At 55.0% G+C, this 109,807-nt stretch carries 90 protein-coding genes and 4 tRNA genes; 45 read left to right on the top strand and 49 right to left on the bottom strand.

The genetic code is table 11. The features are described 5' to 3' along the window. Window positions 1-270 precede the first annotated feature (270 nt). Window positions 271-1,083 (top strand): hypothetical protein, encoded by an 813-nt coding sequence (locus BHW66_RS01200; protein ID WP_215490143.1) that lies wholly within the window; start codon window positions 271-273, stop codon window positions 1,081-1,083. Between the two features lie 266 nt (window positions 1,084-1,349). Here BHW66_RS01200 and BHW66_RS01205 read toward each other — a convergent pair whose 3' ends face one another. Together BHW66_RS01205 and BHW66_RS01210 are read right to left on the bottom strand one after the other, a co-directional pair. Then, complete coding sequence (locus BHW66_RS01205; protein ID WP_215711853.1) at window positions 1,350-2,522, bottom strand: PDZ domain-containing protein; 1,173 nt, start codon at window positions 2,520-2,522, stop codon at window positions 1,350-1,352. After that, on the bottom strand, window positions 2,519-3,439 hold the full coding sequence (locus BHW66_RS01210; protein WP_286688823.1) for a trypsin-like peptidase domain-containing protein: 921 nt from the start codon (window positions 3,437-3,439) through the stop codon (window positions 2,519-2,521). Before BHW66_RS01210 ends, BHW66_RS01205 begins: the two co-directional genes overlap by 4 nt. A gap of 313 nt (window positions 3,440-3,752) precedes the next feature. Here BHW66_RS01210 and BHW66_RS01215 point away from each other — a divergent pair, with 313 nt between their 5' ends. Continuing rightward, window positions 3,753-6,344 (top strand): transglycosylase domain-containing protein, encoded by a 2,592-nt coding sequence (locus BHW66_RS01215; RefSeq protein ID WP_286688824.1) that lies wholly within the window; start codon window positions 3,753-3,755, stop codon window positions 6,342-6,344. 17 nt (window positions 6,345-6,361) lie between these two features. Next, a complete protein-coding gene (locus tag BHW66_RS01220) occupies window positions 6,362-7,615 on the top strand; it encodes a DNA recombination protein RmuC (protein WP_051729170.1) in 1,254 nt (417 codons plus the stop codon). Between the two features lie 157 nt (window positions 7,616-7,772). Here BHW66_RS01220 and BHW66_RS01225 read toward each other — a convergent pair whose 3' ends face one another. The 4 genes from BHW66_RS01225 to BHW66_RS01240 all read right to left on the bottom strand — a co-directional run bounded on the left by BHW66_RS01225 (window position 7,773) and on the right by BHW66_RS01240 (window position 11,829). Further along, window positions 7,773-8,474, bottom strand: a complete 702-nt coding sequence (locus BHW66_RS01225; RefSeq protein ID WP_012419238.1) for an HAD family hydrolase — start codon at window positions 8,472-8,474, stop codon at window positions 7,773-7,775. Window positions 8,475-8,478: 4 nt separating this feature from the next. Beyond that, window positions 8,479-9,258, bottom strand: coding sequence for an acyl-ACP--UDP-N-acetylglucosamine O-acyltransferase (lpxA, locus tag BHW66_RS01230; protein WP_012419239.1), 780 nt, complete (start codon window positions 9,256-9,258; stop codon window positions 8,479-8,481). A 66-nt stretch (window positions 9,259-9,324) separates the two neighbouring features. Continuing rightward, on the bottom strand, window positions 9,325-10,191 hold the full coding sequence (locus BHW66_RS01235; RefSeq protein WP_123043929.1) for an RDD family protein: 867 nt from the start codon (window positions 10,189-10,191) through the stop codon (window positions 9,325-9,327). Window positions 10,192-10,203: 12 nt separating this feature from the next. Continuing rightward, window positions 10,204-11,829, bottom strand: a complete 1,626-nt coding sequence (locus BHW66_RS01240; protein WP_286688825.1) for an FtsX-like permease family protein — start codon at window positions 11,827-11,829, stop codon at window positions 10,204-10,206. Window positions 11,830-12,167: 338 nt separating this feature from the next. On the opposite strand from BHW66_RS01240, the gene BHW66_RS01245 reads away from it, so the two are divergent. From BHW66_RS01245 to BHW66_RS01280, 8 genes are all read left to right on the top strand, one after another. Then, entirely contained in the window at window positions 12,168-17,930 is a 5,763-nt protein-coding gene (locus BHW66_RS01245; RefSeq protein ID WP_128220151.1) for an RHS repeat-associated core domain-containing protein, read from the top strand. 522 nt (window positions 17,931-18,452) lie between these two features. Next, window positions 18,453-19,229, top strand: coding sequence for an RHS repeat-associated core domain-containing protein (locus tag BHW66_RS01250; protein WP_102734796.1), 777 nt, complete (start codon window positions 18,453-18,455; stop codon window positions 19,227-19,229). A gap of 37 nt (window positions 19,230-19,266) precedes the next feature. Continuing rightward, the gene (locus BHW66_RS01255) at window positions 19,267-19,608 is read left to right on the top strand and encodes a hypothetical protein (protein WP_046434858.1); all 342 of its coding nucleotides are present in this window, start codon (window positions 19,267-19,269) and stop codon (window positions 19,606-19,608) included. 2 nt (window positions 19,609-19,610) lie between these two features. Next, complete coding sequence (locus BHW66_RS01260; protein WP_257997107.1) at window positions 19,611-20,045, top strand: RHS repeat-associated core domain-containing protein; 435 nt, start codon at window positions 19,611-19,613, stop codon at window positions 20,043-20,045. 725 nt (window positions 20,046-20,770) lie between these two features. Then, entirely contained in the window at window positions 20,771-21,601 is an 831-nt protein-coding gene (locus tag BHW66_RS01265; protein ID WP_286688826.1) for an RHS repeat-associated core domain-containing protein, read from the top strand. Window positions 21,602-22,011: 410 nt separating this feature from the next. Next, window positions 22,012-22,458, top strand: a complete 447-nt coding sequence (locus tag BHW66_RS01270) for a hypothetical protein (RefSeq protein ID WP_128153707.1) — start codon at window positions 22,012-22,014, stop codon at window positions 22,456-22,458. 214 nt (window positions 22,459-22,672) lie between these two features. Beyond that, window positions 22,673-23,104, top strand: a complete 432-nt coding sequence (locus tag BHW66_RS01275) for a hypothetical protein (protein WP_102738230.1) — start codon at window positions 22,673-22,675, stop codon at window positions 23,102-23,104. A 211-nt stretch (window positions 23,105-23,315) separates the two neighbouring features. After that, window positions 23,316-23,804 carry a hypothetical protein gene (locus tag BHW66_RS01280; protein WP_046434851.1) on the top strand — a complete coding sequence of 163 codons (489 nt, stop codon included), beginning with the start codon at window positions 23,316-23,318 and terminating at the stop codon, window positions 23,802-23,804. A gap of 151 nt (window positions 23,805-23,955) precedes the next feature. Here BHW66_RS01280 and bla read toward each other — a convergent pair whose 3' ends face one another. Further along, window positions 23,956-24,879, bottom strand: a complete 924-nt coding sequence (gene bla / locus BHW66_RS01285; protein WP_286688827.1) for a class A beta-lactamase — start codon at window positions 24,877-24,879, stop codon at window positions 23,956-23,958. 128 nt (window positions 24,880-25,007) lie between these two features. Between bla and BHW66_RS01290 the strand changes: the two genes are divergently transcribed. The 12 genes from BHW66_RS01290 to BHW66_RS01345 all read left to right on the top strand — a co-directional run bounded on the left by BHW66_RS01290 (window position 25,008) and on the right by BHW66_RS01345 (window position 40,459). Continuing rightward, complete coding sequence (locus BHW66_RS01290) at window positions 25,008-25,511, top strand: DUF456 domain-containing protein (protein ID WP_046434849.1); 504 nt, start codon at window positions 25,008-25,010, stop codon at window positions 25,509-25,511. Between the two features lie 168 nt (window positions 25,512-25,679). Next, on the top strand, window positions 25,680-26,000 hold the full coding sequence (locus BHW66_RS01295; protein ID WP_046434848.1) for a DUF3784 domain-containing protein: 321 nt from the start codon (window positions 25,680-25,682) through the stop codon (window positions 25,998-26,000). Between the two features lie 55 nt (window positions 26,001-26,055). Then, window positions 26,056-28,422 (top strand): glycoside hydrolase N-terminal domain-containing protein, encoded by a 2,367-nt coding sequence (locus tag BHW66_RS01300; RefSeq protein ID WP_215833595.1) that lies wholly within the window; start codon window positions 26,056-26,058, stop codon window positions 28,420-28,422. Window positions 28,423-28,473: 51 nt separating this feature from the next. Continuing rightward, window positions 28,474-29,529: a M28 family peptidase gene (locus tag BHW66_RS01305; protein WP_180975880.1), complete on the top strand. Its 1,056-nt coding sequence runs from the start codon at window positions 28,474-28,476 to the stop codon at window positions 29,527-29,529. After that, window positions 29,526-30,566 carry an alpha/beta hydrolase gene (locus tag BHW66_RS01310; protein WP_102758955.1) on the top strand — a complete coding sequence of 347 codons (1,041 nt, stop codon included), beginning with the start codon at window positions 29,526-29,528 and terminating at the stop codon, window positions 30,564-30,566. Before BHW66_RS01305 ends, BHW66_RS01310 begins: the two co-directional genes overlap by 4 nt. Before the next feature lie 71 nt (window positions 30,567-30,637). Then, on the top strand, window positions 30,638-33,367 hold the full coding sequence (ileS, locus tag BHW66_RS01315; protein WP_046434839.1) for an isoleucine--tRNA ligase: 2,730 nt from the start codon (window positions 30,638-30,640) through the stop codon (window positions 33,365-33,367). A 30-nt stretch (window positions 33,368-33,397) separates the two neighbouring features. Continuing rightward, window positions 33,398-34,171 (top strand): signal peptidase II, encoded by a 774-nt coding sequence (locus BHW66_RS01320; protein WP_215833596.1) that lies wholly within the window; start codon window positions 33,398-33,400, stop codon window positions 34,169-34,171. A 7-nt stretch (window positions 34,172-34,178) separates the two neighbouring features. Continuing rightward, window positions 34,179-34,841 carry a DUF1573 domain-containing protein gene (locus BHW66_RS01325; protein WP_065529543.1) on the top strand — a complete coding sequence of 221 codons (663 nt, stop codon included), beginning with the start codon at window positions 34,179-34,181 and terminating at the stop codon, window positions 34,839-34,841. A 17-nt stretch (window positions 34,842-34,858) separates the two neighbouring features. Continuing rightward, window positions 34,859-35,341, top strand: coding sequence for a rhodanese-like domain-containing protein (locus BHW66_RS01330; protein WP_046434838.1), 483 nt, complete (start codon window positions 34,859-34,861; stop codon window positions 35,339-35,341). Window positions 35,342-35,343: 2 nt separating this feature from the next. Then, window positions 35,344-36,570 (top strand): cysteine desulfurase, encoded by a 1,227-nt coding sequence (locus BHW66_RS01335; RefSeq protein ID WP_065529544.1) that lies wholly within the window; start codon window positions 35,344-35,346, stop codon window positions 36,568-36,570. Window positions 36,571-36,607: 37 nt separating this feature from the next. Continuing rightward, window positions 36,608-38,341 (top strand): hypothetical protein, encoded by a 1,734-nt coding sequence (locus BHW66_RS01340; RefSeq protein ID WP_102759794.1) that lies wholly within the window; start codon window positions 36,608-36,610, stop codon window positions 38,339-38,341. A 474-nt stretch (window positions 38,342-38,815) separates the two neighbouring features. Then, window positions 38,816-40,459 (top strand): discoidin domain-containing protein, encoded by a 1,644-nt coding sequence (locus tag BHW66_RS01345; protein WP_046434833.1) that lies wholly within the window; start codon window positions 38,816-38,818, stop codon window positions 40,457-40,459. 423 nt (window positions 40,460-40,882) lie between these two features. Here the strand turns inward: BHW66_RS01345 and rplS are convergent, their stop codons facing one another. After that, window positions 40,883-41,230, bottom strand: coding sequence for a 50S ribosomal protein L19 (gene rplS / locus BHW66_RS01350; RefSeq protein WP_012419257.1), 348 nt, complete (start codon window positions 41,228-41,230; stop codon window positions 40,883-40,885). 109 nt (window positions 41,231-41,339) lie between these two features. Then, window positions 41,340-42,878, bottom strand: coding sequence for a TIGR03790 family protein (locus tag BHW66_RS01355; RefSeq protein ID WP_046434831.1), 1,539 nt, complete (start codon window positions 42,876-42,878; stop codon window positions 41,340-41,342). A 165-nt stretch (window positions 42,879-43,043) separates the two neighbouring features. Between BHW66_RS01355 and mce the strand changes: the two genes are divergently transcribed. From mce to BHW66_RS01395, 8 genes are all read left to right on the top strand, one after another. After that, entirely contained in the window at window positions 43,044-43,466 is a 423-nt protein-coding gene (gene mce / locus BHW66_RS01360) for a methylmalonyl-CoA epimerase (protein WP_022197871.1), read from the top strand. Window positions 43,467-43,497: 31 nt separating this feature from the next. Next, window positions 43,498-45,063: an acyl-CoA carboxylase subunit beta gene (locus tag BHW66_RS01365; RefSeq protein ID WP_022197872.1), complete on the top strand. Its 1,566-nt coding sequence runs from the start codon at window positions 43,498-43,500 to the stop codon at window positions 45,061-45,063. 21 nt (window positions 45,064-45,084) lie between these two features. Further along, window positions 45,085-45,531 (top strand): OadG family transporter subunit, encoded by a 447-nt coding sequence (locus BHW66_RS01370; RefSeq protein ID WP_022197873.1) that lies wholly within the window; start codon window positions 45,085-45,087, stop codon window positions 45,529-45,531. A gap of 73 nt (window positions 45,532-45,604) precedes the next feature. Continuing rightward, window positions 45,605-46,012, top strand: a complete 408-nt coding sequence (locus BHW66_RS01375; RefSeq protein WP_046434828.1) for an acetyl-CoA carboxylase biotin carboxyl carrier protein subunit — start codon at window positions 45,605-45,607, stop codon at window positions 46,010-46,012. A 153-nt stretch (window positions 46,013-46,165) separates the two neighbouring features. Continuing rightward, window positions 46,166-47,755 carry a sodium ion-translocating decarboxylase subunit beta gene (locus tag BHW66_RS01380; RefSeq protein WP_094140835.1) on the top strand — a complete coding sequence of 530 codons (1,590 nt, stop codon included), beginning with the start codon at window positions 46,166-46,168 and terminating at the stop codon, window positions 47,753-47,755. Window positions 47,756-47,792: 37 nt separating this feature from the next. Next, window positions 47,793-48,572 carry a biotin--[acetyl-CoA-carboxylase] ligase gene (locus BHW66_RS01385; RefSeq protein WP_022197381.1) on the top strand — a complete coding sequence of 260 codons (780 nt, stop codon included), beginning with the start codon at window positions 47,793-47,795 and terminating at the stop codon, window positions 48,570-48,572. A 61-nt stretch (window positions 48,573-48,633) separates the two neighbouring features. Continuing rightward, entirely contained in the window at window positions 48,634-50,130 is a 1,497-nt protein-coding gene (locus tag BHW66_RS01390) for an acetyl-CoA hydrolase/transferase family protein (protein ID WP_046434827.1), read from the top strand. Between the two features lie 118 nt (window positions 50,131-50,248). Continuing rightward, on the top strand, window positions 50,249-50,950 hold the full coding sequence (locus tag BHW66_RS01395; protein ID WP_143246753.1) for a hypothetical protein: 702 nt from the start codon (window positions 50,249-50,251) through the stop codon (window positions 50,948-50,950). A gap of 238 nt (window positions 50,951-51,188) precedes the next feature. Here BHW66_RS01395 and rfbA read toward each other — a convergent pair whose 3' ends face one another. The 3 genes from rfbA to BHW66_RS01410 form a co-directional block, all read right to left on the bottom strand. Beyond that, window positions 51,189-52,052 (bottom strand): glucose-1-phosphate thymidylyltransferase RfbA, encoded by an 864-nt coding sequence (rfbA, locus tag BHW66_RS01400; RefSeq protein WP_046434821.1) that lies wholly within the window; start codon window positions 52,050-52,052, stop codon window positions 51,189-51,191. Between the two features lie 9 nt (window positions 52,053-52,061). Continuing rightward, window positions 52,062-53,114, bottom strand: coding sequence for a dTDP-glucose 4,6-dehydratase (gene rfbB / locus BHW66_RS01405; protein ID WP_046434819.1), 1,053 nt, complete (start codon window positions 53,112-53,114; stop codon window positions 52,062-52,064). 131 nt (window positions 53,115-53,245) lie between these two features. Further along, a complete protein-coding gene (locus BHW66_RS01410; RefSeq protein WP_046434818.1) occupies window positions 53,246-54,208 on the bottom strand; it encodes a 6-phosphofructokinase in 963 nt (320 codons plus the stop codon). A gap of 110 nt (window positions 54,209-54,318) precedes the next feature. Between BHW66_RS01410 and BHW66_RS01415 the strand changes: the two genes are divergently transcribed. Further along, complete coding sequence (locus BHW66_RS01415; protein ID WP_046434816.1) at window positions 54,319-55,050, top strand: uracil-DNA glycosylase family protein; 732 nt, start codon at window positions 54,319-54,321, stop codon at window positions 55,048-55,050. 364 nt (window positions 55,051-55,414) lie between these two features. Next, window positions 55,415-56,881, top strand: coding sequence for an Asp-tRNA(Asn)/Glu-tRNA(Gln) amidotransferase subunit GatB (gene gatB, locus BHW66_RS01420; protein WP_046434814.1), 1,467 nt, complete (start codon window positions 55,415-55,417; stop codon window positions 56,879-56,881). 54 nt (window positions 56,882-56,935) lie between these two features. Here the strand turns inward: gatB and BHW66_RS01425 are convergent, their stop codons facing one another. Further along, window positions 56,936-58,666, bottom strand: a complete 1,731-nt coding sequence (locus BHW66_RS01425; RefSeq protein WP_254888286.1) for a thiamine pyrophosphate-binding protein — start codon at window positions 58,664-58,666, stop codon at window positions 56,936-56,938. A gap of 162 nt (window positions 58,667-58,828) precedes the next feature. Continuing rightward, window positions 58,829-59,731, bottom strand: a complete 903-nt coding sequence (locus BHW66_RS01430; protein ID WP_215833597.1) for a PEP-CTERM sorting domain-containing protein — start codon at window positions 59,729-59,731, stop codon at window positions 58,829-58,831. 301 nt (window positions 59,732-60,032) lie between these two features. Here BHW66_RS01430 and BHW66_RS01435 point away from each other — a divergent pair, with 301 nt between their 5' ends. Continuing rightward, the gene (locus BHW66_RS01435) at window positions 60,033-62,570 is read left to right on the top strand and encodes a hypothetical protein (protein WP_102735389.1); all 2,538 of its coding nucleotides are present in this window, start codon (window positions 60,033-60,035) and stop codon (window positions 62,568-62,570) included. 110 nt (window positions 62,571-62,680) lie between these two features. On the opposite strand, the gene BHW66_RS01440 is transcribed toward BHW66_RS01435, so the two are convergent. Further along, the gene (locus tag BHW66_RS01440) at window positions 62,681-63,334 is read right to left on the bottom strand and encodes a hypothetical protein (protein ID WP_046434810.1); all 654 of its coding nucleotides are present in this window, start codon (window positions 63,332-63,334) and stop codon (window positions 62,681-62,683) included. A 166-nt stretch (window positions 63,335-63,500) separates the two neighbouring features. Here BHW66_RS01440 and BHW66_RS01445 point away from each other — a divergent pair, with 166 nt between their 5' ends. The 3 genes from BHW66_RS01445 to BHW66_RS01455 are packed head-to-tail and all read left to right on the top strand — an operon-like array spanning window position 63,501 to window position 70,699. After that, window positions 63,501-66,257: a calcium-translocating P-type ATPase, PMCA-type gene (locus BHW66_RS01445; protein WP_046434808.1), complete on the top strand. Its 2,757-nt coding sequence runs from the start codon at window positions 63,501-63,503 to the stop codon at window positions 66,255-66,257. A 29-nt stretch (window positions 66,258-66,286) separates the two neighbouring features. Beyond that, window positions 66,287-67,516, top strand: coding sequence for an efflux RND transporter periplasmic adaptor subunit (locus BHW66_RS01450; RefSeq protein WP_022197368.1), 1,230 nt, complete (start codon window positions 66,287-66,289; stop codon window positions 67,514-67,516). 12 nt (window positions 67,517-67,528) lie between these two features. Then, on the top strand, window positions 67,529-70,699 hold the full coding sequence (locus BHW66_RS01455) for an efflux RND transporter permease subunit (protein ID WP_046434806.1): 3,171 nt from the start codon (window positions 67,529-67,531) through the stop codon (window positions 70,697-70,699). Window positions 70,700-70,745: 46 nt separating this feature from the next. Here the strand turns inward: BHW66_RS01455 and BHW66_RS01460 are convergent, their stop codons facing one another. The 3 genes from BHW66_RS01460 to thiD form a co-directional block, all read right to left on the bottom strand. Further along, window positions 70,746-72,128, bottom strand: a complete 1,383-nt coding sequence (locus tag BHW66_RS01460) for a DASS family sodium-coupled anion symporter (RefSeq protein ID WP_046434804.1) — start codon at window positions 72,126-72,128, stop codon at window positions 70,746-70,748. Between the two features lie 285 nt (window positions 72,129-72,413). Next, window positions 72,414-72,686: a hypothetical protein gene (locus BHW66_RS01465; protein WP_012419280.1), complete on the bottom strand. Its 273-nt coding sequence runs from the start codon at window positions 72,684-72,686 to the stop codon at window positions 72,414-72,416. A gap of 185 nt (window positions 72,687-72,871) precedes the next feature. After that, window positions 72,872-73,660 (bottom strand): bifunctional hydroxymethylpyrimidine kinase/phosphomethylpyrimidine kinase, encoded by a 789-nt coding sequence (gene thiD / locus BHW66_RS01470; RefSeq protein ID WP_046434800.1) that lies wholly within the window; start codon window positions 73,658-73,660, stop codon window positions 72,872-72,874. A gap of 112 nt (window positions 73,661-73,772) precedes the next feature. Here thiD and BHW66_RS01475 point away from each other — a divergent pair, with 112 nt between their 5' ends. Further along, window positions 73,773-74,240, top strand: a complete 468-nt coding sequence (locus tag BHW66_RS01475; protein ID WP_146018619.1) for a hypothetical protein — start codon at window positions 73,773-73,775, stop codon at window positions 74,238-74,240. Here the strand turns inward: BHW66_RS01475 and BHW66_RS01480 are convergent. Continuing rightward, complete coding sequence (locus BHW66_RS01480) at window positions 74,237-75,268, bottom strand: tetratricopeptide repeat protein (protein ID WP_164917361.1); 1,032 nt, start codon at window positions 75,266-75,268, stop codon at window positions 74,237-74,239. The genes BHW66_RS01475 and BHW66_RS01480 overlap by 4 nt on opposite strands. A gap of 160 nt (window positions 75,269-75,428) precedes the next feature. On the opposite strand from BHW66_RS01480, the gene BHW66_RS01485 reads away from it, so the two are divergent. Beyond that, a complete protein-coding gene (locus BHW66_RS01485) occupies window positions 75,429-76,166 on the top strand; it encodes a hypothetical protein (protein WP_102738214.1) in 738 nt (245 codons plus the stop codon). Window positions 76,167-76,181: 15 nt separating this feature from the next. Here BHW66_RS01485 and BHW66_RS01490 read toward each other — a convergent pair whose 3' ends face one another. The 6 genes from BHW66_RS01490 to BHW66_RS01515 all read right to left on the bottom strand — a co-directional run bounded on the left by BHW66_RS01490 (window position 76,182) and on the right by BHW66_RS01515 (window position 80,620). Then, complete coding sequence (locus tag BHW66_RS01490) at window positions 76,182-77,414, bottom strand: hypothetical protein (RefSeq protein ID WP_146023987.1); 1,233 nt, start codon at window positions 77,412-77,414, stop codon at window positions 76,182-76,184. Window positions 77,415-77,497: 83 nt separating this feature from the next. After that, window positions 77,498-77,761, bottom strand: coding sequence for a hypothetical protein (locus tag BHW66_RS01495; RefSeq protein ID WP_042447518.1), 264 nt, complete (start codon window positions 77,759-77,761; stop codon window positions 77,498-77,500). Window positions 77,762-77,765: 4 nt separating this feature from the next. Beyond that, window positions 77,766-79,724: a TaqI-like C-terminal specificity domain-containing protein gene (locus tag BHW66_RS01500; protein ID WP_286688828.1), complete on the bottom strand. Its 1,959-nt coding sequence runs from the start codon at window positions 79,722-79,724 to the stop codon at window positions 77,766-77,768. Between the two features lie 589 nt (window positions 79,725-80,313). Further along, window positions 80,314-80,389 (bottom strand) — tRNA-Lys (locus BHW66_RS01505). 36 nt (window positions 80,390-80,425) lie between these two features. Beyond that, a tRNA-Lys gene (locus BHW66_RS01510) sits at window positions 80,426-80,501 on the bottom strand. A 44-nt stretch (window positions 80,502-80,545) separates the two neighbouring features. After that, window positions 80,546-80,620: transfer RNA gene (locus BHW66_RS01515), tRNA-Thr, on the bottom strand. A gap of 194 nt (window positions 80,621-80,814) precedes the next feature. Here BHW66_RS01515 and BHW66_RS01520 point away from each other — a divergent pair. After that, the gene (locus tag BHW66_RS01520; protein ID WP_046434787.1) at window positions 80,815-81,312 is read left to right on the top strand and encodes a hypothetical protein; all 498 of its coding nucleotides are present in this window, start codon (window positions 80,815-80,817) and stop codon (window positions 81,310-81,312) included. 178 nt (window positions 81,313-81,490) lie between these two features. Here BHW66_RS01520 and BHW66_RS01525 read toward each other — a convergent pair whose 3' ends face one another. Both BHW66_RS01525 and BHW66_RS01530 read right to left on the bottom strand, forming a co-directional pair. Then, entirely contained in the window at window positions 81,491-82,276 is a 786-nt protein-coding gene (locus tag BHW66_RS01525) for an SDR family oxidoreductase (RefSeq protein WP_046434785.1), read from the bottom strand. A gap of 58 nt (window positions 82,277-82,334) precedes the next feature. Continuing rightward, complete coding sequence (locus BHW66_RS01530) at window positions 82,335-83,591, bottom strand: hypothetical protein (protein WP_046434783.1); 1,257 nt, start codon at window positions 83,589-83,591, stop codon at window positions 82,335-82,337. 176 nt (window positions 83,592-83,767) lie between these two features. Here BHW66_RS01530 and def point away from each other — a divergent pair, with 176 nt between their 5' ends. Next, on the top strand, window positions 83,768-84,448 hold the full coding sequence (gene def / locus BHW66_RS01535) for a peptide deformylase (RefSeq protein ID WP_237970524.1): 681 nt from the start codon (window positions 83,768-83,770) through the stop codon (window positions 84,446-84,448). A gap of 112 nt (window positions 84,449-84,560) precedes the next feature. Here the strand turns inward: def and tdh are convergent, their stop codons facing one another. Beyond that, window positions 84,561-85,598, bottom strand: coding sequence for an L-threonine 3-dehydrogenase (gene tdh, locus BHW66_RS01540; protein ID WP_012419291.1), 1,038 nt, complete (start codon window positions 85,596-85,598; stop codon window positions 84,561-84,563). A gap of 260 nt (window positions 85,599-85,858) precedes the next feature. Here tdh and glgP point away from each other — a divergent pair, with 260 nt between their 5' ends. Next, entirely contained in the window at window positions 85,859-87,523 is a 1,665-nt protein-coding gene (gene glgP, locus BHW66_RS01545) for an alpha-glucan family phosphorylase (RefSeq protein ID WP_012419293.1), read from the top strand. A gap of 101 nt (window positions 87,524-87,624) precedes the next feature. On the opposite strand, the gene BHW66_RS01550 is transcribed toward glgP, so the two are convergent. The 11 genes from BHW66_RS01550 to BHW66_RS01600 all read right to left on the bottom strand — a co-directional run bounded on the left by BHW66_RS01550 (window position 87,625) and on the right by BHW66_RS01600 (window position 98,952). Next, window positions 87,625-88,395, bottom strand: a complete 771-nt coding sequence (locus tag BHW66_RS01550; RefSeq protein ID WP_102733023.1) for an ion transporter — start codon at window positions 88,393-88,395, stop codon at window positions 87,625-87,627. Between the two features lie 8 nt (window positions 88,396-88,403). Then, complete coding sequence (locus BHW66_RS01555; protein WP_012419295.1) at window positions 88,404-88,763, bottom strand: arsenate reductase family protein; 360 nt, start codon at window positions 88,761-88,763, stop codon at window positions 88,404-88,406. Window positions 88,764-88,930: 167 nt separating this feature from the next. Then, complete coding sequence (locus BHW66_RS01560) at window positions 88,931-90,337, bottom strand: MBL fold metallo-hydrolase (protein WP_046434779.1); 1,407 nt, start codon at window positions 90,335-90,337, stop codon at window positions 88,931-88,933. 504 nt (window positions 90,338-90,841) lie between these two features. Then, window positions 90,842-91,141: a twin-arginine translocase TatA/TatE family subunit gene (locus BHW66_RS01565; protein ID WP_046434776.1), complete on the bottom strand. Its 300-nt coding sequence runs from the start codon at window positions 91,139-91,141 to the stop codon at window positions 90,842-90,844. A gap of 57 nt (window positions 91,142-91,198) precedes the next feature. Continuing rightward, on the bottom strand, window positions 91,199-92,626 hold the full coding sequence (locus BHW66_RS01570; RefSeq protein ID WP_046434774.1) for a tetratricopeptide repeat protein: 1,428 nt from the start codon (window positions 92,624-92,626) through the stop codon (window positions 91,199-91,201). 18 nt (window positions 92,627-92,644) lie between these two features. Beyond that, a complete protein-coding gene (locus tag BHW66_RS01575; RefSeq protein ID WP_102742010.1) occupies window positions 92,645-94,048 on the bottom strand; it encodes a pseudouridine synthase in 1,404 nt (467 codons plus the stop codon). A gap of 203 nt (window positions 94,049-94,251) precedes the next feature. After that, on the bottom strand, window positions 94,252-94,407 hold the full coding sequence (locus BHW66_RS01580; RefSeq protein ID WP_012419301.1) for a small basic protein: 156 nt from the start codon (window positions 94,405-94,407) through the stop codon (window positions 94,252-94,254). Between the two features lie 121 nt (window positions 94,408-94,528). Further along, window positions 94,529-95,248: a tRNA (guanosine(37)-N1)-methyltransferase TrmD gene (trmD, locus tag BHW66_RS01585; protein WP_022197844.1), complete on the bottom strand. Its 720-nt coding sequence runs from the start codon at window positions 95,246-95,248 to the stop codon at window positions 94,529-94,531. Window positions 95,249-95,260: 12 nt separating this feature from the next. Beyond that, window positions 95,261-96,364, bottom strand: a complete 1,104-nt coding sequence (gene prfB, locus BHW66_RS01590; RefSeq protein ID WP_096888470.1) for a peptide chain release factor 2 — start codon at window positions 96,362-96,364, stop codon at window positions 95,261-95,263. 361 nt (window positions 96,365-96,725) lie between these two features. After that, on the bottom strand, window positions 96,726-97,127 hold the full coding sequence (locus BHW66_RS01595) for a metal-dependent transcriptional regulator (protein WP_012419304.1): 402 nt from the start codon (window positions 97,125-97,127) through the stop codon (window positions 96,726-96,728). A 136-nt stretch (window positions 97,128-97,263) separates the two neighbouring features. Next, a complete protein-coding gene (locus tag BHW66_RS01600) occupies window positions 97,264-98,952 on the bottom strand; it encodes a 30S ribosomal protein S1 (RefSeq protein WP_012419305.1) in 1,689 nt (562 codons plus the stop codon). Between the two features lie 304 nt (window positions 98,953-99,256). Between BHW66_RS01600 and BHW66_RS01605 the strand changes: the two genes are divergently transcribed. Next, the gene (locus BHW66_RS01605; protein WP_022197848.1) at window positions 99,257-99,838 is read left to right on the top strand and encodes a SagB/ThcOx family dehydrogenase; all 582 of its coding nucleotides are present in this window, start codon (window positions 99,257-99,259) and stop codon (window positions 99,836-99,838) included. Between the two features lie 77 nt (window positions 99,839-99,915). Here the strand turns inward: BHW66_RS01605 and BHW66_RS01610 are convergent, their stop codons facing one another. After that, the gene (locus BHW66_RS01610; RefSeq protein ID WP_022197849.1) at window positions 99,916-100,392 is read right to left on the bottom strand and encodes a GNAT family N-acetyltransferase; all 477 of its coding nucleotides are present in this window, start codon (window positions 100,390-100,392) and stop codon (window positions 99,916-99,918) included. Between the two features lie 95 nt (window positions 100,393-100,487). Here BHW66_RS01610 and BHW66_RS01615 point away from each other — a divergent pair. Continuing rightward, window positions 100,488-100,564: transfer RNA gene (locus tag BHW66_RS01615), tRNA-Pro, on the top strand. Window positions 100,565-100,958: 394 nt separating this feature from the next. Here BHW66_RS01615 and BHW66_RS01620 read toward each other — a convergent pair. Together BHW66_RS01620 and BHW66_RS01625 are read right to left on the bottom strand one after the other, a co-directional pair. Further along, the gene (locus BHW66_RS01620; RefSeq protein WP_046434668.1) at window positions 100,959-101,537 is read right to left on the bottom strand and encodes a hypothetical protein; all 579 of its coding nucleotides are present in this window, start codon (window positions 101,535-101,537) and stop codon (window positions 100,959-100,961) included. A gap of 99 nt (window positions 101,538-101,636) precedes the next feature. After that, the gene (locus BHW66_RS01625) at window positions 101,637-102,506 is read right to left on the bottom strand and encodes a PA14 domain-containing protein (RefSeq protein WP_237970605.1); all 870 of its coding nucleotides are present in this window, start codon (window positions 102,504-102,506) and stop codon (window positions 101,637-101,639) included. Window positions 102,507-103,003: 497 nt separating this feature from the next. Here BHW66_RS01625 and BHW66_RS01630 point away from each other — a divergent pair, with 497 nt between their 5' ends. Then, the gene (locus BHW66_RS01630; protein WP_180975884.1) at window positions 103,004-103,849 is read left to right on the top strand and encodes a GYF domain-containing protein; all 846 of its coding nucleotides are present in this window, start codon (window positions 103,004-103,006) and stop codon (window positions 103,847-103,849) included. 15 nt (window positions 103,850-103,864) lie between these two features. Here the strand turns inward: BHW66_RS01630 and BHW66_RS01635 are convergent, their stop codons facing one another. The 7 genes from BHW66_RS01635 to BHW66_RS01665 form a co-directional block, all read right to left on the bottom strand. Next, entirely contained in the window at window positions 103,865-104,734 is an 870-nt protein-coding gene (locus tag BHW66_RS01635; protein WP_102758966.1) for a M23 family metallopeptidase, read from the bottom strand. A 47-nt stretch (window positions 104,735-104,781) separates the two neighbouring features. Continuing rightward, the gene (locus BHW66_RS01640) at window positions 104,782-105,663 is read right to left on the bottom strand and encodes a TIM barrel protein (RefSeq protein ID WP_161994164.1); all 882 of its coding nucleotides are present in this window, start codon (window positions 105,661-105,663) and stop codon (window positions 104,782-104,784) included. A 67-nt stretch (window positions 105,664-105,730) separates the two neighbouring features. Then, the gene (gene panB / locus BHW66_RS01645; protein WP_046434660.1) at window positions 105,731-106,519 is read right to left on the bottom strand and encodes a 3-methyl-2-oxobutanoate hydroxymethyltransferase; all 789 of its coding nucleotides are present in this window, start codon (window positions 106,517-106,519) and stop codon (window positions 105,731-105,733) included. A 21-nt stretch (window positions 106,520-106,540) separates the two neighbouring features. After that, entirely contained in the window at window positions 106,541-107,050 is a 510-nt protein-coding gene (folK, locus tag BHW66_RS01650) for a 2-amino-4-hydroxy-6-hydroxymethyldihydropteridine diphosphokinase (protein WP_046434658.1), read from the bottom strand. A gap of 57 nt (window positions 107,051-107,107) precedes the next feature. Next, window positions 107,108-107,848, bottom strand: coding sequence for a 4-hydroxy-tetrahydrodipicolinate reductase (gene dapB, locus BHW66_RS01655; RefSeq protein ID WP_046434656.1), 741 nt, complete (start codon window positions 107,846-107,848; stop codon window positions 107,108-107,110). A 12-nt stretch (window positions 107,849-107,860) separates the two neighbouring features. Continuing rightward, the gene (gene dapA / locus BHW66_RS01660; protein ID WP_046434654.1) at window positions 107,861-108,742 is read right to left on the bottom strand and encodes a 4-hydroxy-tetrahydrodipicolinate synthase; all 882 of its coding nucleotides are present in this window, start codon (window positions 108,740-108,742) and stop codon (window positions 107,861-107,863) included. 73 nt (window positions 108,743-108,815) lie between these two features. Next, window positions 108,816-109,523, bottom strand: a complete 708-nt coding sequence (locus tag BHW66_RS01665; protein WP_046434652.1) for a hypothetical protein — start codon at window positions 109,521-109,523, stop codon at window positions 108,816-108,818. Window positions 109,524-109,807: the final 284 nt, after the last annotated feature.

The raw sequence follows: 109,807 nt of genomic DNA on the forward strand, positions 1-109,807 counted from the left end.
CTTTTGCGTCCGGTAGAAGGAGTTCCGGCGCACCCGTTGGACAGGGAGCGCCCTCCCTCAGGGATTTTTATCCCTTAATCCCCTATTTTTCGCTTGCACATTTATTCCCATTCATGTACTTCACAAGGGATAAAAGCCCGTCAGGGGCCTGCCATCGCGCTCCGCTGCGCGGACCGATGCCCATGCCCTTCCGCATTTCCTCTATGCGGTTATCCGCCAAAGGGTTATGCAACGTATCAAAACTTTTTCATTCCCCAGAACCCAGAATATATGCGTATTTTACCCATCCTGGCCTTTACCTGCCTTTTCGGAAGCATTTCCTTCGCCCAAGGACAAAGCCGCACCCCCTCCAGGCCGGAACCGGCCCAACCGGCAGCAAATGCTCCGGCGGCCGATACTGTGGACAAGTCCCTGCCGCCAGCCGCCGTCAACGGCATCCGGTTCGTTCTGAAGGAGCCCATGTCTCTTCCTTCTCCCATTTACATGCCTATTGATTCCAAAAGGCTGGAAAAAGTGGAAATCCGCGCCGCCCTTCCGGGACGCCGCAGCGTTTACCCCAGGAGCAAGATCATTACCCTGTTCGGGGGCCTGGACCAGAAAGGCATGCCGACCAATAAACTCGTCAGCAAGCCCCTGCCGCCCGATCTTGGCTCCAAAACCCTGGCTCTGGTCGGCAAAAACAGCAAAGGGGAATTGACGCTGGATTTTATTAATGAGTCGGAACTGCCGCTGAACTGCGTTTACATCCAGAACCTGACCGGACGCACGTTCACTTTGGAACTTCCCAAACCTCCCTCGGGAGAAAAGAGCGCTATCGAACTGCCCAGCAAATCCACTTACATTTTCGGCAAGAACTCTACAGACAGCAACATTTCCCGCACCACCCCCGCCAATTTGACGTACATGACCCGTTTAAAGAACGGCAAAGTCGTCAAGGTGAAGGACAGAGGCATGATGCTGACGACCTACCCGGGACGAAAAGTGGTCATGATTATTTCCCCGGATTCCACCGGCCGCACCGTCGTTTTGACGGAACTGATGATTTTCAAGGAAAGGCCGTGGGCGGCTTCCTCTGACAAGTAAATTTTCTTCCGATATCCGGGAAGCCGGAAGTTGCTCTGGAGTATATCCGGATGATTCAGAAAAACGGGCATTGCTGCCCGTTTTTTTATTTTTCTTCTCCTGACGCCATGGATTGAGGGAATAAACCACTCCGGACATTTTTCCGGCACGGGAACAATGTCCGCCCTGTTTCCCGCGGCTCCAATGCGGCAGGCTGAGAAAGAGGTCTCGAAGCCATGCGGTTTGCCGAAAAAGTTCACCTGCCGCCTTCCGGCATCCGGGCAGGCTTAATAAACTTTGGGCACCAGGCCCTGACGGCTCATCTTATCCTCCACCTTTCGCCGGTTTTCCTCCAGACGCCGGGCGTCATAGGAATCATCCACAGGCTGGGCCTCCGGAATGTTTTCCCCGCGTCCCGCCCGGTATTGCTGCACCTGCGGGAGCACTCCTTCCACCAGTTCCCTGCATATCCAGGAAGGCAGGATATAGGTCTCCGTGCGTCCGGCCCGGCTCAGAGCCAGCCCAACAAATTTTCCGTTGACGTCAATGACCGGGCATCCGGCCCGTTCCGGGAACAAGGTCATGTCCGACTGGATAACCAAAGGGAATTCATCCCTTTTCAAGCTCATCCGGTTGCCCATGGAGTTCATCATGTCGAGACGCTTTTGCGGGAATTTCATCACCCTGGGCCTGGGCCCCGTGAGGAGTTTTCCTTCTATCACCTGGTTCCGCCGCCTTACTTCCACGGGAACCGTCTCACCGGGACGCACCCCGACCATGGCGGCACGGATGGAGTACATTCCATCCACCGGCTTTCCATTCAGCTTCATCAGCACATCGCCGGCCGTCAATCCGCTGCGGTGCGCGCCGCTTCCGGCTTCCACGCCGCCTATCATAACCCCCTCCCCGTCCCAGCGGGGATCGGAAACAATGCCGAGATAAGGCTGGTCATCCGCCCGCAGGCTGCGCTGAGCCACGGAAACGACTCCGAAGTCGCTCACATGCCCCGTGGGCGATACGGCTGCAATCACGTCCCCTTCCTTCGCCTGCACATAGGAATCCAGGTCAATGGGGGGAGCGGGAAGCCCCGGCACATCCATCATCAGCAGATCATGCTCCGGAAGGGCAAAGAGCACCTTGGCGTCATAAACCCGCCCGGAAGAATCCACCAGCATGACCGGACGCCGTTCCTTCTGGAGATCACTCAGCTTGGTAAGGACCTTTCCCTTCCCCACAACCGTTCCCAAAGCCACCTGGGTATTGCCGGCAACCAGCGCCACCACGGACTGCCCCACCGGAACAGCCACTTTGTCCCATTCCCGGAAAATCTCCTTGGCCTGGCTGTCCAGCACGCTTTTGTCCTCCGGCGCAATCATCTGGTCCGGAGGCAGGGGAGAAGCTATTTCCTGGGCACACGCGGAAGCCGCCGCGAATGCCGCCCATAAATATTTCATCATCATCCTTGAGTTTGTTCCTGGTATTTCAGGCCGGACATCAGGTCGCCGCGCCTGCCGAATGTAAGATCCGCCTTGTAAGCCGTACCTTTCCTCACCACCACCAAGGGAACGGTTTCCCCCGGACGGTGCCTGCCCAGTTCACGGAGCATATCCCGCACGGAACGCAGGCTCCGGCTGTCCATGTGGGTAATGACGTCCCCCGGCTGGATGCCGGCGGTATCCGCCGGAGAATTCACCACAACGTCTTCCACCACCACGCCGTCCACGCCCAGCACATCCATCATGGCAAACCCGAGCACAGGAGATTCGGGGTCCGCCATGGGATGAAGGCCCAGCTGGCCCCAATGCCTGCCGGAGAGCAGTTTGTCCCAGTCTCTCCTGAAAACGGAAACAGGGACATGGTTGTTGATTTTCAACATAGGGCCAATGGAGGAATGGATGCCAACCAACTTGCCGGACAGGTCAAAGAGGGGACCGCCGGAATCTCCGCCAATCAGCGTGCATTCCGAAATAAGGAAGCGCTGCTTTCCGTCCGTGCACAATCTTCCCATGCGGATGGGCGCGCGGCGTTCCGGGTCAAATCCCTTGGAATGGCCCAGAGCCACCACAAAATCCCCCACATGAAGACCGTCGGATTCCCCCAGTTCCACATGGGGATAGTTTCCTCCGTCCATGATTTGCACCATGGCGGCATCCCGCGTGAAGTTGGCTCCCAGCACCCGGCCCTTGACTACGCGCCCGTCGGCAAAGACCACACGCATGATTTCATCGCCGCCCACGACGTGGGCCGCAGTCAAAATCAGGCCCTGCGGAGAGACAATGACGCCGCTGCCCGTCTCTCCCCCGTCGGAAACCAGAGCCACTGTAGCAGCCGTAACGCTGGAGGCCACTTTATGCACATGTTTCTGCAAATCCGCCATGGAAGAAACATTCCCCGCAAGACCCGCCCCTCCCAACAACAGGGACACAAGCCCCCCAACGACCAAGTAGCGAAAACTCGTCATTCTCAATAATGATATCATGAAATTACCGATAATCGAATGATAGGACATACCCTACTGTATAAACGTTCAAAACGGCAGAATTTTGTCTATGGATTGCGACATGACGCCTCATCTTTTGCTTAGACCATTCCGGTTATTTATGATAAAGTCCATCCCACGGATGGGGTTAAACGACAAATCAAGGAAACGACATGACGCCTCCTGGAGGGAACGCATCCAAGATAGAGAAATGTCTTCCCATTCCCGGACGGAACGCAAAAAAAGGCCCGTTCCCCGTCCATCCTACCCCGAGCTGCCGCAGGAAGATCCTGAGCCGGCCGTCATTCCCGGTCCTACCCGCAGAACGGGGAATTCCCGCAACGGTCCTTCCCGGTATGACACGCCGCCCCAGCGACGAGCCTCCCGCCCGTCTCCGAAGGGAGATTTTGAAGACAGTCCGGAAAGAGAAAAAGAAAGCCGTCCCGCGCGCGCAGGAACCATGCGCAAGCCGCGTTTCACGCTTTTCGGAGCCCTGCTGTTCGTCCTGCTGATGCCGTTCCGCTTCATCGGCTCCCTGACGCGGAATATCCGCTGGTTCATCTGCTGGCCCCTGCGCATCCTTCTGGGATGCTGCTTCGTCGGCATCGTGATCGGATCCATCCTGGTGTTCCTTTACGGCGCCATTTCCAACCGCTATGACATTTCCGAGGTAAAGAGCAACATTCCGGAACGCACGGTGATTCTGGACCGTAAAAACCGCACCATCGGCACCCTGCACGGGGAAAACCGCAAGCGGGTATCCCTTCAGGAAGTTCCTCCCATTTTTATTGATGCCCTGCTCCTGCGCGAAGACAACCGCTTTTACGACCATGGCGGCGTGGACTGGATAGGCGTGGGCCGCGCCTTTGCGCAGGTGCTCAAGCACAAGAGAGCTACGCAGGGGGCTTCCACCCTGACGATGCAGCTCGCTAAAATTACGTACAACCACCGGGAGCGCAACCTGCATTCCAAACTGACGGAAGTGGCTCTGGCGAAACGCATTGAAGCCACTTACACGAAGGATGAAATTCTGGAGACTTACATCAACCGTATTTTCTGGGGGCACACCTTCCTGGGAATAGCGGCGGCGGCGCGGGGATATTACGACAAGGAACCCCGGGATTTATCCCTGGCGGAATGCGCCACCCTGGCCGGCATTATTTACGGCCCAAATGACTTTTCCCCCATCAAACACCCGGAAGAAGCCAAAAAAGTGCGCGATATCGTCCTTGGCCTGCTGAAAAACGAAGGCAAGATTACGGAAGTGCAGTATCAGGCGGCCCTGGCGGAGCCTATCGCCACCCGGACGCCCCAGTCCCGGTCTGAGGAAAATTACGCCATGGGTCTCGTGCGCCGGGAGCTGGACGCCATTCTGGAGGAAGAAGACATCCGCCTGGGAGGGCTGGTGGTGCATACCACATTGGACCTTGATCTGCAGAACGCCACGCTGGACGCCATCAACAAGCACATGGACGCGCTGGAAGCCCGCAAGGATTTCAAGAAGCACCTGGCCTCCCTGCAGGCCAGGCGGGAAAAGAGGGGCATCCTGAAAAACAAGCTGACCACCAAGGCGGAATATGAGGCATCCCTGGCCGCCTGGAAGGCGCTCCCTGCGGAACAGAAGGAAAAGACGCAGCCGCCGATGCCCAATTACATCCAATCCGCCGCCGTAGTCATGGACAATGCCACGGGGGCTCTTCTGGCCGTCGTCGGCGGCCGGGACGCGGAAGAATCCAAGCTGAACCGCGCCATTCAGTCCAGGCGGCAGACCGGCTCCCTGTTCAAACCTTTCATTTACGCCACGTTTTTCCAGCAGGGCAATTCTGCGGATACCCGCATTTCGGATGACAGGATTGCGTACGGGGAAATACGCGGAGCCGCCAACTGGTCCCCCCGCAATTCGGACGGAACGTACCGGGGCATGAAGCCGGCCTCCTTCGGTCTCATCCTTTCCCGCAACACCATGTCCGTGCGCATCGGCAACCGCGCCGGCTTGTCCAATGTCATTCAATCCGCACAACTGGCGGGCTTCCACGGAAATATTTCCCGCACCCCGGCCCTTTATCTGGGCACGTGGGAAGCGTCCCCTCTGGACATTGCCAGCGCCTACAGCGTTTTTGCCAACGGGGGCGTACGCCCCACACCGTACATCATTGACCATATTACGGATTCCCAGGGCCAGCCGCGCTTCGCCATCACCAAGAGCAAGCGCACCGTCTATTCCCAGCGGGCGGCGAACATTACCTCTTCCATCCTCCAGCAGGTCTGCAAGCCCGGAGGCACGGCAGGCAAAATTACCACGCTGGGCTTTAAATCCCCCTGCGGCGGCAAAACCGGAACCACGAATAATTATACGAACGCATGGTTCGCCGGATATACGTCCAACCTCACCTGCAGTGTCTGGGTGGGGTTTGATTCCTCCACCAAAATTCTGGAAAAAGGCTACGGAGGCACCCTGGCCCTGCCCGTCTGGGTGGACATTATGCTTGCCGCCCAGAAGGAAGGCTATCCCGCCAACGCCATCCGTACGCGTCCCGGTTCGGAAGGGCAGGCCGTACTCGTCTGCCGGGAATCCAATCAACTGGCCCATTCCGGCTGCCAGTACGCCAAGACTGCGTATTTTGAAACCTCCGCAGGCTACCAGGCCCCCGCCAACATGTGTGAACGGCACATTCCCATGGCGGAACCGGATTCGGAAGAGAGCATTCCCTATGCGGAACCGCTGGACGGCAGCGACGATAACATCCCCCTGGCCGAACCCGTGGAAGAAACGGACGGCATTCCCTACGCCACCCCCATCTGATTGCTTATTTTTTCCTTATGATTTCCCCATTTTTTCCCTGGTTCCTGGCCTTTTTGCTGCTGATAGCCTGCGTGGCGCTGCTGGTTCTGCTGCTGCGGTACCGGGACCGCTCCGTCCGCCTCGAAGCGGAATCCCGCTCCTGGCAGGAACGGGCGGAGGACAGAACCCAGATGCTCCGCCGGGCGGAAGAGGTGCTGAAAGATTCCTTCGCCGGCATCAGCGCGGAAGTTCTCCGGAACTCGGAGAAACAGTTTCTGAACCTGGCGGAAACGCGGCTGCAAAGCCAGCGCCAGCAGGCCAACCATGACCTGGATTCCCGCAAACAGGCCATCGAGTCCATGCTGAAGCCGGTGAGCGAATCCCTGAAACTGGTCCAGTCCCGGCTGGGAGAGATGGAAAAGGAACGCGTGGGCGCCTATACGGACCTGAAAACGCAAATCCGCTATATACTTTCCGGCAATGAAGCCCTGAAAAATGAAACCGCCAGGCTTTCCCAGGCTCTGCACCACAACAGCGTTCGCGGCCAATGGGGAGAGCTCCAACTGCGCCGCGTGGTGGAACTGGCGGGAATGGTGGAGTACTGCGATTTCACGACTCAGGAAACCCGTTCCAGGGAGGAGGAACGGGTGCGGCCGGACATGGTTATTCACCTTCCTGGAGGCCGTTCCATCATCATTGACGCGAAAGCGCCCATGGCATCCTACCTGAATGCCGGGCAGACGGAGAATCCGGAAGAGCGCAGCCAGTGGATGGCCCGCCATGCCGCGGACGTCAAGAGGCATTTGCAGCAATTAAGCGCCAAGAATTATTTTGCCCAGTTTTCCCCATGCCCCGAATTCGTCATTATGTTCCTGCCCGGGGAATCCTTTTTCCAGGCGGCTCTGGAAGCAGACCCCTCCCTGATTGAATTCGGCGCGGAGAATAAAGTCATTCTTTCCACCCCATCCACCCTGATTGCCCTGCTGAAAGCCGTCGCTTACGGATGGAAGCAGGAGCAGCTGGCGGATAATGCCAAGAAAATTTCGGAAGCGGGAGCGGACCTGTACAATACCTGCTCTATCCTTTCCGGTCATTTTTCCTCTCTGGGCAAGAGCCTGAACCAGGCGGTAGCCCAGTACAACAAAACCGTTTCCTCTTTTGAACACCGGTTCATCCCCCGGGCCCAGAAGTTGAAAAATCTGGGCGTCACCTCCACGAAGGAACTTCCCCGCTCCCTGGAAGACATTACCGAACAGGCCAAATCTGCGGATGTTCCGGATACTACGTCCTGAAAGAGCGGCAACAATACGTCTTTTTCCCTTCCTGCCCATTTCCGAGCCGGGAAAATACAGCTCTAAGGCATCCCCCGCAAACGCTTTCCTGCGCTTGAAAGCATCTTGGAGATGTAGAGGAATTCAGCCTCCGGCGGCCCTGCACTTCCCGGAATTTTCAACAATTCCTATGCGCGGCAACGGGAAACGGCAGGCTGCTTTCATCATGCAGCCGGGCAGATAATTCCCCCGCGGCGGCGCACACCGGCACCCGGAAGGCATCCAGAGCGGAACGGGAACTGTAGCCCCACCCCACCAGAATAAGCCGTGTTCCGGCGTTCACGGCCGTGTTGCCGTCATGGGCGGAGTCCCCCACCATGCACACCTGCGCCGGCTCCCTGCCCCAGGAACGGACGATGGACAGCAGGGAGTCAGGTTCCGGCTTGCGCGGAAAGCGTTCGGAAAAACCCATCACCTCCCGGAAGGGAATTTCAGGCAGGATATGGCGCACCAGCGGCACCGTAACCGCATGGGGCTTGTTGGATAAAACGCCCAGAGGATGGCCTTCTCCGGCCAGGGACAACAGCATTTCCCGGATGCCGGGGTACGGAACCGTGCCCTCCTGCCAGGTGTGCGGGTATTCGCGCATGAATCCCCGGTGCACCGCTTCAAAAGCTTCCTCCGGCACGTTTCCGTTGAAATAGCCTTTCAGGGAAGCCAGGCAAAGCTCCCGGGCCCCCTTGCCCACCATTTCCCGGATGGCGTCCACGGAATGCTCCGGATACCCCAGCGCTTTCAAGGCCAGGTTCAGGCCGCGGGCGATACCGGGAATGGAGTCCACCAGCGTCCCGTCCAGGTCAAAAACAAAACCCGTTTTCATGGATTCAATGGCAGAACCCCCGTTCGGAAGTTTCCACGAATTGGATGATTCTCCTCAGGCAGGCATTTTCCGCATACCCCGAATGCCGCAGTTCCTCCAGAGCTTCATGAACGGTCAGCTTTTTATTGACGAAAAGCTTTTTATAGCACATGCGCACGGCTTTCAGGTCTTCTTCGGAAAAGCCGCGCCTCTGCATGCCGATGGAGTTAACGGAACGCGTTACGGCCGGGTGGCCCTCCACGATCGTGTACGGCAGGACATCCTGGCTCACGCGGGCCATTGCTCCCACCATGGCATGTTCCCCGATGCTCACAAACTGGTGTACGGCGCAACATCCCGCCAGGATGGCGTAATCCCCCACCGTAACATGGCCGGCGGCGGTAGCGAACCCGGAGAAAATCACATGATTGCCGATCTGGCAATCGTGCCCGGCATGGCAGGAAACCAGGAAAAGGTTGTTATTCCCTATCCGCGTCGCGCCGCCAATGTCCGTAGCCCGGTTGATGGTGGCGTTTTCACGGAAGACGTTGTTATCCCCCACTTCCAGATAAGTCGGCTCTCCCTTGTATTTCAAATCCTGGCTTTTCAGGCCGATGACGGAAAACGGGAAAAATTCGTTGCCGCTGCCGAAGGAAGAAGGACCGTCTATAACCACATGGCTGTGCAGCACGCAGCCGGGTCCCAGTTTGACATGTTCCCCGACAACGCAAAAGGGACCGATTTTAACATCATCCGCGATCTCTGCAGCAGGATGCACTACTGCCGTTGGGTGTATTTCTGGCATGGCTGAAACAAGTATGAAACAAATTCAGGTGATTAAAAGCCTAAACCCCGCAGGGCCGTCTTTTTATCACATTTGGCCGGAAGCGGCCGCATAAGCCTCCATCTCAGGCAGCCAGGGAATCAGCAGAACGTAGATGAGTTGAAGGCACAGAATAACCAGCGCCAACGTCATCACCACTTTACGGAGCGTGAGGGAGCCGTTCAGCACATCCGTAGTCCCCAGCTTCCTGTCCCAGGGAGTAAAACCGAAACGGCGCACCCACCACCAGGAAAAAAACAGGGCCAGCAGCATCAGGGAAGGAGCAAAACACCCCAGACCAAGCACCATGACGAACAGGGAGCGCCGGAATGCCATGGGGAAAGAAAGGCGTCTTCCCCGGTAGTCCCTGACGGAAACGCCCAGCATGGCTTTTCCCGGGGTTGTGCCCAATGTTCCAAGAAATGCAGTTTCAACGAGAACCATCGGGAGGCAGAGGTAAAGCAGAGCTTCATAGGAACCAGGAAGGAAACCGGGATTGAAAGCCAGGCCGGAAACTCTGAGCACGGACAAATACAGCGTCATGTGCATCATGATATCCGCCATTCTGCCGAGAAAACGGACGTACGCATACGGAACCACCAGCGGCGCTCCCTCCTCCGAGGCCGTCCCCCCTTCTTCCTGCGGGCAATCCGCATCCGCGGCAAGCGCCGGAGCCTGCTCTTCCCCTGCGTTTTCCAGTCCCTCTTCCTCCCGGTTCCGCCGTTCTCCTTCTCCCCTGCTGACGGCGCCTGCCCCCTTCAATGCCGGAAGGTCACGGATACATACCCATTCCGGGCACCCGGCATGCCACGCCCGGGCGTTTTCCGGAATGAGGCCCGCCTCCAGCATGGAAATGACCTCCACTTCCGGCAGAGGCCCCTTCTGTTCATGACCCTGAATCCAGTAAATATCCATAGGAGATTCCTGTTACATACTGCGCAGGGAGCGGGCCGGATCCTGGCGCGCCGTGATCAGGGCAGGAATGATGGATGCCACCACAACCATGACAAAAGCTTTCACCGCCTGCCATGCCAGCTCCGCCCAGTCAATCACCACCGGGATATTCGCCGTGCCGTGGAAGGCCACGGGGAACGGGTCAAAGCCTATTCCCGCAAGAAAACCCTGAATCTGCATGCGGTATTCCAGCACCAGCAGCCCCAGCCCTACCCCCAGGAGGGCTCCCACAAAACCGATGATGACGCCCTGCCACAGGAAGACGCGCACCACCTGGAACGGAGTGGCTCCCAACGCCTTCATCACGGCGATTTCCTTTTTCCTCTGGATGGAAACGGTAAACATCACCGCCATGATGCAAAAAGCGGAAATCAGGGAGATGAAGGACAGGACAAAGCTCATCATCATGCGCTCCTTCTGCATCAGTTCAAACCACGCGTTAAAACGGTCATGCCAGGTTTCCAGCGTCCATGCGGAAGAAGGCTTCTCCTTTTCCAGCGCCTGCATCACGGGAGCCAGCATTGTTTCCACATGGTAAGGGTCTTCCACGCGCAGGGCCACGGCCTGCACCACGTCATCCTCATAACCCAGCAATTCCTGGCCGATGACCAGCGGAATGAAAAGATCCGGGCTGGGCGTATGCTGGGAGGCCCGGTAAATTCCGATCACCTCCAGGTCTTTCGGCATCACCAGCTCCTTGATTTTCCGGAAGCATTCCATATCCGCCTCATTTCTTGCCCCGGCCTTGAAACCGCTCAAAACGGTTTCCCATTCCTTCCGCGTTCCTTGCGGAAAGGCCACCCTGCCGTTGTCCGCAATTTCCCCGTCGTTCAGCACGGCAAGCAGATCCATCAGGCTGGAACGTTCCGCATCCCTGCGTGGGACGGACAACAGCCCGTTAAGCAGAGAAAAGGCCCTGTCCACGGAGGCTCTGTCGGCCGTTTCACGCTCTCCCTCCGTCTTCAGGGATTTACCCCACTCCTTCAAATCCTTGAGTTCCCGCGCGTTTTTCTCCGCCAGCATCGGCAGCTCCGTCTGCTGGTAGGCGTGGGAAATTTCCTGGAAATTGCGGGTCGTGTAAACCCGAACAACATCTCCCACCTTCAATCCCATGTTCTCCGCCACGATGGAGGAAACCACAGCCTTTTCCCCCATGTCCAGTTCCGCATCGCCGGCGACCACCAAACGCTTCAAATCCTCCAACTGGGCGGCGTTTTCCGTATCAATGGCCCGGAAAAAGCAGGGCCTCTGCCGCCCCTGCACATCCGCCAGCGCATAGTCTTCTATCAGGGCGTAGGCGGACTGGACGCCGGGAACGTGCCTGAGTTTCTCCCCCAAATCCAGCCAGTCCGGAATCACTTCCCTAACGCCGAAGTCGTTCCGGTAACATACCTGGACGTGCGGGGAGTGCGCAAACAGATTCCCCTGAATTTCCTTCTGGAGTCCTCCCATGACGGACAACACGACGATGAGCACCATTACCCCCAGAGAAACGCCCAGCAGGCAAATCAGGGTAATAATGGAAAAGAAAGTCCGCAACGGGTTCAAATACCGCAGCGCCAGGCTCAGGCTGATGTACCGGCTCAATAGGTTCTTCATGAATAACGCGGCACACCTTGCCTGATTGCGCTCCCCTTTCCAAGCCTAAAACATGTTCCGGAAAACGGGCGGCCTTTCTTCTGCCGCGCAATCAGGCAGAAAAGGGACATCCCATCTTTTCCTGCGTTGGGAACTTTCCTGTGCCCCGCGCCCGGAAAACATCCTGCGCCAGAATATATTTTCTGCATGCAAAAGGATGGAAAAAAACAGGAGAAAATCATCATATCTTGTTGACTTCTATTTTTATAGGTGTATCCATAGGTTTAATTGCTAAATGGCGCACCTTATCACAAAATTATTGTTGATAAACAGAAATTATTTAAAGATAGCCAATTAGAATGAAATCTAACTTTTCCATCTGCAACAGCGTCCGGGGCAATCATCATCTTGGTTTTACCGTTACGCCGGTTTTACAGAAGAGGGAGGGCGAATCGTCCGTCTCCTTTTCCTATAATCATGCAGCTCCGTCCTATCCCGGAGACGTGATGCCGGAAACCTCCAAACAAATTCAAGTAGGGGAAGGCGGAGGGGATACCCGTCTGTACGTACTGACGGCCACCGGCACGGTGGATGACCAGGCCACGATTTCAGTAGCGGGGCAAAGCTATACGTCACCCTCAGGCGCCGGAGTAAGAATTAACGGCAGCTTCTCCGACCTCAAGGCCGGATTTTATACAGTATCCGTCTCCCACATCAACATTGACTATCCTCCCAGGGGGAATGTATCCTTCCTCAATTGCACCGTAGGCCCGGCCAGCGCCATCTCCATCACGCCTGATGAGAACGACCCGCCGCAGGAATGCGATTGTGATTGCCCGCCGTGCTCCTGCAATTCGGACGGTGAAACTACTCCCGGAGGCGTCCCCTCCAGCAGCAGCGCCCCAGTCAGCGGCCGCTCCTCCCTGCGCCACTTCTTTTCCAATCTGACCACAACCTCCGGAGGAAGCGGGGTGATGCGGCAATCCTCCGTTAATGGCATGGCCTGGTCAGCGCAGTTCGGCGCGTTCCGCGGCATATCCCACATGCCGGCGGGACGTCTGGAAATTTCAGCCCACCGCTCTTTCTCCCCGGATTTATTCTCCCCGGCAGGTTTGGCCCTGCGGCATCCGCTAGCCACCTTCCTCGCGCTGCCGGAAGGGGGCATGGCGCCCAACACGCTGGTTGCTTTGCTGGATGGGGCCAGTTACACCAACTACATGCTTGACGGCACGGGAAGCGCGTTTTTCCCGGTAGGCGCATCGGGCATCACAACGACCATCCTAGCCCCCGTCCCGGCCATGAGCAGGGAAGCGGAGGCATGCAACCTTGAGCAGGCCGCCTTCATCCGCGCTTCTTATGCGGGAGGAGGCTCCGTCTTTTACTCTCTTTCCACAGGGCAATGCGAAGGCTATATCTCCGCGGGCGGGTATTTGATGACCGCATCGGAAGCCGAAAATTACCTAGCGATTGTTCGTGGCGAACACGGCGTTATCCGTCAAATATGGAACACCTGGGATGGGCTGGCGGATGTGCTCCCCCTGGAAGGAGGAGGGTATGCCATCAGCATTTATCCGCCCGCGCAGGTCATGGAACCGGAGGAAGAAGGAGCCCTATTCACCGTTGAAGGGACTCCGGCGAAAATCTTCACCGTGACGGGAGACGAAGCTTTGCAAACCCTCGTCATCTCTGAACGCGACAACACGTTGCCGGCCACTGTACCCGACTTCGTGACCAAATGGACATGGTCGCAAGAAGCCTGGAGCATGGCGGAAGGAACAGGAGAAGATGCCGTTGAAACGCGGAGGGAACGCCTTCAACCGGAGGAAGATTCGCAGGAAAACCGCTACCGCGTCCTCACCCGTCTGATGAAAAACAATGTGGTGGCCTCCTGCACGCTTGAGGAATATGAAACGACCATCACCGGAGAACACCTGCTGAGCCGCACGGAAGGGTACGGAGCCGAAGGGGCGTTGACTACTGTTTACTCCTATGATGACTCCGGCCGGCTTATCTCCTCTGCTTCTCCCAACGCGGGGGAACACAAAACCGTCTACGACGCCGCAGGACGCCCGGTGCTGGAAAACAGCCCATGGGGAGCCAACGGATTGCGGACAGTAAGCACAAAGTACCGTGACAGCGCCGCAGGCTACACCAGTGAACCGGCTGAAATAAAAATCCAGCTCTCTACCGTTTCCGCAGTCAACACATTAAGCCTTGAGGTATATACCTATACGGAAGAAAACCATGTCAAACGCGTGGAAAAGCGTGAAACGGCGGCAGGCTCTTCCGTCACGCAGCTCAGCGTTACGGAAACCTGGCTGGCCGGCGCGCCGAATGCCTTCGCGGCGGGACGCCTCAAGATGGAACAGGCCGTCAACGGCGTACAGACTCATTATACCTACGCCCCAACCACAGATCATGGGGCCCTCTACAGCGTCACGGCGGAAACGCGCATCAACGGAGAACCCGTTCCCGGCCAGTCAACCCGCCGCGTCAGCTACATCACCGCTGAAGGAAACACCGCAAGGGAAGAAAACCTCGTCCTGCTCCCCACGGGCGAGTGGAGGCAAACCGGCGGCGCTTCCTACTCTTACGACCTTCTCAACCGCCGTGTGGAAACGGTGCGCGACAATGGCCGCACTTCTTCCCGCGCCCTGACCTGCACAGGAGAACCCCTTTGGGAAGTTGACGAAGACGGCGTACGCACGGATTACGCTTATAACACTGCCCGGCAGCTCATTGAAACCACGCGCAGCGAAATAAACGACGGGACTGACGTCGTCACTCCGGAAACGATCACGGCGTATGAACGCGATGCGGCAGGGCAGATAATAAGCGCGACGACCCACATCGGGCCGATGCGGACAACCGAGGAAACTGCCTATGACCTGCTGGGTCGCGTGACCCGCAAAACCGATGTGCTGGGCCGCGTCACAACAACCAGTTACAGCGAAGACGGACTGACGGCTACGACAACCACGCCATCAGGGGCGACGCTCGTCAATACATACAACACAGACGGGAGCATCGCGCATGAATCCGGCACAGGGCAAAGGGAGCTCTACCACATTTATGATTTTATCAGAGGCCTGCGCCACACCACCCGGCTGGCGGATAACACAACCATCCTGAAACAGGACATTCGGGACGGCTTTGGACAAACCATTACGCTGACTTCTCCCACCACCCTGGAAAACACCTATCTCTATACCCGCAGCGTTTACAATGCGCTGGGCCAGCTCACCCGCCGCACGGAAGGAAACCAGGCCCCGGTGGCGTATGAGTATGACAGCATGGGAAATCCGGCCAGGCAAACCGTTGTGCTCGACTCGGCGTCTCCGGCGGATGCGGCAAAAAACCGCATCCAGACTTTCCAGACAGCCTGGGAAGAACGTGAGGACGGCGTCTATCAAACCGTCGCCGCTACCCGCAACAATGCGGCGGGCAACATGTTAAGCAGCGCTGTCAAACGCCTGGTTACGGAATCCGCCGTTCTGCAAAACAGGCAAATCACCATCGACGAACGCGGCCATGAAAGCATCCGGTGGACCGAATATGGGCAGGGCGCGATGCGCGTGGAAAAAAGCAGCGTGCCCACCTCCGACATTACAGCTTCCGCTACCGTCGTGGACGGCTTCACAACTTCAGAAACGGATAATCGGGGAATCGTCACCGCCTTCACCCGCCGCTACACGGAAACCGGCATCGTCCGGACGGTCACGGATGGCAGGGGAAACGCTTCCACCACTCATACAGACATTGCCGGCCGCCCGATTGCCGTAACTGATGCTGCCGGCAATACGACAACCACGACCTATTGCGCGACCAGCGATAATCCCTCTGCCGTCACAAATGCCCTGGGCAACACGGCCAACTATGCCTACGATATCAGGAACCGTAAAACAGCGGAATACGGTACGGCCATCCAGCCGGCCCTGTTCGCCTGGGATGACGCGAACCGCCTTATCAGCCTCACCACCTTCCGCATAGACGAAGAAACGATCATTTCCGACCCATCCGACCTTTCCGGCGGAGACACTACCGTCTGGACTTACCATGACGCTACCGGGCTGGAATTGGGCAAAATTTACGCCAACGGCCGGGGAACCGTCCGGTCCTACGATGCCAACAACCGCCTTGCCACGGAAACGGACGCGCGCGGCATCGTCACTACCTATACATGGAACGCGGCGCAAGGCCTTCTCACAGGAATCGGCTTTTCCGACGGCACGCCGGAACAGGCCTTCTCCTACAACATCCTCGGCCAGCTCACGCAAGTGACGGACGCCTCAGGCATACGTACCTTCTCTTACAATGAATACAGCGACCCCATACAGGACAGCGTCACGGTGAATGGCGCCGTTTTCCCTCTCGTGGAAACCCTGGACGGCTACGGTCGCAGCATCGGCTACATCCTCAAACGCGGCGCCGGCGGCAATGCCCAAATCGCCTCCTGGGGCTACGCGCCGGACGGGCGCATCAACAGCGCGGGCTTCATGCACAGCGGCCAGAACCGCATCTTTGAATATAACTATCTGGCAGGAAGCAATCTGCTGGAAACCTTGACGATGCCCAACGGCATGACGCTGGAACAAAGCTATGAAGCCAAACGTGACCTGCTGGCGGACATGGACTATAACCGCGGAACAACCCTCGTCTCCCGCCGCGCCTATGCCTATGACGCCCTGGGGCGGCCAACCGTCCGCACCCTCCTCCGCCAGGGAACCACACGCCGCGACGTCTTCTCCTACAACGGGAGAAGCGAGCTTGCAGCGGCCACCCTCGGCACGGACGCTTACGCCTATGACTATGACAACATAGGCAACCGCAAGACAGCGCGGGAAATAGAGGAGGAATTCGCTTACACGGCCAACGAACTCAACCAGTACACAAGTATTGAGCAATCCATTCCCGACTCTTCCCTCTCCCCCCGGGAACAGCCTTTTGTCCCCACCTATGACGCTGACGGCAACCAGACGAAAATCAGGACCGCTACCGGCGTCTGGACGGCGGAATACAACGCGCTCAACCGTCCCGTGCGCTTCACCCGCACGGCGGAGGACGGCACGGTGACCACCGTCACCGGCGACTACGACTACATGGGACGCAGGATCTTCAAAAAAGTGGAAACCACCGTCGCCGACCCTGAAACGGGAGAAAGCACGACATCCGTCATCCTGAACCACCGCTACCTTTACCGGGGCTATCTGCAAATCGCGGCCCTCGACCTCACGCGAACGACGCTCAACGCCTTATGGTACATCCTGTGGGACCCGACGGAACCCGTCGCCACGCGTCCGCTGGCTATCCAGACGGCGGGCAGCTGGTTTGTCTACGGCTGGGACTTGACCAAAAACGTGATGGAACTCTACAAGAGCAACGGAACCATCGCGAATTCCTACACCTACGCCCCCTTCGGCGAAGTCACGCAAAGGGGCAACATCACCAATCCCCTCCAATGGAGCAGCGAGTTTTACGATTCGGAATTGGGAATGGTGTACTACAACTTCCGATTCTATAATCCCGTGGACGGAAGATGGATTGCACGCGATCCGATTGCCGAGAAGGGAGGAAAGAATTTGTATCAATATATACAAAATAAAAGTTCACAAAAGTTCGATTTCATGGGGAGAAAAGATGCAGAGCCATTCCCTAATCTAGATTACCCTCTTCCAGTCCAAATAGCTAAGGAAATTTGCGATGGATACAAGCCTGAGAAAAAATGTTGTAAATTCGGTCAATTAATGGACGATGATTATCCTACTAGAGCACGAACGATTTGTAAAAATTTTATGCAGATGTATTCTCGACAAGGTTTTACTTCCAAACAAGTTATCGAGGTCGCAAAATGTCTCGTAGCACAAGAATCACAAAACGGAGAGGAAAGTAATTGCTACAAGAGGCAGCGCAATAGGTTAGTCGCTCATTTTACCTGTTATGCTCATGCTGGATTTATTCCAGATCCTACGAACTGGAATAATGGGGGTACGTTGGGAATTCCTGAAGGAGGCTGGTATTTAGGAATATTTGAAGTATTATCGGGCACTGTAATACAACCAATGGATCAACCAAATCAAAAACCAATTTCCCCTGGGCATATCATTCCTCCTATGGGATTTTAATTATATTAATAGCAATGAATAAAAAATCACTTTTTATTTATAATCAACTCATATTTTTTCCACTAAATATTTATTTTTTAGGTTGGATAATTGGCAGTGTTTTTTTTATAATTATCCTTATTCAGTTAATGCTAAAAAAATGGTTATCAATTACTATTGCGATTCTAATAAATATATCTCTGCTTATGCCTTTGGTTTGGTCAATTAGAAAAAATAATCCCGACTGGTTTATAAATCTTTGGCTCTGCGCTGGATATAATATTGGTTTGTTACTTTATGCAAAAAATCGACGAACAATTCATCATAAGCAATGATAAAATCTCCGCTCGCAACGCGAAAGAGAACAATTGATCAAGAAATCAACGAACTGCTTCCGTTATCGAATGCGGCTACGGACTACCTGGGTCGCAGATACATGAAGCGCATCACGCAAAACGGAGTCGTGACCAAACACGAACGTTCCACTACCGGGACTACCTGCAGATCGCAGCCCTCGACCAGAAACGCGCGGCGCACCCGGCCTTGTGGTACATCCTGTGGGACCCGACGGAACCCGTCGCCACACGCCCGCTGGCTATCCAGACGGCGGGCAGCTGGTTTGTCTACGGCTGGAACTTGACCAAAAACGTGATGGAACTCTACAAGAGCAACGGAACCATCGCGAATTCCTACTCCTACGCCCCCTTCGGCGAAGTCACGCAAAGGGGCAACATCACCAATCCCCTTCAATGGAGCAGCGAGGTGTTCGACGGGGAATTAGGGCTTGTTTACTACAATTACCGCCATTATACCCCCCATGATGGAAGGTGGATCAGTCGTGATCCCATCGCCGAACAAGAAGAATTGAATTTGTATGCATTTGTGAGAAACAATCCGGCTACTGCATACGATAGATGGGGAAACACAGGTATCTATCCAAGTGATCTCGTTTTTATTAAGCAAGGAACAGAAGAAAGCTTAAAAGCAATCCAAAAATTGCTTGAAGGGTATAAAGCCCTCAAGGAGGCCAATATTATTGGGGCAGATAAATGGTTTCATTGCTTGTATATGTGCAAAGCGACGAGAGAGAGCAAATCTCCAAATTTAGTTCTTTCTCTAGGTGTGCTACGTGAGATAGTTGATTTATTAAAAGGTAGATTTAAAGGAGCAGTAGATTCAAAGACAGGGAAAAAACTTGAAGAAATCGAACATGCTTTGGATTCTTTAGAAGATATGAAGGCAAATAGAAAGGGGATAGATTGCCCACCAGAAAAAACATGTGAATGCTGTTGCAATGAATATAAAGTGAATGGATTGTAAAATATAGAAAACAATATAGAAAATTATGTGGAAAATTATGTGGAAAATTATATCCGTTGTCTTTTTTTCAGGGCTATTGATATTTGCCTGTATTGCAATCTATTTCAATGACAAAAAAATAATCTCAAGAGAAACATTGTTCGATAATGTTCCGTTTACAAAAAAATTATTTTCAGATAAAAAAATTGACAATATAGTTTTCAATATAGATACAAACAAGATAACTGTTTACTTTCCAAGTGATCAATATATGGATATATTTGATTTTTTCAAAAATGGATGGGATCGAACAGATTTTGCAGAATACATTAAATTTTCCAATAAAGATTTTATTATATTCTTAGAAAACAACCTTATGGAGATAAATATAAATAGATAATTATAACTCACCGCCATTATAACCCTCTTGATGGAAGATGGACGAGCAAGGATCCTATCGGGGAATTAGATGTTGATGTGAACTTATACAAATCATACAAAAACAATCCATTAAAAAATATTGACCTGCTGGGAAATATTGCTTGGGCCATAATTCTTCCATGTCTTAAAGGTGCAGCTATAGGATCTGTATCAGATGCCGTAGTTCAAAAATGCCAATGTTGTTATAAACAAGTAGGATGGCGAATATGGAAGTGCCAAACTAAAAATTGTCCAGAAATAAATGTATGTTCTGTTGTTGTATCTGCAATAATTGGATGTGCCGCTGGATACATACCCGGGAGTTTAATTCCGACTAGTTTAGCAGCACTTAAGCAATTAGCCTTAAAAACAGGAGGAAAGGCTGTTGCGAAATGGATTAGCACACTTCCCTGTTGATTAATATGATTGGTGATCTTATATGGGCTATCATTACTAATTTCATTGAAATATTATTAATTATTTTAAAAAAAATCATCAAATTTTCTATCCGTTTTTTTCGGAAATAAATTAATCTATTTTAATGATACTTGTTTTTATATAAAAACTATCTGTGCGCCTCAATTGAATGCAACCTATAGAAAAAAAAATTCTGTTGTCAGTATGCTAAATAATGTTCGGTCTAATCCTGTATTTTTAATAAAGAAGAGTTATTAGGGAAAATGAAAAAAACATTTTCACAAAGATATGATGTATTTTTCAACGGAATTATATAGAATAGTCTTGCTGTAAGATTTTCAGAATATTCTGGCTATTGATATTCAGAAAATTGCTCTGATGAAAAATCGGGAAGATCAACGAAACAAGACTAAAGTGGATAATTCCGAATATTTATATATTTCCCAAATACAACCTCCTTTAGAAACCAAAAGAAATAATTATAACATAACATTTCTACCATAAGCCCCGCAAGGAGCAGTTCAAATCTCTGGTTTTAATACAAAACTAAAGCAGTGATACTGTCACATAGAAGAAACATCCTCTATCTGCAAATCGCGTCCCTCGACCTCACGCGAACGACGCTCAACGCCTTATGGTACATCCTGTGGGACCCGACGGAACCCGTCGCCACGCGCCCGCTGGCTATCCAGACGGCGGGCAGCTGGTTTGCCTACGGCTGGGACTTGACTAAAAACGTGATGGAACTCTACAAGAGCAACGGAACCATCGCGAATTCCTACTCCTACGCCCCCTTCGGAGAAGTCACGCAAAGGGGCAACATCACCAATCCCCTCCAATGGAGCAGCGAGGCATATGATGCCGAGCTGGGGATGGTATATTATAACTTTCGGTTCTATAATCCCGTGGATGGAAGGTGGACTTCGAGAGATCCGATTATAGACGAAAGAAGATGGAATGTGTACTCATATGTTTATCAGGCGCCTTTAAGTTCCTACGATATCATTGGTCTTCAGGCTCCTGGATACGAAGGTGCTTTGACTGTTGCTATTATCAATCAAATACAGGACAGAGATCGTATTGTTAACTCTGCTGCTCACCAATATTGTGATAATTACAATAAATACAAGGATTCTAAATGTTGTGATGGCGAGGGAAGAATGGTATCAGACCCCTATATACCCAAAGCTTGTGACATGTGCCACAAATTTGTTGACAAATATTCGGAAAATGGAAAGGTGATTAAACCTGTCGAATGTGTAGCAGAATGTCTATCCGAAGCGGAAGCCGGAATGCAAAAGATAGGTAGATGCAAAGATAGAAATACGCAAAGATTAATTAATCATGTTTCTTGCTATATTAATTGTGGATTTTATCTGATTTCTTCTAAAGCAATAGGCACTCCGGAAGGTGGATGGAAGATGGGATTTGAAGAACTTTTACCTGACCTCATTGAGACAAAAATTATTGAACCAACAAGCAAACAAATTGAAAATCAAGGAAGAGAAATACAAAAAGCTTTGGACTGCAATCCATATTGTTCAAAATATTTATGAAAAATTAATTTGAAATTTAATATTGAAATGAACCATAGATTTTTAATAATTGGATGTATTTCTCTAATATTCTGGAGTTTGTTAGAATTAGCGATGTTTCCATTTTGTGGAGGAGCATTTTTAATTTCGCTATCATTTATCTTATCCATAATTATCATTTCTGTTAATTCCAAAACAAAAAAACATTTTTTATTTACATGTTGCATTCTAACGTGTTTTTTGTGTTTTGGATTTTTTAGACCGTCAACGGATGCTTATTATATTTCTTTTATATTCGCAGTCCAATGGATCATATCATTTATATTATCCTCTTTTGCTGAATTTCCGTATAATCATGTGAATAAAATTTCTCGATTGGACATTCTTGGGAATATTGTATCCTCAATTCCATTCCTAGTTGTATTTTATTGGTGCATAACGAGCTAAAAATATTTGGATGCAATTACCGCCATTATAACCTCCATGATGAAAGATGGATTGGGAAAGATAAAATCAGTGAGAATCTCATAGCAAACAATTATGTATTTATAAACAACGAACCAAAATCTGATATTAATATTCTTGGTTTATATAGTTGGGGAGATTTCGGGATTGACCTTTTATCTGCAGCCCTTGTTGTAGGAGATGTTATTTTAGGAGGACCAACAGGGGAAGGAATAGGGCCTGCCATAGCTTTGCAAGGCATGAAAACAGGAGCAAAAATTGCAACTAAAGAAGCAGCGAAAAAAGTTGCAGTAAAAGATGCTAAAGAAAAAGTAAAAAAACAGCCGAATGTCTTGCGATTTATGATGGATACAAAGCTGCCGATAAAAATGCAGCGGGATGTAAAGCTTGCCTCAAATGCCCTGATTATTTGAAATTATTGGCGGCTAGGGCAGCGGAAATTACTGGCTGCTCGTTATATTTTAAGAAAAAATGTGACTATATTCTTCCTGATAGTATTACTAAAGGGAGCGCAGCAGCCGTATCCAGTCACAAAAATGAATTGACAAATAAGATAAAAGCCTTTTCAAAATGCGCAAAACATGCGGTAAAGGCAGGATGCAACAACCTCCCACCACTCCCTCAAATATGACAACTATTCCAACTAAAAAAGATATTAATCCTACACCAGGAAATCTTGACGAGTTAACAGCCCTGAAACATTTCCATGGAAAAAGCCAGAGCGAAGCCGCAAATCTTTTTTTTGAATGTCCGACATATTATGAAGAAGATTTAAAATGGATGGGAAGTAAAGCATTCGCTTTTTACTTTCCTTCTATGGAACCGTATCTTTTGTCGGAAGCAAGTGAAGATGATTCAGATATAATTAATGCATTGGCGAATACGCTACAAATCCGTCTGAAGCAAGATCCCCAATCAATCAAAGGATGTCTAGTTCCTGCTCTTAGAATTCTAGATTATATATCGGAAAATATGCAAAAATTCAATGTGGATCCTACTATATACGGTAATATTACTGTTAAATTGAGTAATATAATCAATCAAATTCGCTTACTGTAAATTCCAGACTGATGGCTTGGTTAGTTCAATCTGAATACAATGATGTCTTTCTATGTACTAAACAGGTTATGAGTCTCTATTCATCGTCATTTTAATTCGTAATTGTTTACTCTTGTTTTTTCATCCGAGTAATATTATGAATATCAAAAACCAAAATATTTTGAGAATTTTACAGCGGGACTATCCCACATAATTTCGAATTTATTTAATCATGAAATCAATTATAATCATATTTTTATTTTTTTGCCTTATCTCAAAAAGAGGGGCAGCAGATCAAGAATATCAACAAATCGATTTATATGCGGAAACATCTTTTCTTAAAGAGAATAAAAAACATCGAGTTAAAAAATTAAATTTGGAACAAAAGAAGGAATTAGCGAAAATTATCAACAAATACAATTTATTTCGGGATGGAAAAACGGAAACAGACGTTCCTTTTATAGGGAATCTGGGTATATTTCATATTATAATAAATAAAAAACCTTATTTATTGTTCATGGCATATAATACCAAACACATTCATCTTTTTGACAAGAAAAAAATTGGAGGTGAAGAATATACGAAGAAGCTCTTTTGGTTACAAGAAAGGGACAACAAGAGTGGTTTAGAAGTTCGAGTATTTGAATTAGAACCGCTGTATTTGGAATTGGAAAAGTTCTTGGAAAGGATTTCATCTCCTGTTATAGAAAAAGATAAATAAAAACAATAATATTCGTTTCTCAACATGTAGAACATGTGATTAATATTAAAAATGGGATTGTTTACTTTATTGCTCATCCAAGCAATGTGCTGAATATCAAAAGCCAGAATCCTTTGAAAATCTGACGCCAAGACTGTTCTGCATCATTCCGTTATTCTTTTCCGGCGGCAGGTCTCCACTCCATGCACAGCCAGCGGGCCATGGAGGCAATCACCCGGTCACAAGCGGATTCAGAATCCTTTGAATCCCTGATAAACACGGAAACCGCCATTTTCCGGCCGTTGGGAAGAACAATGATGCCGACGTCATTGCGGGCGGTAACGCCACCCCCCGGCAGCGTGAATCCGGATCCCGTCTTATGCGCCACCACGTAATCCCGCGGCAGCTGCCCTTTCAAACGTTCAGGGCCTGTAGAGCACCCCGCCATGATACCCCAAAGAAAATTCTGTGTACCCCTTGCCAGAATTTTACCTTCGTCAAACGCCCGGAGCAGGGAGTTCATGGCCGACGGACGGCTTGAGTTGACATATTGCAAATCATGATTCCGGTGTATTTCTTCTTCCGTAAAACGGACATTAATGCCGTCAATTCCCCATTCCTTCAAATCCTTCTGCACGCCCTGCGGCCCTCCAATAAGGCCAAACAGGAGGTCGCAGGTGTTGTTGTCGCTTTCCTGAACAGTCACTCTCAGCAGTTCCTTCAGAGAGAAATCGCCGCCTTGCGGGAAACGCTCCCGGAGGGGGCTCCAGGTATCTTTCACCAGTTGTTCCGGACGTATGCGGATGATCTGTTCCAGATTCATGGCGCCCTGGTCCACCCGCTTCAAGACAGACAAGGCCAGCACGAATTTGACGACGCTCTGCATGGGATAGGCCGCCTCATCCCCCACCATGACGGTTTCCCCCGTATCCAGCATTTCCGCAGCCATGCCCACACGGGCCTTCAGGGAATGGGCCAGTTCGCGTACGGCGGAGGAATCCGCTGCGGAAACGGCTGGCGGAGAAGACGTGGCCCCCTGAGAAAAAACGCAAAAGAACATGATGCAACCGCATAGATAAACACCGGTGGAAGTCATAGGCGCCATTCCATACCACGCCCGCAACAACCGCAATAATAATTTCTCCCCCTTTTTTCCTTTCTTCGTCATCCGCAAGCCGGGCAGAAACCTTGCCACCTGTCCGGCTTCCTGATAAGAAGGAAAGCATGCCCCATCTCCTTTCGGAAACCCTCGTCTGGTGCGTCACCCTGCTGTTATTCGGCATGGGGCTGATCGGCACGCTCATCCCCATGCTTCCCGGAATTATCATCATTGCGGCCGGGTGCGTCTGGCAGGGAGCCATGGGCAGAGAAAACCTGGCGTGGTGGGAATGGACCGTCCTGGCGCTGCTGGTGGCGGGAGGCATGGTCATTGACAAGCTTTCCGGAGGCATGGGCGCCAAAAAATTCGGCAGCACTGCCGCCGGCATCTGGGGAGCCATCATCGGCGCCGTCGCGGGGAGCCTCCTTTTCTCCCCCATCGTAGGCCTTTTGTTCATGCCGTTCCTGGGGGCGCTGCTGGCGGAACTTATCTTTGCCAGAAAGGATATCATGGACGCCTTCAGGGCCGGTTCCGGAGCGGCGCTTGGGATGCTTGCCGGCCTGCTGCTGGAATTTACCTGCGGCCTGCTCATCATCGCCTGGTTCTGTTCCTGCTGTTTCCTGTTTTAATGTCAAAAAAAACTGTAACCGTACCCTGCGGAAGCCTTCGGCAGGAACAACGGAGTTTCTCCGTTGCTGAAAGAAACACAGTTTCCCCAACGTATTCCGCAAAACGCCGCCCCGCATGCCCGCCCGGTCGAATGACCAGGTTCTCCCATTCCCTCATTTTACCAGCTTATGGATGCACCTGTTCCGATACCCGTCGCCATGATGGCAGGTTTCATGATTCTTGGAGCCATTCTTTCCATGGGGAAATGTTCCTGTCTCATCGCAGGCTGCAATATGATGAACAGAGGGCAGAAAAAGCAGTATGATGAACAGGCGCTGTGCCGGTTCATGGGGAAGATCATGTACTGCCTCGCCTTCGCCATGCTGATCTGGCTCGCCAGCATCATTCTCCAGAACTCCGTGCTCCTGTCCGCCTCCCTGTACTTTCTGGTGGGAAGCATCGCATTTGCGGTCATTTACGCCGGCACCGGAAGACGATTTAAAAAATAGCGTTTTTTACACCAGCTTTCTTTTACTTTTATTATACGCAACATTATCTTCTCCCATGAACGTCCCTGCAACCTTGAAACATTCCTTCCTGCTCTGCCTTTTCGCGGCAGCCGTCCCACTCTGGGCCATTCCGGCCCCCATGCAGGTCACCGCCGCCACCCCCGCCCGGGTATGGACGGAAGGATACGGCACGGGCAATGGAAGGCTGGGCATCCTCTCTTTCGGCGTTTTTCCGAAGGAAACCGTCGTCCTCAATGAAGGAAGTATTTTCGCAAAGAAAAATTTCCAAATGAGGGAAGGCGCCGCGGAAGCTCTGGACAAGGCGCGCGAACTTTGCAAAGAAGGAAAATACCGCAGTGCGGACCAGCTATTCCGTAAGAATATCCTTCCCCCCGGCAACATTGCGGGGGATTACCAGCAGGGGGGGCGTCTTCAGGTGGAATTCCAGGGGCTTCCCTCACCTTCCTCCTATCAGCGTACGCTGGATATGCGGCGGGGCAAGGCAACCACCCGCGCCCAATTCGGCACGGGGGAATTGACCACAGAAATCCTGGCGGCCCCGTCCAGCGACTGCGCCGCCTACCACATTGCCTGCACGATGCCGTCCGGATGCCGCGTTTCCCTGAATCTGGAACACCCGGATCCGTCCGCCCGAATTGTTGCGCAGCCGAATGGCTGGGTGCTGGAAGGACAGGGAAGCAACGGAGGCACCCGGTTTGAAAACACGGTGGTCATTCTGGCGCCCGGAGCCTCCGTTACCCGCAAAGGCTCAACAATTATTCTTGATTCCGCCCGGGAAGTGATGGTGCTTTCATCCATTTCCACAGATTACAATATCCGGAAGCCGGAAGCTCCCCTGACGCATTCCCTGGCGGCTAAAAACGCGCGAATCCTGGCAAAAGCGCAAAAGGCGGGATGGAAAAAACTGGCGGCGGAAACGGAAGATTATTTTTCCCGGCTCATGACGCGCTGTCAGGTGGATCTGGGGGATTCCCCGGCCGGGGTTTCCGCCATGACCACCGCCCAAAGGCTGGAGCGGGTCAAACAGGGAAAGAAGGATCCGGATCTTCTGGAACAGCTTTTCCAGTTCGGCCGCTTCTGCACGATTGCCCACACCAGGCCGGGGCAGCTTCCCTGCGGTTTGCAGGGATTATGGAATCCGGAGCTGAGGGCGGCGTGGATGGGCTGCTATTTCCTGAACATCAACAGCCAGATGAACCAGTGGCCCTCCCATGTCACCGGGCTGGGAGAATTCCAGAGATCCTATCTTGATTTTGTCCGCAGCCTGCGCCCCCACGGAGAGGAGTTTGCGCGCTTCATCAAACGGGACGGCTTCTGCTTCGGCCACTATACGGATTGCTGGAAGCGCACCTATTTTTCAGGCAACAATCCGGAATGGGGGGCCAGCCTCATGAACGGGGCATGGGCATGCGCCCACCTGGTGGACAGTTACCGCTTTACCGGAGACCGGGAAGACCTTAAAAAATCGCTGCCCATTCTGGAATCCAACGCGCGTTTCATCATGTCCTGGTTTGAAGATGACGGCGAGGGCCGTTACCTCTCCGGCCCGGGGGTGTCTCCGGAGACCGGATTTTACGCGCCGGACGGCACAGGCCCCAACGTGCTTTCCTATGTTTCCAACGGCACGTCCCATGACCAGCTTCTGGGCAGGGAGGCTCTCCGCAATTATATCTACGCCTGCGGAGAGCTGGGCGTAAGGACTCCCACCCTGCTTAAAGCCGTCCAATTTCTCAGAAAAATTCCCCAGCCTTCCATCGGTCCCGACGGAAGGGTGCAGGAATGGAGGCAGCCTTTTGAAGAAATGCAGAAGGGCCACCGGCACATCAGCCACCTTTACGGCCTGTTCCCCGGCACGGAATGGGATGTTCTCAATACTCCGGAATATGCGGAGGCCGTACGCAAGTCAGCCGATTTCCGGCGCAAGTACGCGGATATGGGAAACAACGGCATCAGGACCGGATGGAGCACGGCGTGGCTCATCAATCTTTATGCCGCCCTTGGCGACGGGAACGCCGCAGAGGACAGGATGTACACCATGCTGAGGCACTACATCAACTCCAACCTTTTTGACCTCCATCCCCCGTTCCAGATAGAAGGGAACTTCGGCTTTTCCTCCGGCGTGGCCGAATGCCTGATCCAGAGCCGGATCATGCAGGACGGGTTCCAGGTTATCCTGCTGGCTCCGGCCCTGGCAGACGACTGGAAGAAGGGGTCAGCCACGGGATTGCGCACGCGGGGAGGGCTTAAAGTGGACTTGTCCTGGCAAAACGGCCGGGTGCAGGCCACGGCTACCGCTGCGCGTCCGGGCAAATTCCGGTTCATGCATCAGGGCCGGAAAAAGGATTTGTCCATGAATAAGGGAGAAACGGTGCGTCTTGATTTTCCTCCGCTTTCCCATTAGGACTCCCCTTTCTGCGTTACCTCTTCAATTTCCGCTATGCATTTCTTTTTCATGACTTTCAGGCTCGGTCTGCTCATAGTGGTGGTCTGCATCGCCCTCAGCTCCTGTTCCAAGCTTTTTTCTCCCCGCGGAAGCGGAGAAATACCGGACACGGACCAAACGGAAACGCTCCTGAAAGCGCATGTATTCCACCTGGCGGATACCATCGGTGAACGGAACGTCTACCACCCCGGCTCCATGGAGCGTTCCGCCCGCTACATTGAACAAAAACTGGAGGGAATGGGTTATGCCGTCACGCGCCAGGCTGTTCATATCCCGCCCTCCGGAGAATTCGGCGCCGTAAAGGACTGGACGGCATATAATCTCATCGCCATCAAGAAAGGAACCTCCCCCCGGCCCAAAATGCTCATCGTCGGCGCGCATTACGATACCAAAGTGGGCATGGACAACTGGCACGACCACGGTCCTGCCCGGCCTTCCCGCACCGGAACTCCGGGAGCCAATGACAACGCTTCCGGCGTAGCCGCCCTGCTGGAAACGGCACGTGCCCTTGCAGCAACTTCCACCCTCCACGATGTTTGTCTGGTGGCCTACGCCAATGAAGAGCCTCCTTTTTACCAGACGCCCGCCATGGGCAGCGCAGTACATGCCAAATCCGTCTCCCATCATTCGGGCAGGGAAAAAATCATTGGCATGATTGCCCTGGAAACGCTGGGCTGCTATTCCCCCCGGGTGAATAAAAAACGCCAATCCGCCGTGGTTGCCGGATTGGCCGGCCTGCCGGACCGCTGCGACTATGTTGCTTTCCTCTCCACCAACACGGGCCGCAAACTGGCACGCTCCTGCGCGGAGGAATTTTCCGCCTTGAGCCGCTTTCCGGTGCGTTCCGCCGTGTTCCCGTATTACACCCGCGGCGTTTCCTGGTCTGACGACTGGGGATACATGAAGGAAGGCATCCCCTCCTTTGCCGCCACGGATACGGCCTTCCTCCGCTGCGACGATTACCATGAAACCAGCGATACGGCTGAAAAGCTGGACTATCCCCAGTTTGCAGAAGTGGTGCAGGGCCTTTCCAAACTCGTCATTTCACTGGCCAACAAACCATGAACAAGAAACAGATATTATTCTCCGCGCTTTTTCTGACATTCGTCTGCGCTTCAGCCGGGGCCGTTCCGCCTGAGCCGTCCGCGCTGAGCGCCTTCTGCCCTCCCTCAGAGGGAAAAGCCTTTCACTCCGAATGGATTTCCCTGGGGCTCAAAGCGGCGGATCTGAAAGAAAAACAAGCCTCCGCCGGACACATTACGGACGTAGGAGAAGCGCAAATCCAGCTTCACTTTCCCGCCGGATGGAGTCCGCAGGACAAGCGCACGGCCCTGTGTATTTTTCCGGGAGGGGGGTATGCCATCCAGGCCATTGAAAAGGAAGGGAGCCGCATTGCCGGCTGGGCGGCGGAACACGACATGGTGGGGGTTGTCGTGAAATACCGCGTTTCAGGAACCGGCAATGCCCTGGGGAAGTTTCCCGGTCCCCTGCTGGACGCCCGCCAGGCTCTGAGGACCGTGCGGAAAAACGCCTCTTCCCTGGGAATTGACCCTCTTCGCATCGGCGTCATGGGCTTTTCCGCTGGCGGCCATCTGGCGGCCATGGCCTCTACGCTGTGGAACCGCACCCTGCCGGAAGAAGCGGAAAATCCGCTGAAAAACATTTCCGCCCGTCCGGATTTTTCCATGTTTATTTATCCCGTCATTACCATGGCGCCCCATACTACCCACGGGGGAACGCGCAACAAAATATTGGGGGCCCATCCATCCCCTGCCCTGGAGGAGATGTGTTCCGCAGAGAGACAGGTGACGGAGCAGGCGCCGCCGGTGTTCCTCGTCCACGCTCTGGATGACGGCGTTTCCTGCGCCAACAGCAGGCTGATGGAACAGGCTTGCCGGGAAAAGGGGGTTCCCGCCAGTCTGAACTTCTATCCCACGGGAGGCCACGGGTATGGCATGGAAAAACGCGGACATCCCACGGATCAATGGCCTGAAGCCGCCGAACAATGGCTCAGGGAACAGGGATTCCTTTCTTCCCCGTCTTCTGCCCGCGGGGGTGCGCCCTCCGGAGCGGACACTTCCTCCGGAACACGACGGGAATGAATGTGCTAGGACCGGCGTGTGCCGCACCGCAGGGTTGACCGGAACCGGGCCCGGTGGTACTTTTTCCGGGCATGAGTGCGCCCGAAAAGAATTACAAAGACACCATCCTGTTGCCGGAGACCGGTTTCCCCATGAGAGGGGATCTGACGAAAAACGAACCCGTACGCCTGAAAAAGTGGGAAGACACCGGGCTGTACGAACGAATTTTGTCCCGCAGGATGGCACAGGGCGCACCCCGGTTCCTCCTTCATGACGGCCCCCCCTTCGCCAACGGGGACGTGCACATGGGTACGGCCCTGAACAAAATTCTCAAGGACCTGGTCCTGAAATCAAAAACCATGGCCGGTTATGCCGCCCCCTATATTCCGGGCTGGGACTGCCACGGCCTCCCCATCGAATTCAAGGTGGTTCAGAAGGCCCGTGACCTGGATGCGGCGGAAATCCGCCGACGCTGTGCGGAATTCGCCAAAGGCTTCATTGACATTCAGCGCACTTCCTTCCGCCGCCTGGGCGTGTTCGGCGACTGGGAGAATCCCTACCTGACCATGAAGCCGGCGTATGAGGCCAACATCCTGCGCGTGTTCGCCAAACTGGTGGAAGACGGAGCGGTGTACCAGAGCCGCAAACCCGTCCAGTGGTCCTATGGGGCCTATACGGCGCTGGCGGAAGCGGAAATCGACTACAAGGAAAAGGTCAGTTCCTCCGTTTTCGTGCGCTTCCCGCTTCTGGACAATCCCCTGGGCCTGAAAGCATCCATGGTCATCTGGACCACTACTCCGTGGACACTGCCCGCCAACGTAGGTCTCGCACTCCATCCGCGTTTCACCTACGTGGCAGGCAGGTTCATGAAAGACGGCCAGACGGAAAACCTCGTCATCGTCAAGGATCTGCTGGATGCCTTCGCTCAGAAAACGGGCTGGGCTCTTGCGGAAACCATTCGTGAATTCAAGGGAGCCGAACTGGAAAACTGCGAGGCCCGCCATCCCTTCCTTTCCCGCACGTCAACAATCATCCTGGCGGACTTTGTCACCACGGACACCGGAACCGGCATCGTCCACATCGCTCCCGGCCACGGCGCGGACGACTATAACGTGGGACGCCAATACGGACTGCCCGTCCTCTCCCCCGTGGACGACGACGGCAAATACACGGAAGAAGTGGGCGTGCCCTCCCTGGTGGGCAAACATGTCTTTGACGCCAACAAGGACATCATTTCCATGCTGGAACAGGGCAACAACCTCTTCGGCGTGGAAGAATACCGCCACCAGTATCCGCACTGCTGGCGTTCCAAGACGCCTATTATTTTCCGGGCCGTGGAACAGTTTTTCATCTCCATGGACAAGCTCCGCCCGCAGGCCCTGGAAGAAATAGACAAGGTGCAGTGGCTGCCCTCCTGGGGCCGCAACCGCATTTACGGCACGGTGGAAGCCAGGCCGGACTGGTGCATCTCCCGCCAGCGCACCTGGGGCGTGCCGCTGCCCGTCTTCTTTGACGAAAACGGCAAAGCCGTCCTGGACGCCGCTCTGGTTCGCAAAATCGCGGATATGGTGGAGAAACACGGTTCCAACATCTGGTTTGAACTCTCCGATGAAGACCTGTGCGAACGCCTCGGCTTGCCGAAGACCTGGAAAAAGGGCAAGGATACGCTGGACGTCTGGATTGATTCCGGCAGTTCCCATATGGCCGTCATGGACAACCGCCCCGGGCTGGACGCGCCGGCGGACCTTTACCTGGAAGCTACGGACCAGCACCGCGGCTGGTTCCAGAGTTCCCTGATGCTTTCCGTCGCCTGGCGCGGCAAGGCTCCGTACAAGGCCGTAATGACCCACGGCTTCGTCGTGGACAAGGACACCGGGAAAAAAACCTCCAAATCCGACGCCAAGAGCGGCAAACCCATTGACGCGGCCTATTACTACGACAAATACGGCGCAGACATCGTGCGCCTGTGGGCCGCCTCTGTGGACTGGCAAAATGAAGTCCCCTTCGGGGAAGACCTCTTCAAGCAGGTGACGGAACCCTACCGCCGCCTCCGCAACACCCTGCGCATCCTGCTGGGCAACATCAGCGGATTCGATTTCGCCGCGCAGGCAGTCGCCCCGGAACACATGCCCCTCCTGGACCGCTGGATTCTGGAACGCCTGAACGCCGTCATCAGGGAAACGCTGAAGGCCTATGAAGCCTATGACTTCCGCAAGGCGTTCAGCGCCATCAACCAGTTCTGCACCAGCGACCTGTCCGCCCTGTACGTGGACACCACCAAGGACCGCCTGTACTGCGACTCATCTTCCTCCGTGCGCCGCCGCGCCACACAAACGGCCATGACCATCATCTTCAAGGCTCTGTGCCGTCTGCTGGCTCCCATCCTGGCCTTCACGGCGGATGAAGCCTGGGAATACGCGGGATATGAAGGCAGCGTGCATGAGCAGGACTTCCCCGCCCCCATGCCGGAATATGATACCCAGGAGGCGACCTCCGTTATTTCCCGTCTCCAGGAAATCAAGTCCGTCATTCAGGTAGCCATTGAAGAACAGGTGAAAGCCAAGGTGTTTTCCAAAAATAATGAGGCATCCATTACCCTGACCGTTCCCGTGAATGAGAGCGAAGACGTCGTGGCGCTTCTGGAAGACCGGGCGTTTGCCACGGAATTCTTCATCATCGCGGACCTTGACGTGAAAACCGGTCCGGAACTGGCAGCCTCCGCCGCAAAAACAGAACATGCCATGTGCCCGCGCTGCCGCCGGTATGAACCGGCGGCGGAAGGCGGGGACGTATGCGAACGCTGCGCGGAAGTTCTTTCCTGAACCGCATCCACTCCATTTTCCGACCTTTATATGGACCCCCAGACGGAAAAAGAACCCGCCCCCCATAAAAAGACGCCCCCCGGCTGGCTCTGGTGGAGCTTGCTGGGCGTAGGGCTGTATGCGCTGGACCAGGCCAGCAAGCTGTGGATTATCCGCCGCTTCCCGCTGAACTACCTGAACGAAAAGCTCCATAAGTACGCCTATCTGCCGGACTTTCCGGGCTTCCAGCACATCAATGCGGACGGCACGCTGGACTTCGCCACGAACGGACGCATGCCGGAGGCGGAACTGGCGCGGCTCCCGGACCTGAATCCAAACACGGTGGACGCCCTGAACAAACTGAGGGAACTGGAACCCATTTCCTTCCTGGACGGAACCATGAACATTACCCGCGTGCACAACACGGGCGTTGCTTTCGGGCTGGGGAACGGCACCGTCTGGTCCAGCTATCTTTTTCTGGCAGTTCCCGTGCTCGCCATCGTGGTCCTGGTCGTGCTTTACCGGAAAAACTTCTTCCACACGGCATGGCTCAAGCTGGCCTATGTCCTGCTGCTGGCGGGCGTAGCCGGCAACCTGACGGACCGCCTGATTCAGGGCTTCCTGATTCCGTATGAGCAGCAGCACGGTTTCTTCACCAAGCTGATGAACGGTTACGTGGTGGACTTCATTGACGTCACCATCCCCCTCTTCAACTACCGCTGGCCCGCCTTCAATGTGGCGGACTCCTGCATCTTCGTAGCGGCAATTATTTTCTTCATCGCCAGCATTTTCTCCGCCAGGAATAAAGAAGAAAAAACATCCTGAAACGCCCATGACCACCCGGCTCGTTATTCTGTCAGGACTGCTTTTGTGCGGGAGCCTCGCCTCCGGCAAAAATGAATTGTCCTTCAAGGAAACGGTGGTTCCGGTAAAGGTGGCTCCGGACCAGGACAGCATCACGGCATCCTTCTCCTTCACCAACACTTCCGGCACCCCGGTCACCATCAGTAAAATCCACGTTTCCTGCGACTGCACCACCGCCGGAGCGAAGGATAACAAGCTGACGTATGCCCCGGGGGAATCCGGCGTCATCAGCGCCGTAATGAAAACCGGCAACTTTTCCGGCACCGTGGACAAGGACATGACGGTGTACGCCAACGGCTCCGCCTACAAGCTGGTCATACGCGCGCAGATCCCGGACATCATCCGGATGGAACCCCGCAAGCTGGAATGGGCCAGAGGAGAGGCCGCCGCGCCCAAAACCATAAAAATCACCATCTCCAAAGAACTGCCCGTCAACCTGACCACGGTGGATTTGACGGGAGACGCCTTTGACTACGAACCTGTGACCGTGAAAAAAGGCAGGGAATATAAAATCATCGTCACTCCCAAATCCACGGCCAGGCCGGCCTTCAACACCATCTGGGTGCGCACGGATTCCGCCGTGCCGCGCTACAAACGCCAAATGGGGTTCCTGGCCATCAAGGAAAACTGACATCCGCCCTTCCTTCCATGAGAGACGCCTTTTCCTCCGCTCTGAAACTCCTGCTGGCCGTATTTCTGCTGGCCGTAGGCGTCGCCGCGCTGGATCTGCGCGTCATCCAGCCGTTCCGCACGCCGCCCTGCAACCCGGAAACTCTGGAGGAAGGGCACGTGTGCCTCTCCCAGGTATTAAAGGAATGGCCGGGAAAAATCCTCTGGATAGATGCCAGAAAGCAGGACGACTTTGAACGCCATACCGTCACCCGGGCCCCCGTTTACCCCATCCGTCCGGCGGATGCCAATTACCAGGAACTCCTGGCGAATGCCATGGAAGCCCTGATGACGGCAGAGGACAGGGGATTCTGCATCGTCATCTTTTGCAGCAGGGACTGCACCTCCAGCGCGGCCGTGGCCAATGAACTGAAAAAGCCGGAATACGGCATCCGCGCGCCCATTTTCATTCTGGAAGGAGGCTGGGATGAATTGCGCAAAGAACCCTCACTAGTACCATAGCCATGCTTGACACAGCAACCATTCGCCCGCAGTTCCCCATTCTGGAAACCAGCGTGCACGGCAAGCCTCTCATTTACCTGGATAATGCGGCCACTACGCAAAAACCCCTGGCCGTGCTGGACGCCATCCGCCATTACTACGATACGGAAAACGCCAATGTGCACCGCGGCTCCCACTACCTGAGCCAGCTCGCGACGGAAGCGCATGAAGAATCGCGGGAAACGGTGGCGCGGTTCATCAACGCGCCGGAAACGGCGGAAGTCCTGTTCACTTCCGGCTGCACGATGGGCATCAACCTGGCGGCGGATACCATCGCCGCGTCCGGCATGGTCAAACCGGGAGACGAAGTCATCGTAACCGCTTCCGAACACCATTCCAATATCGTTCCCTGGCAAATGCTGTGCGAACGCACGGGCGCCGTCCTGAAAGCGGTTCCCCTGACGCCGGGCCAGACTCTGGACATGGAAGCTTACCGGAACATGCTTTCCCCACGCACCCGCATCGTAGCCGTGGGACACGTTTCCAATACGCTGGGAACGGTTAATCCCGTGAGGGAAATGGCCGCGCTCGCCAAGGAGAACAGGCAGGAAACCATCGTGCTGATTGACGGAGCCCAGGCTGTTTCCCACATGAATGTGGACGTTCAGGAACTGGGCTGCGACCTGTACGCCTTTTCCGGCCACAAGCTGTACGCGCCCACCGGCATCGGCGCGCTGTGGGGAAAAAGGGAGCTGCTGGAGAAACTGCCGCCGTGGATGGGCGGTGGGGAAATGATCAAGGAAGTCACCTTTGAAAAAACCGTTTACAACGACATCCCTTTCAAATATGAAGCGGGAACGCCCAACATTGGCGGGGCAGTGGGTCTGGCGGCCGCCATCCGCTACGTCTCCGGGCTGGGCTTGGACAACATTGCCGCCCATGAACAGAAACTGACGGATATGGCGGTGGAAGGCCTGAAGGCCATGCCGCGCCTGACCGTACTGGCCCCGGACGTGCCGCACAGCGCCGTGGTCTCCGTCCTGGCGGGGGGCATCCACCACTATGACCTGGGTACGTTGCTGGACCAGATGGGGATTGCCGTAAGAACCGGGCACCATTGCTGCCAGCCGCTCATGTGCGCCCTGGGCACCACCGGGACTACCCGCGCCTCCTTTGCCCTGTACAATACGGAAGAGGAAGTGCAGACCTTCCTCAAATCCATGAACCGGGCGCTGGACATGCTCTCCTGAATAACCCTCCCTTCCCTGCTTATTTACACCGCGCATCATGAAAACGGTTTCCATCCTTCTCTTAGGACTGGCCATAAGCCTTTCCGGCTGTTCCCTGCACCAGCGGCAGGAAATGGAGTACGCCCATTACCAGGATGACGCCGCGGCTATCCGGGAGGCCTATGCCGCATGGCTCATTCTTTCCTCTCCCAACCGCAGCCGGGAATGGCCGGAAGCCCGGAAAAAATACAATGCGTGCATTCGGGAGCTGGCCGCCCACCTGAAGGAAGCCAAACGCAAAGGCGGCATGGATGAGAAGAAGCGCCTAAGCCTTCCCTTCGTCATTGAAAAATCTCCCTATGCCAGGGACAGCAATCCGTGGTTCTATGAGGCCATTTTCATGTCCGATGAAGTGGACCCCTCCTTCCGCCTGCGCGAAAGCGTGACGGTAGAGGGAATGGGCATACCGCTGGCGGGGCTGGCGCCCCGGGGCGGTTCCCGCCCCCATGCCAACGTGCTTAAGGACAACGGCAACGTGCACACGCTGACGGCCATTCTGGACTTTGACCGCATGGTGGACGGGAAACCAACCCTCCGCACCATTCCGCGCCTGATGAATGAGCACATCTTCATTGGCAAAAATAAGGTGCGGCAGCCTCTGGCGGCCAATTTTTCCGTCCCCATCGCTCTCTTCTGGAAGCTTTCCGACGCAGACGGAACGGAACTGCTGGGGGCATTCCGCCCCAAAAAGGCCATCAATACGATGGGGCTTTATTTTTCCGAACCCTATGACCCCCGGAAAATACCCGTGGTTTTCACCCACGGCCTGATGTCCGGCCCCGCCACCTTCGCTAACCTGACCAACCGTCTCCTGGTGGATCCGGTCATCCGGGAAAACTACCAATTCTGGTTCTTCGGCTATCCGTCCGGGCTGGCCTGGACCATTCCGGCCAGCAGGCAGCGGCAGGCCCTGAAGGAGCTCATGCAGGAATACAATCCCCGCGGAACATCCAGGGAAATGAACAACATCGTCATGGTGGGACACTCCATGGGCGGCCTCATCACCCGCTTCAATAACTCCACCAAACCCTGGACGCTGATGAAGGGAGTATTTGAGCTTTCTCCGGAAACGTTTGAGGGAATGACGCTGGAAAACTGGAAGAAAGGAATGGCCCCCCTCCATTATGATGAACAAACGCTTGAACGGCTCCAGAATAATTTCATCTTTTCCCCGCCCCAGGGAGTCACGCGCATCGTGTACATGGCCACCCCGCACCGCGGTTCCACTTTCGCGGACAACTGGATAGGAAGACTGGGCCAGCGCCTGATCGACCTCCCCTCGGACATGCTGGAAGAAGTCACCCGCATCGCCACTCTCAGCCGCGGCATGTTCCTACTCAACCCCCTGCAACTGAAGGACGAGCTGACCAGCATCCGCCAGCTTTCCCCGAATTCATCCCTGGTCAAATACATGTCGGAGCTGCGCGGCTCCCCAAATGTTCCCGTTCATTCCATCATTGGAGACAGGGGCAGGAACGACACTCCCAATTCCTCCGACGGAGTGGTCAAGTACCACTCATCCCACCTGGACTGGAGCGCCAGTGAAAAAATCGTTCCGTCCGGGCACAGCGTGCAGGATGACCCGGCCTCCGCCTTGGAACTGCGGCGCATCCTCCGGGAACACCTGGTCAAGGTCAAAGGCCGTAAAACGCTCGAAGAAGCGGACGCGAAAGCCGCCACTCCCGTATGGCAGGCCAATCCCTCGCCGCCTATCATCCTGAAAAGGCCCTGATGCAGGGGACTGTTTCTCCTTGTCCATGCAAGGCCTCCTTCCCTTCCCCCCTTCTGCTGTTCCTGCTGATAACAGCAGCCATCTTCCAGTCAAACGGCCACGCCTCGGCGATCCTGTTTCCGGGTTCCTGTATGTCCCGGCTTTAACGGTTGGAACGCCCTCGTTCATCCACCCTCCCTGCCGCTCCCGGAAAAAAACAGGAACCCAACAGGATTTACCTTGCCGCGGGCATCTGCGGCAACATGCCGCCGCGGCGGTTGAAACAACTGAAATTTTCCCCGCTCATTACGGCCTGTTCCTGGCTGCCCTGATTTGACTGGCCGGTTACGGAAAAAGGCGCGCTCCATCCGGGCATGATTGGCGTCCGTTCAGCATCAGGGCGTCCCGCCATCAAAATATGCCCGCTTATAGAGTTGCTTCCGTAGGGGAATTTAAGGTAGAGTGGGAATCAATACTATTCCACCTCCCTTTTCCATGTCTGCCGACGATTCCTTTCCCATGGACCAGATTTCCTCTCTCTTTCCCCAATTGGAAAATATTCAGCTTGTCGGAGCCAAAGGCCCCCAGCAAATTTTCACAGCTACCCTGAAATCCAACTTTGCTCCCGTCATGCTGCGGGTGGTTCCCACGGAAGAAGCCGGCATCTTCGGCTGGGATCCTGAATTCATCGTCCGCTCCCTCACCATCGTGGAACAATCCCACCAGGGGCTCCTGCGCGTTTATGAAGTAGGACAGGCGGGGCCGTTTACTTTCATCATCTCCGAACACCCCCCCTATCCGCGGATGGCGGATATGGAAACCCTTCCCCAAATATCTCCCCAGGCGGCGCTCAACCTGGTGCGCAACATGGCGGAAGGACTGCTGACGCTGCACCGGAAAAACATTTTTCACGGGGGCATCACGCCCAAGCTGATTTGCCTGCGCGAAGACGGCGGAGACGCCCTGCTGCTGCCCATCAATATTTATCCTGCCCAACCTCCGGTGGACATGGGGGACTTCGCCTCTCCGGAGTGGGTCACCGGAGCGGAAACCACGTTCACGCCGGGCATGGATATTTACGCACTGGGGCTGGCGCTCTACATTCTGCTTACCCGCAAAACGCCGATGGAAGCGGGCTTTGCCATGCCCTCCTCACTAATCAAATGCAGCGATGCCGTGGATTCGGCAGTCTCCCGCGCCATCAATCCGGATACCCGGGAACGCTACCGGGACCTGGGGGATTTCATCACGGATCTGGATAAAGCCATTGCCAATCCTTCGGGAAGAAATGCGGCCTCCATCCCTCCACCGTCATCTTCCCCGGCCATTCCGGCCCTGAACATGCAAAAAGGGCAGTCCAACATCTATTACTATCTCATTCCGGCCCTGATCGTGGGCATTGTGCTGACCTATACCTGCATCCTGTATAAGAAGGATGTCGTTAGAATGCGCAATGACTATAATGAACAGGTGCAGAAGGAAAATAACGCGAAAGCGGAAGCGGCAAGACAAGCGAACAGGGACGCGCGCCGCCACGCTCCGGCCACCGCGCAAAACACCGCTGCGGCCATTCCTTCACCTGTTCCGGCCGCGCGTCCGGCGCAGACGCCGGCAGTTCCCAAAGTTTCCGCGGAACCCGGCAAAATCAATTGGAGCCTTCAGCCCGGCGTCAAGGTTCGCCAGAGTTCCAACCGCAACATGCTGGGAGCTTACGGTCCGAAAAAGGCCGTTGACGGCAATACCAGCTCCAGGATTTCCGACGTTTCAATCAGCGCCACAGGCGTGGTTGAAGGGAAAACCGCCTGGTTCGGCATTGACTTCGGCAGGGAGACCAACCGCACCATAGAAAAGGTAGTCATTTACACGCCGGCCAACCTGACGCTGCTGGGCACTATGGAAAAATTCAAGGTAATCCTCTACGGCAATGACAAAAACGTGCTGGCGGAAAAAACCTTCAGTACCACTCCTTCGGAAAAATCCACCAACGTCACTTCCTGGAAACTGGACGCTCCGGTCAAGGCGCGAGCCCTGCGCGTGGAATCCGCAAATCCCTCCCAGCCGCTGGCGTTGACGGAAGTGGAAGCGTACGGACCGGAAGATGCGGAGGACACACCGGCTCCCGCACCTGCGGAAAAATAATTATCCACGCAGCCCTGCTCCCGCTTACCCCCCTCCGGGGGCCATGCTGAAAACCGCCGTTTCCTTTCCCCTTCCCGGAAAGCAGGTTGGGGCAGGGCCTGATGGAATGTCACACGCTAAGTTCCTGGTTTGGCTTCGCGTATGAAATTTTCCGGTTTCTGCTCCATTCTCCGGAAGCCATCCAGGCCCGGACGGAGGAAAATCCGAAAAACGTATTTGCGCCGGACCGGAAATAGCCGCCCCTCTCCACCTTCCCCACCCCGGAAAAACGCTCTCATCCCCATATGGCTCCCGGGGAAATATCCTGAAGCGGCTGTCGTCCCTGTGGACCCCTTTCCCATTCAGGAAAAACAATACTCCGGAAATAAAAAACCCGGCGCCGCCTCACGGCGGGCCGGGCCAGCAAAATAGCAATTCTTCCGATTACCGGTTGGCAGACTTCACAATCATGGCATCCTTGCCGATGCGGCCGCGCAGATAGTGAAGTTTGGCGCGGCGGACTTTGCCGCGGTTCACGACTTCAATCTTGGCAATGCGGGGAGTATGCAGGGGGAATACGCGTTCCACGCCTTCACCGTAGGAAATTTTGCGGACGGTGAAAGCTTCATTGATGCCGGAACCGCGCTTGGCGATCACAATGCCCTGGAAAATCTGGATACGTTCCTTGCCGCCTTCAATAACACGAGTGTGAACCTTGATGGTATCACCTACGTTAAATGGGGTCACATCCGCCTTGAGTTGCTCTTGCTCGATTTTGTTGATAATGTTCATCTTGTGTTATCTATTGCTGGTGAATATCAGTAAAAGGAAAACTTACGGGACGCAGAATATGAGCCATAATCCCCTAAAAGGCAATCCAAATTTGCCGTACGTCCTTAATTTATTTTTCCGGCGGGTCCGGCGGCGGAGCCACTCTGGCAAGCCATTCCTCCAGCGCCGGAAGAAAAGCGGAGGAAGACATGAGGCCCCGGATGCCGTCCGCCCGCTGCAGAAAAGCCTTGTTGCCGCCCCGGGCCCGTTCCGCCATCAGGATTTCCAGCAGCAGGCGCGCACGGGTGCGGGCGTCAGCCGCGCCGTCCAGGGCGGAGGAAAGGAGCTCTCCGGCGCGGGCCGGTTCCTTCCGGTACAGGCATTCCAGCGCCAGAGCTTCATAAAGGCAGGAAAAAGGGGCCTTCCGGGCGGACTCCATCAAACGCGCGGAACGGTCCTTCCAGCGGTCTCCGAACTGCACGGAGGAAGCCCACCACCCCTGGAAATAACGGTCTTCTTCCGTCGGCTCCACGTCCATATCCTTCATGCGGGCGTATGGACGGTACAGGGGGTCTCCGAACACCAACCCCTGCCAGGACAGCACAGGCATGCTCATCCAGGAAGCCTCCGCCACGGTATAGCCGTCCAGGAGGCGGTCCACAAAAATATCAAAGCGGTGGCAGGCGCCCAGGAACGGCTCATACACGTTTCCCACCGTCACAGCAGCCCCCTTCTCCAGCAGGGCGGAACTCCATCCCCTGCCGGGGACCTTGAAATCGGCGGCGCTGAAGGAATGCAGATGCATGGCTATCGCCCCGGGCCGGAAGCGGAACGAAGGATCCGAAAACGGTCCGTTCGCATTCCCCGCATACCACCCGCAGTAAAGAGCCGTATCCCGGCTCAAGGGGAATTTTTCCGGCAGGGTCTGGGGCCAGTCATCCAGATAAGCGGGAATGCCCGCCTCCCTTACGCGCTCGAACACGTCGTCCAGCCACCGGTCCCCCTGGGCATAGGGGCCGCCCCGGTCCACAACGGCCCACCCCCATAAACCTTTTTTCTCCACGTTCGCCGGTTCCGCCACCAGCCGCATGCAGGTATCGGGCGTCAGTCCGTCCAGGCGGCATACCAGAAACGAAGGAAGGCCGGAACCCACAAAATCCTCCCTTTTATTAAAATAGGGATTCACCTGCCAGGACTTCCTTTCATAACCGCCCACCGCCAGCAGAGCCAATTCGGAATCCACCGCAGCGCGATCCGTCTGCATCTGGTTGACGCCTTTCCCGGGAAGGGGAGCGGGCGTTTCATGCCGTATCTTCATCGGCAGGTCCGCCATCAGCACCAGCACAAAAATCTTCCGGTTCATCAAGGGGGAGGACGCAATGCCGGAAGGCACCCACCACCGTTGTTTCCGCGCCGCCTCCAGCAGCGGGACGCGGATCGTATCCTCATACTCCTTCCGCGAAATCTCGCTGGTCGTGGGGCAATCCAGGGAAACGAGATTCCCTTCCGGAACGCCGCGCACCCGCGCATACTCCCTGGCCATGCGGCGGCTCAGCTCGGATTTTCCGTTATAAACCACGGCCACATGAGCGGGCAGCAGCTCATAGGCACACGAGGCGGAAAACCACGACGCCAGCAGAAATAACACGGCTAATCCACTCTTGAACATGCCCCTACCATACCTCATCTTCCGGGGCAATCAAGCAGGTGAAAGGGGCGGCCACGAATTCGCCATTTTTCCGCTTTTCGCTTCACATCCTAAAAAAATACGCTTTAATAACTCTTGATGTATTGCAGGCCTCCCCCCTGCATTCCCTATAACCATCACACGCATATGATTCAGCAAATTGACCATATCGGCATCGCCGTCAAGAGCCTTGACGCCACCGTCCCCTATTACCGCGATGCGCTCGGGCTCGGAGAGCCCCACATTGAGGAAGTTCCCACTCAAAAGGTCCGCGTCGCCATGTTTGACGTTGCCGGAGTCCACATCGAACTGCTCGAACCCACCTCTCCGGAAAGCGCTATCGCCAAGGCTATTGAGAAAAAAGGGGAAGGCATCCACCACATCGCTTTCAAGACCAATGACATCGCCGGAAATATCTCCCAGGCCAAGGAAGCAGGCCTTACCGTGCTGAACGACCCGCCCGTCCCCGGCGCTCACAACACGCAGGTCACCTTCCTGCATCCCAAGTGCACCTTCGGCGTCCTGACCGAATTCTGCCAGCACCCCGGCGGCTGCGAATGCGGCAAGTAACATTCTCCCTATTCACCATACCACTATACCAATGGCTATTGATCCCAAATTGATTGACGATCTGAACAGCCGCCGCAAGAAGGTAATCCTCAGCGGCGGTCAGGAAAAGATCGACAAGAGACATGAAAAGGGCGAAATGACAGCCCGCGACCGCATGGGGTACCTCTTTGAGGAAGGCACCTTCTCGGAAATCGGCATGCATGTGCGCCACAACTGCCACAACTTCGGCATGGGCAAGAAGGAAATCCCCGGCGACGGCGTCGTTTCCGGCTTCGGCCTGGTGGACGGCCGTCCGGTGGCCTGCGCGGCCTCCGACTTCCTGGCCCAGGGCGGGTCCCTCGGCTACATGCACGCCATGAAAATTGCGGATGCCCAGAAGTACGCCCTGAAAGCCGGCATCCCGATGGTGACCGTGAACGACTCCGGCGGCGCGCGCCTCCAGGAAGGCGTGGCGGCCCTTTCCGGCTATGCCCAGGTGTTCTACAACAATGTGCTTGCCTCCGGCGTGGTTCCGCAAATCTCCATGATTCTGGGTCCCTGCGCGGGCGGCGCGGCCTACTCCCCCGCCCTGACGGACTTCATCATCATGCGCAATTCCGGCAACGCCGGCATGTACATCACCGGCCCCAAGGTGATTGAACAGGTCACGTATGAAAAATGCACGATGGATGACATCGGCTCCGCCGCCATTCACGCCACCGTATCCGGCAACGTCCATTTCGTAGCGGACAGCGACGCGCACGCCATGGACATCCTGAAGAGGCTGCTTTCCTTCCTTCCTTCCAACAACACGGAAGAACCGCCTCACAAACTGGACACCCCGCTTGACCTGAGCGCAGACGAAGGTATGAGCGACCTGATTCCCGGCGACAACCGCACGCCGCTGGACGTCCAGCCCATCATCAGCCGCCTGGTGGACAACGGGGACTTCCTGGAAGTGCATAAGGACTTCGCCAAAAACGTCGTCGTCGGCTTCGGCCGCATCTGCGGCGTAGTAGTCGGCATCATCGCCAACCAGCCCAACGTGAAAGCCGGCTGCCTGGATATCGACTCCTCCGACAAGGCCGCGCGCTTCATCCGCTTCTGCAACGCGTTCAATATTCCGTTGGTGAACCTGGTGGACGTGCCCGGCTTCCTACCCGGCAAGAACCAGGAACGGGGTGGCATTATCCGCCACGGCGCCAAACTCATCTTCGCCTATTCCCAGGCCACGGTGCCCAAAGTCACCCTGATCATGCGGAAAGCCTACGGCGGCGCCTACATCGCCATGTGCTGCAAGGACCTGGGCGCTGACGCCGTCTTCGCCTGGCCCGGCGCGGAAATCGCCGTCATGGGCGCGGAAGGCGCCGTTCCGGTGCTCTACGGCCGTGAATTGAAGGCTGTGGAAGACCCGGCGGAAAAAGCCAAGCGACAGGGAGAACTCCTTGAAGAATACCGGGAAGCCTTCTACAACCCGTATGTGGCGGCCGGCATGGGACAGATCACGGAAGTCATCAATCCGGAAGAAACCCGCGCCAAAATCGCCTTCGCCCTGCGCACCCTGCTGAACAAGAAGGAAGTGCGCCCGGCCAAGAAACACGGCAACATTCCGCTCTAACATCCATCTCAACGGATTCATATGTTACTCACAACACTCGCCTTTGCACAGGGCATCGCCAACGTCATGAACAATCTGAACTATCAGATTGTCGGCATTATGGTGGTCATGATGTGCCTGGGTGGCCTGGCCGTCATTCTGACCATCAGCGGCTCCATCGCCGCCGCCATTCAGAACAGGGCCAAAGCCAAAACCGCCGCTCCCGTGGCCGCGCCTGCCGCCGCCCCCGCTGCGGCGGGCAAACCGGGCATGACTCCGGAAATGCTCGCCATCCTCTCCGCAGCGGTGGACTCCGCCATGACGGAGCTCACGCCGGAAATGGTGGCCGTCATCTCCGCCGCCGTGGACGCGGGCCTGGACGGCATGAGCCACCGCATTGTGGAAATCAAGCAATCCCCGGGCTCCGGCTATGCGGCCGCAGGCAGGGCGGAAATCTTCGCCTCCCACCGCATTCGGCCTTCCCGTTGAACTACAGCATTATTCACCCTTACCCCGCCCCGGCGGGAACCATTTAACTTAATACTCCATACCATACATTATCATGAAGAAACTTCGCATCACCGTAGACGGCAAGGTATTTGACGTATCCGTAGAACTCCTGGACCAGGTATCCTCCACTACCGCAGCCCCGGCCCCCGCACCTGTGGCCGCTCCCGCTCCTGCCGCATCCGCACCCGTGGCCACCCCGGCTCCGGCTCCGGCTCCCGCACCTGCGCCCGCTCCGGCCGCCGCCGGCGCAGGAGACGTTCCCAGCCCGCTTGCCGGGAAGGTCGTCTCCCTGGACGTGGCAGCAGGCGCACCCGTGAAGGCCGGTGACCAGATTCTGACGCTGGAAGCCATGAAGATGAACACCATCATCTACGCTCCCGCCTCCGGCACGCTCACCGCTTTCTGCGTGAACCCGGGCGACACGGTTCAGGAAGGACAGGCACTGGCCAAAATTGGTTAATCCCGGCGGCGGCAGCCCGGAAACGCCAACAGTCCCGGGCTCCGGCTCAAATAATAAACCGCTACAATAACATTCCGTATGAGTCTTTTTGATTCATTAATCACCTTTTTACAGGGGATGGGCGTCTTCTCCCTATCATGGCAGATGGTAGGGATGTGGGGCATTGCCATTCTCCTCCTGTATCTGGGTGTAGCCAAGCAATACGAACCGCTCCTGATGGTTCCCATTGCTTTCGGCGCCCTCATCGCCAACATTCCGGACAACGGAATGCTCATCACCCAGCTGAACCAGCAGGTCATCTCCTCCAATGAACAGGGGGAAGTAACCTCCACGTCCCTGAACAACGTGGGCTACCTGCGCGTTCATGTGGCTCCTCTGCAGCAGACGCCCGCCAAGGTGCCGGCCAATCTGACCACGCCGGAAGCCCGCGCCCAGTATCTGGAAACCATGCAGCAGCCCATGCAGGTTTATCCCGGCAGCCAGCTGACCGTTTCCAAAATCAAGTCCGTGCGGGAATCCCAGGAAAAAGCCAAAGCTGACGCCGCCCGCCTGGGAGACGACAGTCTGACGGTGGATCCCAACCTGAAGGACTTCCAGAACGTGACGGAGGACAACGGCAATGAGCCGGTCTTCCTACTCACGAACGGAGAAGGAACCACCGTCGTCCGCCAGCAGGGCGTCAATTACTTTGACACCAGCGGCAACCGTGTTCCCGTGGACCTGAAAACGCAGAAGCTGGAACCCCTGGTGGTTTCCGCCGCAGGCAAATACGTGGCCGTAGGCCAACATACCCAGGAACTGCTGGTCACCTCCATCCACGGGGGCCTGTATGACTGGATCGGGCTGGGCATCAAGGCTGAAATTTTCCCGCCCATCATCTTCCTGGGCGTAGGAGCCCTGACGGACTTCGGCCCGCTGCTCGCCGCACCGCGCACCCTGCTTCTGGGCGCGGCGGCCCAGGTGGGCGTAGCCGCCACGTTCTTCATGGCCCTGTTCATGGGCTTCAACCCGAATGAAGCCGCCTCCATCGGCATCATCGGCGGAGCTGACGGCCCCACTTCCATCTTCCTGACGATGAAGCTGGCTCCGCACCTGCTGGGCGCCGTGGCCGTGGCCGCATACACGTACATGTCCCTGGTTCCGCTGATACAGCCGCCCATCATGGCGTTGCTGACGACCAAGAAGGAGCGCCTCATCCGCATGAAATCCCTGCGGACGGTCAGCAAGAGCGAAAAACTGTTCTTCGCCGTGCTGGTAACCATTGTCACCATTCTGCTGATTCCGGACGCATCCCCGCTCATCGGCATGCTGATGCTCGGCAACTTCCTGCGCGAATGCAAGGTGACGGAACGCCTGGTTCAGGCCTCCCAGAATGAAATCATCAACATCGTCACCATCTTCCTGGGAACCTCCGTGGGTCTCACGATGCAGGGAGACCGCTTCCTGCAGGCGGAAACGCTGCTAATCATTCTGCTGGGCATTGTCGCCTTCGGCGTAGCCACTGCGGGCGGCGTCATCGCCGCCAAGCTCATGAACCTCATCTGGCGCAAGAATCCGGTCAACCCCCTCATCGGGTCCGCAGGCGTCTCCGCCGTCCCGATGGCGGCCCGCGTCTCCCACAATGTGGGCCAGAAGTACGACCCCTCCAACTATCTGCTCATGCACGCCATGGGCCCGAACGTTGCAGGCGTGATCGGCACCGCAGTCATCGCGGGCTACTACATCGCCACTCTGGCGAAATAACCAGAATTGAAAATTACTCCCGGCCTCGGCCCGTCCCATGAATTCCGCAGCCTCATTTTCCACCCCTCCGGAGGAGGAAGGACCATGCGGCGACTGGACTTATCATGAATGGGCCGAGGCTTTTTCCACCAATGACCTGGCCCGCTCCCTGCCCCCGGGGCATATTGCCGTCTGCCGCGTTCAGACAGGAGGCCGCGGCAGGTTCAACCGCAAATGGATAGGGGAGGAAGGCGGCCTGTGGGCATCCTTCACCGTTCCCCTGTCCGCTCCTGCGGATACAGCGGCCGGCGTGCACTGGGGCCATTTGCCCCTGGTTGCGGGGCTGGCCCTGTTCAACATGCTCCGCGGCATGGGGCTGGATTCCGTGCGCCTGCGCTGGCCAAACGACCTGCTGGCGGGCAAATCCAAACTGGCGGGAATACTGGTGGAACGCCCGGCGGAAAACATGGCCGTCATCGGCATCGGCATCAATGTTTTCAATGATGTAGCCTCCATCGCCGGGGAAATCAAGGACCCTCCGGCAAGGCTGGCGGATCTTGTTCGGGACTGCCCTTCCCTGCACGCCGTCATGGCTTCCCTGGGCAGTCATTTGAACCAGGTTCTTTCCGTCTTTTCCCACGGCGGCGTCTCTGCCCTTCAGGAGGGTCTGTCCCGGGCATGGGCCGGAGAAAGGCCGGTTTCCATTCTTACGGATGACGAAACCGTCCGGGGTATTTTTACAGGGATTGACGATCAGGGCAATCCTGTGCTATCCCTTCCGGCCGGCGCCGTCCGCACCATTCCGGCGCACCTGATTAACAGGCTCCTCGAAGAATGAGCCTGCCGCTCCGTTTTTACACGGGGTTTCTTTCTTTTTTCATCCAACAAAAATCACTGACATGAGTTACAAGGTACTGACACCAGAAGAAGCAGCAAGCCTGATCAAGCATGGCCACCATATTGGGCTGAGCGGATTCACGCCCGCCGGAACGGCCAAGGCCGTTACGGCTGCGCTGGCAAAAATCGCAGAAGCGGAACATGAGAAGGGGAACCCTTTCCAGGTGAGCGTCTTCACCGGTGCTTCCACCGGCGATTCCTGCGACGGGATCCTTTCCCGGGCCAAGGCAATCCGCTACCGCGCTCCCTACACCACCAACGTTGATTTCCGCAAGGCGGTGAACAACGGGGAAATCGCCTATAATGACATCCATTTGTCCCAGATGGCCCAGGAAGTGCGCTACGGGTTCATGGGCAACGTGGACATCGCCATTATTGAAGCCTGTGAAGTCACGGCCGACGGCAAAATTTACCTGACGGCCGCGGGCGGGATCGCTCCCACCATCTGCCGCCTGGCAGACAAAATTATCGTGGAATTAAACGCCGCCCACAGCAAGAGCGCCATGGGCCTGCACGACGTTTACGAACCCCTGGATCCTCCCTACCGCCGCGAAATTTCCATCTTCAAACCCAGCGACCGCATCGGCAAGCCGTACATCCAGGTTGACCCGAAAAAGATTGTGGGCGTTGTGGAAACCAACTGGCCGGATGAAGCCCGTTCCTTCGCCGCAGCGGATCCCCTGACCGATAAAATCGGGCAGAACGTGGCCGATTTCCTGGCTGCCGACATGAAACGGGGCATCATTCCCTCCACGTTCCTGCCTCTCCAGTCTGGCGTGGGCAACATCGCAAACGCGGTGCTGGGCGCCCTGGGCCGCGACAAGACGATTCCCGCGTTCGAGATGTACACGGAAGTCATCCAGAATTCCGTCATCGGCCTGATTCGGGAAGGCCGCGTGAAATTCGGCAGCGCCTGCTCCCTGACCGTGACGAACGACTGCCTGGAAGGCATTTACAGGGATATGGACTTTTTCCGCGACAAACTGGTGCTCCGTCCCTCGGAAATATCCAACAGCCCGGAAGTTATCCGCCGTCTCGGCGTCATCTCCATCAACACCGCCATTGAAGCCGACATTTACGGGAACGTCAACTCCACGCACATTGGCGGCACGAAGATGATGAACGGCATCGGCGGGTCCGGCGACTTCACGCGCAACGCCTACATCTCCATTTTCACCTGCCCGTCCGTTGCCAAGGACGGCAAGATCAGCGCCATCGTCCCCATGGTTTCCCACCATGACCATACGGAACATGACGTCAATATCATTATTACCGAGCAGGGGGTCGCGGACCTGCGCGGCAAGAGCCCGAAAGAACGGGCCCAGACCATTATTGAAAACTGCGTCCACCCGGATTACAAAAACATCCTCCGGGATTACCTGAAGCTGTCCGACGGCAAAGCCCAGACACCGCAATCCATCAGGGCCGCTTTGGGCATGCACGCCGAACTGGCCAGAAGCGGAGACATGAAGAATGTCGACTGGGCCCAGTATAAGTAATTCCGCATGCCGTCATTCGCATTGGCATCCATGAATTCACGTTAACCCCTCAGGACCGCTTCCGCAAAGGGAGCGGTCCTTTTCCTTTTTCCCATCCCCTCTACTCCTTCTCTTCACCATGAACTGGATGATTTACCCGGCAGCCAGGGCTTTCATCAAAGTCTGCGCCGTTCTTTTCGGCGCGGGCGCAGCAGCGGCAGTCCTCATCCATCTGTTCATGCCTTTTTTCCTCCGCTCTCCCCGGACAGCCGCACCCTTCCTGCTTTTGGGAACAGGGGCGGAATTGCTCTCCATCCTTTCCCTGTCCTTCCTCATGTTCTGGGGCGCCAGAGTCCTGCTGGCCTCCCGCGGAAGCAGAATAACAAGAAATCTGAGCATGCTGGCCTTCCTGCCCGCCCTGTACGCCCTCCTCATTCCGTTTGCGGGCATGCCCGTCCCATCGCAATATACGGAAATGGACAGGGTTTGGGAGGCCGTCCTCCTTCTGGCGGCCGTCACTTCTTTCTTTTCCTTCCCTTATACGGCGGGATACGAAGCCGCAGGCAGGAGATTATTCCTGGCCTGGGGCATCGCGGCGGCAGGCTGCGGTTTGCAGAGCGCCCTGTTTTTTCTTGCCGTCCTGTTGCGTCAGTTCCTGTCCACCGCAGTTCCCTCCCTGGCAGCGCCTGTTGCATGGCTGGCCGTTCTTCTGTCCTGCGGCCTGGAAATCATGCTGGCGGCCCTTTCCGTTCTTCTGGCGCAGCGCCTGTTTAAAGAGGTCATGTCCATAGCATCCATGCCGGAACCGATTGATCCCTCCATGCCGGGCAACCGTCCCTGACTTTCCTATCCCTCCGTTTTTACCGGCCTGCCGGAAGAGTACCCTCATTCCCCGGCATGTACCCTCATTCCCCGGCATGAAAGGCTTTTACGGCTTCGCGCAAAAAGCCGTCCGGAAATTTCCGCCGGTGGAACGGAATCCGTATGGAAAGCATTGCCGGAAAGCAAACCGCCCCACCCCGGAAAGCCGCGGGTTCGCAGGGACACCCCTCCCGTTCCCACGCCGGCGGCAGACAACCCTATTTCACCAATTCATCCAGATAACGGCCATAACCGTTATTATTCATGGCTCCGGCCTGGGAGCGCAGCATTTCCTGGGAAATCCAGCCGTTATTAAAGGCTATCTCCTCCAGGCAGGCTACCTTGAACCCCTGGTGGTGCTCCAGAGTACGAACGAACATGGAAGCCTCCAGAAGGGTATCGTGCGTGCCCGTATCCAGCCACGTATAGCCGCGCGCCAGTTTTTCCACGCGCAACAGGCCCTGCTTCAGGTATTCCTGATTCACAGAGGTGATTTCCAACTCGCCGCGGGAAGACTTGGGAATCCGTTTGGCTATCTCCACCACCCGGTTGTCGTAAAAATAGAGGCCCGTCACCGCAATATCCGATTTGGGCCTGAGCGGTTTTTCCTCAATGGAAACCGCCTTCCCCTCCTCATTGAATTCCACTACCCCGAAACGCTGCGGGTCATGCACCTGGTAACCGAAAATGGTCGCTCCGCTCGTCAGTTCGGCGGCCCGCTTCAGCTTCTCCGTCAGGCCGCGCCCGTAAAAAATATTGTCCCCCAGCACCAGGGCTACGGAATCCTTTCCTATGAACTCCTCTCCAATAATAAAGGCCTGAGCCAGCCCCTCCGGCCTGGGTTGTTCCCTGTATTCAAAGGAAACGCCGAACCTGCTGCCGTCCCCCAGCAAATCCCGGTACAGGGGCAGATCCCGGGGCGTGGAAATAACAAGGATTTCCCGTATTCCGGCCAGCATCAGCACGGAGATGGGATAATAAACCATCGGCTTATCGTAAACGGGCAGCAATTGCTTGCTGACGGAAAGCGTAACGGGATGCAGCCGCGTGCCGCTTCCCCCGGCCAGAACAATACCCTTCATATCAAATTCCTAGCCATTGGTTCCAAGACGTTCCAGGCGGTATTCCCCGGACAGGATGCCCCGCCACCATTCCTCATGGTCCAGATACCACTGAATGGTCTTTCTGAATCCGGAAGAATGGTCCTGGCGCGGAATCCACCCCAATTCCCTCCGTATTTTGGAAGCGTCAATCGCATAGCGCAGGTCATGGCCCGGCCTGTCCTGCACAAAGGAGATTTGCTCCCGGTAGCTCCGGCCGTCCGGCCGGGGCCGCAGTTCATCCAGATGGGAACACAGCAGCTCCACCAGTTCCAGATTGGTCTTCTCGTTATTGCCGCCGATGTTGTACGTCTCTCCGGGTTTTCCGCAGGAAACGACCGTCAGCAGCGCCTCGCAGTGATCCCCCACATACAGCCAGTCCCTCACGTTTTCCCCTTTGCCGTATACAGGGATGGGGGCCCCGCCCAGCGCTTTCAGGATAACGACGGGGATCAGCTTTTCCGGGAACTGGTAAGGGCCGTAATTGTTGGAACAGTTGGTGATCAGCACGGGCAGCCCGTACGTATCGTGCCAGGCGCGCACCAGGTGGTCGCTGGAAGCCTTGCTGGCGGAATACGGGGAATGGGGGCGATACGGCGTGGATTCCGTGAACAGGCCTTCCTTTCCCAGGGAGCCGTACACCTCATCCGTGGAAATGTGATGGAAGCGGAAGCGCTCCTTTTTCTCCCCCTCCAGGGAGCGGTAATATTCCAGGGCGGCCTGAAGCAAGGAAAAAGTGCCCATGACGTTGGTGGTCATAAAGTTTCCCGGATCGTCAATGGAACGGTCCACATGGGACTCCGCCGCCAGGTGCATTACCCAGTCCGGCCCGTACTCCCGCAGGGTGCGGCTCATCAGGGAAGAGTCCCGGACGTCGGCGTGCAGAAAGCGGTATGCCGGGGAATCCGCCAAACCGTCCAGGGAATGGATGTTGCCGGCATAGGTCAGGGCGTCAATATTCAGGACTTCATGGCCGCGCTCCAGCAGCAGCCTGACCAGATTGGAGCCGATGAATCCGGCGCCGCCCGTAACGATAACTTTCATAGCACTGTTTTCAGGGAAAGATGCGGCGCCATCATACAGCAACGGCGTTTTTTTTCAAAACAAATCCGCCCATGCCGCGGGAACGTGGCGGCATGGGCGGGAAAAAGCGGGTTCCGTAACCGCTGAGACGGCTAGCAGCTCAGCTCCCGGCAAAGGTTGATGATATCCTGGTTCACGGAGTACTGCTGCCCGGCAACGGAATCCAGGGAGGCATAGCCGTACTGGCCGTCATGATACACCATGATCTGGTTGATGTCCCCGTTGTTCAGAGCTTCCACGGCGCGGGTGGCAAAGCGGGTGCCCATCAGGCGGTCACGGGCAGTGGGGGAACCGCCGCGCTGCACATGGCCCAGCACGGTCAGGCGGGTATCCATGCCGGCGCGTTCCGTCAGCCAGCGGGTCAGGTACTGCGCCACGCGGGTGCCTTCCGCCACCACGGCAATGATGCAGCTTCCTTCCTCATTGATGACAGGCTGGAGGCGCTTGTAAATGGATTCCAGGTCATACGGAATTTCAGGGACAATGCAGATATCCGCCGCGCTGCAAAGAGCGGTGGTCATCGCCAGATAGCCGCAGTCCCGGCCCATCGTTTCAATCACGAAAGCGCGGTGATGGGAACGGGCCGTATCACGAACGGAATCAATGCAATCCAGAATCACGTTCTGGGCCGTATCCACGCCCAGGCAGTAGTCCGTGCCGGCAATGTCGTTGTCAATCGTGGCCGGAATACCGGCAAAAGGCACTTCAAAATCATTGAAAAAGTCGTTCAGGGCGCGGAAGGAACCGTCCCCGCCCATGATGATGAGCTTGTCGATGTTGCGTTCCTTCAGATGCTCGTAGGCCTGCCTGCGGAATTCGTAGTCGAAAAAGCGCTTGGACCGTGAGGAACGGAGGAGAGTTCCGCCCCTGTAGATCATGTCGCTGGTCAGCTCCCGGGTAGCTTCCTTGATTTTTCCATCAATCAGCCCTTCCAAGCCGTCATAAACAACGTACGGGTTCATCCCAAGCTGGCGGGCATGATCCACTGCCGCCTTGATCGCCGGGTTCATTCCGGCGGCATCGCCGCCAGACGTCATAATGGCTATTCCACTCATAAGTAATAAGGTTAACTTGTCCGGGGGGAAATGTTACCGGGCGGAACAAATAATGCAAGCGCGGAGTTTTTACTGGCGCAATAAACGGCAACGCTTCATGATGCGGAGGCATGAACGACACTGCAGCAGCCATTCTGAAAGCCACGGCCGCCCTCCGGGACGGCACGGAGAAGCTCCGGTTCGAAGCCCCGGTCCATGTTACCTACAACCCTCTCACCTATGCATGGGGGCCGCATGAACAGTATGTGCGCACCTACGGAAACGGGGAAAAGAGCCATCTGTTCCTGGGCATGAATCCCGGCCCCTTCGGCATGGCTCAGACAGGCGTCCCCTTCGGGGAAGTGGACGCCGTCGTCAACTGGCTGCACATCCGCGGAGAAGTCGGGCGGCCGGAACATACCCACCCCAAACGTCCCGTGGAGGGGTTCGGCTGCCCCAGGTCGGAAGTCAGCGGCCGCCGCCTCTGGGGACTTTTCGCGGAAGCTTTCGGCACTGCGGAAAATTTCTTCCGTCACAATTACGTGGCCAATTACTGCCCGCTGATCTGGATGGGAGCCACCGGAGCCAACATCACGCCGGACAAACTGCCGACGGAACAGCGCGCCGCCGTGGACGCAGTATGTATGGAACACCTGCTTTCCCTCATCACCATCCTGAATCCCCACACGCTGGTGGGGGTGGGTGCCTACGCCACGCAGAAGCTGCGGGACGCCGCCTCCCGGCTCCCTGGCAAAAGCTTCACCATCGGCACGTTGCTCCACCCAAGCCCCGCCAGCCCCATCGCCAACAAGCTCTGGCCGGAACGTCCCATCCAGCAGCTTAAGGAACTGGGCATCTTATAAAAAGAGTGGAGGAGGCAGAGTGGAGGACTCCGTGACATGGAAGGAATCACCAGAGCAACAGGCCGGAAATCGGCAGTTCATCTTGTTCCCCTCCAAAGCTACATCGCTTTGAAGGAATATCCGGCCCCCTTCACTGGCTTGATTCGCCCAGGGACACGGCCTTCCTGACGGAAGAAATGCACGCCGGCATCTACCGGGACGGAGAAGAACTTAAACGCCTCCCCACCTCCGCCACAAAATCCCCCCTCCAAATCAATCATCATTCTTAGTCTGAAAACCCTCCGCTCTCCCCCGCAGGCCTTTTTACTGGACAGAGAGAAAAGGGTTCCGTACAGTTTCCGCGATCTTCAAGCGTTCCGAATTTATGGCAATTTCAGATTACATCGTGACCATTGGCCTGGAAGTCCACTGCCAGATCAAGACAAAGAGCAAAATGTTCTGCTCCTGCGAGACCGGCTTTGGCTTTGAACCCAATACGCGCGTGTGCCCCACCTGCCTGGGGCTGCCGGGCGCCCTGCCCGTCCTGAATGAGTTCGCCATTGAACGCACGCTGCTGACCGGCCTGATGCTGGGATGTTCCAGCCCGGAGATTTCCCAATGGGACCGCAAGAATTATTTCTATCCGGACATGGCTAAAAATTACCAGACCTCCCAGCTGGATCTTCCGCTGTGCCTGGGAGGGGAAGTGCCCCTGTACCCCTGGTCCTATCCGAATGACGTGATCAAAGCCGGCGTCCCTCCTTTCCGCACCGTGAAGCTGACCCGCATCCATCTGGAAGAAGACGCGGCGAAGATTACCCATCATGCCAATTATTCCCTGATCGACTACAACCGTGCGGGATCCGCCCTGATGGAAATCGTTTCCGAGCCGGACATCGACACCCCGGAAGAAGCCTACGCCTACCTCAAGTCCCTCCAGCAGATTCTGAATTACGGGGATATCTCCGACGCGGACATGGAAAAGGGCCAGATGCGGTGCGATGTGAATATTTCCCTGCGTCCCCACGGGCAGGAGGAATTGGGTGCCAAGGTGGAAATGAAGAACATCAACTCCATGTCCGCCGTCCGCAGAGCCCTTCATTATGAAATCCGGCGCCAGGCGGAAGAACTGGACATGGGCATTCCTCAAATCCAGTCCACCCGCCGCTGGGATGACGAACGCGGAGAAAGCGTCGTCATGCGAACCAAGGAAGACGCGCACGATTACCGTTACTTCCCCTGTCCGGATCTGGTTCCCGTACGCACGGCCCCGCTGGTGGAGAAAGTGCGCGGTCAGATTCCCGAACTGCCTCAGGAACGGCAGAAACGCTTCATGGAAGAATACGGCCTGAGCGAATACGACGCCAACGTGCTGGTGGGAGACCTGGAACTGGCACACTTTTTTGAAGAAGCGGCGCGGGGAACCGCCAGCGGCAAAAAAATCGCCAACTGGGTGATTAACAACATTTCCGCCGTGCTGAATGAAAAAGGCATGCGCCCGTCTGAATGCCCGGTGAAACCCGGCGCCATCCGGGAGCTGATCGCCATTATTGACGACGGCACCGTTTCCAACAACCAGGCCAAGGACGTATTCGCCAAAATGTGGGATGAGCCGGCCCTCGCCGCAGCGCAGGCCGCCAAGCTGCTGGGCTTTGAAAAGGCGGATTCCTCTTTTCTGGACGGCATCGTGCGGGAAGTCATTTCCGCCAATCCGGACAAGGTGGCGGAAATACAGGGGGGCAATGAAAAACTCCTGAACTGGCTTACCGGCCAGGTCATGAAGGCCGCCAAAGGCAAAGCCAACCCGAAAATCGTGACGGAAGCGCTGAAAAAAGCCCTTTCCATGGAGTAACCATAAACAAAGAGCCGTTTCCCTTCCCGGTGTCCTCTCCTTGCCCGCAGGGCATCACGGTTTGAACAGCTTCCTGTTTCCGGCCAGGGTGTTCCATACCTGCTTCACTTCCCCGGCCAGCGTCTGCTTCATCATGGCAAGGGAAAAGTCCGCCGCCTGGCCCATACTGATATAGGGAGGCAGGGCAAGGGCGTCCCTGTCCACATGCGCGTCCAGCAGAGCGGCGCCCGGATAATTCAGGAACATGTTCACCATCTGGTCCACCTGACTGGATTTGTCCAATAAAAACCCCTTGATGCCAACGGCATCCGCCACGGCGGCAAAAGAGGGATTGTTCAGGTTGATCTGCCACGGAATCAGCCCGGCCGCCTGCATTTCCAATTGGATGAAATCCAGACAGTCATTGTTATACACCACGATTTTCACCGGCAGCCTGTACTGGACAATCGTGATGAGATCCCCCAGCAGCATGGACAGGCCGCCATCTCCGCACAGGGCAATTACCTGCCGTCCGGGGTATTCCATCTGCGCCCCAATAGCCATTGGCATTGCATTGGCCATGGAGCCATGATTGAAGGAAGCCAGCGTCCTCCTGCCAAGCGTAGCGCACAGGAACCTTGCGCTCCAGATACAGGGGGTGCCGGTATCTACCGTAAATACGGCGTCGGATGCCGCATGCCTGTTCAGGGCGGTCGTGAGCTGTTCCGGCCGGATGGGAGATTCCTTGTCATTTCCTTCCATATAGGCGTTCATCTCTTTCACGTCCCTGGCGTGGCGTTTCAGGGCGGCGTCCAAATGCCCGGAATCCGTCTTTTCCTGCACCATGTTCAGCAACGCCTCCGCCGTGACGGAAACATCCCCGCAAATACCCAGGTCCAGGCGGCAGCGGCGGCCCAGCACTTCACCGCGCCTGTCAATCTGCACGATTTCAGGTTTGGTGGGAATGAAATTGAAATAGGGAAAATCCGTCCCCCACAACACGAGCATGTCGCTTTCATGCATGGCCTTGTAGGCATCTCCCCATCCCAGCAGCCCCGTCATGCCGATGCCCAGGGGATTGTCATGTTCAAAATAATCCTTTCCCCTCCATGTGTAGGCAATCGGAGCTTTCAGGCGGTTCGCGAGCCGGACGACCTTGTCTTCCGCTCCTGCGCAGCCGGCGCCGCAAAAGAAAGTAATGCGGCGGTGGTCGTCAAGCATCCGTGCCAGAAGGGATACGGATTCATGTTCAGGAACAACATTCTCCCGCGTGTAGGAAGGAGGATGCACCAGATTCTTCATCTCCGCGGGGGCGTCCGCAATGTCTCCGGGCAAGACGACGACGCCTACGTCGCGCCTGGCCCACGCGTGCTGAATGGCGGACATCAAAATGCACGGGGCCTGGGAAGCTTCCGAAACCAGTTCCGCATATGCGCTGCATTCCTTGAAAAGCTGTTCCGGATGCGTGGCCTGAAAATATTCCATGCCTACCTGGCTCTGTGGAATATGGGAGGCAATGGCCAGCACCGGGGCATGGTTCCGGTGGGCGTCAAACAGGCCGTTGATCAAATGGAGGTTTCCGGGGCCGCTGCTGCCGCAGCATACAGCCAGATTCCCGCTCAGCTGGGCTTCCGCGCTCGCGGCAAAAGCCGCCACTTCCTCATGCCGCACATGAATCCATTCAATGGTCTTCCTCCTCCTCAAAGCGTCCGTAACGGGGTTCAGGCTATCCCCCACAATGCCGTAAATCCGCTTAACTCCCGCCTTCTCCAAAATTTCAACAATCTGATCGGCTACCCTGTACATGCAGATTAGACACCAGCCAATCTCCAACGGATTCATTCTTATGTGTCATCCCCTCCATCTTTTCCGCACCGGAAAAATGCCTGAGGATTTCCCCTGATATCATAAGGCCGCCGCCTTTTCAGGCAGCGGCCTATGAATTACCAGTTCTCTGGTGGAAAACCGTCAGGAACGGCGGCGGCGCATCATCAGAACGGCCAGGCCCAGGATTCCCAGAGAAGCCGAGGCCGGTTCCGGAACCTGAAGGCCGGCAAAACCGGCAATCTGTTCCGCGGAAAGTTTTGTATCCGTCCACTGAATTTCACCCCATGTAAGATTGGGATTAATCCATCCTTGGATATCAGTGCGATTTCCGTTCATGTTGCCGTTGTAGGACAACGTGTCAAGCAAGGAACCATTCACATAGACCTCCACAGACTGGCTTTGGTTTGCGCCAGTAACGGCTAGAGTCACGTTAAGAAAACCTCCCTCCAAAACAACGGAAGTTTCAGAAACGTCTCCACGGTTTTGGGAAAAAGAGCCGGTAGAAGTATTCAAATTTCCATCTCCCATGCCAAGCTTGGCATCTGCCGTCAGATACAAGGCATTTGCCCCGTAACTTTGGCCCGCACTGGTGCCATAATACCCAAACAGCGTGGTCTGGGTTCCTTCCGTTAAGGAAGAAGTATTCAGCCAGAGGGAGATCGTGTAATTGGAAGCATAAAAATTACCGCCGTAAGGAATGAAACCGCCAGGAAGGGGACTCTGTGAGAGACTCCCAAACGTCATGTCTTTTCCCAATGTAATACCTTCAGTTGTCGTCGCCGTACCGGCAGCGTAAGACGTTCCGGCCGATGGTTCTAAAGAGCCGGAAGACGCCAACGCCGGAACGGAACAACACGCCGCAATGGCCATTAATGCTAATGTTTTTTTCATTTTCTGTGAATGATGGACTGAGTAGCAATCAGAGAGATATTCCCCGCCCTCTGTATATCGGATTCCCAATCCGCTCTTTTTCTCCCCCACAGGAAAGATGAGAACAAGCTTTTTCAATCCGCTAAAAAATGTAATATAATTACCTTCTATCACTTATGAATATAAAAAATAAAACGCAGAATAGATTTTTTGTGGAGGTTCTGAAGTTGCTGTATAGGAACAGCAATCCCTTTTCGCAAAATAGAAAAAATTGTAATAATAGTTTCATAATTGAAATGTTAGATTGACCTCGGATTGGGAATCCGGTTGTTTTCCCTCAGCCATCAAAAAAAATCAACATAATGTTTTCATATTCAATAAAAATTAATTTTCTTTCCTTCCATTTCCAGAACCTTCTTCTTGAAAAAGAGCCTTCCCCAAATTATCCTCCCGCTAGCTGTAATATTATTTCACCATGAAATTTTTCAAGACAACCATTGCCATGACAACCCTGCTGGGCTGCCTGCCCACATCCCCCGCAGAAGTCGCCTTTCCGGGGCCTGCACCCGGAACAGCCAGCGCGGAACAATCCGCTTCCGGCTATACTCTTTCCAATAACATCCTGACGGCCAAATTTATCCTTCGGAACGGAAGTCTTTCCTTCGGAGGAATGACTTCCAAACTGGGCCCCGTCGCCAAGGCAGGGGATGAATTATTCATCATCAATCTTCAGGACGGACGGAGCCTTAAATCCTCCGAGCTGAAAGCGGGAAACGTCAAATTCGTCTCCCTTCAGCCCAACCCCAAGGCATTCAGGCTGGCTGACCGCTTCCCGGGAAAAGCCGTCAGCGCAACATTCCAGGCTCTGAACGGAACCCTTCGCATTTCCTGGCGCGCCGTGCTCAGGGACCATTCCCATTACCTGAGGCAGGAACTCCGCCTGGCAAGTATGAAGCCCGTCCAGATGAAAAACATCGTAGCGATGCAATATGACCTGGCAGAAGGGAAAGCCGGGGCACCCTCCGTTTCCGGAAACGCCAGAGGCGCACTCATCGTCAATGACCTGGCGTTCACCGCCCTGGAAACTCCCATGGGCATCAATACCGTGGGAGGCGCCGGAAATATGGAAGGAGGAGAAACCGCCATCTGGAGCGCAGACAAGTGGTCCACAGCCTCATGGACCGGAAATTTCAATGTTCCCCAGGAACTGAAAAAGCAGTACGGAGAACAGGTTTCCAGTGCGGAAGGCCCGGTTTCCATTGACGGCAAAGGAGCATGTACCATCACTTTCCAGTATAAGGGAGGGGACAAGGGCAACAATAAGCTGAACCTTGCCGGCGTGCAGCTCCTCTCTTCCAAGGGGGCCGTTCTTGACTCCGATTTCCACAACGGCAGCACCGGAGATTCCAATGCCGGCAACACTTACACGGTACAGGTTCCTTCCAGGGGAAATTACATTCTGCGCTACTGGGCCCAGACCAAGAGCGAACCGATTGCCAGCAAGGGGGAAATCACCTTTTCCCTGCCCGTGCACACGCTGGAGGAAAAGCAGGCTCCCCAGGCGGACGAATCCCGGCTGGCCCAGGGACTCTGGAGCCGTAAAACCACCTTGCAGCCCGGAGAAATATGGGACGTATCCTCCGTTCTCGGAATTTTTGCCCCCGGCCAGAAACGCCGCTCCTTCCTGGCCTATATGGAACGGGAACGCGTGATGCCCTACCGCCCCTTCATCCATTATAATTCCTGGTATGAACTGAACATCAACCGCAACAATGATTCGGACCCCGCCAAGCGCATGACGGAAGAACAATGCCTGGCCGTCCTGAAAGACTGGCAGGAACAGTTTTTCCAGAAGCGCGGCATGTCCATTGACGCCTTCGTCTGGGACGACGGCTGGGATGAATTCAACAGCCTGTGGGATTTCCACAAAATGTTCCCGCAGGGCTTCAAGCGCATTGACGCCGCCGCCGGCAGGCAAAAGGCCGGCATCGGCACGTGGCTGGGTCCGGTGGGGGGCTACGGAGCCTCCAAGGGCAAGCGTCTCGCTTACTGGAACGTGAAGCATCCGGACAACAAGATCGGCAATTTCCAGCTCTCCAACAAGGAATATTTTGATGCCTTTGTGGGCCGCTGTTCCCAGATGGTGAAGGACTACAATATGAAGTACTTCAAATTCGACGGCATCAGCACCCACTTCCATGCCAAGGGGCCCGGCAACGAAGAGGATGCGGAAGGCATCATCCGCGTGCTGAACGCCCTGCGCAAGAAAAAGGGGGATCTTTACATCAACTGCACTGTAGGAACCTGGGCATCCCCCTTCTGGTTCCGTTATGCGGATTCCGTATGGAGGCAGGAGAATGACTTCGGCACCATCGGAGCGGGCGACAACCGCGACAAATGGATCACCTACCGCGACCGCCTGGTGCATGAAGTTTTTGTGCAGGGTTCCCCGCTGATGCCCATCAATTCCATGATGACTCACGGCCTGATGGTCACTAAATTCGGTCCTCCGGCCTGCATGCCCCGCGATCCGGAAAACGTCAAGAAAGAACTCCGCTGCGCCACGGCTTGCGGCACTTCCCTCCAGGAGCTCTACGTGGATCGGGACCTGATGAGCGCCAACGGCGGAGTTCTGTGGGACGAACTGGCCAAGGGGATCAAGTGGATACGCCGCAATGCGGACGTTTTGGACGACGTGCACTGGGTGGGCGGCAATCCGTGGAACAAGGAAACTAACGAAGGGGCCGTGTACGGGTGGGCCGCATGGAATAAAAACAAGGCCACCCTGGCTCTCCGCAATTCCTCCGACCAGGAAAAGAGCCTGACCGGAACCCTGCGCAGCATTCTGGATATCCCTGCGAACGTCAAGGGCTCCATCACCTTCAAGGATTCCTATGACGACCAGCGGACGCTGGACGGCTTCTCCGGCAGTTCCGTAGACATTGATAAGGAAATCTCCTTCACGTTGAAGCCCTTTGAGGTGCTGGTGTACGAAGGGGGAAAGGTCAAATAAATCAGCCGGCCCACACGCCCGGTCAAAGCCGGAACGGCGTTGGAAAAAACATATTGGGGGAGGCGGGATTCCCGCCTCCCTTCCTTGTTCCCGTGCGGACAGAATCCGGGTCAGAATGTTTTTTCAAACGTCACCGCTTCCAGCGGATCGGCAGGGTTGACCGGCATCACCAGGCATTCCGCACCTTCCCCGCCCAGGTACAACATCAGGCTCCTGCCGGGGGAATAGGCGATGGAGACACCGTAATATCCTCCTTTTTTCACCAGGGACCAGGTTCCGCGGCAGGAAGAAACGAGATCTTCCTCCAGCACGGAAAGGTCCTCCCTCTCTTCCGGACGGGCAATCCACCTGCCCCATGCCTCCGGACGGGGAAAGGAAGAAATCTCGCACGTCCCGTCTTCATTCAGGAGGAGCGTGGAAGAACTGACCTGAAAAAAACGCTTCAACTCCGGAGGGCGGAAAAACCGCCTTTCCCTGGGGGAGGATTCCACCTCATACTTTCCGGAAAGGGCCTGCACATCCGGCTCATGAATCCACAGGAAAGTTTGTTGACACACCGCCTGGCGGCACGCCAGCCCCACCACGGCCAGCAGGGAAAGGAACGCCAGGACAAACGCCCACAGGGCCAGCCGCTTTCTCCACCACGCATAAACGGCGGCCAGCCCCGCCACACTGCCCGCGCAAACCCAGAACCCCCAGGAACGGGAAAGGAAGGCCAGGGCATCCGCCAGCACGGAAAATCCATGAGAAAGATCATTCCACATAGGTACTCCAGAATCTCCGGAACATAGTCAAAGTCAAGACAACAATGCCGCCTTTCAAGGCACGGGCCTCAGGCTGCGCCCCGATAAAAAACTCCCGTCATCACTCCTGAAAATATTCCTCCGCGCTTTTCTCACAGGCTCCAATCAGGTAAGAAGCATCTGAACCATGAAAAGCGCAGCACATCATCAGGGGCTTTCGGAACAGCAGGTTCTGGAAAACCGGACCAGATACGGGATCAATATCCTGACTCCCCCGGAAAAGGAACCCCTGTGGAAGCAATTTCTGGAGAAATTTTCAGACCCCATCATCAAAATTCTGCTGGTGGCCCTGCTCCTGTCCGTAGGCGTGGCTTTCTACCAGTTTTTCACCGGAACGGAACCGGCCAGCGTCTTCCTGGAGCCCGCGGGCATCCTGGCGGCCATCCTGCTGGCCACCTGCGTGGGGTTCGCCTTCGAGGTAAGCGCCAACAAGAAGTTTGAAATCCTGAACCAGGTCAATGACGACACCATGGTCCAGGTCATCCGCGGCGGCAATATCTGCGAATTGCCCCGCCGGGACGTGGTGGTGGGCGATATCGTCATCCTGAACACAGGGGAGGAGGTACCGGCGGACGGCGTCCTGCTGGAAGCCGTTTCCCTCCAGGTCAATGAATCCACGCTGACGGGGGAACCCCTCATCGGCAAAACCACGGATGAAGAGGAATTCAAGAAGGATGCCACCTACCCCTCCAACCACGTTCTGAAAGGAACCACCGTGGCGGACGGCCACGGCGTCATGGAAGTGACTTCCGTGGGGGACAGGACGGAATACGGCAAGGTTTATGAAGGTTCCCAGATAGACAACAAGGTGCAGACGCCCCTCAACCGCCAGCTTTCCAGGCTGGGCGACCTCATCACCTGGGCCAGCTACGCCATCGCCGCCTTCATCGTCATCGGGCGGCTTACCCTGTATTTTTCCCATCTGCCGGGCCCCGTGGAATGGCTGAGCGCGGGAACCTACATTCTGAATACCGTCATGATCGCCGTAACCGTCATCGTCGTCACGGTGCCGGAGGGGCTGCCCATGAGCGTCACCCTGAGCCTGGCGCTGAGCATGAAGAGCATGCTCGCCAACAACAACCTGGTGCGCAAGATGCACGCCTGCGAAACCATGGGGGCCGCCACCGTCATCTGCACAGACAAGACGGGCACCCTGACGCGCAACCAGATGAACGTGTACAAGGCGGATTTTTACGGGTTGGGGGACGCCGCCCCGGCGGAAAACGAGCTGGGGAACCTGATCCGGGAGGGAATCGCCGTCAACTCCACCGCCTTTCTGGATTACGCGGACCCGGAACATATCAGGGCCCTGGGCAACCCCACGGAAGGAGCGCTCCTCCTGTGGCTGCACGGGCTGGGCGTGAATTACCTGGACCTGCGGGAAAACGCCCGCGTGCTGGAACAGCTTACTTTCTCCACGGAACGCAAGTACATGGCCACCGTGGCGGAATCCCCCCTGCTGGGCAAAAAAGTCCTTTACGTGAAAGGCGCGCCGGAAATCGTGCTGGGCCTTTGCTCCACTGTCCTGACTCCGGAAGGCCAGGTTCCCGCCGCAGACATGCGCCCCGCCATTGAGGAACAGCTCCTGGCCTACCAGAACCAGGCCATGCGCACGCTGGGCTTCGCGTACCGCGTTCTGGAGGATGACGCCCCGGTATTCGAGGACGGCCGCATCATCCGCAAGGATCTGGTTTATCTGGGCATCGCCGCCATTTCCGACCCCGTCCGGGACGATGTGCCCCAAGCCGTGAAGGACTGCATGGACGCGGGCATCCGCATCAAGATCGTCACAGGGGATACCCCCGGCACCGCACGGGAAATAGGGCGCCAGATCGGTCTGTGGACGGAGGAGGACACGCCGGACCGTCTGATGACGGGTGTGGAGTTTGAGCAGACTCCGGACGCGGAACTGCTGGACCGCGTGATGGACCTGAAAATCATGTGCCGCGCCAGGCCCATGGATAAGGAACGGCTGGTCAAACTGCTCCAGAAGAAGGACCAGGTAGTGGCCGTCACCGGGGACGGCACCAACGACGCCCCCGCCCTGAACGCCGCGCAGGTGGGGCTTTCCATGGGAGACGGCACCACCGTAGCCAAGGAAGCCAGCGCCATCACCATCCTGGACAATTCCTTCATGAGCATTTCCCGCGCCGTCATGTGGGGGCGTTCCCTGTACAGGAATATCCAGCGCTTCATCGTCTTCCAGATGACCATTAACGTGGCGGCCTGCCTCATTGTGCTCATCGGCGCATTCCTGGGCACGGAATCCCCCCTCACCGTCACGCAGATGCTCTGGGTGAACCTCATCATGGATACCTTCGCCGCGCTGGCGCTGGCCTCCCTGCCGTCGGACGAACGCGTGATGCAGGACCCGCCGCGCAAGACCACGGACCACATCATCACCCGCCCCATGGGCCGGAACATCCTGGGCGTGGGCATCCTGTTCGTCGCTTTCCTGTTCGGCCTGCTGCAATATTTCAAGCATGCGGACATTACCAGTCTCACGCAGTTCAGCCTCAGCGGCTACTTCCGCAGCTACCTGGACTTCTCCACCCCGGAACATGAACTGACTGGTTATGAACTGTCCCTGTTTTTCACCATTTTCGTCCTGCTCCAATTCTGGAACATGTTCAACGCCAAGGCATTCAACACGCACCAGAGCGCCTTTGCACGCATGGGCGCCAGCATTGGCGGCTTCGGCCTGGTAGCCCTGCTTATCCTGGCCGGGCAGTACCTCATCGTCACCTTCGGCGGCAAGATGTTCAACGTGGTGCCCCTGAGCTGGACGGACTGGGGCCTCATCTTCGCAGGCACCTCCCTTGTCTTGTGGTTCGGGGAACTGGCGCGGGCATTCACTCCGGATAAATCCGGCGCCCGCTCCTGAACCGTCCGGGAGAATCCCTCCCCCCGCGCATGACGCGGACAGCGACGCCGCCCGGAAAACCTTCTTTCAACAAAGAAGCCCGCGGGCGTGTCACTCCCAGCATGGACTTGACACGCCTGACGGGCTCTATCTCCGGCCCCGCCGTTTTCCTCTGCCTGCTTTCCCTCTTTTTTGCCGGGTGTAAAAAGACGGAACAGGTGCCGCATGAAACGCCCACAATTATTTACGAACATCCCGTCACCATGGATATTCCGGTGACGGGCAGCTGGGTGGGCCACCTGGACGGCGTGGACAACGCCTCCATCGTCCCCCAGATTACGGGCTACCTTCAAACGCAGAATTACGCCAATGGCGCTATTGTGAAGAAAGGGGAAGTTCTCTTCCGCATTGACGATTCCACGTTCAGGGACCAGGTATCCAAGGCCAAAGCCACCCTGGCCCAGGCGCAGGCCCAGCTACAGCAGTTGAATTACGACGCGGAAATTTACAGGCCCCTGGCCGCGGAGAACGCCATTTCCAAACAGAAATACGAGGATACGCGCCTCTCCGCCCTGGCCGCGGAAGCGCAGGTGCAGCAGGCTGCGGCGGCCCTGGCCCTGGCTGAAAAAAATCTTTCCTATACGGTGCTGTACGCGCCTTTTGACGGAATAGCCGGCATTTCCAGGACAAACATCGGCGACCTGGTCAGCCCGGAAAGCGGCCCCCTTGCCGTCGTCTCCTCCGTCAATCCCATACGCGTCAATTTCGCCGTCACCCAGCAGGAATGGATTCAGCAGGCGGGGAAAAACGGGAATGAAGGCGTCCAGACGGGCAGCAAGCTGGACATTACGCTGAAAGACGGCACCAAATACCCGGAACAAGCCACGGTAGTTGCCATTGACCGGGCGTTCAATCCCCAGACAGGCACCATCCGCGTACAGGCCAACCTTCCCAATGCGGACTATCTGCTGCGTCCCGGCATGTTCATCATCGCCACGGCCCGGCTGGCCACCGTCAAAAACGCGCTGACCGTTCCGGCAAAATCCCTTCTTTCGACACAGGGGCGCTTTTTCGTGATTGTTCTGGATGAGGGCAACCACCCTTCCATCATCCCCGTACAAGCCGGAACGCAACTTGGAGACCGGCAGCAGGTTACTCCCCTGAAACCGGATTCCCTCACCCCCCAAAGCAAAGTGGTCGTGGACGGTCTTCTCCAGGCGGAAGCAGCCTCCAGAAATCCGACCGCCCGCCTGAAAGCGGTACCCGCCAGCAACCAATAAGCTCCTCCCGCCATGGCTGATTTCTTCATTAAGCGCCCCATCCTTTCCATCTGCCTCTCCGTCATCATTGTCCTGCTGGGGGCCTTTTCCATTCTGCGCCTGCCCATCTCCGAGTACCCGGACATCATTCCCCCCTCCATCCAGGTGACGGCCACTTATCCCGGAGCGGACTGTGAAACGGTGGTCAAGTCTATCGCATCCCCCATCGAACAGCAAATGTCCGGCGTGGACGGCATGTCCTACATGACTTCCGTCAACACCAACAACGGGCAAATGAGCATGATGATCCTTTTTGAAATCGGCACGGAAGCCAACATGGACCAGGTGCTTTCCTACCTGCGCTACGGGCAGGCCACCTCCCAGCTGCCGTCGGAAGTCAGCGCGCTGGGAGTCTCCCTCCGCAAGACAAGCGGGCTGCCCGCCCTGGTCGTCAGCCTCTATTCCCCCCAGGGGACTTATGACGGCCTCTGGCTGGCCAATTACGCCTATATCAATATGGTGGACGCCATCAAGCGCGTGCCCGGAGTAGGAGACGTGCAGGTGTTCGGGGCAGGCCGCTACGCCATGCGCATCTGGCTGAACCCGGAAAAGATGGCCGCCCTGAATATTACGGCCCGTGACGTGATGCTGGCCGTCCAGGCCCAGAATGCCGTAAATCCCGCGGGCAAGATAGGCGCGCAGCCCGCCCCGCCGGACCAGCAGCTTTCCTTCACCGTAAAAGCGCCCGGACGCCTGACCAGCGTGAAGGAATTCGAAAATATCGTGGTGCGCGGGCAGGACAGTTCCATCGTAAGAGTGGGAGATATCGCCCGCGTGGAACTGGGCTCGGAAACTTACAGCCTCAGTTCTTCCGTAAACGACATGCCCGCCGCTTCCATCGGCATTTACGAGGCGCCCGGAGGAAATGCCATCCAGCTGGTGGACAATATCAAAGCCCTGCTGAAAAATACGGATATGCCGCCCGGCATGGATTACCTCGTTTCCCTGGACTCCACGCTGGCCGTCCGCGCCGGGATTGAAGACATCGTCAGCACGCTGGTGATTGCCCTGGGCCTGGTGGTGCTGGTGGTTTTCATTTTCCTCCAGGGCTGGCGCGGCACGCTGATTCCGGCCTTTGCCGTTCCGGTGTCTATCGTGGGCGCTTTCATCGCCTTTCCATTGTTCGGCTTTTCCATCAATACCATCTGCCTGATGGGGCTGGTGCTGGCCATCGGTCTGGTCGTGGACGATGCCATTGTGGTGGTGGAAGCGGTGAAGAACCATATTTCCAACGGAGAAAAGCCCCTCCAGGCCACCATTGCGGCCATGAAGGAAGTATCCGGCCCCATCGTCAGCACGGCGCTGGTGATTTCCTGCGTCTTTATCCCCACGCTGCTGCTGCCCGGCGTCACAGGCAAACTGTTTGAACAGTTCGCCGTGACCATCGGCATGTCCATCATCATTTCCGCCTTCTGCGCCCTGTCCCTCAGCCCCACCCTGTCCGCCGGGCTGCTGAAAGGGGGAAAAGCTGACTCCATTCCCCTGCTGGGGCCCTTTTTCAAATTGTTCAACAAGGGGTTCAACAAGGCGCGCGACTGGTACGTGGAAATCTGCGCCAGACTTATCCGGCATATGTGGCTGTCCATCCTGCTGCTGGCCGCCATGACCGCCCTTCTCTTTCCCCTGGCTAAACTTATTCCCAGCGGATTCCTTCCCAATGAAGACCAGGGCTACCTGTTCGGCGGCGTGGAACTGCCGGACAATACATCCCTGAACGTCACGGCGGACACCGCCGCGCGGATTGAAAAAATCATCAGGGAGGATCCGGGCGTGGACGTAGTGACTACCGTCAACGGCTTCAACCTCATCAGCTCCGTCCAAAGCTCCTCCAACTCCTTCTTCTTCATCTCCCTGAAACCCTGGTCCGAACGGACTGCTCCGGGCATGACGGCGGACGGCATCGCCGCACGCCTGAAAAGCAGGCTGAACGCGGAAATTTCCTCCGGCGTGGCGTATGTGGTTCCGCCGCCGCCCCTGCCTGGCGTAGGAACGTCCGGGGATGTCACATTCCTGCTGGAGGACCGCCAGGGCATCGGGGAAAAATTCCTGGCCGCCAACACGTCCAAATTCATCGAGGCGGCGGAAAAGAGGCCGGAAATAGCGGGCATCAGCAATTTCATGTCTCCCTCCAACCTTCAGTACAACCTGAATGTAAACACGGAGCAGGCCACTCTCCAGAATATGGACGTGGATGAGATTTACGCCACCATCCAGGCATACATGGGAAGCACCTTCCTGAACAACTTCAATATTTACGGACAGGAATGGCAGGTGTACATGCAGGCGGACGCACCGTACCGGGACAGCATCGACAAGCTTTCCATGTTCTATGTGCGCAACAATGAAGGAGACCCGGTTCCCCTGGATTCCGTAATCAACGTTACGCATGGCTGGGCCCCGGAATTCCTGATCCGCCAGAATATGTTCAACAGTTCCCAGCTCAACGTCACCCCGGCTCCGGGCTATTCCTCCGGCCAGGTCATGAACGCCCTGGAAGAAGTTTTTGCCCAAACCATGCCGTCCGGCATGGGATACGACTATTCCGGAATGAGCTACCAGGAAAAACAGGCGCAAAAAGGCATCACCATCGGCATGATTTTCGCGGCATCAGCCGTGTTTGTCTTTCTGATTCTGGCCTCCCTGTATGAGAGCTGGTCCCTGCCCGTAACCGTCTTCATGACTGCCCCCATTGCCATCCTGGGAGCATTTCTGGCCCTGTGGATTACCAGGCTGGACCTCAACATTTATTCGGAAATCGGCCTCATCGTCCTGATTGCCCTGGCGGCCAAAAACGCCATCCTCATCGTGGAATTCGCCGTGCTGGAACTCCGTCAGGGCACGGACCTGCTCACGGCCACCCTGGATGCGGCCAGAATCCGCCTGCGCCCCATCCTGATGACCAGCATCGCCTTTATCATGGGCTGCCTTCCTCTGGCCGTCGCCACGGGAGCGGGCGCAGCGGCGCGGCAGGTGGTAGGCGTCGGGGTCATTGGCGGCATGATTACAGCCGTCTTCATCGGGGTATTTTTCATTCCTTCCTTCTTCTACCTGATTGCCAAGCTCGCCGGGCTGGACAAAAAAGCGGCGCGGAAACTTCAGGAAAAGGAGCAGGGAGCCCCCGCCCCCGCGAAGCAGGCCGAATGACACTTCCGAAAGGGGAAAACGGCTCCCGCACAGTTTCCCATTCCTCCTACATCCAGAATATCCAGGCCCAGAAAGCCTTCACGAACACGAGCACCACGTTAATCAGCAGCCCCACCTTTACCATGGTCATCTGAGGGAATTTTCCCGTCGCGAAGGCCAGAGCGTTAGGAGGAGTGGAAACGGGGAGCATGAAGGCGCAGGAAGCGCCTATGCCTACCAGAAGCACCAGCGGCGTAGCAGACATGCCCATGGCGGAGGCTACCGTGACCATCAGCGGGGCCACCAGGGCCGCACTGGCCGTATTGGAACAGAATTCCGTCAGCGACGTGATGAAGAGGCTGATGATGAGCAGGATGACGATGGGGCTGTGCCCCATGGCGAGAGAAGATACCTGGTCTGCCAGGAATCCCGCCGCCCCCGTCTGGACGAGGATGCTGCTGAGCGTGATGCCGCCCCCGAACAAAAGCAGGACGCCCCAGTCCGTATTTTTGGCGATGCCGCTCCAGTTGATCACCCCGCACAGCGGCAGCAGCACCGCAGCGCTCAGCGCGATGAGCGTGTCCATGGACGGGATGCCGCCCAAAGCAGAGGAAAGGAAACTGCTGCACATCCAGCTCCCGGCCACCAGCACGAAGAGAATAAGGACACGCACCTGCCTGGCATTCAACCTGCCCTCCGTTCCCTCCCTTTCCTCCGGCACCATATCCACATGCATCCCCAGATTCGGGCGGAGGAACAGGTACATCAGGAAGAAAACGATCACCCCGAACACCAGGACAATGGGCATGGCAATCCGGAACCATTCCGCAAACCCCATGCCTAGTTCATGCGCCGCAATGGCGTTGGGAGGAGAACCCACCAGCGTCCCCATGCCGCCGATGGAGGCGCTGTACGCCACCCCCAGGATGGCAAAAGGAGCCGTCGTCTTAAGTTTTTCCGCCGGAACGCGGTCCAGAAGGCCGATCACCAGAGGAAGCATCATCGCCGCCGTGGCCGTATTGGACATCCACATGGAAAGAAACGCCGTAGCCAGGAAAATCAGAATCAGGGCCATCCCCAGGCTCCCGCGGGCCATCCGGAGGATTTTTCCCGCCAGCCACGCATCAATTTTCTGTTCGTGAAGAGCCCCGGCCAGGGCAAAGCCCCCGAAAAACAGAAAAATGGTAGGGTCCGCAAAACCGGACAGAGCTTTCTCCCCCGGCAGAATCCCCATAAACATGGCAAGCACCGGCACCAGCAGGGAGGTTACGGTTACGTGCAGGGCTTCCGTCAGCCACAGGATGCCGATAAAGGTAAGAACAGCAAGCCCCCTGGCCACCTCCGGCTCTACGGGAAGCCACTTGAGCATAGCCAGAAAAAGAAGCACGTCACACGCAATGATGACGTAATTGCGGTGCCCTTTGGGAGTGTCTGCAGTACGGTGGCGCATAAAGTAAAGATAAACGACGCTATTTTATTTGTACGCATCAGAAAAACAGTGTCAATGCTTTTCCATAAAACCCCGGAAAAGGCCTTCCCCGGAAACAGGGAAACACAGATCAACCGCCGGCTTGAGAATACGCACGGCGCGCATCACCGGGAAAGCCGCGCCACCTCTTCCCGCTCCGGGAAAATACAGGAAGCCCGGACATGCAAAAAAAACCGCCATGCAATCGCACGGCGGCTTGTAAAACTGTCTGATTGATGCACGGAGGGGAAACCTCCGCCCGGGCAATTATTCGGCGGCGGGTTCAGCGGCCTTCTTGGCAGCCGGCTTTTTGGCGGGAGCCTTCTTGGCGGCGGCAGCCTTGGTTTCAGTCTTTTTGGCCGGGGCCTTGGCCGCAGTCTTTTTGGCGGGAGCTTCCTTGGCGGCAGGCTTGGCATCCTTGGCAACGGGAACGGCCAGACGGATAGGCGCATTGGAATTCAACTTGGACTGTTCCTTCTTACGCTTGAGGTATTCAATACGTCTGCGGCGCTTGGTGACTTTGCGGATTTGCTGTCCCATAGTGATGATTGCTATGATATTTACTAATTCTTACGAGCTCCATGTGGCACATGGGCGTGGATACAACTACCAACCCCACCTCCCTTACGCAAGCACAAAGCGTTATTAAGGCACAGAAAGGCGGAGGCAGTCCCCGGGTTCCCCAATCCGTGCGGGAGAGGAAGACAACCGGGGCGAAGGAGGTTTTACCACAATTTCAGCGCATCCACCCGGACCGGCTGTTCCCAGCGCAGATGGTTCCGGATGGCGGAAGCGATGAATTCCAGGCCGCGCTCCACCGCTGCAACCAGTCCATCCCCGGCAGCCAGCCGCGCCGCGACGGCGGCGGACAGGGAACAGCCCGTTCCGTGAGTGCTCACATCCTGTACGCGCGGGCGCTCCCATTGCCCCAGCAGGCAGCCGTCCGGGCCGGACAGCACGTCCCGGCAGTCCCCCTCCAGATGGCCGCCCTTCAGAAGGACGGGGCATCCGTACCTGACGGCGAGGCGCGCGGCGGCCTCCGGCAGTTCATCCCTGCCCGGATTAACAGAAGAACGGAGCAGGACGGCAGCCTCATCCAAATTGGGAGTAAGCAACGCCGCTCCCGGCAGCAGAAGCTCTTCATAAACAGCCACCGCCTCTTCCCGCATCAGGCGGTCGCCCGCCGTGGCGATCATAACCGGGTCCACCACAACGGGAACATCCGCCCCGGCCAGCACCTCATGCACCGCACGGACGATAGCCGGGGAATACAGCATGCCCGTCTTCACGGCGCGCACGGGAAAATGTTCCAGATTGATGCGCACCTGGTCAGCCACCAGCGCAGGGTCCACCTCCTGAATGCCGCGCACTGTCCCGGGCGCCTCGGACACGACGCAGGTAACGGCCGTAAGCGCAAACGCCCCCATGGCATGGGCCGCTTTCAGGTCAGCCTGGAGACCGGCCCCCGCGGAGCAGTCGGAACCGGCAATCGTCATCATTACGGGAATACTCATGGCCCTGTTTTTAATCGGGAAGAAAGCTCTTGAACATCCAAAAATCCGCACGCGCCGCCTCAATGTCACAAATCCGGGTGGGAAAACAAGGAGGGAATGCCATAATCATCTCATGACGCACGCCTCCCCCGCCCCGGACGAACAGGAATTCTGGCTTTTCATTCAGGATGCCCCTCTGCCGGCCGCAGAGGAATTGCAGGAGAGCATGTTCCGCCTGGACGGCTGTTTCCGGCTGAACCTTTCCGGCGCGCCGGAAAACGCTCCGGACCATGTACTGGAAGGAGAATATCTGGATGAAGCGGGGGAATCCCAGCTGGACGTATTCTGGGTCATGGAAACGGACGACGCGCGCCAGGCGTTCAAAAGGGACGGCGCGGCCCTCCGGCAGATAGGGAACCGCACCAAAATGCTGCGCTTCATTCTGGAAGACGAATATGCCCTGGGCCATGTATTCGCCATGATGCACGCCATACTGGAACACCGGGACGGCCTGCTGGTCATTCCGGACTCCCGGGGGAACGTTATTCTGGAACGGAGGAAAGCTTTGGATTTCCTGAACAGGGAAATCAGGGAAAGCTAATGTTTCTGCGTCTGCGGAGCTGAACCGCCCTCGCGCTCCGCATTCAGTTGAAGCGCTTTCTTTTTCCAGACTTCCGCCATATCCGCATCCTGAGGGGTCCCCTTTCCGGTGCTGTAGCAGACGGAAAGCATCAGCATGGCGTTGACGTGGTCCTGCCCGGCGGCCAGCCGGAGCCAGTTGAACGCCTTGCCCTCATCCGCAGGCACGCCGGAACCTTCCAGATAAGCCAGTCCCACGATATACTGGGAATGGGCGTCTCCGGCAGAAGCCGCCTGTTCATACCACTTCATGGCACGCTCCATATCCCGCGCCACTCCCTGCCCCTTTGCGTAAATGTTCCCCAGATAAACGGACGAAGGCGTATTCCCTCCATTGGCGGCCTTTTCCAGCAGCGCCAGGCCGGAAGCGGCATCCTTCTCAAAACCCATCTTCCCCTCCATGTAAGCCCGGCCCAGCAGCCCCATGGCAGCCGGATGTTCCTCATCCGCCGCTTTGTGCCACAGCCCCAGAGCCTTGTTCAGATCCTGATCCGCGCCATCCCCCTTGAAATACATCATTCCCAACATGTACAAGGCGTTCCCCCGCTGGGTTCCCGGGCGGGCAAGCCCGTACTCAAACCACTCCCTGGCCGCGACGGCATCACGCTTGATCCCCGTCCCATACAGGAACATGGCGCCAATGACCGTTTCCCCGGAATACCCGGACCCGGTCTCCGCCACGGAATCACACCAGGCCCGCACGTCCAGCGGATGAACCCAGCCATTCTGCAATCCCTCCGCATACAGGGCAGCCACATCATTGAGGGCTTTTACATGTTCGCTGCCATTTTCCTTCTCGCGGACGGCGCCGGCAACAGCAGCGTCCAGACGCGCTCTCCATGTTTCCGCCTCTTTCCGCACCGCAGACGGCTTTTCCCGTTCCGCAGCAGAGGAAGCCCGCTTTTCCCCGGAAGAAGGGGCGCGGTCACATCCGCTCAAAAAAAAGAAGGCAAAGGAAGCCGCACATAAAGAGACAACTTGTTTCATCATGACCCTTACCATAAGACAGCCTCACCAGGCTGCCAAGAAGAGAAATGACGGAAACGCCGCATCCGCACGCCACGGAAGCGCGAAGCCGGAGAGCCGGATTTCCTCTTTTTGCATTGAATATTTCCCTCTTTTTGCTCTACTGAAACCAGTTCTACCTCTGATGAAATTCGTTCTGCCCCTGTATCTCTTGACATGCCTGGGCCCGGCGTTCCTGGTAAGTTTTTCCTGCCGGGGTTCCGCGACGGAACTTCCCGTAAAATACATCTTTGAGCTGTCGGATGAACCGGTAAAAGTACACCCTGGCAAAATAGACACCAAGAGCGTTTTCTTCCCCAAATACGCACGCGGAACCTCTCCGGAAACCCTGAAGCGGCAGGCAGCCCTCTTCCAATCCCATACTCCCCACGAGGCCACCAAAAGCAAACCGGCCATCAGCATCCACATGAATGACGACAAAACGGAAAGGGACGTCCATGAGCGGTCAGGCTATGAGTTTCACCATGCGGAAAACCAGGAAGAAATTGTCATCACAACCGAAACGCCGGATGAGGAAATCTGGCTGAACGACGGGGATCCGGACAGCCCCTTTTTCCATACGCCCCGTTCCGCCGCCAATACGGAAATTCGTGAAATCCCCACGTCTTCCGATTCCTGGCCCGCCTGGAATGAAGAGGAAGTCAACCTGCACATGAATCTTCCGGAATCGGCGCCGCGCCCCCTGGTAGTGCAGCCGGCTCCGTCCGGAGCCATCCGCACCATCATCAAATCCTTTAACGGAACCGTTTTTGAGGCGGATGCCCAGCCCATGCATCCCGTCTGGGATCAGCTCCCGCCCGGATACGTTCCTATCCCGGCTCTCCCGGCCTATCAGCCCACCTTATTGAAGAAATTACAATAGAAGGGGGCAAAAGCCTCAGAACTTGAAGCGGACAGCCCCGAAAACAGACCATCCATTGAAAGCTTTGGCCGTTGCCGAGTCCACATGGCTGGTGACATACTCTACAGCCAGCATCAGCTTGACCGCATTGACGGCCTCCGGACACAGATAGCAATTCAGCCCCAGGTAAAAGGAATGCATGCTGTCCACCCATGCGGGATAATGGGTGACGCTGGGCACATAACGGGTATTCAGCTTCACAGAACGGTTTCCAAAGGAACACTGGTATTGAAAGACGCCCTCAAAATGCGGGGAAATCCGGTAAACGGGCTGCAGAACCAGGCCGTACACATTCTTTGCACCGGGCTGGCCTACAATTCCCACGCCTGCCAGCAAATTCCCCATGATGGAGAAAGCGCCGCGGCTGGCGTCCCAGCTCAGGGAAATCACGTCCTGCGCGCCCGTTCCGCAGTAATCGGACGTGGAAGGGATTTTCCTTCCCCGCCATTCCGTAAAATTATGGGCATACTGGTACCCCAGAAACTGGCTGTCCCACATGGGAGAAGCCACCTTCCACTTCATGGCGTTCAGGATAAACAGGTTGTCTGCAGAATGAAACTGGATTTCATCCTTCAAATCCGTACCGTTCGCATTCAGGTAAATGCCGTAGGAATGGTACAGGCTCTTGGCATCCTTCTGAAAATTGGCCTCCAGACCCCAGTTGGAAATGGGAATCAATTCATTGCACAGGGCGGATCTTTCCACTGTTTTAATCCGGGAGGAAGCCAGGCAATACTCCGACGTCAGGTGAGGCGTCAGCTTACCGGCCCTGAACTTGACGCCGGGCATGGTCTTTTCCAGATAAAGTTCATACAGGGACCACTCCGTATGGCTGCCGATCCATTCTCCCCGCACTTCACGGTGCCGGCCTTCCAAATCCCCCACATTCGTCAGATTGGACAGGCGCCAGGAACCGTCCCCCATCAGGATGTCGCCGCCCAGGTAAGCGCGCCTCCACCCGTTGTTATGGCCGCCGGAAGACGGGCAGAATTTATTGGCCCCATTGGGGCTGACGGCTGCTGCCTGATACTGGCCAATCAGCGTCAGCTTCACCTTCCTGATCCATGAGGAATCATTCCGGTACAGCACCGGACCGCGATCCAGCACACGGCACAGGGACGGCAGAGAGCCCCCGGAAACCGGCTGGGACTGAACTGCTCCCGCGCCAGCTTCCGCCGCCGGAAAGGCGGCATACCAACAAGCGGCCAACAGGAACATTCCTGGAAAAACAAGCTTCATCATAGGCTAAACAAACAAATTGGGCGCACATCTTAAGGAGCCCTCTCCGAAAATCAAGCCCGGATGCTCCTTTCGACATTGTTGTTTTCTGAAAGGGTTGTTACGAAGAACGGCAATGATGGACGCACCAGTGCGCCCATCCGGAACGTCTCCATCAGAAGGCCAGGGACGCAGGTTTCAGCACGGCTTGGAGTTACAGCTACATCGGCCTGTTGTATCTCCGGCCTGATGAACCGGGCCATTTCAATCACTTCCTGTACGATGAAGAAACAACGATGCAGCAGCCTGGCATCATCGCGAACAGTTACCGGCACCAAATCATCACTCCGGCAAGCTTTCCCTCCCGGCCCGCATGGGGGAACATGACTGAATAATTATTTCCCGCTCCTGCGGGGAAAGGCCGTAAATGTCTTCCATCAGCCCATTCATCCGCTCATCCCCTTCCGGGCAATAGCGGACCGCGAGAGCGTCCGCCAGCCCTTCCACTTCCCGCAGCAGGGACAGACCGGGGACCCGGATGGGAGCCCGGAGGACAGGGGCGGTATCCATCTGGAAAAAATCCCCCTGCATTTTTCCCCGGCGGAGAAACCAAAACTGCATCAGGCGCGAATTGAACAGGGCCGCCAGATATTTCATGCTCACGCGTTCCGAGCGTATCACGTTGAATGCCATCATCACATAAGCTTCCTTTTCCGTATAGGAGAAGGTTGGACGGGCACACTTCCTGACAGCCAGAATTTTGGGGCCGGGCCGGAAAAAACGTTCCTGCCGGGGCCAGTGCACATGGTAATATTTCATGCGGCCCATGCGTGTTTCCCGCCGGGCCTCCATCAGGGGACGGAATTTTTCCAAATGGCGCAAAAGCGTAACGGCCTGCTCCGCTCCGTTGGACGGAGTCAGATATAACAGCACCTTCTCCGGAGCTTTCAGTGCATGCCGCCCTGCCTGGACAGGTTCATACAGAGGTTTGAGAAAACGCCGCTCCCGTTCCGGCAACAGGCCAAAATACCCCTGAGGCAAGACAAATACCCCATCCCCCCTCCGGATTCCGTACCGCCGCACTGTTTCCGGCGCCAGATTCTCCAGAGCTCGGGAAGAAACGACGTCAGGATTCGGCACAATCCCCTGCGTCATTTCCTTTGCGGCATCCAGCCTGAAATTCCGGCAGGCATCCATCTTTTCCAGAAGATGCCGCTCTGCTGCAGAGCAGAAGGACAATCCTTCCCTGACGCACGCTCCGGCATCTTCCGGCAAGGGAAACCGACGGTACGGCTCATGTTCCAGAAATGATTCCACGTCATTCAAGGAGCCGCCAAAACGGCGGTATTCCGGAACCAGGCGTCCGCCTCCCTCTCCCTTTTTCTCCGCCAGAACAGTCATGGTATGGACGCGGGCGGATTCAAACACGCGGCAGGCTCCGAAATCCGACAGGCGCAGCAAACCGCAATCTTCCAGCAGCTTGCGGCGGAGAGAGGCGGCTCCCGCATTAGACATCCACTTGTTGGGAACGACCAGATGCATTACGCCCCCCCGCTTCAGGGCATCCAGCCCCACACAGGCAAACACGTACCAGTAATCCATGCGGGAAGAGCAGTAGGAAGCAAGAGAAGAACATTTCAAACGGTCAAATAATTCCTTGTTCCCTTTTTCTCCGACAAAAGGGGGATTGCCGATCACCAGGTCAAAGCCTCCTTCCTCCATCACCGTTGAAAGACCCTGACGCCAGACGCCGGACGCAGACATATCCAGACTGTCCCCGCACAACAGGCGATCCCGTAAATCCCCCTTTCCTCCGGCGGCCAACCATGCGCAACGAAAACGGAAACGGGCCACCTCCAATGCCTCCGCGCAAACATCCACTCCGTAAATATTCTCTTCCAAAACGGCGCGGATTAAATCGGGCTCCGGGCAATCCGGTTCCAGAAGCTTTCTGCGGGCGACAAGCTCCCGGAGCATTCCCATGGTGAATGCTCCGGCCCCTACGGATAAATCCAGCACACGGATACTTCCCAGCAACCCGGCTTCTTCATCACCGCTCCTGGGAGAAGGCAATCTGGATTCCAGCCAGGAAGATACCGCTTCCCGGGCCATCCAGCGAACAAGAAAACCGGGGGTATACACCGTCCCGGAACGGCGGGCGTCCGTCAGGAAACGCCCCAGCAATCCTTCCAGCACGGAAGGAGTAACAACCCGGCAGGCATCCTCTTCCCTCAAGGAAAAAGCGAATCCCCCCGGCAGCCGGCCCTCATGGCCTGCCTGCCGTTTCTGCAAGTTGTCCATCAAAACCTCTTTCAATCGTTCCCAGGTTTCAGGACGGCCCCCGTTGCCCTTCTCCACGGAGAAATACTGAGCTATAAAACAATCCTGAACGTTCCGCTCCTTCACTGCGGCATTCGTACACTACTGGAACAGGCCGCGCAACCAAAAGGAGAAATTGTCCAGAAAGCCAGCTTCAGAACATGAATGCCCGGAACTCCCTTTTCTGAACATTCCCGGCGCCCCAAAACCGTATCAACCACCGGGAAGGGGTCATTCGAACAGATTCACCTATATGAGCGCATATTGAAAAACTTTAACCGCCCGATAAACATTTGAAAAATATCCCCTATTATTATTTTCCGGCGCAGCGCTGGATGAAAAGTCAATCATGGCCATGATGAATCAATCGAAAAGCGTTTCCGGCAGAAAGGGAATTTCAAGCATCGATGAGACAGGAGGCTAAGGCAGGAAATGCCCCGCCAGCCTCCCCATGCTGACGTTGTCACCTTCTTCAAATTCAGAAGAATTTCCTCAATTCGTCTCTCTATTCCCCTATTTTGCAATAAATAAAATCCGGCTTTGCCATCAGCAAGCCGGACTAGAAAAGAAATGGTACCCCGTCACGGGCTCGAACCGTGGACAAACTGATTAAGAGTCAGCTGCTCTACCAACTGAGCTAACGAGGCACAGGAATGATGGCGTTCCTTGCAGGAACAACCGGATGGTACCCCGTCACGGGCTCGAACCGTGGACAAACTGATTAAGAGTCAGCTGCTCTACCAACTGAGCTAACGAGGCATGTATCCGGCGATTCCCCCCGCGACAAGCACCACCCATGAAGATGGAGCCACTGGTCGGAATTGAACCGACGACCCACGCATTACGAATGCGTTGCTCTACCCCTGAGCTACAGTGGCATCGCGAGAAGCGCACAAGCAAGTAATCATAAGCAACCCCTTTTAGCAAGTCTTTTTTGCAATAAGACCGTTTTTTTACGCCTTGAATGCGGAATAAAAGCCAAGAGCGGCAGGTGACAGTAGAAGAGCTTGCATAGGCGGGGGAAACATGGTGGAGTGCATGTCCTCAAAGAGCTTTTCTTTCCCTACTTATCATGAAGGCATATTACATTTTCCAGCAGGCGGACGAAGAAACAATCAGCAACATTCTGGACTGGATGCGCAACCAGGAACGCGCCATTTACCGCGCTGCCGTGCGTGAACTTGGAGCCCTGAAAAAACTGCGCCCCGAATTCATCCAGCGCAAACCTCTTCAGGAACAATTTTCCTTCATCAAGAAAATGCTGTCATGGAAACCCAGCAATGAAATCGGTGACCATCTGCTTCAGGTCTGGCTGTTGCGCAAACACCAGGGCATGCTGATTACGTTCCTGAATACCCTGGGCATCCCCCATGACGGCAACGGCATTGTCAATGAACTGCCGGAAACGCTGGACAAGGAGAAACTCGCCAAAGCTGTGGACGAACTGTTCGAAAAATACCCTGCCGGCGTAGCGTCCGTCTACCTCCAGATGTTCCAGCTCCAGACGGAAGACGGCTGGGAAGAACTGGCCGAGGTTCTGGCGAACGATCCCCGCGTTACCATCCGTTGACGTTATTCTCCTTCGGGACATAAACAAGGGCCACTCCGTTCCGGGGATGGCCCTTTTTATGGAGGCAAACGGACGCTCCTGCCGCTGTTATTCCAGTTCCAGGCGGAACAGGCGTCCGGACGGCACGGGACCTGTTTGAAACAGCTGCAATGGAAAGCATGCCGGAAGCGCAAGCCCGTCAGGAAGGAACGCTGTCCGGCCGTTCCGGATGGAATGACCACCCCTCATCTCCGTGGTACACCATCATACGGGACATGCCGCCGTCAATGACCAGATTCTCCGCATTGACAAAGCTGGAGCCGCATAGAAAGAAAACGGCCTTCACGATATCTTCCGGCGAACCGACGCGCCCGGAAGGATGCTGAAAAGCATCTTCCGGAGACAGGACGCCGAACACCCCCGTGTCAATCCAGCCTGGACTGATACTGTTCACACGAACGCCGAAAGGGGAAAGGCTCATGGCGAGAGCGTGAGTTAAAGAAGTGAGGGCGCCCTTGGCCGCACTATAGCTTTCCGTATCCTTCTGGGACATGGAAGCGCGGGTGGAAGCAATATTCACAATGGAAGCGCCGCGGGAAAAATGGTCGCGAAATAAAAGGCTCAGCAGATAGGGCGCGGAAACTCCCACGCGCAAAACTTCATTGAATTCCTCGAAGGAACAGCCGGAAAGAATGCCGCGACGCGTGATGCACGCATTATTTACCAGCACATCCACACGGCCAAAACATTCCAACACCTTTTCCGCAAAAGACCGCACGTCCTCTTCCACACCCGCGTTGCCCGTCACGCAAAGATGCCCCTCTCCCGGCAATTCCTCCAGCAGGGAGGCCGTTTCCTCATGCTTCACATCCAAAACCGCCACCCGGGCGCCCGCCGCAGCGAAAGCTTCTGCAATGGCGCGGCCAATGCCGCAGGCTCCTCCCGTCACCACCACGGTACTGCCGGAAAAATCAACATCCCTCATAGGCTGATTGTCATATTCCACTCAAGAAAGTCAATCATCGCCTTCCGGCATACGGTACTTAACGTGCATACATTACATCGCGGTAAAGCCCCATGGCTCTGGAAAGGAGAGGAGAACGGGTTACCACGTCCGTTTCCACAATAAGACGGGCCATGGAACCGGAAACGGCCATTTCCGCTTCCTCCGCACGGCGGCTGATACGCTCCATATCCCCGGTTTTCACCAGATTCATACGTCCGGATTTTTGGAAATCATCAACAACATAGCGCAACCTTTTCAACTTGGCCACCACTTCCACCAGCTCCATGGCGCACTGGTCAGCCGTTCCGGCATCCTTGATGCTGCGCAGGAGAAAGTCAATTCTCTCCAGGCACGCGCAGAACTCTTCCATGGCCGCGACAGGATCGGCCCAGAACTCCTGAAAATCGATTAGCCTGGGTTGCTCTATTTTGAGCCCCTCCACTGCCTTTTGCATGGAAGGGGAATCATACATCCTGGCCGTCGTGAGTTTCAGGAGCGCTCGGAAAGCGCGTTTGCGCTCATCCTCCGCCTTCTTTCTCATCTTTTCCAGCCCATCATGGAAATGCCGTTCAAAACCGGGAATCCAGTCTCCATACTTCTTCTCCATTCTGGCAATGTTGTTCATCTGCTCCCTGACCATTCGTCCCTGAAGGGCTACAGATACGGCATAGGCTTCCGCCGCAACTTTATTATCAATCCCCTCCAGCATGTCCACCATGGTGGAATACTGTTCCAGATAAGCCTTCAGAAACGGCTTTATCTTGTTGTTCAAATACAGGGCCACCCGTTCGTCCGTCAGGCTGAGACCGCACTTTTCCAGATCATTCCTGATGACATCGGAATCATAATACCTGAATTCATGGAGCTTCAGTATTCCCGACATCATCCGGTCGCGGGCCTTGTCCACGCGCTCCCGGAGAATGGAATGAAAGGCGGGATGCATCTTACGCGATTCTTCATGCACGCGCGGATTCAGAGCCATCAGGCGCCCGCAATTCATATCGTAAAATTTAAACTTCTCCGTCAGGCGCCCAAGTTCATTCATCAGGGCCTCTCCTGCGGTACGGTCCTGGATGGAAACGACCAAATCCGTCATCTGTTCCACTTCCTTCAGGCGCAGGGAAAGCAGCTCTTCATAAGATTCCACCGGGGAAAGCCTTTCTGACTTCCCTGCTTCCGCAGCCCCGGCCTCCTTTCCCTTATCTCCGCAGGAACACAAACACAGCGCCAGCAGAAGCGCGCCTCCCATCAACGGCAAATTCGGGAACAGAGAAAAACAGGAGCCAAGCTTCATGAGAACGTAGCGTTGAGGAGGGAGAATGAAACTCCGGCCCGCATCGCGGCACCGGAACTACCGTAAAAAAGCGTCATCAAAGTTCAAGGCCTTTTCATTTCATCCGGGAAAAACATTTCCGTTCCTTCGACGGAAAAAATATTCATTTAATATAATGAACACTCTTCTGAATCGGGATGTCACACTCTTTTATCCATATCATCCTGTCTGCCGTGATTCTTGATATTCTTCAATACGGATATCCTCTTTTGAGAGAGGAATGCGGGCCCGTGGTTCATATCAACAGGGATATCCTTTCCTTCCTGGACGATATGCAGGAAACCCTGGCCCAGGGAGGCATAGGCCTGGCTGCGCCGCAGGTGGGCAGGCCCATCCAGCTGGTCACCATCAACATCCCTTCCACAGACGCAACCACTACCTGGCTGGAAGTGGACGGATGCCCAACTACGTTGTCCCGAATCATGCCCTTGAATTTTATCAATCCCATCCTGCATCCCTTCGGCAAAAAAGTGCCGTACCGGGAAGGGTGCCTGAGCATCACCAAAGTATATGCGAACGTGATGCGCCGCTCCTGCGTAAGGGCTGTTTTAACCATGATGGACGGACGGACTGTGACCGTGAAATGCAACGGACTGCTGGCGCGCTGCCTGCAGCACGAGGTAGACCACCTTCACGGCGGCCTGTTTACGGATCTGGTTTCCCCCGGTGACCATGACAAGGTGATACGGAGGCTCAGATTGACCCATCCGGACGCTTTTGAAGAAGATGACGACAGCTACGCTCGCCGCATGAAGGAAAAACGCCGCGCCCAGGCATGGAAAGCCCGGATGCCGCAGCCTCCCGGAAAAACAGCCTGACGTTCAGGCAACAAACCTATCCCCCCTTTTTACTGCCCTTCCCTAAAAAACGCCCCGGTCTCCCTCCAGGAAACCGGGGCATCCATAATCACATGGAAAGAAAAAGAGAGAATCAAACAATCCAGTCCAGAACAACCTTGCCGGATTTTCCCGAATTCATGGCTTCAAACCCTTCCCGGAATTCCGTGTAGGGCAGACGGTGCGTGATGATGGGCGCCACATTCAAGCCACTGCGAATCATGGAATCCATTTTATGCCAAGTTTCAAAAATTTCACGTCCATAAATGCCTTTCATCTTCAACCCTTTCCATATGAACTTATTCCACTCGATGCTGGAACCATCGGGCTGAATCCCCAGCAGGGAAATGTTGGCTCCGTTGCGGGAATTGTCGATGATGTCCTTCAGGCAGGACGGAGCGCCGCTCATTTCCAGGCACACGTCAAATCCCTCCGTCATTTCCAGTTCCTTCATCACGTCTTCCAGCTTTTCACGGGTCACGTTCACGGTTCGGTCCGCCCCCAGCGTTTTGGCAAGACCCAGGCGGAAATCATTGATGTCCGTAATAACCACCGTCTTGGCTCCGGCCTTCTTGCAGACGGCGGCAGCCATGCAGCCGATAACCCCGGCTCCCGTAATCAGGACGTCCTCGCCTACCAGATCCCAGGACAAAGCCGTATGGACGGCGTTGCCCAGCGGGTCAAAAATGGAGGCGATTTCCATCGGAATGCTCTTGTGGATGCGCACCACGTTATCCTGCGGAATGGAAAGGTACTCCGCAAAGCAGCCGGGCCTGTTGACTCCCACACCCTTTGTGTTGGGACACAAGTGCTTCTGCCCTGAACGGCAGCTGCGGCAATGGCCACAGACAATATGCCCCTCACCGGAAACAATCTCCCCGGGCTTGTATTCCGTCACGGAAGAACCTACGGACTCAATCACGCCGCAGAACTCATGGCCCACATGCATCCCTACCGGAATGGTCTGCTGGGCCCATTTATCCCAATTCCAAATATGAAGGTCCGTGCCGCAAATGGCTGTTTTATGAATTTTGATCAGGACGTCATTCGGGCCGACTTCCGGCATAGGAACATCCATCAATTCCAAACCGGGGCCAGCCTGCGTTTTTACAAGAGCTTTCATGCCCCCCATTCATGCTCTTTTTCCCCTGCGTCGGCAAGCTCAAAATTCATTTCGGAGCGCCGAAAAAGCCTAGGGAACGGAGGCTTCCGCCCCCCCTTCCCTTCCCATGGAAACGCCCGGAGCAGCGGCGGGCGACAAACGCCGGAAAGACATTCCTGTTCAATCGACAATTCAGACACACACGCAATTTGCCCTTTCCAACAGGAAGGAATCATGATACCAAGGCGTGCGAGTTCTCCTTTTGAACACTTTACTCTATTTACAGAACCATGGCGAAATCATTTTTACCCACCATTTTCGAGCACCCGTATGAAATAGACCCCAAATATGGGAAAAGCGTTGCGTACTTCTCCATGGAATACGCCATTGATAATTCATTTAAAATCTATTCCGGCGGTCTGGGCTACCTGTCCGGCTCCCATATGCGCAGTGCGCATGATCTGCGCCAGAACCTCGTAGGCGTCGGCATTCTGTGGAGCTACGGCTACTACAACCAGATCCGTGCGGAGGACGGATCCATGGCCACGCAATACATGCGTAAAAACTACCCGTTCCTGGAAGATCACAACATCAAATTCCTCATTCATGTCTGCGGAGCTCCCGTCTGGGTAAAAGCCTACTTCCTGAATCCGGAAACATTCGGCACTGCGCCCATGTTCTTCCTTTCCACGGACCTGGAGGAAAATGACGAGGAAAGCCGCAATATCTCCCGCCGCCTGTACGACGCCAACGGCTTCACCCGCATCGCCCAGTACGTACTGCTGGGCAAAGGAGGCGCCCGCCTTTTTGACGAACTGGGCATTGAACCGGAAATCTACCATCTAAACGAAGCCCACGGCCTGGCTGCCGCCTTCCACGTGCTTGCCAAGACCGGCAGTGTGGAAGAAGTGCGCAAGCGTTTCGTTTTCACTACCCATACCCCGGAAGAAGCCGGCAACGAAAAGATGGACGTAAACACCATGAATACGTTCTCCTTCTTCGACGGGCTCTCCATGGAACAGGTGCGCGCCGCCGTAGGCATGACGGACAATACGTTCAACTACACGCTGGCCGCCCTGCGCCTCTCCCACATCGCCAACGGCGTTTCCAAACTCCATGGAGAAGTATCCCGCCAGATGTGGAAGGACTATGAGGGTATATGCCCCATCATCCATATTACGAATGCCCAGAATCAGAAATACTGGCAGGATCCGGAACTGGCGGAAGCTTTCCAGGCCCGCAACAAGGAAGCGTTCATCCGCCGCAAGCGGGCTTTGAAAAAAGCTCTCTTCCGCATGGTGGGTGAACAAACGGGCCGCGTCTTTGACCCGAACTGCCTCACCATCGTATGGGCGCGCCGTTTCGCGGCCTACAAGCGTCCGGACCTGGTCACCGGCAATCCCACGATGTTCGAACGCATGCTCCAGCGCACCAACTATCCGGTGCAGTTCATCTGGGCCGGCAAACCCTACCCGATGGATCATGGCGCTATTGAAATCTTCAACCGCCTGAATGACTTGACGGCCAAATATCCCCGTTCCGCCGTGCTCACCGGCTATGAACTGGGCCTGAGCCGCTACCTGAAAAACGGCTCCGACGTATGGCTCAACAACCCCGTGGTAACCCGGGAAGCATCCGGCACCTCCGGCATGTCCGCCGCCATGAACGGCTCCATCTCCGTCTCCACCAATGACGGCTGGATCTGTGAATTCGCCAAGGACGGAGAAAACTGCTTCGTCATTCCGGAAGCGCCCGCCCATCTCTCCCCGGAAGCCCGCGACCGCTCCGACCGCGATAACTTCTACAACATTCTGGACGACAAGATTCTTCCCCTCTACTACGATCACAACGACAAGTGGATGGACATCGTTTTCAATGCGATGACAGACATCTATCCCGAATTCGACTCCGACCGCATGGCGGATCAGTACTACACGGAAATGTACAACAGCTAAGATACAGCCTTGTCCCTCTTACGCAACGGCCGCCTTTCTTTGGGAAAGGCGGCCGTTCTTTTTGAAACCGGTGTCAAAAATCCACGGGAAGCGGGTCAAGCCTACTTGGGTACTTCCTCCTCCCCGGCCTCCGCCGCCACCTTGTCTGCGTCCCGCTTATGACGGTGCGCAAAAACATTCTCCTGCTGCCATACGCGGGAAAAAGCAGACGTGATCAGCCCTGTGGAAATAGCAATGATGGACACGGCAATAAACATAATCACCCCGGTAAAAATACGCCCCATGGGCGTAATAGGCACTAGGTCTCCGTACCCGACCGTACTCAACGTTTCCACGGCAAACCAGAGCGCGTCAAAAAAGGAACGGAATTTCTCGGGCTGGGCATCGTGCTCTGCAATATAAATTCCCAGGGAAGTGACGTACAGCATGAACAGGATCACGGAGAAAAACAGAAAAAACTCATCCCGGATCAGGTAAAAAGCCTTTTTAAAACTGGCGGCGGTTTCATTAAACCGGGCCAACTTGAAAATAGCCAGTATGCGGACAATCCGCAGGGAATAAAGAATCTGCCAGTCTGTCCCGAAAAACATGCCCAGGAACGGCACGCAGACAATAAAATCCAGAATACCCATGCCGCTGAAAATATAAGCCTTCCGCGGTTTGGCGCACAGCACCCGCAGGATATACTCAAACATGAAGAAATAGCTGATCCAGTAATTTACCTTGGCCGCGATACGGCCTACCAGAGGATGAATATCCGGAATGGCATTCAACGTGTACAGCATGAACCATACCAGAATCAGTACCCTGACAATGTTCTCCCAGGGACCGAAATTGGCAGCGCCCAGCTTGGTGCGGGTAATTTGGGGCATGGCGGGAATTAGGAACGATGGGCGGCCTTCCACTCGTCAGCCTTGAAGCCGACGCATATCTTTCCATTGGTAATAAAAATGGGGCGTTTAACCAGCATGCCGTTGGAAGCCAGCAGGGCTATCTGCTCATCCAGGCTCATGTCGGCAAGCTGATCTTTCAACTTCATGCTCTTGTAAAGCAATCCACTGGTATTAAAAAACTTCTTGGCCGGCAATCCGCTCCCTTCAATCCAGCTCCGCAGTTCCTCTGCCGTGGGATTCTGTTCCACAATATGGCGATCCTCATAAGAAATTCCCTGCTCATCAAGCCACTTCTTTGCTTTCTGGCAGGTCGTGCATTTGGGATATTCAATAAATAATGAAGACATATCCGCACGCTAGCCCCGTAAACACACCGGGTCAAGCGGCCAGCGCAGCCATCCCGACGTCATGACTTGATTGGAAGGCTGCCGATGTATCCGCCGTTGAACACAAAACCTGAGAACGAAAGCCCGGAATGCGTGCAGATACTGCAGAAATTCTATATTCCGGAACATTAAAGCACCATGGCGCTTCCCAACTGCGCGATGGAAACGGGATTGGCCTGACGCTCCCGGAGCGCCCCCGCTAGAGCCTGGGTAGCCTTCTCCTCCCCATGCACCAGAATGATATTCCTCTTGGGCCCCCCGGTCCTGTCAAAATACTCCAGCAGTTCTCCATGGTCCGCATGGCCGGAAAAGGAATCCATCTCCCGTATTCTGGCCCGGACAGGATATTGTTTACCCAGGATGGGAACCTCTTTCCACCCATCCATAATCTTGCGGCCAAGTGTATGTTCCGCACAATAGCCTACAAAAAGAACCGTATTTTTCGGATCGCCGATGTTATTCGCCAGGTGGTGAAGAATGCGCCCTGCTTCACACATTCCTGAGGCGGAAATAATAATAGCCTGCCCGTTCATTTTATTCAAAGCCTGGGACTCGCCCACGGAACGGATCAAACGCAGCTGTTCAAAACAAAACGGATCCTTCTCCCGGAACAGGAAATCATAAACCTCCTTATTGAAACACTCCGGATGAATGCGGAAAATTTCCGTCGCACCCACTGCCATGGGACTGTCCACATATACGGGCAACAAGGGCAGAGTGCCTTCATGGTAGGCCCTGTTCAGCAGATAAAGCAGCTGCTGGGTGCGTTCCACCGCAAAAGCCGGAATATAAACGCGGCCTCCTAATTCCAGAGCCTCCTTGATAGCCCGGCAGAACGTCTCGTCATCACGGGAGGGGGCCTCATGGAAACGGCCGCCGTAAGTGCTCTCCATCAGCAAAATATCCACATCCGGAACAGGGACGGGATCGCGCAGTAATTCGTTATCTCCCCGCCCCACATCCCCGGAAAACAGGAAACGCTTCTTCCGCCCGTCTTCCCTGTCCTCAATATCCAGGCACACTTGCGCAGCGCCCAGAATATGGCCCGCATCATAGAACGTGAGTGTCACCCCCGGAACAACGGGAATGGGCCGGTCATACCCGATATTCACGAACTGGCGCATGCACCGCTCCGCATCCTGTTCGGAATAAGTAGGATAAACATCCGGCTGATGAATACCGCGGCGCTTGTTCATCTTATTGATGAATGCGCAGTCGTGCTCCTGAATGCGGGCGGCGTCCGCCAGCATGAGCTGGCAAAGATCTCTGGTTGCAAATGTACTGTAAATATTTCCCTGAAACCCCTGTTTCACTAAATTGGGAAGATTGCCGGAATGATCAATATGAGCGTGGGACAGAACTACCGCATCCACCTCCGCCGGGGAAAAATAGGGGAAATCCTTATTGATATGCCATGCCTCCTCACGCCGCCCCTGATACATGCCGCAATCCAGAAGAATCCGGCACCCGTTCACCTCCAGCAAATGCTGGGAGCCCGTCGTCGTTCCCGCTGCACCGCAAAAATGAATTTTCATTAATACATGTGTACAACAAGCCAGCGGGCAACGCAAGAGATCAATACCTGAAGCCTTTCATTCAATATACCCTTTGAAAGACGGGAAACATCAGCCGCAAAATCCATGCCTTTTCTTTTTTCCAGGCCATAAAAAGAGAAAAACCAATAAACTGCACCATTCCTCCTTCTGTACAGTATTCCTGTGAACATGAAATTGCACTTCTTTCCCGCCCGGGTTGCGGTTTCCGTAAAAATGCATCCGTCAAAAACTTCCCCTTCGCAAGGCACATGCTCCATCACGAATGCACGCCGGAATACCCGCATCCAGGAGAGCCCTCCGGTATCACTGCCAAAAATAAAACCTGCAGGTTATTCTGAAAACATTCCGTTCTGATTGCAACCCGCCTCCTGAAAAAAGCGGCCGGCAAAAAGAGTCCCGCCTAATCTTAATGAAGCCTTTCAGCTAAAATGAACAGGACAGGAAATTCCCGCCCTGTTCATAATGCCGTTCAATTACAAAAAATTACTTGTCCTCCGGTTTGGAGTCCGCTGTCTTCTCCACCTCCACGTCAATGGGCTGGGAAAGCTCGGAAGAAGGCCGGACCTCCGTTTTGGAGGCGGAAGCATCACTCATGGTCTCCTTCTCGGTCTTCAGCAGTTCTTCTTCAAATTCAGATTTGGCCTTCTTGAATTCTCCCAGGCTCTTGCCCAGTCCGCGGGCAAATTCCGGAAGTTTCTTTGCGCCGAACAAAAGGAAAACAATCACCAGAATGGCGATAATCTCCGGTGTTCCCAGTCCAAAAATAGCTAACATGTTCATCATGGAGTACTACAGTATTTTTAACAGATTTTTTTCATGCCGGATACCTCATAATACGCTTCATGCGTCATCAGAGGCCTCCCGTTCCTGTTTCTGCTGTTCCGCAAGCCTTCTGGCGGCAAAACGCTGAAAACGCCAGACAATAATAAATATTGCCAGCAAAAAGATGCCTGAGCCGCCCCACAACAGCCAAAAAGCGGCGGAAGCCGCCTTTTCATCCCCCATTTCTCCAGCCTGGTTCCAATAATAATAGGATAAAACCGGATTCCAGGGCAGTGAACTGTCCGGCAGAAGATGGAGACGCGCCATGCGGTTCATGGCCGGCAAATAGGCAGCTTGGGCGGATGCTTTCATCAGGGAATCTCCCTGAGCCTCATCACCCCGTGTATAATATACCTGGGCCAGCATGTACATGGCCTTGGGATCCCCTGTAGCATCCGCCACACGCCGCAGCAGCCTGTAGGCCTCATCCGCATCCAGTTCCCCGCCCTTCCCGTTCTGGAGCAACTCCGCGGCCTTTAGTGCCGCAGGGAAATAACCGGCGGCGGCAGCCTCACGATACAGAGCCAGGGCCCGGGCCGCCTGTTCTGCGGAAGGAGTTCCCTCCAGCAGCATATCCGCCAGGGCAGCCATGCTGTACGGATCCTTCCATTCCGCCCCTTTTTCAAACCAATGGAAGGCCTTTTCCCGGTCAGGGGGCAAATACTTGCCGTCCCGGAACATTATGCCCAGTTCCATCACGGCTCCCAAATCTTTACGGGAGGCCGCTTTCTCAAACCATTCTACGGCCTTGGCCGCATCCTGCGGCACTCCCAGCCCATCCCGGTACTTAAATGCCAGAAGGCCTTGTGCTGTCAGGTTGCCGCTTTCCGCTGCTTGAAGAAGATATGGGACTGACTTTTCCGGAGAACTGTCCGGAACCAGCTTTCGTTCATAAACAAGGGCAGCCCATAACGCCGCCTTGGAATCACCGTCATCCGCCTCTTTCTTCCACGTCTGGAGAGATTTTTTATAATAAAGGGCTACCGTTGCTTCATCCTTCGGTCCTCCTGCTCCCTGGGAAGCCATTACAGCCACCTGGTACTGTGCCGCGGCATTACCGCTGTCAGCAGCCCGGGTAAACCAGTACCGGGCCCTTTCCAGGTTCTTTGGGTACAGGCGGCTGCCTGTATAAAACAGCTTGCCCAAATCCAGCATGGAATCCACATCTCCGTTATTGGCCCTTTTCTCTGCCAAGGAAACATACTCGGACATCCATTTGGACGTTTCCGCAGCATTACCCTCCACGTCATAATGCACAGCCAGCTCCCGGGCGGCAGCTGGATCCCCATTCAGAGCTCTTTCGCGGAGACCGGACAAGTAAGCCTCAAAATTTCCCTCCCCGGCAGGCTCCGGAGAGGAAATATTCTGAGAAGCAAGAAGTGGATGCTGAACGAGGGACAGTCCCCACAATCCGGCAAAAAGCCACCATCTGCAATGTTTCTTCATACCGGAACAAGTCATTCATTAATGGCCCCTGTTTCCGCGGGAAAAACTGCTGGAGGACCTGCCTCCAAAGCCCGGCTTACGAAACCCGCCTTCACGCCTCTGAAAACCTCCTCCGCGGCGGTCTCTCTCAAAACCGCCTTCACGGCGTTGGAACCCTCCTTCACGACGGTTTTCCCTGAAACCTCTCTCCTGATGCTGAAAACCTCCTTCGCGGCGGTCTCTCCCAAAACCGCCTTCACGGCGTTGGAATCCTCCTTCACGACGGTTTTCCCTGAAACCTCCCTCCTGATGCTGGAAACCTCCTTCGCGGCGGTCTCTTCCAAAGCCGCCTTCACGGCGTTGGAACCCTCCTTTACGTCGCTCTTCTTTGAAACCGGCCTCGCGGCGCAGGGCCCCATCCCCGCAGCGGCCGCGGAAGCCATCTCCACGACGATGAAAATCTCCGCGGCGGTCACGGGAACGGAAGCCGGAATCTCCCCGGAAATATCCATCTTCCTTGACTTCACGTTCATCCTCCGTCTCCACAAAACGAGTCTTCATTTCCGGAGTAGGTTCATAAGAATCGCCAGCTTCAAAATCTTCCGGATTAAACACATAATCCTCATCGGAATCAACGCCTCTTCCGCCCTGCTCACCCTTGGCGCCCCCCCCGGCGACAAGCTGGGAAGCACCCAGGTATTTACGCTGGCGGGGAGGATTTTTCAGTGACAGAGCCACGTCCGCATCATCCAGGAATTTCCAGCCCCCGGGTTCCAAGTCCCCTCCCCACAGGGAGCCGATGCGCACGCGCACCAACTTGCGGACACGAAGGCCCAGGCACTGGAACATTTGACGCACCTGACGCTTCAACCCCTGTTCCAAAACAATGCAGGCACGGCGCGCGGAAGCGCGGCAAACATATTTGGCCTTGGCATTTCCCTCCGGAATGCGTACTCCGCGCAAAAACTGCATCAGTACGGAATTATCAAAATTCTGATCTACCGTCACCCAGTACTCCTTTTCTATGCCGCCGGTAGGATGGGAAAGAACCTGGGTCAATTCCCCCTTATTCGTCATAATCAGAAGACCTTCGGAATCGGCATCCAGCCGTCCCACATAATTCAGATGGCGCAGGCGCGGCGGCAGCAGGTCGTAAACAGTACCTATGGCTCCCTGCGCTTCGCGGCTGCACACATACCCGCGGGGCTTGTTCAACAGCACCACAACCTCTTCCATAGGGGTCATATGGCGGCCGTCCACCTTCACGAAATCCTTCTCCGTCACCCTCATCCCAGGCGTATCGATAACCTTCCCGTTCACTTCCACACGTCCTTCCCCAATCAGCCTGTCGGCCACCCGGCGGGAGTCAATGCCGCAGGAAGCCAGGAATTTATTAATGCGGATACCTCCGTTTTCTTCGGAGCCATGTTGTTCTTCACTCATATTGGTATAATGTCCGCTATCTCAGCGGATGATTTTGTATTGTTTATATTACGGCAATTCACATCCTCAAAAAGAGGAGGCTTTCTTTTGCCGGAAGAAAAAAGCCTCTCGGTTCATAGACATCCGAGAGGCTTCCTGTATTAGGAAAATGACTTGCCGTGCAAACTCCGCCGGGAAACTCTCCGGAGAGGATAAAGACAAGCTTAAGCTTCATGCTTGGTCTTCGGCAGGCCGAGAGGGCTTTGGCCCTTCTTCCATTCGCCGCGTTCCTTCAGAAGCTTGACACGTTCAAAACGCTTCAGGACGGAACGCTTGCCGCCTACGGTACCGGTTGCTTTGAGGCTGGAATGTTTGGACATGATCTTGTGTTTGTAAAAGGTTCAGAAAAATACTTTACACCACCCTTTCAGTGGCAGGCGGGATCTTATAACGGAAGGTTCCGAACTTGGCAAGAGAAATTTGGCGCAATAGCCAAATATATCACTCTGTGGCATCCCCCGGATGCGATTCCAGCCACTTCCTCCACAAATCCGGACGGTTCAGGCGCGTACGCTCCAGAGACTTCCCGTGCTTCCATTTTTCAATGGCGGGGTGATTGCCGCCCAGCAAAATCTCCGGAACAGCCAGGCCCCGGAACACGTTCGGCTTAGTATAGGCGGGAGCCTCCAGCAAACCGTTGGAAAAAGATTCCTCCACGGAAGAACGCTCATCCCCCAGCACGCCGGGAATCAGGCGCGCTACGGCGTCAATTACCACCACAGAGGCAATGGCCCCGTTCGTGAGAATATAGTCCCCGATGGACAATTCCATATCCACCAGCTCTTCTACTACACGATGGTCCACCCCCTCGTAATGACCGCAGAGGATAATGAGATGGCCTCCGGAGGCAGCCAATTCCGCGGCCAATGACTGGTTGAACGTACGGCCCTGAGGAGTCATCAGCACAACGCGGGTTTCCCGCCGGCGAAGTTCCTCTACGGCGGCAAAGATAGGTTCCGGCTTCAGCAGCATGCCCTGCCCCCCTCCGCAAAGGTAATCGTCCGTTTTGCGGTGCTTGTCCGTCGTCCAGTCACGGATATTATGGCAGCGTATCTCCAACAATCCCCTGTCACGGGCCTTTCCCAGAATGCTGCCGCCCAGAGGGGCTTCCACCATATCCGGGAACAGGGACAAAACGTCAATCGTCAGCTTGGCGGCCATAAGAAAAAAACATCAGCGTTCACGCTTATGGCCGCGCAGCATGGCCTCAATGAACGGATCCAGGTTGCCGTCCATCACGTCCTGAATATTGCCGGACTCTACGCCTGTGCGCAAATCTTTCACCATTTGATAAGGCTGGAAAACATAGGAACGGATCTGGTTGCCCCACCCGATGTCTCCCTTCTCACTGTACTGGCGGTCGGCTTCCGCCTGCTTTTTGTCTTCCTCAATCTGGTATAGCTTGGCACGCAGCATATTCATAGCCTCTTCCTTGTTACGAAGCTGGCTGCGCTCATTCTGGCAGGCCACGATCACACCGGAAGGAATATGCGTGATACGCACGGCGGTTTCCACCTTGTTCACGTTCTGGCCGCCCTTGCCGCCGGAACGGTAGGTATCCACCTTCAAATCCTTGTCCAGGATTTCAATATTGATGGAATCAGAAACTTCCGGCGTCGCGTCCAGGGAAGCGAAAGAAGTATGTCTCTTCCCGGCGGAATCAAAGGGAGAAATGCGCACCAACCGGTGGATGCCGCGTTCATTCTTCAAATATCCGTAGGCATACTCTCCATCCACCTTCAATGTCACGGAACGAATGCCGGCGTCATCCCCGTCCGTACTCTCCAAATACGTCACGGAAAATCCCCGGCGCTCACACCAGCGGATATACATGCGCAATAACATGGATGCCCAGTCACAGGCTTCCGTGCCGCCGGCCCCGGCGTGGATGGTTACATAACAGGAAGCCTGGTCCTGCGGTCCGTTCAGCAGGGTCAGCAATTCAAAATCCGCCAGAGACTTCTGCCACCTGGCAAACTCTTCCACAGCCTCCCGGCCCAGGTCATCGTCATCCGCCTCCTGAGCCAGCTCAATAGCAGCGTCAATATCCTCCAGACGGGACTTCAGTGCGGAAAATGCCTCCATCCTGTGTTTCAGGGGATTCACCTCCGCCATCAGCGCCCGTGCGGCATTCTGGTCATCCCAGAAATCCGGGGCGCTCATGCGTTCATCCAATTCGGCTACTCGTTGTTGAATGCCGTCCAGGTCAAAGATAGCTCCCGAGCTCGGAAAGACGGCTATGCAGGACAGCCGTGTCGAGCGCCGAGAGATCTGCAGCGATATGGGGATCCATGCGCGGGAACCTATCACGAATTACCTGGACGGAAAAGGGCAAAATGCCGTTTCTCCCAGTCATCCTCTTTTACTCCGACTTGCACCGGGCCATTTCCAAGAATAATAAAACTCCGCACGCTGAACAAAACCGCTCCTCTTCCGCAGGAAGAACATCTAACAGGAAATGAATACTTCCGAAACCAAGTCCTCTTCCCCATTTCAATGCCCCATGGGAAAAACAGCAGACAAAAATCTTATCTCATTCCCTTACCTTACATCACCGTTTTCTGCCCTTCCCCCTCTTTCCGGAATGTGGTTCGGCCCTCCATATCCCCGGCTTCCCATAAGAGAGCCCGGAGCCATGCTACTTGGCGGAATTTTCCTCTCCACCCTCAAAAGGGCGGATCCGGCAGGACCTGAGTTTTTCAATCTCCTCAAAAGTCATGATGTGTTCTATCTGGCAAGCCACTTCATTGGCGCGTTCTTCCGGGAGAGCCAATTCCTCCCGCAGGAAATCAAACAGAATACCGTGGCTGACAATAATTTTCCCGGCAATTCTGCGGCCTTGGGGAGTCAGCTTGACGGGAGCATACTGCGTATACTCCACCAGTCCCATATCCGCCAGTTGCTTGACGGCAGATGTAACGGAAGGCATCTTTACCTTAAGCATCTCTGCAATATCCCTCACCTGGGCCGTCCCGTTCTTTTCAGACAGCAACCCGATAGCTTCCAGATAATCCTCATTGCTCTTGGTCAGCTCCAACATGGTATAAAATGAAAGTTAATACTTTAGTGGAAACTAACTCAAGATTTTTTCCAGACTTCTTTGGAATGAGAAAAAAACCGCCGCGAATATGACCATTCGCGGCGGTTAAATTAATCAGCGTAATACAAAAACGGGCTTACTTCTCTTCAGAAGGGCTCCACTCTTCGTTTTCACGGGTAGCCAGATTGAAGGCGTGTTCCAGACCCACCATATCGCTGCTCGGGCGGAGGGCTTCAAAGGAAGCGGTTTCGCGGCGGAGCTGTTCGGTGTCGTAATTGACGGCCTTGATGGAAAGGCCGATACGGCGTTCGATGCTGTCCACTTTGATCACGCGGGCAGTGATTTCATCACCCACCTTGATCACATCCTTCACGCGTTCCACATGGTCTTCGCTCAACTGGGAGATATGAATCAGGCCATCAATATCGCCGTCCAGATTCACAAAGGCGCCGAAGCTGGCAATCTTGGCCACCTGGCCAGTCACCATATCGCCCACCTTGAAGCGGTCATTGATGGATTCCCACGGATCGGACTCAAGCTGCTTGATACCAAGGGAGACGCGCTGATCCTCCTTCTTGATTTCCAAAACGATGGCTTCCACTTCGTCGCCCTTCTTGAGAACTTCGGAGGGATGATTGATCTTGCGGGTCCAGCTCATATCGGACACGTGGATCATGCCGTCGATGCCTTCTTCCAGTCCCACAAAAGCGCCGTAGGGAGTAAGGTTGCGAACCTGGCCCTTGATGACGGTACCAATCGGGAAACGGGATTCGATATCCGCCCAGGGATTGTCTTCCAACTGGCGGACACCGAGGGAAATCTTCTGTTCCTTCACAGAAATGGAAAGAACCACGGCTTCGATTTCCTGGTCCAGCTTCAATACATCGCTCGGACGGGTGATTCTCTTGACCCAGGACAATTCGGAAACGTGCACCAGGCCTTCCACGCCCTTTTCCAATTCCACAAAGGCGCCGTAAGGCAGGAGCTTGGTCACGCGGCCCTTGACATGGGAATTGATCGGGTATTTGCGTTCGATATCCGCCCAGGGGTTGTCTGTCATCTGCTTCAGGCCCAGGGAAACGCGTTCCTTTTCGCGATCCACTTCCAGAATCACGACTTCCAGGGACTGACCGATATGGAGCATTTCGCTCGGATGGTTCACGCGGCCCCAGCTCATATCCGTGATATGGAGCAGGCCGTCCATGCCGCGGAGGTCGACAAAAGCGCCGAAGTCCGTGATATTCTTCACGATACCTTCCACCTTGTCGCCTTCCTTGACGGTTTCAAGGAAGCGCTGGCGCTGGTCGGCGCGTTCGGCTTCAATCACCTCACGGCGGGAAAGGACGATATTTTTACGGTCGTCATTTACCTTGACGATCTTGAATTCGTAAACCTTTCCAACATACTCGTTCAGGTCGCGAGGAGGAATAATATCCACCTGGGAACCGGGCAGGAAAGCTTCCACGCCAACATTGACCATAAGACCGCCCTTGACGACGCTCTTCACTTTACCCTTAACCAGGCCGCCATCGCGGTACACGCCCACGATCTTATCCCAGTTCTGCTTATGGGCGGCCTTTTCCTTGGAAAGGACGACGATGCCTTCGTCGTTTTCGAGGCGTTCCAAAAGGACTTCAATTTGGTCCCCCACTTCGATTTCCTCGTCTTCAAACTCGGAAATGGAAATAGCGCCTTCGGACTTGTAGCCGATGTCCACCAAAACGACTTGGGGACGGATTTCTTGGATGGTTCCGGTAACAATGGAACCTTCACGCAATTCGCGGAACTTGCTGTCAATAAGTTCCGCCAGTTCAGTTGTGCTCATTTAAATGGTTGATGAGTTAGTATTAACGATCTTTCTCATGGCCCCTTATTGACCGGCGGGCAATCGGGGCGCCTTCCCCCGCCGGGCGAAAAATCGGTTGCTTTCAATATCAGTTTCACACAAGAACTCAAGGCTTTTCTTGAAAAACTCCTCCCGATTTTTTACGGAACCTGAGGAGCCCCTCTGGACGGCGGCAGAAAACGAGCGCACAAAAACCTTGTAGCACTTCCGTCCCATGTTAAATTCCGGCTAATGGGAAAATGCAGGAATACCTGCATCTATCAACCACTCCTGCCGCAAAACCATGAAAAAAAACCTCCTTTACCTGCTCGCAGCGGGGCTGTCCGGAACAGCCTTCCTTCACGCCGCGGATACCGTCAAACTGGACCAGCCGGACCTGGAACGGGGGGCTCCGATCATGAAAGCCCTGTCCGACCGTCAATCCATTCGGAGCTTTTCTGAAAAAGCGCTATCCCAAAAAGATTTATCAGACCTGCTCTGGGCGGCCAATGGCATCAACCGTCAGGAATCCGGCAAACGTACAGCCCCGTCCGCCATGAACCGCCAGGACGTTAAAATTTATATATGCACTAAAAACGCCTCCTACCTCTATGACCACAAGGCCCACGCCATGATTCCCGTAAACGATGGGGACGTGCGCCCGGCGGATGCCCCCATATGTCTCATTCTTGTAACGGATACGGCGGAACCCTGGGCTGCCATGGACGCCGGCATTGTCTCCCAGAACATCTCCCTGTTCTGCTCCGGGACGGGACTGGCTACCTATCCGCGCGCCAGCATGAACAAGGATGCCCTGGCAAAGGCCCTGAAACTAACCTCTCTCCAAACACCCATGCTCTGTCATCCGGTAGGATATAAAAAATAACTACTTCCGGCTACATTCTCCGGACAGTCCGGAAAAGAAACCATCAGAAATGGAAATGAATTCCACAACAGGCGGAATTATGGTTCCGGCAGAATATCCATGTAGATGCCGGGAGAGCTCCCTTCAATAGGCATCGCGCCCACAGCCCGGGCATAAAAATCAGCCGGACCAACCCCGCCGATGACACCGTATGCATACCCCAGCTCCCGCAAACCTTTCAGGGCGGAAATCAATAGCACGGTGCCCAATCCGCTTCTGCGCACCTCTTCCGCCACCCCCATGGGGCCCAAAAAACCGCGAGCCGTTACATCGTAACAGGCAAAACCAAGAATCTTCTTCTCCCGTGTGGCAATATAACAGGAAATGGGCTGGCGGCCAAACGCGACTTTCGCCTCACTTACCCACTTGGGAGAAAAATTCCGGCCAACCCAGTCAGCTACCAAATGACGTTCGTAAGCACCCGGACGGCGAATCAAAAAACCTTCCCTCTCCAGCCTCCTCAGGTCTTCTTCAATATCGGGCAAATCATACAGCCGCACCAGCATATCCATCATAACCCCGGCACCGTATCACAACTAAGTGCCGTGGCGAATAAAAAAAACTGGACAAACCCATCTTTCAACCTTAGACTTCGCCGCACCACAAACAACGAGCTGTAGCGCAGGCTGGTAGCGCGCTTCGTTCGGGACGAAGAGGTCGCAGGTTCGAATCCTGTCAGCTCGACCAATTTCCAAGCCGCCTCCGGGCGGCTTTTTGATTACTTATTTACTGATATAAAACAATTTTACTCATTAATAACTCTGCACTTCCCCTATTTTGCGCCAAGGCAAATAAACAGCATCATGCTGATTGAATTTACCCTCCTCACAGGAACAAAATCAAACGGGCAAATCTTCTCAATTAAGCCTGGAGGATGTCGGGGGTATTTACCGATGCAGAGGAAAAATTATCTATGCCCAATTCTCACCCCTATGCCAGGCAGCATCACAGCCGCTGCGGAAGTACTCTATAACATCCCCCCTAAACACAGGAGAATGAACCTCCTCCACAAAAAAGCCCCGTTCATATTTCATGAACGAGGATGAGTCAAATGAAGTCGAATCAGGGAGAAAAAACCGGGTTACTTGCCGGATTCCGGTTTAAAGCGGGCTGCTTCCGATTCGGCGGTGATTTTTGCAGGCTCGATATGCAGGAGCTTTTTCATGGCACGGCCCGGGTCGCTCTCCGTCATCGGAAAATATCTGACGTGATCGCCCAGGCTGTAGGAATCCAGTCCATAAATGCTGTCAGCCGGAGTAAAATCTTCCGGCGTGTTCAGCAGTTTTTTTACCTCCTTTGAAGACGCAAGGACATAACTCAGATTACAACTGGAATACAATTCCGTTTTAGGAAAGCTTCCCTTGGGAAGCTTATTGGCGTGCCCATTCCACTTGACCAGAGCTTCTACAGGAATATCTCCCCGCAGCGACTGAACGACGCGGGCATAGTGCGTCGTTCCCTGGTCAGTGGAGACTATTTTGTAAATGATAACAGACAGGACCACATCGCTTTTTTCTAAATTTCGGGCTGTACCCCTGAGAAAACTATCCTGTTCTACTTCGGCCTGCGTAGCAACATGGGAAGAACGGTCTGGCTTTCCAAGGGCTACGGTTGAAAGTAACCCTGAAAACAGAACGCAAAGAAAAGAAACATACTTCATATGTATATATTAGATACTGATTTTTTGGTTTATATTCAATAAAAATAGGGCGAACACAAAAAATGTCCACCCTATGAATATATTATTTAATATCAGTTATTAATCATCCAGTGTCGATCTTTGGAGCAGCCACACGGGGCCGGAAATAAAACTGCCCACGCCAATGTTATTTCCCGGACACATTCCCACATGCAGACTATCGCCAAATACGATAATATCTCCAGCCTGGGGAGTGTTGTACCCATTTTCTCCATCATCCGGATAATCAGGAGTCCCCAGCAGGGTACGGAGATAAACCGCCATTTGAGCTGTGCTGATGATAATGTGCTTTTTACCCCCCAACGCCAGGGAATTACCTTTTGCCCCAATATTATTGGCTCCCGGAGCTCCATTAAGGTCAATACCATAACTACTAAGAGCAATGCTCAGACGCAAGGCGCAACTGTTAATGTAATTGGCATCTCCCGAAACGTGGCTATCGTTCAGCCATCCTCCAATATAGTTCCACACATCATCTGTAGTCATGGTGGGATAATCCACTACATTATAGCATCCCAGTAAACGTTGTGCATTGGCAATATTCCAAAGATTTTTTGGAGCATCAATTTCCCAAAGTTCCAGTTCGGAATTTCCCATCTTGGGAACAAACTCCTCCGCATTGGGGTAAGGAGCAATTTCTTCCGGTACGGCAAGGTTCTCATGATGCAGTTTCGCATAGTGGAAGCCCTTTTTAAGTTCCTTGCTTCCAGAAACGGATGTGGACGAATGTGAGCCAGTCAATTCCGCTACCTTTTCACCATTGATTTCCAGATAGCCGTTGTCGTCAATCTGAATCGTGAAATTATAGGTTCCATCTTCCGGAACGCGGATATATCCTTCCCAGTCATGTACCCCGGTTTCTTCCGTCTTGTGCCATCCAATCTTGGAGGACTCTTTCTTCGTTACCTTGTAGCAACGGTTGTTTTCCACATCCAACGGGTGGAACGGTTTTGTAGAGATATAGCCATAATGTTATGTTTCGTATCGTTTACTACTGAATAAACTGAATATTCAGTTCATGGAAACCTTGAAAGATTTCTCGCTCCCCATCAACAAGTTTAACGCGTAATCCAACCCTCATTCGGAACGTGAAGGAAAAGGTTAAAACGGCACGACAATCAAGCGGAAAACAAAGGATTTGAAAAGGGCACAAGAAACGCAATCATTGATTATCAATAGTTACATTTCAAATTTTCTTCATTCGGGACGAAGAGACCGCTGGTTCGAATCCTGTCCTTTCGATTATTTTCTAACAACCTCTTCCGGACGGTTATTTTCCGGTAAAATCACTTCCCCTTCAAAAGCCAGTCAGAAACCCACTAGCAGCTGATTCTTCTATCTGAAAAAAGCCCCTGCTGGGATACTTTATCAGTCATCCGTCAAATTCCCATTGCCCCGCGCATGTTTCTTTCTCTAAAATGCAGGTAATGAGTGAATACTTCCTGAAACTTCCCGGCGATTCCCAGCCGAGAGCCTATTCCGAATACGAAGTCCGTGAATTTCTGGGACAGGGCGTGATCGACTCAAAAACGCTTACCTGGAAACAGGGCATGGAAGGATGGCAGCCCGTAGCCCAAGTTCTTCCGCCAATGTCACCTATATGGGAGGAAACACAAGATCAAGAGAGCAAAGATCAACCAGAGGAGCAGCAGTACCGCTTGCGTTATCCTTTAAACGGGCTAGCCAAATTATCCATTTTGGCATGTTTCGTATTGCTGCCCTTCATGCTCTGGAGCAGCTGGATTGTTTTTTCCAACAATGTCGTTAATTATGAAGAAATTCAGACACTCATTCAGCAGAATATGGTTCACCTGCCATCTTTTGCGGCGCCATTGGTCTTCCTCCTCAGTATCCTGTTCATTCCATCCCTGCTTATCCAGCTGATCTGGCTGTACCGGGCATCTGCCAATATTCAGGAATTTCAAGTTCAGGGAATTCGGTTCACTCCATTCCTTAGCGTTCTTCTAAGCTGTATGCCGGTAGTCGGCATGGTGCTCAATGCCCTGGTTCTTCAGGAAATATATAAGGCATCTAAAAACCCGGCAGAATGGATGCTGCAAATACCCTCCCGTTCCCTGCGATTATATCTTCTGGTGACTACGGCTCTAACTCTGTGCACCCTTTTCCCTTTCGGGGCGGAACATTACGTGACGGCCTTTCTGCTCACCGGCGTACTGATGACGGCAGCCAGCATCCTGTGGCTGGTCTGTGTCCTGCAAATCACCAGAAAACAGGAGGAGCTGGTCTCCAAAAATCAAAACTCCTGTTCCTGATCGAAAAAACCGTAATCAACGTTTTTCCTTTTCTTCCGAGGACGGCTGACTGCCTGGGAGGATTTTATCCAAAGCTTCCATGCTGTTATCCTTATACAGATTCTCCAGCAGTTTTTCCCACCCCGCCGCCATCTGAACCTGTTTCAAGGCAATAATAGGATCAGGCATCATCATTTCCGGGTCGGGAGCATATTGCTTTAGCACCTCATCCGGATTGATCCTGTTAAACGTTGTCTTCCCATAGCCCGGCATTCCCGCCTCATGAGCGATGGATTCAATCATCTCAAAATGCAAATGCGCCAAATAGTTGCCGTGCGCAGTTCCGACTGAGCCGATTTGCTCTCCGCGTCCCACCAGAGTCCCCAGCGGAATATCGCTGACGGTTTTCAAATGGGCATACAGACTCTGTACAAAACGCCCGTCCGGCAAGCGGTGCAGCAGCACAACAACATTTCCCCAATCTGAAGAAGGCTCTCCTGCATAAATCAGCAATCCGCGGCCGGCGGCCCGCACGGGCAGTCCCTCATCCGTATTTTCTCCTCCTATTCCATTTAAATCCTGTCCTGCATGCCTTCCCTTACGGGCGGCATTCATATCCCCCACACCCTGGGCAACATAGGTAAACGCTCCATTTTCATCTCCGAGGGGCGATGTAAACACATCGGCCAGAGGCGCCTTTGCCAGTTCCTGGGGTGTCAACAAAACCATCCGGTAATCTACAGGAACCGGAGCAGACCGCGGAATATCTTCGTCATAAATATTATGGGGCATCCCGGCCTCCGGGACGGCGGCATATTTCGTCTTGTACCAGGCAAATGCCGTAATCAAGACACAGGCCGTTCCCAAAAGCCCCATAATGACGCGGGATGTCGTCTTATCTATCATCGTGCCGACTCTATACCCACGGAACCGGATTTACAATCACAAGATAGTCAGGCCAGCGTCTGCGGAAATTTTTCCATCCACAATTTGCGCGCCGCACGGATATCTTCTGAGGAAACACGGCTGGAGAGCTCCCATACGAGCGGAACTCCATGCGGGAAAAAAGGAAGAAGGCGTTCAAAGGGAACCACTCCTCCCAGAAGGGGAACCTGATGATCTCGCGCGGGCCATTTGACGTCGTTCACATGTCCTCCAATCAAATGGGAGGACATTCGGCGAAGAAACTGCTCATGATTTAATATAAGCAAATTGTGCTTTCTTTGAATATGCCCGAAATCATGCCAGTAACCGATAAAGGGATTGTCACCAAACTCCTTCATCAACAAATTCATTTCATCCTCACTCGGCACCTGCTCATAATGGCTGCGCCCTTCAATGCCCAGCTTGACGCCAAATTGTCCGGCTTGCGGAAGGAGCTGCCGGAGAGCTTCACGCGCCCGTTCCAGATAAACGGGAGCCAGACGGTTGCGGCGGCGTACAAATTCGCCCTTGGCGTCGGCAAACGATTCCGTTCCCACTATTCCCTGACGCGCCAGGTTTTGCAAATGAGCCGTATCCGTGCGTTTCGCCAGGGGTTCCACCGTTCCCATATGCAACACGATATATCCGGCCCCCAGTGCTGCGCCCTGTTCAATAGACTTTTTCGTCAATTCAATAGCCTTGGAACGCACCTGCAATAAATCCGCCGTAAAAGGCCTGCTGTCAGGAGAATCCCCCACCTCGTCAATCGGAGCGGGGAAAAAATTATGCACCCCGGCCACTTGCACCTTTCCGGCATCTACCGCCCTCATGATACCGGGCAGAAGGGATAACTTGATGCCGTGGGAAAGTTCCACATGGTCAAAACCCAAAGAAAGAATCTCATCAATCATTTCTTCCCCGTCCTGATGACGGTGGGAATTCCAGCACGTAGAAAATACCAGCATAAAAAATCAATTATTATGAGCTGATGGAACCGGGGTCCGTATAGCAATCTTCCATCCACTCCTTGACGGCGGCAGTCATGCTCCCGGCTACGTCCGCGCGAGGTTTGACGAAAGCCGGAATAAACCACGGAAATGCGCCCACCAGGTCATGAATCACCACAACATCGCCATCACATGTATGGGAGCCGGAACCAATACCCAATGTGGGAATGGAAGAATGTACGGTAACTTGTCGGGCAGCATGAGGCGTTACGCCCTCCACAACCACAGCACAAGCCCCCGCCTCTGCCACAGCCTCCACATCCCTTACCAAGGCTTCCTCCTCCGCGGAGGATTTCCCTTTAATCCTATATCCTCCCTCCTCCAGCACTTTCTGCGGTAAGAGGCCGATATGACCCACTACGGGAATACCGGCATCCACAATAGCACGGATATTTCCTGCCTGGGCTGCCCCCCCTTCCAGCTTGACAGCATCCGCTCCAGCCAAAAACAATTTCTTTGCGGATTGCACGGCCTGTTCCACCGTATCATAAGAATGTATGGGCATATCTCCCACCAGCAGGGCGTTCTTCACTCCGCGCGCAGTAGCTTCCACATGATGAAGCATATGATCCAGCGTCACATGAGTGGTATCCGGAAAGCCCAAAACCACCATCCCTAAGGAATCCCCTACCAGCACAATATCTACGCCGGCTTCATCCAAAAGGCGGCCTGTAGGATAGTCATAAGCAGTAACCAGAGTCACATGCCGCCTGTTCTTGCAGGCGCGGATTCGTTCCGCTTTCTCAAAAGATTGATTCATGGCGTTCAATAAACATGCAATTTACCAGCGTTCCGATACCAGAAGCGGCTCAGCCTCATCCGTATCCAATTCCGCCAACAGGCAGGCAACCGTTTTATGCTGGCGCGGCAGGATAAGCTCCGGCCTGATATCTGAAAGAGGTTTTAAAACAAATTTCCTCAAATGGGCTCTGGGATGGGGGAGAATCAGACGAGGAGGATCATTGACCACCATGTCCCCCACATAGATGATATCCACATCCGCCGTGCGGGGTTCACAGCGAATCCCGGAACGAATGCGTCCCAAGGCTCGTTCTATACCCTGGCAATGCACGAGCAATTCCTCCACCGTACCGGGCCAGGTAAATTCCACCACGGCATTCAAATAATCATCCGCACCATGCGGACACCCTTGAGGACTGGTGGCATACAGAGAGGATTGCAAAAAAGGATCATCAGACAGGCTCATCTGCAACAAATGATCCCTGGCCTGAACCATCAGGCTGTTTTTATCCCCAAGATTGGACCCCAGTGCAATGCCTGCTCTCTTCATCAGTAAAAAACATCGTGGCCGTTCCGGAAAAGAAGAACGGCCACGATGCCGAAAAAGTTATAATTGGGACAACCCCAAAACGTCTTCCATGGTATACAGACCTGGTTCCCTGCCTTGAAGCCAGAGAGCCGCGCGAACTGCTCCGGAGGCAAATGTCATACGGCTGGACGCCTTATGGGTAAGTTCCAGCCGTTCACCATCGGAAGCAAATATTACAGTATGGTCTCCCACCACATCTCCTCCCCGCAGGGAATGCATGCCTATTTCCTTGGCGGGTCGAGGCCCTACCAACCCTTCACGGCCAAAAACCACACTATCTTCATAATTCCTGTCAATGGCGCTGGACAGGATTTCTGCCAGTGTCCGGGCAGTACCGGAAGGAGCATCAATTTTGTGACGGTGATGCATCTCCATTACCTCTATATCGCAGCTGCCTCCCAGAATCTGGGCAGCCTTGCGCGTCAGCCAGAACAGGGCGTTCACCCCTACGGAATAATTGGAAGCGAACACAATCGGAATGGATGCCGCAGCATCCACGATCTCCTGGCGTTCCAGCTCCGTATGTCCCGTAGTGCCAATCACCAGAGGTTTGTTATTGGCAACAGCTTCCGCCAGCAGAGTGCTGGTGAAAGCATGATGGGAAAAATCAATGGCTACGTCGCATTTGGCGAGGGCGGGATAAAGCTCCTGTCCCTGATCATGAGTAGAACCCACGCAAGTATCCGGATTCTGCGTCACCGCCTCTTGAATAGCCTGGCCCATGCGGCCCGAAATGCCTGTAACAAGAATGGAAATCATATCACTAAAATATTAAAGAATATTGAAACGCTGAAGAAGAGCGGAAAGCTGAGCTTCCTTCTCTTCTGCCAATGGAACCAGCGGAAGACGTATGCCGGGCTGTATATCTCCTCTCATCGCCAAAGCCGCCTTGATCGGAACAGGATTGGAATCCAGAGTCATTAGCCCTTTCATCAACGGATAAAATGTCTTCTGGAGGGAAAGCATTTCCCCCATATCCTGATTCAGGCCAGCTTTGACAATGGAATTCATGATGCCCGGAAGCAGATTGGATGTTACGGAAACCAATCCGCTGGCGCCACAGGCCATAAAAGGCACCGTCAGGCCGTCATCGCCACACAGAACAGTGAAATTTTCCGGAACCACCTGCATCAGCTGGTTCACGCGGTCCACATTGCCGCCGGCCTCTTTCACACAAACAATATGCGGGCAATCCTTCGCCAGACGGCTGATTGTTTCCACACTGATTTCAATCCCGCAACGCCCCGGAATGCTGTACAGCATCATCGGCAGACGGGTAGCGTCCGCAATAGCCTTGAAATGGGCATAGACTCCATCCTGAGAAGGTTTATTGTAATAGGGGCACACCTGGAGCGTTCCGTCTACTCCCATCTTTTCCGCTTCCTGGGTCATATGGATAGCTTCTGCGGTGGAATTAGCACCCGTTCCCGCAATAACCTGAATACGGCCAGCCGCGCTCTCCACGGCCAATTCTATTACCCTCAAGTGTTCTTTTACAGTCAAGGTGGGGGATTCTCCCGTGGTACCGACAGCCACAATGCCGGCCACGCCGGCAGCTATCTGCGCTTCCACAAGCATTCTAAAAGCCTCTTCATCGACCCGGTTGCCGGCAAACGGAGTCACAATTGCTGTATAAAGACCTTGAAACTTCATAACCTTACTTGGAAATATACTATCTTAACAGACACTTTTTGTCACGACAGAATACAGAAATATGGCACGCCTGTCAGGCATCCTGAAATACCATTCGTGAACAAATGGAGCAAAACTCCAGGCAGGAATTAAACAGGGACAGGAATGATTCCGGCCGCCTGCCGGGCCGCCAGGCAGCTTTCCTTCCATTGACCACGATATATTCCCGGTGAATATGGCGACCTTCGTTCCCACATAAAAACAACGCAGCCGCACAGGCGGAAGAAGCCAATCGAGACTGGGAAACATACCGAAATACCGGACGGTGAATTACGATCTGGCTCATTCTGACATCTCTCCGGTTCAGGCAATTTTCCAAGCCCGCGGTATCTTCCTCCCATACTCCCTTTTTTCCAGAACGGGAAACCATATTCACAATCATGGCCCCAGAAACAAAGGCATGTTCCAGCAAAACGGACAGACGAACACGGGAAGAACAACTCAGCCCCTGCACCTCGACTGAGGCATCTTCACAAATAATCAAATAATCAACACGGCCATAAAGAGTATGTACCAGACCAGCAAAAGAAGCCAAATCGGAAGAATGGTTCAGGCGGCCTGACATGACCAGGTGGCTGCTGCCCGGAAGACAATCAACGATATGGCAAGATTCTTCACCGGCCTCATGAAGCATGGCAACCACAGTTCCCTGACAGGCAAATACCTTGGCTGCCAAATATCCTATATTGCCGGCGTTGCCCAGAATGACGACCACAGGTTTCTGAATGACTTGGGATTTCATATGCCGCCATTCTGACGAAAGAGTGTAATCCGTCAATACCCCACACATACTTAAGTCATTAAGAAAGAAAAAGGAATAGTTAAGAAAAAATTATATGGTCACGATATTTTACAAGGGCTGGAATTTTATTCATCGTAGAGACTGAGCAAGAGATTTAAAGGGGGAAATAGGGATATGCAAGAAGCGAACAGGCCCCGCGAGTCAAGTGACTGGCGGGGCCTGATGGGAAAAAATCCCGGCGGCGACCTACTCTTGCGGGACCTGTCGTCCGACTACCATTGGCG

Source organism: Akkermansia sp. 54_46 (genome assembly GCF_001917295.1).
GTDB lineage: Bacteria > Verrucomicrobiota > Verrucomicrobiia > Verrucomicrobiales > Akkermansiaceae > Akkermansia > Akkermansia muciniphila.

Coding starts and splice junctions, on each gene's coding strand:
- BHW66_RS01200 (WP_215490143.1), top strand. CDS start 271: ATGCGTATTTTACCCATCCTGGCCTTTACCTGCCTTTTCGGAAGCATT.
- BHW66_RS01205 (WP_215711853.1), bottom strand. CDS start 2,522: ATGATGATGAAATATTTATGGGCGGCATTCGCGGCGGCTTCCGCGTGT.
- BHW66_RS01210 (WP_286688823.1), bottom strand. CDS start 3,439: ATGGCGGATTTGCAGAAACATGTGCATAAAGTGGCCTCCAGCGTTACG.
- BHW66_RS01215 (WP_286688824.1), top strand. CDS start 3,753: ATGTCTTCCCATTCCCGGACGGAACGCAAAAAAAGGCCCGTTCCCCGT.
- BHW66_RS01220 (WP_051729170.1), top strand. CDS start 6,362: ATGATTTCCCCATTTTTTCCCTGGTTCCTGGCCTTTTTGCTGCTGATA.
- BHW66_RS01225 (WP_012419238.1), bottom strand. CDS start 8,474: ATGAAAACGGGTTTTGTTTTTGACCTGGACGGGACGCTGGTGGACTCC.
- lpxA (WP_012419239.1), bottom strand. CDS start 9,258: ATGCCAGAAATACACCCAACGGCAGTAGTGCATCCTGCTGCAGAGATC.
- BHW66_RS01235 (WP_123043929.1), bottom strand. CDS start 10,191: ATGGATATTTACTGGATTCAGGGTCATGAACAGAAGGGGCCTCTGCCG.
- BHW66_RS01240 (WP_286688825.1), bottom strand. CDS start 11,829: ATGAAGAACCTATTGAGCCGGTACATCAGCCTGAGCCTGGCGCTGCGG.
- BHW66_RS01245 (WP_128220151.1), top strand. CDS start 12,168: ATGAAATCTAACTTTTCCATCTGCAACAGCGTCCGGGGCAATCATCAT.
- BHW66_RS01255 (WP_046434858.1), top strand. CDS start 19,267: ATGTGGAAAATTATATCCGTTGTCTTTTTTTCAGGGCTATTGATATTT.
- BHW66_RS01275 (WP_102738230.1), top strand. CDS start 22,673: ATGACAACTATTCCAACTAAAAAAGATATTAATCCTACACCAGGAAAT.
- BHW66_RS01280 (WP_046434851.1), top strand. CDS start 23,316: ATGAAATCAATTATAATCATATTTTTATTTTTTTGCCTTATCTCAAAA.
- bla (WP_286688827.1), bottom strand. CDS start 24,879: ATGACTTCCACCGGTGTTTATCTATGCGGTTGCATCATGTTCTTTTGC.
- BHW66_RS01290 (WP_046434849.1), top strand. CDS start 25,008: ATGCCCCATCTCCTTTCGGAAACCCTCGTCTGGTGCGTCACCCTGCTG.
- BHW66_RS01295 (WP_046434848.1), top strand. CDS start 25,680: ATGGATGCACCTGTTCCGATACCCGTCGCCATGATGGCAGGTTTCATG.
- BHW66_RS01300 (WP_215833595.1), top strand. CDS start 26,056: ATGAACGTCCCTGCAACCTTGAAACATTCCTTCCTGCTCTGCCTTTTC.
- BHW66_RS01305 (WP_180975880.1), top strand. CDS start 28,474: ATGACTTTCAGGCTCGGTCTGCTCATAGTGGTGGTCTGCATCGCCCTC.
- BHW66_RS01310 (WP_102758955.1), top strand. CDS start 29,526: ATGAACAAGAAACAGATATTATTCTCCGCGCTTTTTCTGACATTCGTC.
- ileS (WP_046434839.1), top strand. CDS start 30,638: ATGAGTGCGCCCGAAAAGAATTACAAAGACACCATCCTGTTGCCGGAG.
- BHW66_RS01320 (WP_215833596.1), top strand. CDS start 33,398: ATGGACCCCCAGACGGAAAAAGAACCCGCCCCCCATAAAAAGACGCCC.
- BHW66_RS01325 (WP_065529543.1), top strand. CDS start 34,179: ATGACCACCCGGCTCGTTATTCTGTCAGGACTGCTTTTGTGCGGGAGC.
- BHW66_RS01330 (WP_046434838.1), top strand. CDS start 34,859: ATGAGAGACGCCTTTTCCTCCGCTCTGAAACTCCTGCTGGCCGTATTT.
- BHW66_RS01335 (WP_065529544.1), top strand. CDS start 35,344: ATGCTTGACACAGCAACCATTCGCCCGCAGTTCCCCATTCTGGAAACC.
- BHW66_RS01340 (WP_102759794.1), top strand. CDS start 36,608: ATGAAAACGGTTTCCATCCTTCTCTTAGGACTGGCCATAAGCCTTTCC.
- BHW66_RS01345 (WP_046434833.1), top strand. CDS start 38,816: ATGTCTGCCGACGATTCCTTTCCCATGGACCAGATTTCCTCTCTCTTT.
- rplS (WP_012419257.1), bottom strand. CDS start 41,230: ATGAACATTATCAACAAAATCGAGCAAGAGCAACTCAAGGCGGATGTG.
- BHW66_RS01355 (WP_046434831.1), bottom strand. CDS start 42,878: ATGTTCAAGAGTGGATTAGCCGTGTTATTTCTGCTGGCGTCGTGGTTT.
- mce (WP_022197871.1), top strand. CDS start 43,044: ATGATTCAGCAAATTGACCATATCGGCATCGCCGTCAAGAGCCTTGAC.
- BHW66_RS01365 (WP_022197872.1), top strand. CDS start 43,498: ATGGCTATTGATCCCAAATTGATTGACGATCTGAACAGCCGCCGCAAG.
- BHW66_RS01370 (WP_022197873.1), top strand. CDS start 45,085: ATGTTACTCACAACACTCGCCTTTGCACAGGGCATCGCCAACGTCATG.
- BHW66_RS01375 (WP_046434828.1), top strand. CDS start 45,605: ATGAAGAAACTTCGCATCACCGTAGACGGCAAGGTATTTGACGTATCC.
- BHW66_RS01380 (WP_094140835.1), top strand. CDS start 46,166: ATGTGGGGCATTGCCATTCTCCTCCTGTATCTGGGTGTAGCCAAGCAA.
- BHW66_RS01385 (WP_022197381.1), top strand. CDS start 47,793: ATGAATTCCGCAGCCTCATTTTCCACCCCTCCGGAGGAGGAAGGACCA.
- BHW66_RS01390 (WP_046434827.1), top strand. CDS start 48,634: ATGAGTTACAAGGTACTGACACCAGAAGAAGCAGCAAGCCTGATCAAG.
- BHW66_RS01395 (WP_143246753.1), top strand. CDS start 50,249: ATGAACTGGATGATTTACCCGGCAGCCAGGGCTTTCATCAAAGTCTGC.
- rfbA (WP_046434821.1), bottom strand. CDS start 52,052: ATGAAGGGTATTGTTCTGGCCGGGGGAAGCGGCACGCGGCTGCATCCC.
- rfbB (WP_046434819.1), bottom strand. CDS start 53,114: ATGAAAGTTATCGTTACGGGCGGCGCCGGATTCATCGGCTCCAATCTG.
- BHW66_RS01410 (WP_046434818.1), bottom strand. CDS start 54,208: ATGAGTGGAATAGCCATTATGACGTCTGGCGGCGATGCCGCCGGAATG.
- BHW66_RS01415 (WP_046434816.1), top strand. CDS start 54,319: ATGAACGACACTGCAGCAGCCATTCTGAAAGCCACGGCCGCCCTCCGG.
- gatB (WP_046434814.1), top strand. CDS start 55,415: ATGGCAATTTCAGATTACATCGTGACCATTGGCCTGGAAGTCCACTGC.
- BHW66_RS01425 (WP_254888286.1), bottom strand. CDS start 58,666: ATGTACAGGGTAGCCGATCAGATTGTTGAAATTTTGGAGAAGGCGGGA.
- BHW66_RS01435 (WP_102735389.1), top strand. CDS start 60,033: ATGAAATTTTTCAAGACAACCATTGCCATGACAACCCTGCTGGGCTGC.
- BHW66_RS01440 (WP_046434810.1), bottom strand. CDS start 63,334: ATGTGGAATGATCTTTCTCATGGATTTTCCGTGCTGGCGGATGCCCTG.
- BHW66_RS01445 (WP_046434808.1), top strand. CDS start 63,501: ATGAAAAGCGCAGCACATCATCAGGGGCTTTCGGAACAGCAGGTTCTG.
- BHW66_RS01450 (WP_022197368.1), top strand. CDS start 66,287: ATGACGCGGACAGCGACGCCGCCCGGAAAACCTTCTTTCAACAAAGAA.
- BHW66_RS01455 (WP_046434806.1), top strand. CDS start 67,529: ATGGCTGATTTCTTCATTAAGCGCCCCATCCTTTCCATCTGCCTCTCC.
- BHW66_RS01460 (WP_046434804.1), bottom strand. CDS start 72,128: ATGCGCCACCGTACTGCAGACACTCCCAAAGGGCACCGCAATTACGTC.
- BHW66_RS01465 (WP_012419280.1), bottom strand. CDS start 72,686: ATGGGACAGCAAATCCGCAAAGTCACCAAGCGCCGCAGACGTATTGAA.
- thiD (WP_046434800.1), bottom strand. CDS start 73,660: ATGAGTATTCCCGTAATGATGACGATTGCCGGTTCCGACTGCTCCGCG.
- BHW66_RS01475 (WP_146018619.1), top strand. CDS start 73,773: ATGACGCACGCCTCCCCCGCCCCGGACGAACAGGAATTCTGGCTTTTC.
- BHW66_RS01480 (WP_164917361.1), bottom strand. CDS start 75,268: ATGATGAAACAAGTTGTCTCTTTATGTGCGGCTTCCTTTGCCTTCTTT.
- BHW66_RS01485 (WP_102738214.1), top strand. CDS start 75,429: ATGAAATTCGTTCTGCCCCTGTATCTCTTGACATGCCTGGGCCCGGCG.
- BHW66_RS01500 (WP_286688828.1), bottom strand. CDS start 79,724: ATGGACAACTTGCAGAAACGGCAGGCAGGCCATGAGGGCCGGCTGCCG.
- BHW66_RS01520 (WP_046434787.1), top strand. CDS start 80,815: ATGAAGGCATATTACATTTTCCAGCAGGCGGACGAAGAAACAATCAGC.
- BHW66_RS01525 (WP_046434785.1), bottom strand. CDS start 82,276: ATGAGGGATGTTGATTTTTCCGGCAGTACCGTGGTGGTGACGGGAGGA.
- BHW66_RS01530 (WP_046434783.1), bottom strand. CDS start 83,591: ATGAAGCTTGGCTCCTGTTTTTCTCTGTTCCCGAATTTGCCGTTGATG.
- def (WP_237970524.1), top strand. CDS start 83,768: ATGTCACACTCTTTTATCCATATCATCCTGTCTGCCGTGATTCTTGAT.
- tdh (WP_012419291.1), bottom strand. CDS start 85,598: ATGGGGGGCATGAAAGCTCTTGTAAAAACGCAGGCTGGCCCCGGTTTG.
- glgP (WP_012419293.1), top strand. CDS start 85,859: ATGGCGAAATCATTTTTACCCACCATTTTCGAGCACCCGTATGAAATA.
- BHW66_RS01550 (WP_102733023.1), bottom strand. CDS start 88,395: ATGCCCCAAATTACCCGCACCAAGCTGGGCGCTGCCAATTTCGGTCCC.
- BHW66_RS01555 (WP_012419295.1), bottom strand. CDS start 88,763: ATGTCTTCATTATTTATTGAATATCCCAAATGCACGACCTGCCAGAAA.
- BHW66_RS01560 (WP_046434779.1), bottom strand. CDS start 90,337: ATGAAAATTCATTTTTGCGGTGCAGCGGGAACGACGACGGGCTCCCAG.
- BHW66_RS01565 (WP_046434776.1), bottom strand. CDS start 91,141: ATGATGAACATGTTAGCTATTTTTGGACTGGGAACACCGGAGATTATC.
- BHW66_RS01570 (WP_046434774.1), bottom strand. CDS start 92,626: ATGAAGAAACATTGCAGATGGTGGCTTTTTGCCGGATTGTGGGGACTG.
- BHW66_RS01575 (WP_102742010.1), bottom strand. CDS start 94,048: ATGAGTGAAGAACAACATGGCTCCGAAGAAAACGGAGGTATCCGCATT.
- BHW66_RS01580 (WP_012419301.1), bottom strand. CDS start 94,407: ATGTCCAAACATTCCAGCCTCAAAGCAACCGGTACCGTAGGCGGCAAG.
- trmD (WP_022197844.1), bottom strand. CDS start 95,248: ATGGCCGCCAAGCTGACGATTGACGTTTTGTCCCTGTTCCCGGATATG.
- BHW66_RS01595 (WP_012419304.1), bottom strand. CDS start 97,127: ATGTTGGAGCTGACCAAGAGCAATGAGGATTATCTGGAAGCTATCGGG.
- BHW66_RS01600 (WP_012419305.1), bottom strand. CDS start 98,952: ATGAGCACAACTGAACTGGCGGAACTTATTGACAGCAAGTTCCGCGAA.
- BHW66_RS01605 (WP_022197848.1), top strand. CDS start 99,257: ATGAAAAAAAACCTCCTTTACCTGCTCGCAGCGGGGCTGTCCGGAACA.
- BHW66_RS01610 (WP_022197849.1), bottom strand. CDS start 100,392: ATGATGGATATGCTGGTGCGGCTGTATGATTTGCCCGATATTGAAGAA.
- BHW66_RS01620 (WP_046434668.1), bottom strand. CDS start 101,537: ATGAAGTATGTTTCTTTTCTTTGCGTTCTGTTTTCAGGGTTACTTTCA.
- BHW66_RS01630 (WP_180975884.1), top strand. CDS start 103,004: ATGAGTGAATACTTCCTGAAACTTCCCGGCGATTCCCAGCCGAGAGCC.
- BHW66_RS01635 (WP_102758966.1), bottom strand. CDS start 104,734: ATGATAGATAAGACGACATCCCGCGTCATTATGGGGCTTTTGGGAACG.
- BHW66_RS01640 (WP_161994164.1), bottom strand. CDS start 105,663: ATGATTGATGAGATTCTTTCTTTGGGTTTTGACCATGTGGAACTTTCC.
- panB (WP_046434660.1), bottom strand. CDS start 106,519: ATGAATCAATCTTTTGAGAAAGCGGAACGAATCCGCGCCTGCAAGAAC.
- folK (WP_046434658.1), bottom strand. CDS start 107,050: ATGAAGAGAGCAGGCATTGCACTGGGGTCCAATCTTGGGGATAAAAAC.
- dapB (WP_046434656.1), bottom strand. CDS start 107,848: ATGATTTCCATTCTTGTTACAGGCATTTCGGGCCGCATGGGCCAGGCT.
- dapA (WP_046434654.1), bottom strand. CDS start 108,742: ATGAAGTTTCAAGGTCTTTATACAGCAATTGTGACTCCGTTTGCCGGC.
- BHW66_RS01665 (WP_046434652.1), bottom strand. CDS start 109,523: ATGAAATCCCAAGTCATTCAGAAACCTGTGGTCGTCATTCTGGGCAAC.